Raw genomic sequence first — 115343 nt, 5'->3', positions numbered from 1 at the left:
GCCGGAACAGAAATTTCATCGTTCCGTCACGGGATGTCTGTTTCGAATGAACATCCAGAGTCTGCAGCGTAAATGTTTCTGCCAGCTGCTCTACAAGCTCCTGTTTCATATTAGTAATTTCTTCAAACCGGTCAATTCTCTTTTTATACAGCCAGTCCCAAAGCTGCTTCGCTCTAAACGATTTATGACCACGCTCTGTAAACCAGCTTTCCAAGTCAGAAAACGTGTACCCGTAAATCGATTCTTTCATATTTCTCCCTCATTTCTTCATGCTTAAATCCGTACTGTTAAGAACATGTGACATTATCTCAGGAGTTGTGATAAATTGCAAGTAATTAATCTGGAATGTTCATTTCTTCCAGTATAAATTCCATATCCACTGCCAGACCGACTCTTTCCATCTGATCGTTTATTTCTCTTCTCGTAGTGGCATATACGACTCCTGCTACATTTCCTTCTTCCGTGATGACCGGGCTGCCGCTGCTTCCACGATACACCGGTGCATCGAGGGCGATCACGTCTTCCCTTCCGTTTCTTTTGACAGGCTCAATCAGCTTTCCTTCATTCGGAATAAAATTAAAAAAGCGGGGATTGCCTATAATGTAAATGCTCTCGGAACTTTCCCATCCAGAAGCTAGTTCGAGCGGAGGATGTGGAAATTCCTCCGCCTCCGGTTTCAACACGGCGATGTCCAGTGTTTCGTTTACAGTAACCGTGTCCGCTGCGTAAGAATCCCCATCTTCAAAATGGATACTTGTTTCATAACTGTCTCTGATAACATGTTCATTTGTCATAATGTATCCATCACCGAAAACAAAGCCGGTCCCTTTGGAATCTTCTGTTCTTACTACCACCACGGAATCTTTATATTCCTGGACTTCCTCATTGCCGGCCAGTTCACGGGCATTGGACAGAAATTCAACAGCTGGAAGATTAAACATCTGCGGCCATACGGCGAGTACATTGGCAAGCAGAGCGGCGGTTACAATGGAGGCGATAATAACTTTAAACCGTCGTTTTTTCTTCTTTACCGGTTTTTTTTCCCATTCGTCGGGAGGATTAAAAAATTCTTCTTTCGTTAAATAATTTTCCCCATCAAAAAATAATTCTTCTTCTTCCGCGCGGTCGTCTTTTTTTACCTCTTTATCTTCTTCATCCAATGCACAGCACCTCTTTACGTTCTGATGGTCTCCCTGTCAGTTTTTTTGCAGACCCGGATTTTTGAGCCGGAAAACAGGGTACCCTTTCAGCCATTTCATTTAACATCACAGAATACGTCTTTTCAGAATTGATCTTGCTGTATGAACTCCGGAGCTTGCTGCTCCAATTGACCCTGCCCCGGGAAAAACCGTATCCCCGCAAATCCAGAGGCCTTTAATACCGCTCCTGTGGGATACAGCGTCAGTTAGCGAGTAGCCGGGTATTTGTGGAAATCCCCCTACACCTCCATCCATTCTCAATGTGAATCTTTCCCATGCTGAAGGTCCGCCCGTTATTTCGTAAACGATACTATCCTGAAAACCAGGGTACGCTTTTTCCAGTCTGCTTTTTACCTGCTGCTTCAACTTGCTCGATTTTTTGTCGTACATTTCTTTTGTACTCCAGTTTTTTAAATCAACGTGAGTCGAAATAGTCAGAGACCGGTGTCCTTCCGGAGCCCGCCGGCGGTCTTCTGATGCTGAAGCAGATACGAAAAAGTGGCTGCTATCAGACAAGCTGTTCTCCCCTGCTGTAAACTGCTGAAAAAGTGGCGCGTTTTCTCCCATTACATCTTTTATTCCAAAATAAAGAGAAAAAGCACCCCATTGTTCCCTGTCCGACACTGCGTATCTCAATTTCTTCTTTAATGAGGAACGGTCTTTTTCGTTGAGAATTTTTTCAGCATTACTGAGCGGCATGTTTAAAATAACGTGTTCAGCCTCGTGTACGTTTCCTCTGTGATCCTTTACTGACCACATTTTACCATTTTTTTCTACCTCTAATGCTTTCCTTGGCTTTAAAACCTGTCCTCCGTTATCTTTTAGTGATTCGATCATTTTTTCGATAAGGCGGTAATGTCCTCCTTCAATATACCACGCATCCTCATGATAAATGTCCAGTGCTGCAGCTCCCATCAGCAGGGAACATTTGTCGGAAGTGGTCTGCAGGCTGTCCATTAATACGTTATCCAAAAATTCCCGCAGCATATATTCCTCTGTTAAACCGTGCTTTTTCAGCATGTATTTAAACGATTTATTACGAAGCGGTAAAAGACGAAGTGAATTCCGGGACATCCCTCGCAAAAGTGCCGCAGTTTCCTGATAAGTATGTGGGTATATTACCGGAAATTCGTTCATATGCTTTTGCAGAATAGCGGATAGAAACCATACCTCCCTGAAAAACGCCTCCACTTTATCAGCACTCGCAGGCAGCTTCTTTCTCCACATTTGTAAAAATGATTCTTTATTCGAATAATATTTAATCGTCTCATTATTAACTGTTACATCCATCACTGTAGAAAGCCGGAATGCTTCTACATTTATTTCGAGAAAACGATTGATTTTCCCATGAATGCTGTCGTTATTTAAACCCATTGCAAGTGTTGCACCAACAGGAAAAACAAATTTTCTCCGCTGAAATTTGCCTGCGCATCCGCCCCACTCCGCAGCTGCTTCCAGGAGAGTCACGCTGCAGCCGCTTTTCTGAAGAAGTGCAGCGGCGGTTACTCCTCCATATCCGGATCCTATAACAATTATTTTTTTCAAAGCTTTCACCTCAGTTTTATTATGAGGATGTGTATGTTTAATTGCAAAGTTTCTGCCACCAGCTCCTGACTCCTTTTTAACAAGTTATTGAAGTATCCAGCACTCTTGAATTTTTATCTACAGCTTTTCTGAAAAATAACATAGATAAGAGCAGCGTCATTCCATAGAGTGGCTTTAAGGGTGGGCCGGTATCCCCTGCAGCACCAAGTAAATTACGAGGGCATTTTTTCTTTGTATGATAAAGCAGGTTATGATCATCCAGCGATATCGAAATCTGTTAACACTATGTCCGTATGTTTGGCACAAAGGTCTTTCTGTTGATTCAAAGATCCCTGCTGCTCGGCTCCATGGGAACACTTCAGCGAAGTTCCTCCTCCGCACAATATTTAATAAAACTGAAAGAAAAAAACCGTCTCCGGAAGTACCGGAAACGGTTAAAGGCTTATCCTTCGAGAAGAAGCTGTTCTGGATCTTCAAGAAGTTCTTTAATTTTAACGAGAAAACCTACAGCATCTTTACCATCAATGATTCGATGATCATAGGAAAGAGCAATATACATCATCGGACGATTTTCGAAACGTTCATTATCAATAGCCACTGGACGCATCTGAGTTTTATGCATTCCGAGAATCCCGACCTGTGGTGTATTAAGAATTGGCGTGGACCAGAGAGAACCGAAAACCCCTCCGTTGGTAATGGTAAAGCTTCCACCTTGAAGGTCGTCAAGTTTAAGCTTTTTATTCTGCGCTTTATCGGCAAGGTCACCAATTTCACTTTCGATACCGGCGAAGTCATGGCGATCTGCATCACGCACAACTGGTACTAACAGTCCATCATCTGTGGAAACTGCAATTCCGATATCGTAAAACTGCTTAAGAACTACTTCATCTCCGTTGATTTCCGCATTAACATAAGGGTATTTTTTAAGGGCTCCAATAGTAGCTTTCGTAAAGAAGGACATGAAGCCGAGCTTTACACCATGCTTTTCCTGAAATTTTTCCTTATGACGGTTACGGAGAGCAAGCAGATTAGTCATGTCAACTTCGTTAAAGGTTGTAAGCATTGCCGCTTCCTGCTGTGCCTGTACAAGTCTTTTAGCGATAGTCTGGCGACGGCGTGACATTTTCTCACGGATCACCGGTTTTGCTGGGTCGTCCTTCGGCTGTTCATCCGGCTCTGATTTTTCCTGTTTAGCTTTTTGACCGCCGGCCTGGTGCGCATCAATGTCTTCTTTCCGAACTTTCCCGAGCGGATCACGCGGCTGAATGTCGTTCAGATCAATCCCTTTTTCACGGGCGTATTTTCTTGTGGCCGGTGAGGCAATAACACGGTCGCCTTTGTCATCAGAAGCTTCCGCCGCCGGCTCACTCTTTTCTTCAGACGTCTGTTTTTCTTCTTTCTTTTCTTCCTTATCTTCTTTCTTATCCTCTTTCTCTTCACCTTTGCTTTCTTCTTTATCTCCCGCTTCTTCAGAAGAGCCGCCTTCAGAAGCTTCCGTATCAATTACTGCAATGGTGTCTCCTACTTTTACTGTATCTCCCTCTTCTGCTTTTGCTTCTTTAAGAACACCAGCTTCATCGGCTGAAATTTCCACGTTGACTTTGTCTGTTTCAAGCTCAACGATATCTTCCCCTTTTTCAACGTAATCGCCCGGCTGTTTCAGCCATTCGGCCACTGTTCCTTCCGTTACGGATTCTGCAAGTTCTGGTACTTTCACTTCTAACATTACTCATTGCTCCCTTCAGCATCTCGACTCGTTGCTTCTTCAATAATTCTCGTCTGGTCCAGCTTATGGACTTTCGGATCACCTTCAGCCGTACTTGAACGACGGCGTCTTCCAATAAATTCCACAGGAATTTCCCCGTTAGTAAGACTCTGCAGGTGCGGAGCGATATAGTGCCATGCTCCCATGTTCTGCGGCTCTTCCTGAGCCCAGACAAACTCTTCTACGTTTTTATACTTATCCACGATTTCTTTAATGTGTTTGGCAGGGAAAGGATACAGCTCTTCTACTTTAATCAGCTGCAGCCACTCCGGCAGTTTATCCTGCTCGGCGAGGTGCTCTTCGATATCCACCGCCAATTTACCTGAAGCAAAAACTACCCGCTTAACTTTTTTCTGAGTTTTACCAAGTTTCTCATGTGGTATAACCGGTTTAAACTCCCCTTCGGCAAGTTCGCTTATTTCAGAGGCTACATTCTCGTTCCGCAGCAGACTTTTTGGTGCCATAAGTACGAGTGGACGGATTACATCCTCTTTCAGCATTTTTGCCTGACGGCGCAGAAGGTGGAAATACTGACCGGCTTTTGTCAGGTTCGCTACGTGCCAGTTGTTTTCAGCAGCCAGTGTCAGGAACCGTTCCAGTCTTGCACTGGAATGTTCAGGCCCCTGTCCTTCGTACCCATGCGGAAGAAGCATCACAAGGCCGGATTTCTGGCCCCATTTAGCACGGCCGCTGGAGATAAACTGATCAAACATCACCTGAGCACCGTTGGAAAAGTCACCATACTGCGCTTCCCATATCGTAAGCGTTTCAGGAGAATGAACATTGTATCCATATTCGAAGCCTACACATGCTGCTTCAGACAACGGGCTGTTGTGCACAGTAAACGATGCTTCCGCACTGGATATATTGTGCAGTGGATAATGAGTGCTGTCATTTTCATAATCATGAAGCACGAGGTGCCGTTGGGAGAAAGTTCCCCGCTCTGAATCCTGCCCTGTAAGACGGATCGGAGTTCCATCTGAAATAATGGCGGCAAAAGCAAGCGTTTCGGCATGTCCCCAGTCAATTTTCCCGTTATCTTCCACCGCTTCCACGCGGCGGTTCAGTATTTTTGCGAGTTTGGGAAAAACGTTGAAATTTTCCGGATATTGGAGAAGTTCATCATTGATTTTTCTAAGTTCTTCCTTGGAAATAGAAGTGTCAATTCCTTCCATTCGATCTTCTACATATTCCGGAGGATTCATTTCCTCATCGATATGCTCACGTTTTTTATCTTTAATATTTTCAAAATGCTCCGTCAGCTTATCAATAAACTGATCGCGCATAGTTTCAAATTCTTCTTTCGATACAATACCGTCTTCCAGTAGAGTTTCGCCATAAATATTGAAAATTGTAGGATGTTCTTTAACTTTTTTATACAGCTGTGGCTGTGTAGCTAATGGTTCGTCCATCTCGTTATGTCCGTACCTCCGGTATCCGATAAGGTCAATAACGATGTCTTTTTCGAATTCCTTTCGGTATAGATATGCCAGATGGATAGCAGCAACACAGGCTTCCAGGTCATCAGCATTGACGTGAATTACCGGAATTTCATATCCTTTAGCAAGATCACTCGCATACATGGTTGACCTTGAATCGTCACTGACTGTAGTGAATCCTATAAGGTTGTTCGCAATAATATGAATTGTACCGCCTGTTTTATATCCTTCGAGACGGCTGAGGTTCAATGTTTCAGCAACTATACCCTGCCCTGGAAAGGCTGCGTCACCATGTATGAGAATAGGCATAGCTTTCGTAACGTCCTGCTCCGGCTTCCCTGGTGCTGAACGGTCATCCTGCGCCGCCCGCACCTGACCTTCAACAACCGGGTCAACGAACTCCAAATGACTTGGATTGTTGGAAAGTGAGATCGTCGCTTTATTTTCTTCTTCCAGCTCCCGCTTTGCCCCAAGATGGTATTTAACGTCACCAGTCCACCCGTAGTTGATTCCAACAGAGCCTTCTGAAGGAACGAGATTTTTATTTGGAGCATCATGGAATTCAGAGAAAATAAGTTCATAAGGTTTTCCAAGAACATGGGCAAGAACATTCAGGCGTCCCCGGTGGGCCATCCCGATCATGACTTTTTCACAACCATCTTCACAGGATTCCCGGACAGCTTCATCCAGCATAGGCACCATGGAATCTAGACCCTCTACTGAAAACCGCTTCTGACCTTTAAACGTTTTATGGATGAAATGTTCGAATCCTTCGACCTGATTCAGTCGTTCAAGAAGTTCGCGGCGCATATCGTTGGTAATTTCGGGAAAATAATCCCCCGATTCAACTTTCTGAAAAAGCCAGCGTCTTTCTTCAATGTCATGGACTTGTTTAAATTCAAAGGCAAGCCGTTTTGTGTAAGTATCCTTTAAATGTTCAACAGCCTCCAGACCATTCTTGAAGGATTCGTGCTTATGAGGAGAGAGGAGTTCAGGAGGTACCTGCTTTAAGGCCTCACTGTCGAGGTTAAATTCTTCAAGCTTAAATAAATCTTTTCTTTCTTCGAGACTAACCGGATAAAGGTCTGCCATTAAATGACCGTTCCTGCGGATCGACTCTGCCATACGCATCGCGTTTACAGCCGTGTGAAAATCCTGTTTTCCCCGGCTTTCCTGCACTACCGTGCCGGCAGCTGCCCCCCCGTTGGATACTGATTCCTGGTAAGCACCCCATTTTTCGAAAAAGTCAATAATGTCTTCTTCCACCATATCAGGGTCTTCCTGAAATTCTTCGTACTTTTCCAGCATGTATCCCAGGTTTGGACCGTAAAACTGAGACCAACCTTCACTCAATTTAATTGACTCACTACCCATGTCTGCTACCTCCAGTGAATTATAAATATGTACATATGATCAACGAGTAATGTAAAGCGTTTACACAAATATTCTATCATTATCTCATGCACACCTCAAAGGTTAGTTTGAGAATTTTGCGGTTTTTAGTGAAAAAACTTTCAAATAATGCATAAATATGAACGGTTTTCTTTCATCACACATGACCGGCTTTTTTACCCCAGAATATTTCAAGTCTGCGCATAGCTTCCTTAAGTTCATCCATTGCATATGCATAGGACAGCCTGACGTATCCTTCACCATATATGGAAAATGCTGTGCCGGGAACTACCGCGAGCTTTTCCTCTTCCAGAAGTTTCAGGGAAAATTCAAACGAAGAAAGTCCGGAAGCTGAAATATCAGGAAAAATATAAAATGCGCCTTCTGGTGCCACTGCCGGAATACCTATCTCCTTGAGCTTAGCAAGCATCCATATTCTGCGCCTGTCATACTCCTGTTTCATTATTTCCGGATCCTCCGCCCCGTGTCTCAGTGCTTCCAGGGCGGCTGCCTGGGAGATGGAGCTTGCACAGCTGACATTATACTGATGTACTTTAATTAAATGAGCTGCTATTGACTTATCGGCAAATAAAAAACCGATTCTCCACCCAGTCATTGAATGAGATTTGCTCAATCCGCTGATAACAATAGTTTTTGTTTTCATGCCGGGCATCACTGCCATTGATTTATGTCTTCCATTGTAACGCAGTTCCCCATATATTTCATCCGCTACAACAAATATATCAAGATCCTTCAGGATATGGTGTAATCTCTCCAGTTCTTCGTCTGTTAATGTTACACCTGTAGGATTGGACGGATAAGGAAGCATTACAGCTTTCGTTCTTGAGGTTAAAGCCTTTTTCAATTGCGTTTCAGTCAACTTAAAATTTGTCTCAGTCGTATCAATTAATACCGGATACGCTCCGCACTGCTTAATAATCGGTTCATAAGCCGGATACACAGGAGCCGGGATTATTACTTCATCTCCCGGATTCAATATTGTACGCATCGTGACATCTATCGCCTGGGATGCTCCAACGGTTACGATTACTTCGTCCGCTGCATCGTATTCCATGCCGAACCGCTTTTCAGCCCACTTTACTGCCTCGTTCCTCAAATCGACCGTTCCGGCATTTGGGGTATATGTAGTTAAATTATTTTCAATAGCTTTTATAGCAGCCTGCTTAATATGTTCAGGTGTTTGAAAATCAGGCTGACCGAGAGTCAGCTGGACAGCTTCCGGAAACTGCTGGACGCGGTTAAAAAACTGTCTTATGCCGGATATTTCAATGTTTTTCACCTGTTCGTTAATATTATTTTCCACAGAAAATGACACCTTCCTCTCTTATATTACTTTGTAAAAATTTACTGCCGGGCCTTCCTGATTTCTACGGTGCAGAGGTCCCTGCCCTGTTAAGACCCCGCACCGGGCTGGAAACAGACTAACGAAGACCGCATTCTAGTAATTTCCTCCCTGTTTTAAAATCAAACTACTTTTCTACTCTTTAAATTTCTAGATAAGATGAAAATAAACGTAGATGGCTGTTAAATGAACAGCATACAGAAGTAATGCAGCACCGCCTACCCAGAAAGGGTAAAACATCCGCCTCCTCCCCTTTTTAAGTCCGAACTGATTCCTCACCGGCTTTAACGAAAAAAGAAAAAGGGCGGCTGTATAAAGAAGCATATAATTTACTTCCACAAAATAGTTCGTCCCGCCTTCCGCATCTACTATTAAGCCGGTCGAAAGCAAAAACAAATTAGCTGCAATACCAATTAATTTACCGATGAGGAGGTAGCTGAAAAAAATCATGTGCATCCACCACCCTGAAAAATGTCTCATAAAAACTGCCGCTGCAGTAGGAACAAGAAGAAGCAGCGGACCATCTGAAATCATCAGTCCAGCTGCTCCGTCTCTAAGTCCCCAGCTGATTCCCACATAATAATAATATCCGAAGTACGAGGCCGCAACTAAAAATAAAATCACAGCATATCCCCGAAGCAGCCATTTCCAGATTCTTCTGTTCATAATTTACGCCTCCGGACTGCCCGTATACTTTCAATTAAATACAAAGAAAGCAGACGGACTTAAATTTATCTTCTTGTTTACAGCTGCGGCCTTTCATCCAATTGTTAATTGAGACGTACGCGGCAAAACAGCATCATGAACTTCAAGAGATGCTACTCCCTGATAATCAGATCGGCACCTGATCTGCCGAGCAGATAGGCTGCTATCGCAAACGCTTCTGTCTGCTCCCTTATTCGGGAAAGCCCCTGCGGCGGCTCCTTAATATTAAGCGTATAGTCTGACGATCCAAAATTTCCAGATTCAGCCCGTCGGAGAAAAACAACGGCTTCCTGCATTCCGTTCCTTCCACTCTGCATTACTTCATGGAAAGAAACAAATCCGTGCATCACCCCTCTATATCGGGATCCCTGGACTAAAACCCCGTCCCCGCTTAATTTTTCAGCGTACTGCTCCCCCTCGTCACGAAGGGGATCGAATTCAGCTGTTATGATAAGTGCCGGAGGGAGTCCGCTTAAATCTTCCGCATGCAGCGGAGAGCTGTAGGGATGCTTCCACATCCATTCTTCAGGTGCATAAGCCTCCCTCGCCTGATGCATAACGCTCCGTGATAAAAGGTAATACCCGCTGTCGTAAACTTCTCTCGAGGCAAGTGGAAGTTCCCGGAACGTTGTTAGAGGATAAAACAGCACCTGCGCAGCAACCTCCGGTCCGTCCCTGTCTCTCGCCATCTGAGTAATTACTGTAGCTATATTTCCTCCTGCGCTGTCACCCATAACGGATATTTTGTCCGGGTCCCCCTTTAATGACTCTGCATTCTCTTCTGTCCATTCAAGTGCTGTATAGCCGTCTTCGACCGCGGCTGGAAATATATTTTCAGGGGCCAGTCGGTACGCCGGTGCGATCACAACACTGCCGGTATGCGAAGCTGTATAGCGCAGGATATTATCATGAGTATTGAGCCCGCCGTATCCTTCCATAAAGGCTCCACCATGAAAATAAAGAACAACAGGAAAAGGGCCTTCCCCCCGGGGGCGGTAAATACGGACCGGTATTTGGGCGTCCCCCTGAACCGGTATGAAAATATCTTCTCTCAGCAGGACAGCTTCTCCTTCTGTGCCTCCGGAAACAATTCGTGGTGGTTTAACATTAATATCAAGATCCACCAGGTTATTGTTTACAGCATGAAGTACAACCGCTGTTTTAGCAGGAAGCCTGCCTTCATCGGTTGTCTGCCAGAGAAGAACCGCTCCAGTAATTATCAGAAGGAGCAGGCTGAAAATAATAAAAGAAGCCAGCATTGCCTTTTTAAATACTTTTCTTATATGCAGCATTGAAGGTCAGGCCTCCTGAGGTTCATACTTCGATTGATTACTCGTTTACCTTCTGGACAGCGGTGGTATTTACTGCATAGGAAGAACCATTTATTCTTCTTAATTATACACTAACTCGGTTTTTAATATCTGCATCACTCGGCAGAAATATGTGCAATCAGGAGGAAAAACAACTATGCTTTCAACAACGGAAGATCTGAAAAATAATTTATTGAAAATGGACAAAAAATCCTATCGTATGCTTAAAGGTATTCAAGGCTCCTACAGCGCCGGCTCCGGAGTCAGACTTCATGTTGATTATGTGCAGGGAGATCCCTTTGCTGCCCCTTCCAGAATACGTATAACTATCCCGCTGGACGGGACAGATCTGAATTTTGACGAATTAAACCAGCCTCAACGAATCAGAACTGTGAAACATTTTTTTTCGAAAGAATTCAACAGAAAAAAAGCAGGAGCCGACATCAACCTTGGAGGCACCGGTAAGAGCGGGATGATATTCATTGATGCACCCGGTCCGGAAGTTATTGAAAGAAGTTCTGTTCACATCGATAAAAAAAACATTGAATTTCGTCTTTCCTGCGGCATCCCTGCAAGCGGAAGAAAAATACTTGGCAACAAAGCTGCTGAACTTTTATGTGAACTGCTCCCGGATCTTGCCTTAAAAACACTCGAAAGCTACTCCAGAAATAAACTGGATCAGGCGTTGGAAACAGCAGACGACCAAAAGCTGCTGCGTAAAAAAATTACAGAAAACCACTTAACTTCTTTTATTGCAGATGGAGCAGTCTTACCAAGAAAAAGCGGAAACAGCAGCCTCCCTCTCAGGGAGAAGCATACCATCCCATTCAAATCTCCTGAAACCTGGCGCTGCTCTTTTGAAGTGAGCCGCGGCAAAATTATCAGCGGAATGGGTATTCCACGTGGAGTTACTCTCATTATTGGAGGAGGGTACCACGGTAAAAGTACTCTGCTGAAGGCTGTGGAAAGAGGCGTATATGACCATGAACCGGGTGACGGCCGGGAATATGTTGTAACAGAGAAAACTGCTGTTAAAATACGGGCAGAGGACGGACGGAGTATACGGGAGGTCAACATTTCCCCATTTATAAATGAACTTCCTTTTCAAAAAGATACGTCCAAGTTTACATCTCCGGATGCAAGCGGCAGTACCTCCCAGGCTGCAAATATTATAGAAGCTCTTGAAACAGGCTGCCGGACGCTTCTTATTGATGAGGACACGAGTGCCACAAATTTCATGATCAGAGATGCAAGAATGCAGTATCTTGTAAAGAAAGAAAAAGAACCTATCACCCCTTTTATTGACAGGATAAGAGAACTTTACGATCAGCACGGTGTTTCCACGGTTCTCGTCCTGGGAGGTTCCGGCGATTATTTTGACGCAGCCGATCACGTGATCATGATGGATGAATATGTACCATTCGACCGTACGAAAGATGCTAAAGAGGTAGCCGAAAAGTTTAAAACGATCCGCCGCCAGGAAAAGCAGGGGGGCATCCCTCCCCTCACGAATAGAATTTTTCCTAAAAGCTATATTACGAAAAAAATGGATAAAAAGGGGAAAATTCAGAGCCGGGGTCTTCATCAAATCACTATAGGAAAAGAGCCGGTAAATCTTCATGCTGTAGAGCAGCTTGTCAGTACGAGCCAGACAGAAGCTCTGGCGATGATGCTGAAAAATATTTCTGTTAATAACGAGAACGAATCAACTATGCAGATTATCGACCGCCTCTATAAGGAGATCGAAAAGAACGGGCTGGACTCCATTTCGCCGTTTTATGGGAAACACCCCGGTAATATTGCGCTGCCAAGGCCTTATGAATTGGCCGCCGCGTTAAACCGGATAAGACCTTAACAAATTCACCCCCTTAAATTTCCACCCCCCTGATACGACAGGTTTTCCCAACCCGAATATCAGGACACAAAAAACCGCCCTTTCACCGTGTGATGAAAGGGCGGTTTTTTGTTTGTATCTAAAGTCATTAATCCAGAATAATTATTTTGTTCACTGTATGGGCCTATTCCGCACTTACTGGTAATCACCTGTCAAAAGATCAGAGTACAGCTGCTCCTTTACCCGCTTTCAATTACACCGCCATCTATAATGAACTAATTTATTTTTCATCAAAGGTAGGAAGAAAATTTTCCAGTCCTTCCTCCTTCAGCCTGTTTTTAGGAATGAACCTCAGGGCCGCAGAATTAATACAGTACCGCAGACCTCCTGGCGGGGGTCCGTCCGGAAAAACGTGCCCGAGGTGGGAATTTCCTTCCGCACTGCGTACCTCTGTCCGGACCATAAAATGACTCCTGTCTGTTTTTTCGACTACTGCTTTTTCTTCCACCGGCCTGGAAAAGCTCGGCCAGCCGCAGTTGGAATGAAATTTGTCCCGTGAATGAAAAAGCGGTTCGCCGGATACTATATCGACATAAATGCCATCTTCAAAAAAGTCCCACAGATCATTTTTAAAAGGTGGTTCCGTCGCGTCCTCCTGGGTCACTTGAAACTGCATCGGTGTCAGTTTTTCTTTCAAGTCATCTTTTTTCATTCTGTCAATCCCTCCAGTTTTGTTCAATAAACGAAGCTCTCCCGCTGCCGCGGTTATACATTTTATAGTGCAGGGGGTTTTTCCTGTAGTAATCCTGATGATAAGTCTCTGCTTCGTAAAAAACACCGGCTTTTTCAATACTTGTAACTACTGGTCTTTGAAATCGTCCGCTGTTATTTAATGCTTCTTTCGACTCTTCCGCAAGTTTCCGCTGCTCTTCATTATGATAAAATACAGCCGTCGTATAGGAAGTCCCTCTGTCATGAAACTGTCCCCCGGGGTCTGTTGGATCAATCTGCTGCCAGAAAATCTCTAGCAGTCTGCTGTATGGGAAAACTTCCGGATCAAACGTAATTTGAACAGCTTCCCTGTGACCCGTCGTTTCTGAACACACTTCTTCATACGTCGGGTCAGCTGTATGACCACCTGTATAACCGGAAACTACTCTATGAATCCCAGGCTGCTCATCGAACGGTTTTACCATACACCAGAAGCAGCCACCTGCAAATGTCGCTTTTTCTCCCATAAGTTATGCCCCCTTTCAGTTATCTTATCATCTGTCAAAAATAATGAAAAAAGAACTGCTCCATTTGAATTTTCAGAATATTTATTATATACTTTTAAAAAAGAAGGCGAGGTGGTCCCAAATGGAAACATGTCCTCGTTGCGGCAGCACGCTTCACACCCACCGCTGGCAGACACTCAGTACGGAACGGAGTGGCGCCTATACCCTTTTCTCTTTCGTCACGAGTAAATGTTCTTCCAATTGCGGGTATGCAAAAATGGAATCTGTTGATCAGAAAAGAGTGGAGCATGCTTAATCTTTTTAGTCCTCTATGATAGAGAAGCTGCTCTCTTTGTGGTTCAGCATCATTGTTCGAAGGAGGACGTTTCCGCCGGGAAGTACATTCTTTTTCTCTATGTGTCGAAGCAGGGATCTGCAAATGCTGCTTAGAAATGCCCCTCTGTGATCAGTCCTTGAGACTGTTACAGAGGGGCATTTTTTATTCCTTATTCGATTTCACGAAAAAACGCAGCTGCATTGCCTGACGTTATTTTACGGGCAGTTTCTTCCCCGAATTTATCCTTAAGCGCTGATGCGAATCTCGGATGTTCTCCGGCATGGGATAAACCATGTACATGTGTTGGAATACCGTCGAAATCAGAGCCTAGGGCAATTTGGTTTTCCCCTCCAAGTTTTATCAAATGTTCGGCGTGTTTCAGCAGTTCAGAAATAAGAGAACCTTTTTCATTTTCTCCGATAAACGGGGGATTATAAACCAGACCTGCTATTCCTCCAGCTTTAAAAAGAGCTTTCAGCTGCTCATCGTCCAGATTACGCCGGTGACCACATATGCTTATTGCATTTGAATGCGTTGCAATAGGATAAGCTGCTAGCTTTAAAACATCCCAGAAGCCTTTGACAGAAAGGTGAGTAACATCTGTTAATACTTTATGCTTATTGTTCAGTGCGACTACCTCCCGGCCGAAATCAGTTAATCCGGCTCCGCGTGATTCCCCTATCCCGTCTGCGCAGAGGTTGGCGTTGTTCCATGTCAGACCGATGGACATGACTCCAAGACGATAGAGCGTACGCAGTTTCCCAAGATCATCACCGAATGCCTCCGCACCTTCCAGGGTAAGCACTGCTCCGGTTTCATCATGTTTCAAATCGTCCACCTGACTCCATGACGTAATATGCCTGATACGGGAATCCGCTTTTACTACTTTTTCGTAAAAAAGATCGATTTGATCTATTGCCCTGGCAAACTTTTCTTCCGGTGTGTAGTCCGGTTCCAGGAAAACCGCAAAAAACTGAAGCTTTACTTTTCCTTCGGCCAGACGGGAGGAGTTAACTTCCAGTTCCGGACTGAAAAAGTCCCGGGATTTATCCTCCTGCAGTTTTAAAAGAGCATCACAGTGAAGATCAATAATATGCATCATAACCTCTATTCTACAGGCCGGACCATTTTTTCAAGATCAATATATTCTTCAAACTGCTCTTCTGTAAGATAGCCAAGCTCCACTGCTGTTTCTTTCAGCGTTGAATTGTTCTGAAAAGCCGTCTTGGCAATAGTTGCTGCTTTTTCATAGCCTATGTGGGGATTTAAAGCTGTTACAAGCATCAATGAATTTTTTACGTGCTTTTCAATAATATCCTCATTTACTTCAATGCCGACAGCACAGTTGTCATTAAATGAGTTCATTGCATCAGTCAAAAGACGGACAGACTGAAGGAAATTATAAACAATAACAGGCTTGAACACGTTCAGTTCGAAGTTCCCCTGACTCGCAGCTACACCGATTGTTGTATCATTCCCGAAAATTTGTGTTGCAGCCATTGTCAGCGCTTCAGACTGTGTAGGATTGACTTTACCCGGCATGATCGAACTTCCCGGTTCGTTGGCAGGAATTGTGATTTCCCCAATTCCAGAACGTGGTCCGCTGGCAAGCCACCTTACATCGTTACCGATTTTCATTAAATCAGCTGCCAGCCCTTTCAATGCTCCATGAGCGTAGACAATTTCATCGTGACTTGTCAGAGCATGGAACTTATTTTCCGAGGAATAAAACGTCGTTCCGGTGATACGGCTGATTTCTTCCGCCGTTTTGTCTCCAAAGGAAGGATGGGCGTTAATACCAGTACCGACAGCAGTACCTCCGATCGCAAGATAACGAAGCTGTTCGGCAGACTCCGTTATCATTTCTTCCGATCTTTTAAGCATGTAGGCCCAGCCGCTCATTTCCTGACCGAGGGTAAGCGGTGTAGCATCCTGAAGATGCGTTCTGCCGATTTTAATAATATCATTAAATTTCTCCGCTTTTTCTTCAATCGTTTTCCGGAATCGCTGCAGAGATGGAAGAAGCTGCTCATGCACTTCCTTAAGCGCTGCTATGTGCATAGCTGTAGGAAACGTATCATTCGAGCTTTGAGAGCGGTTGACATCGTCGTTTGGATGAATTCTCGCGTCGGATCCTTTCTCTTTAAATAGCTGGTTGCTTCTAAAAGCAACTACTTCATTCATATTCATATTAGACTGCGTGCCGCTGCCAGTCTGCCAGACAACGAGCGGGAAATGCTCGTAGTTTTTCTCTGTACGGATTTCCCGGCATACCTGCTGAATCATTTCCGCTTTCTCTGTTTCCATATTTTCCAGTCTGCTGTTTGCAGCTGCACACGCTTCCTTAAGTACAGAAAATGCGTCCGTTATTTCCCGGGGCATTGTTTCTTCTCCAATTTTAAAATTCTGGAGACTCCTCTGCGTCTGCGCTCCCCACCATTTTTCCTCCGGCACCTGAATTTCTCCAATAGTGTCCTTTTCCGTTCTGTATCCCATATTTTTCGTCCTCCTCTATTATGTATCGCATGAGAGCCCTTACAATTCAGGCCGGCTCTGCTGTGTACAAAGATTACGTTACTCATTTTCCATAAAAAAATCAAGATAACAGGGACATATTGACATTGAAATTCATTTAACGATTGAATTTTCTGAATGATATCGTTATGATGAATGTGTAGTGTTTAACAATTCTTGGAGGTGTCTGTATGGAAATACTGGAACCAAAACAAGGTACATATCAATTAGAGGACTATTCCCGGACTCGAGAAACATTCGACTGGGAACAGACGAAAGAAGCTTTCAGCTGGAACAAGACTGGAAACGTTAATATTGCTTACGAAACAATTGACCGGCACGTTGACGAAGGACGTGGAGAAAAAACGGCTCTCTATTATTCGGATGCAAGCCGCGATGAAGCTTACACATTCCAGGCGATGAAAGAGAAAACAAATCAGGCAGCCCATGTGTTTAAGGACCTTGGTGTTAAAAAAGGGGATCCTGTATTTATTTTCATGCCCCGCTCCCCTGAACTTTATTTTGCCCTGCTCGGTGCCGTTAAGGCCGGTGCAGTTGTCGGACCGCTTTTCGAAGCGTTCATGCAGGATGCTGTTCGTGCACGCCTTGAAGACAGTGAAGCAAAAATGATCGTAACTACTCCGGAACTCGTTTCAAGAATTCCTCATGAAGAACTTCCCCATCTGGAAACGATTCTCGTAACAGGAGACAGCAGCAAAGCTGATGAACATGAAAAGTATGTTTCCTTTGATGAAAAAATGAAAGCGGCTTCAACAGATGACTCCGCTATCGAATGGGTGGATCTGGAAGATGGATTTGTCCTCCATTATACGTCAGGCTCCACGGGTAAACCTAAAGGCGTTTATCACGTTCATAAAGCAATGCTGCAGCAGTATCAGACTGCCAAGTGGGTACTTGATCTGAGAGAAGATGATATTTACTGGTGTACAGCTGACCCGGGCTGGGTTACAGGTACTTCCTACGGTATTTTCGGCCCATGGCTCTATGGCGTAACAAACGTCGTACGGGGCGGACGCTTTTCTCCGGACGACTGGTATGCTACGCTGCAGAATTACAAAGTTACCGTCTGGTACAGTGCACCGACAGCTTTCCGTATGCTGATGGCGGCGCCGAAAGAAATACTCGAAAAATATGACCTTTCATCCCTTCGCCACATTTTAAGTGTTGGAGAACCATTGAACCCGGAAGTTGTCCGATGGGGATGGGACGTGTTCGGTCTGCGTATTCACGACACATGGTGGATGACCGAAACAGGTGCTATGCTTATATGCAACTATCCGAGTGAACCAATTAAGCCTGGTTCCATGGGTAAACCTATTCCGGGTGTAGATGCATCGATTATCGATGATGATGGTAACGAACTCGGCCCGAATGAAATGGGCAACCTGGCGATTCGAGCCGGATGGCCTGCACAGATGCGTAAAATCTGGAACAACGAACCGAAATTTAATGAATATTTTGCTATCGAAGGCTGGTACGTATCCGGAGATACTGCCTATAAAGATGAAGACGGTTATTTCTGGTTCCAGGGTAGAAATGACGATGTCATTATGACTGCCGGTGAACGTGTTGGTCCTTTCGAAATCGAAAGCAAGCTTGTTGAACATGAAGCGATCGCTGAAGCCGGAGTAATCGGCAAGCCCGATGAGATCCGCGGCCACATTATTAAAGCTTTTGTCGCCCTGAAAGATGGCTATGAACCATCCGATGATCTTCAGGACAATATTAAAAAATTCATTAAATCTGAGCTTGCAGCACATGCTGTTCCGCGCGAAATTGAATTTAAGGATAAGCTTCCTAAAACACGAAGTGGTAAAATTATGCGCCGTGTCCTGAAAGCATGGGAGCTGGACGAGCCTACCGGAGATCTCTCCACTATGGACGATGCCTAAAATAAAATGAGACTTAAAAAAAGTGCTGCCCCGCCGATCTACTGTCGGATGGGGCAGCACTTTTTATGAATTTATCTTTCCGGTTCTTCTTGCAGAGCTTCAGGAAGCAGATTTTAAATCCAAGCGCTAAAAAGAATAGTACGGCGAAATCATTACGTAAACAACGACTCCTGTAAAGCTGACGTAAAGCCACATTGGCATCGCCCAGCGGACCCATTTACGGTGTCTGGACCGTAAATCTTTATATCCTGTGAAAAAACTCATTAACGCGAAAGGAACGATGACTGCCGCTAAAATAATGTGGGATATGAGAATAAAATAATATATCCCCGCCATGATCCCTCCGCCCCCATAAGGAGTGGACTCTGCCATAAAGTGAAACGTGACATATGAAAGCAAAAAAACCGCTGTTGTAGTAAAGGCTGCATATATGAAGCGGCGGTGAACGGTTATGTTTCGTTTTAATATGGCAAGAAGCGCCCCCATTAAAAAAATGAAAGTAAACGTATTTAACGTTGCATTAAGCAGGGGAAGCACTGTGACCCAGCCCGGGAGCTCTCCTATGTAACCGGGAATAAACGACAGCAGTACAACAAGCAGATTAACAACAATCGTAATAACAATAACCGTACGGACATGGTGTTTGACGAGACTGTTCCAAATAGATTTAATAGGTTTTCATCCTTTCTTGTACGCTGAGGGTCAGTCAGCAGGCGGCTGCTTCCCCTCAGCCAGTATACAGGTTTTTTATTTGAAGGGAAAGATGATTTAAAGACGTGTAGGTTTTGTTTCATTCATTTTTTCGTTGCGGCGGCTCTGCTCCAGTTTATCCAGAAGCTGTCTGAGCATTTCCGGATCTTCTTTCGTAAAAAAACGTTTGTTTATTTCTTTTTTCACGAGCCGCTGAAGAAGCTTTTTTTCCTTACTGGTTAACAGCATGCTTTTTCCTCCCTTTAGATTTATCTGCAGACTTATAAACAAAATAAAAAGATACAGCCATTAAAAGAAGCAGTAAACTCGATACATAAAAAACTGCCGGTATACCGAAAGAACCGGCAACAAGTCCGCCCACTGCAGGACCTGTAACATTCCCTAAAAAACGAAAGCTCTGATTGTAGCCGAGCACTTCCCCCTGAATATTGACAGGGACTTTCTGCCGGATATAGGCCGTCACACATGGAATAATACCACCTACAGCAATTCCGAACAGAAAACGCAGAATAACAAGCTGCCAGATAGACGTCACAAATGCCTGCGGAAGGAAAGTTACAGCTGAAATAATCAGACAGATAAAAATTATTTTATCGTGACCTATTTTGTCACCCTGAATACCCCAGAACCTCGTAGCTATCAAATTACCAAGGCCTGTTACAGAAAAAGCCAGTCCGGCTAAAAAAGCTATGTTTTCTGAAGTTAACAGCTGGCTGACATAGAGAGCGAGCTGAGGCTGGATACTGAAATTGGCCGTCTGAACAACCAGTGACAAAATCATGACTATAAGCAGCATTTTATTTCTTATGATTAACAGGAGCACCTGCCGCATCGTTTTCTTTTCTTCAGTCCGTTTATTTTCAGTAATAATCTTTTCTTTTATACCGAAAGCAACGAGTGTTGCAGCCAGTGCTATCACAACAGAAGTTATAAAAAAAGTATAAGTAAAACCAACACTGTCTGCAAGCAGACCGCCTATAAGCGGTCCGAAAAGACCTCCAGAGACCGTTCCCATCTGAAGAGTACCGAGAACTTTTCCCGCTTCTTCCTTTGCTGTCTGTGCAGAGATAAGAGCCATTGATGTCGGGATAAACCCTGTTACTACTCCCATAAAAGCCCGGAGCAGTAAAAGCTCCCATACATTATTTACAAAACTCATTAATAATATCGACATTGCAATACCGTATCCGGTCAGCATTAATATCTTTTTTCTTCCGAAATTATCCCCGAACCTCCCCCAGAGAGGTGCTGCGAAAAAGGCTACTAAAAAAGTTATGCCGAAAATGAAACCGGACCATCTCTGAACGTAGGCATCGGAGAAATCTCCGAAAGTTTCTATATACACCGAAAGAAATGGGAGCACCATTGTCGCACTCGCAGCGACAAAAAAGTTAGCGATCCACATTACTGTGAGATTTCTATTTTTAAACATTTTTAATCTTCCTTTATGATCTATCGTATTAATGTTTCGCATTACGTAATATATCAACAGAAAAAAACGGCCTGTTCAGCCGTTTTCGTTAAAATGTATTACGTGGTAAGAAATTTTTCCAATTCGTCCGCCCTTTTTTTCATTTGTTCATAACCGTGATGATAAAGCCGTTCCAGTCTGGTTCTGTTTCTATCCGTTCTTGATACGTCGTAAAGCTCCAGAGGTCTGATAACAAAAGCCTTTCCTTTTCGTTCCATCTCATGAATATAATCCAGTGTCTGATTATAAATTAAATAGCGGTTTTCAATAATATTTATGAGTCCCGGAAATTCCCGATACTTTCTGCGGAAGTACCACATGCCTCTTTTGGCAGGCGCTTTTCGGTAACCCATTTTTTGAGTAAGTACAATCACATGTTTCTCATTACCATCTTTTACCGACCGGATGACCGGCACTGGATCACTAAGTCCTCCATCCATTAAAATTCTTCCGTCATAGTTAATCGGCGGAGCAACAAATGGAAGAGATGAAGATGCCCGGAGAATTTTATTGAGACCTTCCCGCATCTCATCTTTTTCATAGTAAATCGTTCCCCCGCTCATACAGTCGGTCACCCCTACGTAAAACTCCTGGTTGGAGCTGAAAAAATTAGTATAATCAAAAGGGTTTTCAGTATTGGGAATTTGATCAAAAATCAAATCCATGTTAAACAATTCTCCGTGACGAAGCAGCCTTTTATAGGAGATATAATCCGGATGATCTGCATACCCTACAGTCACTGCACGGTTTCTTCCTTTCTGCCTTGAAATATAAGAAGCAGCATTACAGGCTCCAGCAGATACTCCTATAACGTAAGGAAATTCCATTTGGGATTCCAGCAGATATTCAAGAGCTCCGCTTGTAAAAACTCCCCGCATTCCACCACCTTCAAGCACCAGACCCGTCTGCTTCATATTTACACCCCTTCTTCTCCTTATTTATTATAGTTTACAAAAGACACCGTCAGTACACCAGATTGAGACAGGGAAGCTGTATTTTTCGTCAATTTCAAAAAAACATTTTCGATTTCGATTAACCAAACGCAAGGTTAAAAAGTTTCTTCAGGGGTATTTTGGCGGCTTAATGAAAATTGCTGTTACAGACACCCATTATGCACCACTACTTTTATTCCTCATCGAAATAATACATCAGGGCGAGTGCTCCCGGTCCTGTGTGAGTGCTTATAATAGGAGTAGTATCCACGATCGGGAAATCCGCTTCCTTATCCAGTAACGAGGAGAGCTCTTCCTTCAGCTGGCCGGCGAGGTCCTCTGCTTTGACCTGGGCAATACCTGCTCCCATTATTCTTTTTCCGTTTGTTTCTTCAGCGAATTTTTTCGTGAGGGTCTGAATCATCTGGGAATGTGTTCTTACCTTGGTTACAGGCGTATAAACACCATCCTCCAGTGAAGCGATCGGTTTAATTTTCAGCAGGGAACCTATCATGGCACGTCCCCTTCCAATTCTTCCACCTTTTAATAAATACTCAAGCGTATCAACCATAATGTAAAGAGAAGTCCTCTTCCTTACTTCGTTAAGCCGGTTTGTAATATCCTCCACCGAAAAGCCTTCTCCGGCCATTTTGGCTGCTGTTTTCACTTGAAAACCAAGGGCCAAGGATATGAACTGCGAATCCACTACTGTTACGGAAGAAGTGGAAAGCCCGGCAGCTGTAACCGCGCTCTGGTATGTACCACTCATTCCCGAACTCATATGAATGGACAGAACTTCACTTCCATCTTTGCCAAGTTCATTATAAACCTGTTCAAACACTCCTGTCGGAGGCTGGGAGCTTTTAGGTATCTGCTCAGCCTTTTCCAAAAGGTTCACGTATTCTCTGCTGGTAATTTCGACTCCATCCTCGTAGGATACCCCATCCACCGTAACCGTCAAGGGTACTACGATAATCCCGAGCGTTCTCAATTCCTGATCGGGCACGTCTACTGTGGAATCTGTTACAATTTTTATTGGTTTGTTCATATTACCCCTCCGGATCTCCCTGCTGTATTCTCTTTTTAAGAATACTATAACAGACAGATTTTGTTAAGGCTTACGGTTTTCAACACTGGCTGCTCTTTATTGGCCTGCCGGTACTTTTAATACAGGGATTTTTTTATCTCCATAAACAGAAGCCTTGGGCACCTTAATTTCTTACAAACGTTTTTCGATGTATAACTTTTATAGTGGAAATTCTGCAAATTACTTTTTCGTAACTGCTCTCTTCTATGGTAGAATAAAAAATGCTGTATAGACGAGCAATTGTAAAGGAGGAAGCGGTTTGACCAAACAGTTTGATGCCCCTTTTATAGCAGTGGAAGGCCCTATTGGTGCCGGTAAGACGTCTTTAGCTCTTAAGCTGAGCGAGCACTACCGCTTTCATCTGCTGGAGGAGATTGTCGACGAAAACCCTTTTCTCAGCAAGTTTTATGAGGATATTGACGAATGGAGCTTCCAGACAGAGATGTTTTTTCTCTGTAACAGGTTTAAACAGCTCGAAGATCTTTATGAAAACCAGCTTAGTAAAGGCTATTCTGTCGTAAGTGACTATCATATATTTAAAAATCATTTATTTGCGAAACAGACTCTGAGAGATGAACACCTTGCAAAGTACGAACGAATTTATAATATTCTTACGGGAGATCTTCCCCGTCCCAACGTCATTTTGTATATTAATGCCAGTCTTGATACATTGTTAAACAGAATCAGCCGAAGAGGCAGGGAAATGGAAAAATCAATCGATCCTTCCTATCTTCAGCAGCTGTCGGGGGATTACGAGCAGTTTATGCGGGATCACCAGCACGTCTATCCGGAAATTCCAGTCATCACTCTCGACGGGGACCGCCTGGACTTTGTAGCAAACCCTCACGACTTCAGCCGTATAGTAGATCAGCTGGATGAGGCAATAACAAAAAAAAGATCCCTTTTATAAACATATTCCATCGCTTCTATGTAAACATTACAGAGCTTTAAAAAGCGGTTGGTACAACGAGAATTGGAGTGGAAAAAATGAGTACTATCAATCACGGACTAGCACCGAATTCCCTGATTACCCTTGCAGGCACAGTAGGTGTCGGCAAGTCCACGCTTACAAATACACTGGCAGATACATTAGGATTCCGGGCTGCCTATGAAAAAGTAGACGGCAATCCTTACCTGGAAGATTATTATGAAGATTTTAAAACATGGTCTTTTCACCTGCAGATGTATTTTTTAGCTGAACGCTTCAAACAGCAGAAGCGCATGCATGAAGAAGGACTCGGCTACGTGCAGGACCGGAGTATATACGAGGATGTCGGTATTTTCGCGCAGCTGCAATATGATCAGGGAAATATGTCCGAAAGGGATTTTAATACGTATCATTCTTTATTTGAAGCGATGGTCATGAACCCATATTTCCCTAAACCGGACGTCCTTATTTATATAAACGGCTCTCTCGAAAGCATTATGAAGCGTATCAATTCCAGAGGCCGACAGATGGAAATCGATACTCCATATACTTTCTGGGAAGATTTGTATGATCGCTATCAGACGTGGATTAATAACTTTCAGGAATGTCCTGTACTTCATCTTGATATTGACCACTATGACTGCAGTGACCCGGCTTCGATGAAAGAAATTGTGAAGGCACTTGAAACCCTGCAGCGCCAGTCGTCCAAAGAACACGTCAAACTGTAGAAGTCAGCTTTTTGAAATGGACATAAAAGAGTGCTGGCCCGGGGGTCTCCCCGGGCCAGCACTCTTTTTACTAATTATAATGTGCCTTTAAAACGGCGATCTGCTAATCTGAAGATTCACGGAGCCGTCTCATTCTTTTTTTATAAACTATTCTGGATAAACTGATACTCGCTTCATACAGAAAAATCAGCGGAACAATTACCAGAACGTCTGATAAAAAGTCCGGTGGTGATACGAGTACACTTACGATAACTATCGCAAAGTAGGCGTATTTTCGGTTTTTATGCATCCCGTGAGGCGTAATAACCCCAATGCTCGTTAAAAACATAACAACCAGCGGCATCTCAAACAAAATACTGAATGGCACGGTCATTCTGAGAACAAACTGAAAATAGCGGTCGGCGGTAAACATTGTTTCGAATGTTCCTGCACCGAGGTTAAGCAGAAAATCAAGTACGATCGGAATAACGATAAAGTATCCGAATGCCAGTCCTCCGGCAAAAAGAACGAACGACGCAGGGATATACATTAAGGACGCCTTCTGCTCCTCCGGTGTCAGTCCGGGTTTCACAAAAAGCCAGATCTGCAGGACTATCACCGGTACAGCCAGTGCCAGTGAGACGACAGCCGCTATCGAAAAGTAAATAAGAATAATATCCAGCGGTCCCAGTACAGCTAAAGGCATCTCCAGATCTTTAGTGAGCCAGTCGTATATGTCCTGTACAAAAATAAATGCTGTAATAAAGGCTGCTATAAATGTTGCAAGAATAATTATAATTCTTTTTCGAAGTTCGTCGAGATGATCAACGATTTCCATATTTTCCTGATTCATGCCTTTTCACCCTAAAATAAAAATTTCCCGTTTTTTGCAAAAGAGAAGCCTGCTCAAGCTTTCACTCGAGCAAGCTTCCAGGAGACCTACTGCTGCTTTTTATTATCTGATTCATCGTCCGATGTTAAATCTTTTGTGGAATTACGGAACTCTCTGAGTGTCTGACCCATTGCACGGCCGATTTCCGGAAGTTTTTTCGGACCGAAAATAACGAGAGCAATAACGAGGATCAGGATCAGCCCCGGGATACCAATACCGCTGCCTAACATAATAACCCTCCTTGGATCCCTTAAGGATCTTCAAATTACATTATTCATACTGCTCAATACATCATATCATATTTAAGCACCGGCAACCAACGTCGAAATGTCCTTACTTTCGGCTTTAAATGAGAACAATTTATGAATTTTTTTCAAGATGGAAATGAAACTTTACTTCTCCTCTTTCCGGACGGTAGGAACGTTCAATAAATGTCACCTGATGGTTTTTGCTTACAAGGATCACGGTGCTGCACCTCGTACCGTATTCGGTCATGTTAATATACGGCGGAGAAAGTGATTTTTCAAGTTCAAGTCCTACCCCGGTATCCGGAAGCTCTGTTTCCGGAAACGGATCGTTCCTGGAGAGCGCCTTGAATAGATGTTCTATCAACTCTTCTTTATTCATGCCGGGTGCGGCTGTCAGTTCTTTTTTCAGGAAAGCTGTTTTAGGCCATTCTTTTCCGAGAACTGCGTTGGATAAAGCAAAGATTCCTTTTTCAATTGTCTCAGATTTCCCGTTTCCATTTGTTTCGTAATGAAGTTTATCGACCGTACCATACAACAGATTAAAACCTGCGAAAGACCGCTTTTTATTCATATACGCTTCCAGATCTCCACCGGTAAGCCAGGCAGGTACCAGTACCCCCCGCGAATAGGGAAAAGAGTTATGTTCTTTCGGGTTCCTTATATTAGTAACTGCTCCGATTTTTCCTTCCCTGGATATACCGATCCAGGTGCCGCCCTGCTTTATGTCTTTTCCGGCAACAAATCCCTCTTCCCACCAATGGGCCTGTTCGGCAGGCCGGGCAATAAACTCGTCCCGATTAGCTGCTATAATTAAAGGATAGTCAGGATGCTCCTTCATAACTGCTCCTATAATGCACATCGTACCATCTCCTTTATTGAAAAAACCTTTAATGGCCTGCTGAGTTCTTTTTGTTTACGATACTGACCAGAATATACACTGCAAATATAAGTAGAAACACTGTAATCCCCGGAAAAAAAGACGGTGGGAAAAAGAAATAAACAGTACTTCCCAGAATGGTTATTAATCCAGCTCTTACATTCAGCTTCTCTTTTACACCCTTCAGTTTATTTTTGTGGACAAAGATATATTCTCCTGAGATAACGGCAGACAAAGGAATAATAAACATTCCAAGGACAGAAATAAATTCCTCGGCTCTGTCCACTACCTGCGGAAGTGCACTGAGCAGAACTGCCGCCCCTCCAAATAATAAAGCTGAGCGCAGGCGGCCTGCTGCCGGTATGCTGTTTAATAGACTGTATCCACCGGTATAGGCATTATTTACATTTATAATGAGCATGCTTCCTAAAGCTGCCATAATTATCACGAGAAAAAGTATTTGATTTTCCGTACGCTCCGCTGCGGAAAGAAAAGCATTCCACTCCCCACCTGAGGCTGCTGCCCATGCTCCTAGTACAGCCGTAAATATAAATCCAATAGTATTGCCTGCAAAAAGACCAGCGGTTCCGTGCACTGGACTTTTAGCGTACCGCGTCAGATCAGACGATGTACTGACGCCGGAAATATATTGAACGAAAACAAGACTTCCATAAAAAATCATTGTGCTGACTCCTCCGCCCCCCGATGCAGCGTCAGGAAGACCATCCCCTAAAAATGTCAATATCATTGCTGCAGCTCCGAGGATCAGAACAGGAGTAAACCAGACAGCAAAGGTTCTCATGGCCTGAAAACCGATCATTGCTGTGAAAACCATAATGGAAGCCAGAAGTACGGTCAGAGCGGTGAACGGCACGGACACCCCTGCGTCGCCTAATAACGAGTGTATTAAATAAGCTCCACCGACAGCCTGAACGCTGAACCAGTAGAGAGAAGTCAACGTCCTTACCGGTGATGAAAACAGCATCGATCCGCTGCTTCCAAGAAGAGAGCGGACGGCAAATTGTGCAGGTATGCCCTCACGTGAGCCCGGAAGCGACATAACAGATACGAGTATGTAAGCTGGAACTGCTCCAGCAAGTGTAACCAGAACTGCCTCATAAAAAGTCAGACCGCCTTCCAATACTGCAAGAGCTGGAAGCAGCATGTTTCCTGCATTAACATTAATCGCAGCCTGCATCCGTATGTAATCCCATACGGACGCCGTTTTCATACTGTCAGGAACAGGCTTCAAGCCGATTGTTTCAAATTTTTCGCTGTATCCCAACTGCCTCCTCCTTCCAGACGCCCTGTTTATATTATGAATTATAGCACAGCTCCTGCACAGAACTCATAATAGCGGTTACGCGGTCATAATTGTCACTCTTTACTATTGAAGGTATAATTAACTCAGAAACTTTTTGGATGTCACAGGCCAGCAGGTGACAAATTAAAATGGGGAGGGTTATTTATGACGGAAGAAAACAAACAGCAGGAGCAGGCTGCTGAAAAAGAAGAGGCGGAACAGTACCTCGATAAAATTAACGACAAACGTAATATTGAAGAAATTCTCGAATCCATTGGCGGTCTCGGTACTAAAGAGCAGGAAAAAGCCGGAGAATCCCTTGAGGCTTTAAGACGGCCGGTAAGCGATATGATGAATGAACCACATCATAATCTGCCGGATCAGCTTTCCAAATTAAAAGAAGTCGTTGCCGAGCTCGAACCTAACTATCTTCAGCAGGGAAAATTCAAGCAGTTTTTGTCTAAAATCGCCCGCAAAAGTCCTATCGAAAAATATGCAAGAAAGTATCAGACGGTAGAAAGCGAAGTTGATACGATCGTAGAAGCTCTCCTTCACGGGAAAGATAAACTGCAGGAAGATACAGTCATGCTTCATCAGCTGAAAGACGTAGCAAGAGAAAGAATTGCCGGGCTGAATGAACAAATAGAAGTCGGAAACCAGCTGAACACTATGCTGGAACAAGAAATGGAAAAGCCGGAATGGCAGGAGGACCCCACGCCGATTAAAAAAGGCCAGCAGAAAGTTCTCTCCCGCATTAAAAACATGCAGCAGGCTGTTCTTGTTCTGCAGCAGTCTCTTGGCTCTGTCGATATCATAGTAGAAAATAATGACAAACTGGAAGAGGCAATTTTTAATTCTATTACCATGACAAAAAACATCATTACCGTCACAGCTTCAATCCAGCTGTCTCTAAGCAACCAGCGCCAGGTTATAGACGCTGTGCAGAACGTTAATAAATCGACGGAGCAGATGCTTTTGAGCAACGCGGAAATGCTGAAATCAAACACTGAAGAAACGTTAAAAACTCTAGAGGAACCGGCAGTGGCTATCGAAACATTCCGGAAAGCGTACGAAGATGTTTATGCTGCTATAGAATTAACAGAGCAGTCCAATGAACGCATTATCAACTCCAGCAAAAAATTTATCTCCGAAATGGATGAACTCAATAAACAGATGGAGAAGAAACTGCTTGAATAGGAGGAAATGAGGTGACAGCAATGAACTGGCGGGACAGATTAATCGAACAGAACTGGCTGCAGCCTTTTCTGCCAAATTATATGCGGCCTTTGAATGAGCCTGCTATGACGAACGAGCATACAAAAGAATTTGTATTCGAAGCAGAAGAATTCATTTCTGATCTCGCCGCTCTTGTAGAGCTTCCGAGAATGAATAAAACGTTCAAGCGGAGTATACAGGGCTTCACTTACAAAATAAAAATAAAGCCTAAAAAAATTCAGGTGGAGATGATTGATACTCAGAAGTCATCTGCCTCCTTGAAAAAAAGGGTGTTTATTACGATATACCGCCAGCACATTAAAGAGATCAGCGGGCAGGGAAAAATAATGGATGCTACTATTTATTATCAAAAAGAAGGACGTACTCATGTAAGGAGCATTCGAAGGCATCCTGTGTTTCAGCCGCTTTTTTATCATATCCATCGTCTGGATATGTCTATCAGCGGGCAGCAGCTTCCGGACCAGATACAGCCGTCTTCCATGGCCGAGCAGACGCCCCATATTCCAGCGGAACAGGAAGCGGAAGCACTCCTGGAGGCGCTGAAAGATGTGAAAAAACGTTTTTCTGAAGTGCGGGAAGCCTCAGACCTTCTTCAGCAGATGATCCCACCTATGGAAAAAACTGCTGAAGAATATGCTCTGCTGGATGTCGAAGAAAAGCACGACCTTAAGCGTATGGTTCTTCACGATATCCCGAACCTGCTCCAGACTTATGTTTCCCTGTCTTCAGAGCAGAAAAAAGACTCACGGGACAGGATGCTCCAATCCCTCGATAATATGTACTCCATTATAAAAAAGCAGGCAGAAGATCTTCAGGCTACCCGTATGGAACGCATGAACCACCTGCTGCAGCTGAATGAGCTGCGCTACAGTCCGGATTATCAAAATAACCAAATGAAAACTTCAACGATGATGAAAAAACATCAGAAACAAATAGACGAGCAGTAGAATTCCGGCTGTTCTGATGACCAATCCCTTTTTGAAGGAAAATACTCAAGCTTTTCACTCTTTCCCGGCAGAGGCGCAGATAAGATTTTACACTGCATCCGAAAGCGGTCTCTGCGGATGCTTTCGGATTCAGAAAAAAGAGCAGCAGAATGTATGACCCCTGCTCTTCTCCTTTCCAGCATTATAAAGAAGTGATAAGATATGTTTAGCTGCGGGCTGCTGAAGCCTGAATAAGTAATAAATGAGGGATCGAGATGGATCGAAGAACCGCCCGGCGCTGGATAGACCAGCATGTACGCATTGAAGAAGAACAATCCGGTGCCTATGCAGGGGTACTGGAAGAAGTAATTACGCATGACCGAAAACCATGGGAAGGCGTAATAAGAATTAAAGGTGTACTCCGTGCACCGCAATACAATCATACGAAAGAAACCCCCGGTTCGCTGCTGTATGAAAAAGACGAACTCGTGACTACATCCGGCAGAAAGATATCCCCATTAACAAATCATTTTACTCTCTCCTACAAAGAATCCTATGGTGAGGCTGTAAAGCAGCTTTGGGATATTGAAAGTGAGCAGGTGGAAGCAGGCGAGAGAATGCTCTCTGTTCTTCAGCAGGAGCTTCGTACATGGCAGATGGAGCACCTGCTTCAAGAGTCTTCTTACGCCTACTATGCATTTTATTCGGAAAACAACGACGATTACCTGTACGATGAGAGAAAAAAAGATACTCTTTCTTTAGAAGGCTGCCCGTTTGAATTTGAAATTCAGACGGAAAGAGGCTGGGTGCCTGCCTACTACAAGAAAAAAGGCACGTTCGAAGAACCGGAAGGGAAGCTTTTAAAGGTGCGCGATGGAGATTCTCTCCGCCTTGATAAAGAACAGTTCGACCCTTATAAGATGCTGATAAATGAAATCAGTGATCCGGCTCTGCAGGCACTGGAAAGAGGATTAAAAAAATTCGGGCTTGGACACGAAAACTGTGTACACTGCCATAATTCTCTTCTTATGCACCTTCTTGCTTCGTTCTCGAAGCAAGAGTTTAAAGGAGTAAACTTTATTACTTTTTCTAATGGCAGCAACCAGGTAATTGTACAGCATCATTATGAAAGAGCCATTCAAAAACATCATAATAAGGCGTTCGACAGATTTGAATTCACGGCTGATAACGGCAGACGGATGATCACAGCTTATTCTGCCCAGGCTTCTCCTGACAACAAGTAATCGGGCAGTGTTGCAGCAGGCGACTACGAGGCGAGATGGGACGAGCAGATGATCCGTTTGGGAGGAAGAAATCAGCTGAAGCCGGTCCGCCTGGAAAGCGTCCTGCGGAAGCGAAAGCAGGGAAATGTGTATGGATGTATAAAAAATATTTTATAAACAGCCTGAAAAAAAGGAGCCGGTTAAATCCGGCTCCTTTCTTCACTTTCTATATCATGAGGGGGAACTGATTCCTCTGTTTCATAGGAATACCACTCCATAAAAGTCTCTTTCTGCTCTGTGGAAATATGTTTTAATGAAAACACCTTTCCGATGACCGTAGTCAGGACTGAAACAGTGATTGTATACAAATCATCAAGCCTCTGCAGAGGATTCTGTGACATCTCCATATCCTGAATTCTTCTTTTAGGAAGCATAACTTCCGATTTGGAAAACTGCCGGGAACGAAGGCACAAATAATCCCACTCACTGCATATTCCTGCGGTTTTATACTGAACATATCCGAGTAGACCTCCTGCTATTGGCAGCAGAAAAGCAAGCCATCCATAGGGCACAAAGTACGCAGCTGCACCGGCACCGATAAGCGCCGGAACAATTAGTTTAATCATATACCGTCTCATACTTTCTTTTGGAAGCCCCTCATACTGAGGTTCAAACGCATATTCCGGTATAATTTCCCCCAGAAGTTCTTTTACTTCACTGCGCCTGCAGAGAGGAAGCAGAATCGTGGATAAATCTTCATCTTTTGTTCCTCCCCCCGCACTTTCCACATACACAGCGCAGTAGCCCAGCGGCTGTCTAAGAAGGTTTTGAACGACTCTGACTGCATTGATCCGGTTTTCGTTTAAAGTAAGCTGGCGCTGCTCCAGAACACCTCTTGAAATATGAATCTCCTCACCCTTTTTATTAATGGTGAACATTCCATACTTCAGGACAGTGGATGCGATCGTAAACAGCCATGCGGAAACGAGTACCGTCACAATAAACATCCCAATGTATACAATACTGGACTGGATCACCCATCCTACTGCAATATTAATCAGCCAGTCCGGAAGAAACTGCGGCAGTTGTGATACAACAGCGGCCATAAATGTTGCAGCTATTCCTACACCACTTGAAGTTACAGCTGCAATTACAAGCCTTTTTATGCCAAGTTCCCATTTGTAAACAGGCTCTTCCTTTTTTTTCTCTGGGAAAGGAGTCAGACTATGAGCCATTCCTTCACTGATTTCTCCTAAATATGCTTCCGAAAAGTTTACTTCCCTGCCGTTCCCGCGATTTAAGAGCTCCGCTTTAATCTGCTCGGCTTTATGTCTTTTTAAAGCAACCAGACGGAATTCAGGCTCACTTCCCCCTCCCGCCGTTTCGATTTTTAACTCTACCAGACCAAAAATTCTCTGAACGACTTTAGCATTTATGTCGATACTCTGAACCCGGTCCCTCCGGATAAATCGGTTTTGGCGGAAGATCAGTCCCTGTTTCACTTCCAATTCATCGGATTTTAAATAATACTTAAATCTCCACCAGCTGATGAATCCATTAACAAGGGAGCCGATAAGAATCAGCGCAAAGAAAGCAATAAAAAACAATGAAGAAATACCATCGGCCTGCTGGCCGAAAATAAATACGACAATTACTGTAATTATCATCTGTTTTAAACTGCCGAGAAAAGATATAAACATTGCGGCGGGGTGCTGCCGCTGCCAGTTATTCATCCGGATCCGCTTCTCTTGCCAGCTGAGCTATCTGATCGCGGAGCTCGCCTGCTGCTTCCATTTCCAGACCCGGTATTTCGTGCACCGTGGCAGCAGTGGATATTGTTACACTCGCCAGCTTATAATGTCTTAAAATTGGTCCCTGCCTTGTATCAACGTGCTGCACCCTGATCATCGGAATAATAACACGCTCTACAATAAAAACACCCCTCATTAATTCCACTTCATTTTCATAAACCTTATAGCGCCACCGTTTCCATTTCAACGGCTGCAGTATGAAAATACTTAAAACCGCAGTTAAAAGAAAAAAGCCGACCAGTGTATAAAATATCCACATAGGAAGCTCCCAGACCTGTGCAGCTCCCCAATATCCGGCAGGGATAAGAAATAAAAAGATCGATTCAAACCCCGCAGTTATTTTCCACACTCTCCTTGTTTTCGGAGCAAGGTAACGATCAGGTAACGGCCTCATTGAACAACTCCTCGCTTCCTACTCATCCTCTTCGTTTACATATATAATAGTTACACCCTGTTCCTCAAGGTACTGAAGTACCTCCCGGTTCAGATCCTCTTCCCGCAGAAGACCGAGAGAAGGTGCAAGCTCCAGCTCCTCCAGCTTCCCATTCTCCGCATCTTCTATAAGTTCAATAACTTCCTCCATATTTCTTTGTTCAAGCCGGCTCATTAAATCTGCTCTGCTCAATTGAAATGCCTCCTTGTTTATTTTTCTTTATCAAAAGCTTCTGACATCTGCTTCCATACAGAACCTTTCGCTTCTTCTCCCTTTTCGATACGTGCGAGGGCTAGCTTTGCCTGAAGTGCTACTTCGAACTCAGGATCTTTTTCAGCAGTGCGCAGTGCCGGAAGAGCCTGTTCATCTCCCACTTCATACAAAAACATCGCAGCTCTCCACCGGACTAATTTGCTCTTATCTTCAAGGGCTTTAATCATTGGTTCTATCCCTGCTTTACTTCCGAGATCAGAAAAGGTATCGGCAGCAGTTCTCCGAACCGTTACGGACTTGTCCTCCATCGCCTGATTCAAATAAGGTATTACTTGATCATCTTCCAGCATGCCTAAATAAACTACTGCAAGGCGGCGGATGGAAGATTTTTCATCATGCAGGGCTTTTTCCAGCACCGGAAGATCGACCAGCTGCGGATTCATCTGTTCGAGGCTTGAAAACCTGTTTCTCCAATCCGGATCATCCAGCATTTCCTCTGTTACTTTCAGCCATTCTCTTTCCGGCTTTGAATTTTTACCCGGTTCACGGGCCAGGGCAGCAAGCTGTTTCAGGCGCTCCTCTGAATAACTTGCTTCAAGTTCCTCCGAAACTTCGGAAGCTAATTCTTCAAGTGAACCATAACGGGGGCGATAGTCTTCCCATCTTCTTTCCATCACGACATTATCTTCAGGAAGAGTAGCATCACCGACGGCCTGAATAAATTTATCAGAAAGCGCCGCCCGTTTTTCTTCTTCCCCATCTGTAACTTTCACCTGCATAGGGATACCTTTAAACGTCTGAACCTGCACCTGAACTTCACCAAAGTGTTCATCAATGGATACTTCGTCCGCGGCTTCTGTCTCTTCTCCAAAAACTTTTCTTACTTCAGGAAGGATTACCTGCCAGTCCTGTTTCGGATGTCTGTCAACGGCTATAAAGTCAGCTACATGGTACACGCCTTTTATGCCTTCAATCTGAAAAAGTTCCTGAACAAATTCCGGGGCTCCCTCCAGTTTGTCTTTCGTATAATTATTAGCTTTTCCCTGGGGAAGTGATTCACTCAAAGTGAATTTCATAGTATTTGGACTTGGTGTAGGTTCTACAGAGGTAATTTTCATCGTAGCACTCCTTTCTCTCTTTCTTAACTTATCTTAAACCGGCTGCAAATTTGTGCCTGCCCTTACTTTAACAAAAATTATTATTAAAAGGCACCTCGTGACTTCACTAAGGAAATCTGTTTGTGCTTCAACTAAATTACTTTGAACTCATAGATTTATTTTCCCTCTGCCTATGTTTCTGGTAAAGTAATAACAAATCCGAAAATTATAGGAGGCTTTATAATGAAACTAGCAGTACTGGCTGATATTCACGGTAATGCCTCAGCCCTTGAAGCTGTTCTGGCCGATGCGGAAGCACAGGGGGCCACGGACTACCTCGTTTTGGGCGATTTATGCTATCGGGGACCGCAGCCGAAAAAATCACTTGAACTCATACGAAAACTGCATGCGAAAGTTATTAAAGGAAACGCGGACGCATGGGCGGTCCGGGGAGTCAGAGAAGGAGAAGTTCCGGACAGTGCCCTGCAGATGATGCAGACAGAACAGACATTTACTGCTTCCTGTCTGAGCGAGGAAGATATCCAATATCTTGATGCCCTGCCTTCCTCCCTCGAAATTCCACTTACGAACAAACGTCAAATGTTCGCATTCCATGCAACACCGGAAAGTATGTTTGACGTTGTATCTCAGGAAGCATCGAATCAGACCTTCGAAGCGTGGACAAATGAAAATCCGCGGGCAGAATTTTTAACTTACGGCCATATTCATGTAAGCCATTTCCGGCACATTGACGGCCGGAAAATATTTAATCCAGGGAGTATCGGCCTGCCGTTTGATGGAGATCCACGAGCTTCCTATGTGATGCTGAAGCGGGAAGATAATGAAATTAATCTGGATTTCCGCCGTGTCAGCTATGATGTTAATAAGGCAGTAAAAGACCTTGAAGAAAGTGGTTATCCACCCTCTGCCATACCGCTTTTGACCCACATTTACGTAAACGGATCCAGACCTCCCGCCCCATAACTGCCTGCCGCTGAAGAACTTGACTGCTTCAGCGGCATTTTTATTTGTTACATCATCACACGTGCTACTGCAGGCATCATGTCCTGAATGGAAGCTTTATCATGGAATTTAGCCTCTACCCCTCCGTTTTTATCTACCACTACTGTAGTTGGAAGGGTCATGCACTGGTAAGCATCGTACGTTTTTTGTCCGTTGTCCTGCAGGGAAAGAAAAGGGAAATTATTGTCGCGGTAGTGTTTCAGCCCTGCTCCCTTTTCAGACTCTCTCCCCGGGACGTGGATCATGACCATATTAAGACGATCGGAGTCCATAGCTTCGTAAAATACTTTTTTGGCCTCCAGGTCCCGGTTGCAGTCCGGACACCAGGAAACCCAGAAAGTGATAATCAACGGTTTTCCCTGGAATTCTTCCGAACTGTACTTTCTTTTTTCTTCTATATCATATAGTTCAAATGCCGGCATACTCATACTCTTTCACCTCTTGCAAAATTGTAGATTTTCAAAACATTTTCGAATGCGTACATTTTTTGTTCCAGTCTATTATTATCAATAAGTACAAGACACGGAACACTTTCGATTTTCCATTTTTCTGCTGTCTGCGGACTAAAATTAATATCCACCTTTAATAAAGGAGGGACTGAATCCATCTCAGACGCAATGTCCAGGTAGGTTTCAGCCAGGGCACACGTCCCGCACATAGGCGTGTGAAAATATACAAGGCTTCGTTCATGGTTTTCTACATGACTTTGTAAATTGTTCTGCAAATACTTCTACCTCCATTGTCTCAAAGCTGCACGTACCGGGCTGCCGTCGGCTTCAAAAAGATTCAGCGGCATTGCAGCAAGTTCGTACGTACCTTCTTTTATACCTTCAAGATTCAGCCCCTCTAATATTAACATATTCTTGGTACGGCACATATGATGAGCCGGAAGCTCTTCACTCGTGGCGGGATCTACCGACGGCGTATCCACTCCTATAACACGTACGCCCCTGTCGGCGAGCGCTTTTACAGCCGAGGCTGTAAAAGGAGGATAAGTGGAAAAGGCGGTGCCTTTTTCTTTGAGTCGAAAAAGAATTATCTCAGTCCGGCCCGATATTTTTTCTTTAATACATTCTTCCGCAACTGCTTCCAGCCCGGTCAGATCAAAAACTTCCGCTTTTCCACATACTTCATTAATGTCCAATTCATTAATTTTCTTTCCGTAAATATCATAATGGTAGGGAGCGTCAAGATGCGTCCCGGTATGTGTGTTCATTTTGAAGACACCTGTATTTACTGTGCTTCCTTTATTCATGTCCAGCTCTTTTGAATACTGGAATTCACTGTCTCCTGGAAAAACTTCCATGCCTTCATGAAGACTTCTTGATATGTCGATCCACATGATACTCTCCTCTCCGGCTCTGTTTTGACCCGATCTTTAGTAAATTCCTATTAAAACCTTAGTTTATTGTTAATCATGGAAAGAACCATTACTTTCAGTCTGTCTCGTAATAGATATGCTGCGGGCGAAGTGTCTTCTATTCTATTAACACGAAACTTTAACAGAGCCAAAAAAAGCGCCCCGTAAACGAGGCACCATGTCTTACTATCTTTTTTCCGGGTGGCCTTCCCCGTGCTGCACTTCATTCCAGTTAAAAAGGGCCCGGGCCACTATTTCAAAATCATCTGACAGCTCGTAACCCGCATTAAACTCCGCTTTTTCATTTTCATCCAGACGCATGTAAGTATTTTTAAGTTCCTGACTCGCCTGGGTCAGTTCTTCTAATTTTTTTCTCGCTGATTTTAGTTCCATAACGAAACCCTCCTTCTACGTTTCATTTCCCAGGAGCAGCCTTTTTTAATCATCTTTTTTCTTCACAACTTCAGCTCCAAGCGTTTGTTCAAAGTGTCTGAGCGCCCAGTCGTGCCCCTCTGGATCAAAACTTTCTACCGCATCTGCGTGCACGGTCACATTAAATCCTTTATTATAAGCGTCCACTGCCGTATGAAGCACACAAATATCTGTGCACACTCCTGCGAGGTGAAGATCGTTAATATGCCGTTCGCGGAGCTTTAATTCAAGATCTGTTCCGACAAAGGCACTGTACCGGGTTTTATCCATCCATACATAAGGATAATCCTTCAAAGATTCGATATATTCTCCAAGCTCTCCGTAGAGTTTACGCCCTTTCGTACCTTTAATATTGTGAGGAGGAAACAGACGGTACTCCGGATGATACGTATCTCCTTCATCGTGCGCATCGACAGCAAAGACTGTATATTCTCCCGCTTCAATGAATGATCGGGACAGTTCAGTAATCCGCCCCTCTATCGACTGGCCTCTCTCTCCACAGGTGAGCTTTCCATCTTCGGCTACAAAATCGTTTGTGTAATCTATTACTAAAAGCGCTTTCATAGTAATGCACCCCTCTCTGTTCCACGGTTATCTTCCAACCTTCTGCATTAGAAACATGTAAGAGAGATATAAAATCCTCTCTTTCTGTTAACAAAATAAACTTTCAATTTTCTCTTGGTTTTTTTAGTAAGAACAAGCTGCCGAATAAATTAAGTATATCATAATTGGTCATCTTTCTTTTTTACATTATTTGTTTTTGTTTCTTTATAAGATATAATGAAAGCACCCTAATAATGAAGGAGGAAGTCAATGCAGATTAAATATAATATAATTCCTAAATCAAAAGTCCGATTTTGTCTTGATACATATTCAATCGAGAAAGCTCTTGAAGTTCTGGAAAGCAGTGGCTACAGATGTATCCCTGTTTTGTCAGATGATGAAAAGACATTTAAAGGAAATATATATGCCCAGCTGATTTATCAAGCTCTATGGCGCGGGAGTGCAGATATTAAAGAACCTGTCACTACACTTTTGCAAGACACTGACGTATTCATCCAGGAACGGGCTTCATTTTTCCGCATTTTTTCATCAATAAAAAAATACCCTTATCTCGCTGTTACAGACGAGCTCGGACACTTTACCGGAATTCTTACACATGCAAATGTAATGGGCATTCTGGAAGATTCATGGGGTATTAAAAAAGGGAATCATACGATGACTATTTCTACACAGGAATATCAGGGAGCTCTAAGTGCGATCATGGCTAAAATCAAAGATTATACTTCGATTTACAGCATGATGACGCTTGATAACGAAAGTACTTTTTTCCGCCGAGTTATCATTACTCTTCCTAAAGATATGCCTGAAGAAAAACTCTCACAGCTCATACGCCATCTGGAAGATGAAGGGTTCCGGGTTTCCGACGTAGAACAGATTTAACCTGCTCTCCCTGAACGTACAGCTTCTATGTGAGATTCTCCATAGTTAATCGACGGGACTTAAAGCATCTTCCGGGGACGTAAGCAGGAACCTGGAAAAATATGCATGTAAAAAAATGTGTTATCAACCTGAAAAACAGAAGTACTGGTCCAGTACTTCTGTTTTTGAAGAATATGCGGTTGCTGCTTTTCCACGTTCTAAACTTTATAATCAGGAATCCTCTCTTCCGATGGCATCTACTTTCCAGTCATCATTATCCTGCATCAAGTAAAAATATCTGGTTCTTGTTTCAGAAGAAATTTCTCCCCGTTCCTGAATCGAAAACTCTGCCTCGACTTTCATTCTTTCATCCCCATACTGATTTTCCTGAGGAGTTATCTCATTCACTGTCCCGATTTCTTCCATTTTCCTTGAAGAAACAAGCTGCTGATGGTGCCTTCTTTCTGTATGATATCCATGCGTATTAATAACAAAATACGGTTCCACCATGGAAAAATTCTGATATTCCAGGCTTTCTTCCCAGGCTGTAAAATAGTTTTCAATAAATTCTTTCTCCGCTTCAGCACTTTCTCTTTCGGCCTCTGCCCATTCCTCATCGTCTCCACAGCCTGCCAAAGCTGCTAAAATGAACAGGAATCCCATAAATCGCCCCACGTTACTTCTGCTCCTTTACGTTTTCTATAGAATGAGCTACCATCTTCAGCGTATACTCAATAGATTTGTACTGTTCATTAAAACGTTTCTTTTTGGTGTCTTTCTGGAAACAGCTGACCGAAACCATTTCGAAGTTTTCAGCAAGCTGATCAATCTGCTGGGCGTGAATATAATCCGGCTTTCTTTTTTCCAGATATTTCAGTACATGAGGTACCCACTCTTCCAGGCTTTCCCTTACTTCATCTGCAAAAGGTTTTACGTGATCGTAAAAATCCGCCTCTTCTTCTCCAAGCCGAAATCGCTGAAAATTCTCGTATGCTTTATCATTCATCGCCCTCAGGCTGTTTGTTTGTTTCAATAGCTGTTCTTCTTGAATAGACATTATTTCACCTCACGATGATTGTAACAGAATCACTTTCTTCTTGCTAATGAGAAATTCCTGTTATGTGATTACTCTCCGCTATGGTATGATAAAGTGATGATTTTTCGAGCAATGGAGGTATCACCATGGCTATCCGTTATCCTAACGGAAAAAAATTTGAAAAAAAGCGAATCCCGGAAAGAAAAAAGAACGACTACAATAAAGACAGCCGGTTCAGCAACCGGGGAATGAGTTTTGAAGAAGACATTCAGGCTTCCGGTGAATACTACCTCACCCACGGTCTGGCTGTTATCCATAAAAAACCTACTCCTCTGCAGATCGTCAACGTCCACTATCCGCAGCGAAGTGCAGCAGTTGTTACAGAGGCTTATTTTCAAAAACCGTCTACGACTGACTTCAATGGAGTTTACAAAGGCAGGTATATCGATTTTGAAGCGAAAGAAACCCGTAACAAAACAAGTTTTCCTCTTAAAAACTTTCATGCCCATCAAATCGACCATATGAAAGCCGTACTTAAGCAGCAGGGAGTGTCTTTTGTTCTGCTCCATTTTCGTCTGCATGAAGAAATTTATCTCGTCCCAGGAGCTTTTTTTGTGGAATGGTATGAAAACAAAGAGGAAAGCCGAAAATCTATTCCAAAAAAAGATATCGAATATCACGGTTTTCTCGTGAAGACCGGATACAGCCCCCGGATAGATTATTTATCAGCTGTAGACACATGGCTCGCTCGTGAAACCTATTAGGTAATTTTTGTTAAAGTTAGAAAGGAAGATGTATCATGGCAGACAATCTGTCACGGAAAGCTAGAAGATCTGAGAACAAATCTGAAAAGAATAATAAGACAGCAAAAAAGGCCGGTCTGTTTCAGAAAGATTGGCTTAAAAAGGCGATTCTCGTTTTAATGATTCTTCTTCTCATCGGTGTGATAGCAGGCGGTATCAGTGCTTTCGCTATTATACGGGGTGCTCCGGATCTCGACCACGAACAGCTCACGCTGGCACAGAACCCTGAAATTCTTGACATGGATGGTGAAGTCGTTACTACACTCGAAAGTTCTGAGAACAGAAGGTCAGCAGATATTGAAGAAGTTCCGGAAGTAATGAAAGATGCTGTACTATCAATTGAAGACGCCAGATTTTACGATCATTTTGGTATCGATCTGCGCAGGGTCGGCGGAGCTGTCGTCGCCAATTTCAGAAGCGGATTCGGCAGTGAAGGCGCAAGTACTATTACACAGCAGGTCGTTAAAAATCTGTATTTTGATTTTGACAAAACAATAACAAGAAAACTCCAGGAGCAGTACCTTGCAGTACAGCTGGAGCAGCATTATACAAAAGATCAGATTTTAGAAATGTACGTTAATGCGATTTACTTTTCAGATGGACGCTATGGAATTGTAGAAGCGGCCAACTATTACTTCAGTAAAGATCTTTCTGAACTGAATATTGAAGATGCCGCCCTTCTTGCCGGTATTCCGCAGCGGCCGACGGCCCATAACCCTTTTAATCATCCCGAAGCGGCCGAAAACCGCCGCAACACAGTTATCGACAGAATGGTTCACTATGATAAAATTTCCGAGCAGGAAGGTGAACAGGCAAAAAGCGTACCAATTGAAGAACAGCTGGAAAAAAGCGAGCGTGAAACAGGGCAGTATCAGTCCTATATAGATGAAGTGCTGAACGAAGTTGAAAATATCGACGGAATAGAATCCTCCGATATTTATACCGGTGGTATGACCATCCATACGAATCTCGATCAGGATCTTCAGGAACATGTAGAAACTGTCATGCAGTCGGATGAATATATTCAGTTTCCCGACGAATACATGCAGGCCGGAATTACTTTGATGAACACTAAGAACGGCCAGGTCCACGCGATCGGCGGCATGCGTGAAGAAGCCGAAGCTGCCAGAGGCTATAACTGGGCTACCAACCCGAGCCGGCAGGCAGGCTCTACAAGTAAACCTATATTCGCCTACGGTCCTGCCATTGACAACGAACAATGGTCCACCTATCACCAGCTTACAGACGAACCCCACCAGTATTCTGATGCAGATAACACCCCTGTAACTAACTTTAACAGTGACAGTTACCGTGGCGATGTTTCTATAAGAGAAGCTTTGAAAGATTCTCTTAATATTCCTGCAGTAAAAGCTCTTCAGGAAACCGGCCTCAATAATGCGGAGGAATTTGCGGAACGTCTGGGTATCGAAGTGGAAACGATGGTCGAGTCCTATGCCCTTGGTGCAAATGGTACTTCTTCATTTGAGATGGCTGGAGCTTATGGAGCTTTCGGTAACCAGGGTAACTTTAACGAGCCTCACACCGTCCGCCAGGTGGAATTTCCTGACGGACAGGTTATCGATATGAGTCCGGAAGAAACACGGGCTATGAACGACTACACAGCTTTTATGATTTCAGATATGCTGCGCGATGTTCTGACAGACGGGACAGCTTCCAGGCTGCAGCTCGGAGACTTTGATGCTGCCGGAAAAACCGGCTCAAGTAACTTTACACCGGAAGACCGGGATAGATACAATATCCCATCCGGTGGTCAGCCTGATGCCTGGTTTGTCGGATATTCTCCTGAACTGACGGCCTCTGTGTGGACCGGCTATCCTTCCCATGCAGATGGATACATTTCAAGGGACAACAATGAGCATCACATCTCCATGGATATTTTTGAAGCGGTAATGAATTACTCCCATGAAGGAATGGACACAGAGAATTTCCATCAGCCTGATTCTGTTGTTGAAGTAGCGATTGAGGAATCAACCGGCCTTCTTCCAAGCAGCGACACCCCTGAAAGTGAGATAATACGTGAATTTTTTGTACGGGGAACTGAACCGGAATCGGTTTCAGAAGAGTTTGAATCCGAAGATGCATCCGGCATTCAAAACCTGAGTGCCTCCTATAATGAAGAAAATAATTCTATCGACATCGAATGGAGCTTTCCTGAAGATGAACTTGAATCATTCAGTCTCCTTGTCGAAGCTTCTGTATCCGGTTCAGATTCCTTCACAACGGTCGATACGACAAAACAAATGAGCTCTTCTATCAGCGATCCTGATTCCGGAGAAACTTATACTATACGTGTCACTCCCGTAGATGAAGATAATGAATCCGCTGGTGATTCTTCCTCTGTGGAAGTAACTGTACCTGACGATACAGACGATGAAAACAATAATGAGAACGAAAATAATGAAGAAGAGAATGATCCTCAGAACAATGAGGAAAATGAAACACCAGAGAACGAAAGTAACATCGGAAACGAAAATGAAAATAATGAAGACAATGAAAATGAGGAAAACACAGAAGAAAATTCCGGTGAAAATAACAGTTCGGAAAACAATAACAACGGCTCCACCAGCAATGATAATGAAGAAAATACACCGGAAGAAGAAAATAGCGATGGAAACGAAGAAAATAATTCCAGCAACAACGAGTCTGATCAGGAAGAATCATCAGAGTCAAATAATTCGCAGGAGAATGATGAGTCTGCTCCAGAGGAGAACGTTAACACAGATAACGTCAATTCCTCAAATAACGTCGAATCTTCCACGAATGCAAACGACAGCAGTAATGGTGAAGAATTCAACAGTACGAATAATCCTGAGACTAACCAGAACAATGAAGAATAAAAAGAGCCGGTCCTTATGTGAAGGACCGGCTCTTAATATGTGGATTAAATCTTATTTTCTTAATAATTATTCTGTGATACATGGTTCTCCTGTAATCCCAGATGGAAAAAAAGAACCTCCTATACATAAAAGAGCATTTTTTTCAGGTTTATACAAGTCATTCTTACTCTCTCAGTACATGTCTTCTATGAGCGGCAAGCGAAAATGATATTTTAAAACGGGGAATTTTGTCTTCATACGATTTGAAAAATTGTTTCCGGAGCCGGCAGCAAATCGTCGCAGACTTGAATTACTTTTAATCAGACTGATAAATATCACAGTTAAAACAACTGCTAAGAAAATCAGGAAGAACGCCCTTTCAGCCATTCTATGACCCAGGCTGTACCAGGTACAAGAGCCTCCTCATCCGGTTTCAGACGGCTTGAATGAAGTCCGTGGGGGCTGTTCACCCCAAGCCAGAACATAAGACCGGGCACTTCTTCAAGAAAATATCCGAAATCTTCTCCTGTCATAGCCTTTTCACTTGGAACAAAAGATACAGTTTCACTTTTTTCCGCTTGTTTTCTAAACTCTTCTGCCAGTTTTTCATCGTTGTAGACTTGACAGTAGTTTGCTCCATAATCCACTTCAGCACGGCACTTAAACGATGCTTCGATCCCCCGGCACATACCTTCGATTCTTTCTTTAATTTCATTCATAGCTTCCATGGATAATGTTCTGATAGTTCCTTCCACTCTCGCTTTATCAGCTATAATATTCTGTTTGGTCCCGGCTTCCACTTTACCTATTGTCACAACTGCAGAATCAAGAGGAGATACATTCCTGGAAACGATAGATTGAAGCTGTGTAACAAAGTGGCTGGCTGCAACAACCATATCCTCCGTTGTATGCGGATAGGCTGCATGTCCGCCCTGACCGTGAAAGTCTATAAACAGCTCACTCGTATTAGCGAATAAAATTCCCGGCTTTGTCGCTACGGTTCCTACAGGTAGTTCCGGTGCTATATGAAGTGCATACATTTCATCCGGCCGCCATTTTTTAAAAGCTTCAGAAGCTATCATAGGCAGCGCCCCGCCCGGACCTTCTTCAGCAGGCTGAAAAAAGAAAACGATATTATCCTTCGGCTGGTTGGCTGCAAAATATTCCACAGCTGCTGTTCCAATTGTCATGTGGAAATCATGTCCGCACGCATGCATCATTCCTTCGTGCTTTGACAAAAAAGAATAGTCTGTTTCTTCCTTAATAGGCAGGCCGTCTATATCTGCACGCCAGCCTATCGTTTTTCGAGGATTCGTTCCTTCTATATAAACTACAAGGCCTGTCTTCCACTGCTCGATCGTTAAGTAGTCCTGAGGGCACGACTGCAGTACTTCGATCAGAAACTGCTGCGTTTTCACTTCTTGAAAACCTGCTTCCGGAATTTGATGAAGCGCCCGGCGACGGGTCGCCAGGCGCTCAATGTCCAACTTAATATTCATTTACTTCTTAAGCTTCCGCAGTTCAGCTTTAATTTCTGTTTTGCCCTTCGTCTGATCATCGATTTCTTTAATGACCCGGGCTGGAGTTCCTGCTGCAACCGTGTTGGCCGGCACATCCTCAGTCACGATTGCTCCTGCTGCAATAACTGCGCCTTTCCCTACTGTTACTCCTTCAAGTACCACAGCGTTCGCTCCGATAACTACTCCGTCTTCTATCGTAACAGGTTTGGCAGAAGGCGGTTCAATTACTCCGGCAAGAACCGCACCTGCTCCAATATGACAGTTCTTACCAACTGTAGCACGCCCACCGAGTACTGCATTCATATCGATCATTGTTCCCTCTCCTACAACAGAACCAATATTAATTGAAGCACCCATCATGATGACAGCTGAATCCCCTATCTCCACCTGCTCACGGATCAGAGCTCCCGGTTCAATACGCGCATGAATATTTTTCATATCGAGGAGTGGAATAGCTGAATTACGACGGTCATTTTCAACTACAAAGTCTTCGATCCGGTTTTCGTTTTGTTTCAGCGCTTCCTGAATATCCGCCCACTCACCGAAAAGCACTCCTGTATTTCCTTGAATAAAGGATTTTGTCTCTGTCCCGAAATCAATATTTTCAAGGTCACCTTTAATATGTACTTTTACCGGCGTGGACTTTTCCGCATCGGAAATGTACTGAATAATTTCATTTGCATCCATTTGTTTCATAATTAATCATCCTCCTATTTCTAGTGAAATACTATTCTATCATATTCATAACATCGTAAAAATGCAATGGATCTGTTTTTTATGCCTGACTTTAAATAATTTTTCACTTTCGATAAAAGACCTCACTATTATTATCTCAAACGGAACTTATATCAATACCGTCGACTTAAACGGAATATATTTTTTCATTACTTTCTCTCTGCAATTGTTTTCATGGTGGCTGCCTTGAGAATAGAAAAATAAACTTTCGCTGACGTTTCCATGGTGAGACTTTCCGAGCGGACCGGCTTCAGCTGATTCCATCCTTCTTCCGTCGGAGGCGATGCATCACTCTGGAGTCCCTCCATGTCCACTACAACATCCAGTAAAAAGAACATGACCTATCTACTTTCGGACTAAAAGGTACAAGATGGAAAACTAACGATAGAGAAGACTGTTTTCACCTATTATGGTGCAATGATTTTGCATGAATGTCTCTATTAAATCTCCTTGCTCGCCTGTGGCTTCCCTTCTGTCCAGAAGGATCTGTGCGCCTTCCGAAGGCGTCTCTGCCCGGGCATCAGAACACCCTTCTATATTAAAAACGAAGCGGAAACAGGCCTGTGGAAGCGAAGTGTTTCTCCAGCCGTCAGCGAACTTGAACATAGCTATAAGATAAAAAAACTGCCCATAGTGAAAGACTGGGCAGTAACAGCAAATTTGCTGGATAGAAAAAGCGTAAGCACCACTGTGAAAACGAATACGGAGATCAATCTGATTTTTTTGTTGATACGAGTTCTTTAGAGTTTTCTTCACTTTTTGACTGTTCGGGTAAATACAGCGAACGGGAAGGAAACGCAATTTCCACTTCTTCTTCGTCAAGTATTTCCAATATTTTTAAATTTACTTCTTCTTTGATTTTTAAATAAGGCACCCATCCCGTAGGCTTGGTGAAGAAATATAAAAATAAATCAAGGCTGCTTTCATTGAATGTGTTAAACCTGACAATGATCAGTTCATCATCTATATCTTCGTTTTCATACAAAAAGCTTTCTATTCGTTCTATACATTTTCTTACTTTTGATGCTGGTGTGGCATAAACAAGGTTCAAATTAAAAGTAACTTCCCGTTTTTCCATTTTAGTCATATTTTCTATTGGCTCATTTGCCAAAGTAGAATTAGGTACAGTTACAAGCGAATCTGCAAAAGTTCGAATTTTTGTACTTCGGAACGTAATGTCCTCTACGAAACCTTCCACGGAAGGGGTTTTAATCCAGTCTCCCATCTTAAATGGCTTTTCAGTAATAATGATTACACCACCGAAAAAATTTCCGATCGAATCCTGTGCAGCAAGCGCAAATGCAAGACCTCCCAGTCCGAGACCTGCCACAAAACCACTCACGTTATAATTCCATTCCGAAGCGATAATACTAAGCGCCATTACGATAATTGCAAAACGCAGGAGTTTGGACAGAAAAGGAAGCAGTATGTCATCAAACTCAATCTTAAGACGCTTTCCGAGCTGGTTGAACACCAGGGAATTGGAAGACGTTAAATTATACAGTCCCCATGCGGCATGGACGATAATCAATGTCCGGAATACTCTCGTAAAAAACTCCTGAAAATCATTATCAAAGGGAAAATAAACGATCGATGCGTATAAGCCCACAAATACAAAAAATGAGCGAAGCGGTTTTTCAAAAGCGAGCAGTACGTTTGTCAGTGTCTCTACATGAATCTTACGTGACAGCATAATTATTGACTTAAAAACATAATTAGTAAATAGTTTCCTGAACAACAGAAACAGTAGAAAGATCCCTACAGCGACTGCGAGCTGCTGCCAGCTGAACACTCTCTGCACTTCCTCTATAATATCCGGCATTTCTTCCATCATATAATATTACCCACCCTTACACTTACTTTTAAGCGACACACTTTGTGAACTCTAGAGATTTATTAAACAAGTACAGTTATATCTGAGCTGAACTTTATCATAATACCACGGGCAGTTATATTTTTGAATCAAGTTTTTCAAATGTTTTATGTAAGTTTTATTTTATCAACTATTAAAAAAACTATTGGATAAGCTTCAGTCTCAAATACAATATAATTTATAACTGCCGTAGATTTATTCAGCCCTGCATACTTCAGGCACTATTCTGAAAAACTGGATACATCACTTTTAAAATATATTACCTCTGCTGCTTAAGCTTGATAAAGTGGAAGCTTAAATGCTATACTTTTCCGGACCAGAACGTCTTTCTATTCCCCTGTAAAGAAGGTTGAACATTATGAGAAAACAGTTTGCCGTTATAGGACTCGGCAGGTTCGGATCAAGCATATGTAAAGAGCTGTATCACATGGGCCACGAAGTGTTTGCTATTGATACGGATGAAACGAAAATAACAGCTGTAAAAGATTTTTCTACGTATACTTTTGTCGGCAATGGGACAGATGAAGCTCTATTAGAAAAAGTCGGCATACGTAATTTTAATTATGTCATCGTTGCTATAGGCGACGATATTCAAGCCAGCATTCTGACAACTCTTCATGTAAAAGATCATAACGTACCGAACGTATGGGTAAAGGCCCAAAACAACTATCACCACAAGGTACTTGAAAAAATCGGTGCAGATCGTGTTTTCCATCCTGAAAAAGAAATGGGAAGCAGAATAGCAGCTTATCTCACGTCGGACACTGTACTTGATTATATCGATTTATCTGCTGATTACAGCATCATTGAAATGCTGGCCACAAAGAAAATATCCGGTAAAACGCTTATCGAACTCGACCCCCGCAAAAATTACGGATGTACTATTATTGCTATTAAGCAGCTGGACAAAGTCGACGTCACTCCAGATCCTGCTGCTCCTATACAAAAAGGAGACATTTTAATAATGATTGGAGATAAAAGAGATCTCCGCAGATTCCGCGAAGGAGAGCTTTGAATATCTTCGGCAAGGAAGAAAGCACCGGACAGCAGGCCGGTGCTTTCTTATGTTTTCAGCGCGTATTTTCCCAGTCTTTATTACTTTACATCATACTTTTACTTTTTTACCACTGCTATCGGTTCGTCCCACTGACAGGCATCGCTCTCATCGACAGCCTCAGGGTTGACGACTGCCCACTCTATTTCATATTCATTATTCTCCTGGTCAATTGCCGGTGCAGTATACGTATCTCCTCTGCTTCCTACACGAGGTTTATCAGTTGTCCGGTACTCTATACCCTCTACCCGTACGATTGTACTGTTTGACGCGTTCAATTCCTCAAAATTCATCCGTGTTACCTCCTATAAAAAGTATTATCTATTGTTTACCCATATAATTACAGCTTTAACCTGAAAACAAAGGTCTTTCTTTTCTGAAAATTTTAATACATATATTAGTTATTTCAGCCTTTCAAAAACAATCCTCTCAATACACTGTTTTATATTTCATTAAAATTAATAAAAAAATCAGAAAATAGTATTGACGTTGAAATTCTTCTGTTATACAATACATTTACACAATAAAAACTGTATTAAAACAGAAGAGGAGCTGGTTGAAAATGAAAAGAATGGAAAGAGAAAACATAGTTAATTTTTTGACAAGGGTTAGACAAACTTCTGCTGAGAAGCTGATGAATATGACAGATGAGGATCTTGATCATATGTATGCCCGTACTTACGATAGATATGAAATGTACGAAGAACTTATTTAAGCTTTTAATCTCTTCAGAGGCGCTGCGGCACATGCCGCAGCGCCTCCTTTAACGTCGGATAAAAGTTGTAAAAAAACTTTGCTGCGTTATACTTTCAATGAATGTTCTTAATAGTTCTGCTATATAACCACGATATTCAGCGTATTATTAAGCACATTCTTAATACATATCCCCTCATTTTTTATGGATAAGTTATAATAAAAAACTAACCGGCTCCTTCTTCACTCAGTCGGCCGGTCAAAGAAATATGCTTTTTATTTCTAACTGCTGTTTTTAAAGGGAGACGATTTTCAATGATAAAAGATTTCACTGCTCTGGCATTACAATTTTTACTTTTATGGGTGCTGTTTCAAATTGGCACATGGTTTTCTGAAACAACTGGACTTGCAGTGCCGGGAAATGTAATAGGATTGATTCTACTGTTAACACTGCTGATCACGCGTGTTATACCAATATCCTGGGTAGACCGTGGAGCTGGTTTATTCGTGAAACACCTGGGCTTTTTCTTTATTCCAATATGTGTCGGAGTTCTTGCTGTCGGCACACTGTCCCCTCAGTTAGCTTTTTCATTAACTGTTATTCTTCTTTTGAGTACATTAGCAGGTATAGCTGTAACTGGTAAAATTTTTCAGTCGATAGCTGGAAGAAAGGAATTAGAAAATGACCGTTCTTCTACTTAGTATAACTATTGCTGTTTATCTTGCTTCCCGCCGCTTGTATAAAAATGTCCGTGTAGCTGTACTTACTCCTGTATTCACCAGTACAGCTGCAATGATTGTTATTCTGCTCGTATTCGGAATCAGCCTGGACACCTATGAGCCAGTTATTGACCTCGTCACAGCAGTTCTTGGTCCGGCAACGGTGGCTCTCGCAGTACCGGTCTATAAACATCGGAAAATCATACTCCGGTACAGCCGTGCCTTCCTCTGGAGTCTTACAATAGGAAGTTTAACCGCGGCCCTTATCAGTCTTTCTGCCGCTAATTTAATTTACCTTTCCTCCCAGTTAATAACGTCCCTCACCGTCAAATCTGCTACCGTACCGATAGCTCTTGAACTTGCTGAGCTTCAAGGTGGGGATCTTACAATGACTGCTGTATTTGTAATGATCACCGGACTTATTGGGGCAGTCTTCGGCCCCGGCCTGCTGACTATAGCCGGCGTTAACAGCCCTGCTGCCAGAGGCATGGCCGTCGGAACTATTGCCCATGGGATAGGGACCGCCCACATTATAAATGAAGGAGAGCTACAGGGCGCTTCGGCGGCAGCCGCCATGGCCTGTGCCGGTATATTTCTTTCTTTAATAACCACGGTCCTCTAATTCATATGTTAGGAGGCCGTCTCAAAAGGGTCATAGAGACATTCCTGGATAGCATGGACCAAGGTTTTAAAACCCTGTCAGATAAGGATTTATCTGACAGGGTTTAGTGCGCGCGAAACCGTGCTCTCTCACTTATGGAATATCTCCTCGTTTTCTAATATCACACCGTACGCTGACAGCAGCCCGATGTAAAAATCGTTGATATCATTTGTGCTGATTTTCATATTAATGCTGAATTACTGTCTGTCCTTTAAATTCAGCGTGTATGTCCTGATTATCAGAATTCGTTTTCAAGATATCTGTTATAATAAATCGGCTTTTAGGAACAGCCGGCATCTCATTTAAATCATAGCTGAGGTCCTGTTCAGGAACATGATAAGAAAGTTTAGTCGTTAAATACTGGAACACAGCCCGCATTACTATAACGGTAAGCCATTCACCTGCACAGCGGTGGCCCGTATGGTGGTCTCCTCCACCCATTGGAATAAATGAAAATGGGCTTTCTTTCCATTTATGAAATCTTTCTGGAATAAATTGATCCGGTTTCTCCCAGGTGTCAGGATGTCTGTTCGTACCGAAAAAGTCGAGAACTACAAGCCTGTTTTTCTTGAATTTATATCCCTGCCAAGTAAATGAACTCTTTACTTTAGCTACCATCCCCGGCGTAAATGGATAAAAGCGCCTGACCTCCTGTGTGAACATCTGACTGTAATTGTTTTTATCTTCCCGCAGTTTCTCTCCAGTTTCAGGATATTGGTGCACAGCCAGAGCACCAAAAGTAATAAAGTAGGCTGCTGCAAGCAGCGGACGAAATGCATTACTCAGCTCCACTGCCGCTGTATTGAGTTTCAACCTTTTACCATCATCGTCGTGATGATGAGCAACAATATAAGAAGGAGTGTAAGCTTCTGCAGAGATGTTCCCTTTTCTAATATTTTTAATATGTTCCTCCAGCCATTTTTCGTGGCTTTCCCGGGCCTTTTTTCCGTCCTTAAAGCCGGAAGGTTTCCCGCTGATGGAAGCAATCATTGCTGACATTTCCCATGTACGCTGTTTTACTTCTTCTTCTCTGAGAGGTATTCCTGCCCATCGGGAGGCCGCCCTGGAAAGGACTTCTTCAATATCGTAATGGAGAACTACTTTAGCTTTCGTTTCCCATTCGTCTGCTTTTTTATCCAGTTCCTCTATGACTATTCTGCGCATATCCTCAATACGTTCAGGGGTCATCATTGAAAGAAACATACGCTTTCGCTGCTTATGGTGCTCCCCATCCTGCTCGTGAACAGCTCCTTCTCCGAAAAGTGCCATCTTTAAAGGTTTTGGCATTGCACCCGCCCTTTTGAATTTCTCGTTATCATAAAAAATTTCAGCAGCTTCCTCCCCAGCCATACAAACTGCCTTCTGACCTATCAATCTCGTTTCAAAAATATCTGATTGCAGCTGTTCTCTCCGGTGTGGGATGAATTCAAATCCTTCTTTAATTAATTTTCTTGTTTTGTCGAACCCTTTGGTTTTAGGTATAGGGTGTTTTACTTTCATTATGTGACCACTCCTTCACGATTTTTATGCACTTTATTTATCATTATTTACTTTATCGAGCGGGGTCGAAGCCGGTCCCTCAACAACTTCCCCATCGATAGAAAAACGGGAACCGTGACATGGGCAGTCCCACGTCCGCTCAGCATTATTCCACTCCACACCACATTTCATATGGGTGCAGGTCGGATCCACAAGATGAAGTTCTCCATTACTATCCCGGTAAGCCCCTGCTTTTTTACCATTGATGTTAACAATTGCTCCTTCATCAATCGAGAGGTTGTCGATTTCAGCTTCTTTTCCTCTTACGTTGGAAGCGACAAACTGCTTTCCGTCATCCATAATTTCTTTTGCAAGATTTTTAATATCTTCTCCTTGAAGGTGAGACCTCCTTGGATCAAACAGTTCCGCATAGCTGTTGGAGCGGCCTGCAATGTAATCAGTAATAAGCCGGGCGGCTGCCATTCCGTTCGACATCCCCCACTTTTTGAACCCTGAAGCCGTCAGAATATTTCCCCTTCCCGTAATAGCAGGGCCAATAAGCGGTACATTGTCAGGTGCTTTCAAGTCCTGGGAAGACCACCGATAAAGTATTTTATCTATACCGAAATGCTTGTCTGTAAAATCTGCAAGATTTTGATAATGAGCCAGTGTATTGGAACTTTTTCCTGTCTTATGTCCCTCTCCGCCGATTAAAGCTATTTTTTCACCGTTTATTTCTGTATGACGGAGGGAAAACGCAGGATTGTCTATTCCAAGAAACATCCCCTCCGGTACTTCTTTATTTGTTTTAACAGCAATGGTATATGAACGCTCGGGATGCAGCCTTGAAAAATAAAATCCACGGATGTCATCGAATGGGAAATGAGTGGCCATTACAGCGTGTTCGCAGGTTACAGTGCAATCATTTCGCAGTTTAACTTGTACAGGCTCTCCCCCGGAGATATTTACAGCCGTACTGTTCTCAAAGATCAATCCCCCAAGACGTTCGATTTCATTTATTACAGGTTTTAAAAACTTCACCGGATGAAAATGAAAGGCATTCTTCATCGTAAGTGAGGCTTTTGTCTGAAAAGGAAGTTCGGAATCTGATGTAAATTCGCTGCCAATTTTTAATTTATCGTATGCTTTTTTTTCTTTCTCCAATTGTTTTTTTCCTTCTTCTGTACCTGCATGAAGAACAGCATTCTGCGCTTTGTGCTCACAATCTATATTGAGATCGTGAATAAGTTCTTTGATTTCAGCCATTGCTTCGACCTGAGCCTTGTAATATAAACCCGCAGCTTCCTCTCCACGATTATTAATCAGCTGATCATACATTACATCATGCTGAGGCGTAACTTTTGCTGTAGTAAAACCAGTCGTGCCATCCAGAAGAGATGAACCTTCAATTAAAACTGTTTTCTTCCCTTCCAGACATAAGTAATAAGTGGTTAAAATACCGGCAATACCCCCTCCGACGACAGCTGTATCCACCTCAATATCCTCTTCCAGGGGTCTGAAACGTTTTTCAGTATCTGCTTCTCTCCAATAAGATGAAGAATAGGAAGGCAGGGACTTATTATGTTTTTCAGGCATTTATTTTCCTCCTCTTTTATTATTTGCACTTTGCCCTTTAACTCCTCTGCCTACGCGGTTAAAGGTTTGCTGTATTATATTTGAGGATATAAAATATTTACTATCCTAGTTTTATAAAAGCCTTCATTTTTTTATAAACAAATGTTCAAGCCTTATATAAATTTATTTGTCCCGAATTTCGACCTGTGCTGCTTAGATCCGTATTGATAGTGACGACTGCTGCTTTAGAGAAATCTGTCAACACAGCCGTTATTACTGTGATAGTGAAAGTTTCTCCGAGGATCCGGCTTCTGCTGCAAACGTTTGTAATTTAAATTATCAACTTATTCAGTCTGTAAATGTGTTACTGAATTTATCAATCTTTTCCCTTAAGCTTTCGGCAGTAATTCAATATCTCTTCATAATGTTCCATCTTTTCAGCATCGAAGTTTTCATTTTTGTAAATGAGCTTTCCTTCTTTACTTATCATAAAACACGATCTGTAGGCTACCATATCTTTGTCATTCAGCACTTCGTAATCTTTTACTGCTTTTCTTCTCCAGTCTGACAGAAGCGGGTACGGTAGAGTACCAAGTGTTGTTTCAAACACGTTCTGAGCAAATATATGGTCAACGCTGATTCCAAGTATTTCTGTATCAAATTTTTCAAGTCTACTGTAAACCTCTTTCCAAAAGGTTAGTTCCTTAATTCAGCCGGGAGTGAAAGCAATCGGAAAAAATACAATCAATACATTTTTCTTATTTTTGTAATCTGAAAGCTTTATGTTCTCTCTATTCGTAGAAGGCAGACTGAAGTCCGGAACGATATTACCAAGTTCAAGTCCCATATGTTTAAACTCCTTTTTGAAATTGTTATATGTGTCTTTTCCCAATAGGCCTGCTGTCAAACCTCAGGCATCATTGAAATTACAAAAAACTGGTCTCTTTTACAAGAGGCCAGGTAATTTTTAAAATGTTTTATTCTTTTTTAAATACGGGTACATGATTGAAAAAGCCCCAAAATATGTATAAAAACATTACTTATTACAAGGAGGAAAACTCATGAAATCAGTGCTTCCGGAAACAAGAAAAAGGGTGGAACAGAGCACAAGTGATAATGTTTCACAAAAAATCGAACAGGAATTAGAAAGAAACATTCATTATTATTCCGATAAAGGCTATAATACATTAACCAGAAGGTTGAATCAGCTCGATAAAGAATGGGATACTGAACGGGTACTCGAAGCAAACGCCTCATTTCTTGTTGTAGCAGGAAGTATTCTTGCTTTAACTGTTAATAAAAAATGGATTTTTCTTCCGGCCGTTATCGGCACTTTTCTTTTTCAGCATGCTGTGCAGGGATGGTGTCCACCTCTCCCATTAATTAGGCGTTTCGGTATCAGAACCCCGCAGGAGATTCAGAAAGAAAGGAACGCACTGAAAGAATTCCGTGGAGACTTTAAATAAAGATTCTATAAATAAAAAAAGCCCTGCCTTAAATTAAAGGCAGGGCTGGGTTAATATAGTATGGTGATCCGTACTGGATTTGAACCAGTGACCCCTTGCCTGTCAAGCAAGTGCTCTCCCGCTGAGCTAACGGATCGTCAAAATTTATGAGCCTTTTCCGGCGGCGACAATTAATATTTTATACCAGGCACCTGCACCCGGTCAACCTTTTTTTATTCATCGTACGTATACCTTACAACATAACGGTCGTTGCGCAGACGCCTGATTTCAACCAGCGGCCCTGTTTCATAGCCGTTCATCCAGTTATCTTCGATTTTTGCCTTTGTACAGCTGGCCTGAAATTTTGTAGAAAAAATTTGTTTCCAGTAGATCCATCGCGGCCTGGACATGTTTTGTCACCTCGTTATTGTATTTAAACCACTTTAAAAAGAATAGCACCCCCTCCATATTTTATCAAGTTTACAGAGATTTATTTTATACTTTACTTCCTACTATATAAACGTTTAACGGCTTAGTCTGTAAAGATATCAAGTACTTTTAGCATCAGAAATTATTAATAATGCCGGCGCTTAATACGCCGGCATTATTAATATTCTCCTATTGATGACCTTTCAGTTAAGCCATTCGTTCTTCATGGTCGCGATGTTCAATTTCTTTTTGATCCAGATGATCTTCCCGGTCCCGAAGCCGATGTGCAAGCCTGCTGGAGGCGTTAGCTGCGATACTGCAGATTAAATCATCAAGGAACGTATGCACGTGCCCGCCGGATTTGGAATCAAGCTCTTTAATTATACCTGTTTTTTCTTTATCCAAATACCCAAAGGTGGTCACAGCTATACTTCCATATCCGAAAACAGACCCGATGGCAATAGTTTCGTCGACTCCGAACAACCCTTCATCAGACTCAACGATGGACTGCAGTGGTTCCGAAAGCTGATTTTTTTCCGCCAGTTTATCCAGCTCAATACCTACGAGTACAGCGTGCTGGATTTCCCGTTTTTCCAGAACAGCATCTACACTTTCTACACAGTCGTCCATTGACAGCCCATTACTGAATCCGGACTGCATTTCATAAACGATATCGGCTATATCCTGAATCTTCACTCCTCTTTCATTCAGGAGGTCTCTTGCTGCTTTTTCTACTACGTGTGATCTGACAGGTTCTTTTTTGGCCATGATAATCACTCCTTGTATGTCAATAGTAACATATTTGGATAACGGTGGCTGACTTTGGATGAATCGACAATTTAAACAGCTTCGTGGAAGGTTCTTTTGTAATCGTTGTCGAAATATATTATGATAAAAACAATTCATATAGTTTTTTTAGGAGGTTGATTTTAGATGAAATACGGTATAGCAGTTTTTCCTTCCCGAAAGCTCCAGGATCTGGCTAATTCCTACCGAAAGCGTTATGATACAAAATATTCCATGATTCCGCCCCACCTCACCCTTAAAGATCCCTTTCCAGTGGAAGAAAGTGAACTGGAAGGTCTCGTGAGGGAAATTAGAAAAACGGCTAAAGAATGCCGGCCGTTTAAATTGGAAATTATTAAATACAGCAGCTTTTATCCAGTCACAAATACTCTTTACATGAAAGCAGCGGAAAATAAAGAGCTTATTGAACTTCAGGAAAGTTTGGATAAAGGACCTCTGGAGAGAAAGCGTGAGCATCCCTTCATACCTCATATTACGATAGGACAGGAAATGGATTATGACGAGCTGTCGGATGTCTTCGGACGACTGAAGCTGGAAACAATCCATCATGAAGAACTTATTGACCGTTTTTCCCTTCTTTATCAACTTGAAAACGGAGCCTGGACTGTTCATGAAACTTTCCTTTTGGGAGAAGACAACGAATGATTGATATACGGCGTGCAGTAACTGAAAATCAGCTGGCTGACGTCTACAGTGTGCGCAGAATAGTTTTTATAGAAGAACAGGGAGTTCCTGAATCGCTGGAAATAGATGATAAAGAAAAAGAATCGGTCCATTTTATTCTTTATAAGGATACGATGCCTGCAGGAGCTGCAAGGCTCAGGTTTGCGGGTGACAAAGGAAAAGCTGAAAGAGTATGCATCAAAAAGGACCACCGCGGCACTGGACTCGGCAGACTTTTAATGTCAGAACTTGAAGCGGAAGCCTCCCGGCTCGGTGCCAAAGCAGTTTTGTTGAATGCTCAGGTACATGCCCAGGCTTTTTATACAGAAGCCGGGTACCGGGTTACTTCAGAAGCTCCCTTTTTAGATGCCGGGATTGAACACGTAACAATGGAAAAAGATCTTTAAATGTACCGCAGTAGAGCAGTCACTTCGTATCCGGGACCACTATGACTTAATTGTCATAGTGGTTTTTTGACAGCGTGCCACTGTTCTGTTCAAGAGGCTGCTTAATATTTTTTATAACAAAATTACTTTCTTCCGAACCCTTTCCTATGAAGGAAATCTTTCATGTGTGCTCTTTTAATAGACGAAAGCATACCGCTCACCTGAGCAGTCCACCGGTCTTTTCTTTTTCCTTCAGTCCGTGATTCATAATAGGCTGCTGTTGTGTCATTGTAGTTTTCCAATTCTACGAAATGTTTTTCTTCAGAAGGATAGCTGTCTTCAAAGTAAACCCCCGCTTTCGGCAGACGTGGTTTAATAGATGGCTCCGCGTCTGGATATCCTACACACATCCCGAAAACCGGAAAAACATGTTCCGGAAGATTAAGAAGATCTGCAGTTGCCTGAATATCATTACGCAGACCTCCTATGTAACATATGCCAAGTCCCATCGATTCGGCTGCTACTGCACAATTTTGAGCGGCAAGAGAAGCATCAGTAATTCCTACCACCAGTTTCTCTGTAGATTCAATTGCTTCTGAAACATCTATACCTTCCAGCTCTCCGGCAGCCTGGTGACGGTGAAAATCTGCACAGAAAACAAAAAAGTGACCATTCTCAGCAACGTACTGCTGATTTCCTGCTATTTCAGCAAGCTTCTTCTTCTTTTCCGGGTCTTTCACTCCAATAATAGTATACGCCTGGACAAAGCTTGAAGTCGAAGCCATCTGTGCAGCTTCAACCAGCTGGGAAATTTGTTCGTCGTTCAGCGGCTGATCTTTAAATTTACGGATTGATCGATGATTAAGCAGCAATTCAATTGTCTCGTTCATGTTAAAGACACTCCTTCTTTTCTTCGTTATTACAACCTCAATTGTAGCATTTGTGTGAAAATGCTACGAGTTATCTTTCTTTTTACACTTATTGTTGTCATAATGAAATTAACAATATTAAAGGTGTGAAAAGTATGGAAGTTTTAAAGAAAACCATTATAATTATCCTGCTGGCAGCTTCCGGAGGCCTCGTTATTGCTTATACGATTCTTTCTGTTCTTTCCGTAGTTAATGCTGTATGATGACATATTTGAAATTCAATGTGCAGCATTTTTTAAAACTGCTGCGCTGTTTGCTTTTTGTCCCCGGCACAAAGCAGAAAGCTTCTTTAATACAACTACGCAGTTGTTCCCCACGGAAATTTCACGAAATCGTCCACCTTCGCTTATAATCTTAGCAAATACTGCAGCAGTCTAAACCCTTTGCCTATTAACGCAGAGGGTTTAGACATCGTTTATTACGTTTTTTCAGAAGCATGATTAGCTTCCTTCCTCATATTTCAGCTTTTTTTAAGATTTACATTTGAATATAAGCACAAAGCTGTATTTCATTAGTATTTATGCCCTGTTCTTAACTAACCTGCAGGCTTTTCCGGTGTATATGTGTGGACACCCCCTCCGTCTGCCAAAATAATCTTATCAGCCATTCCAACAAACAATCCTGTTTCGACTACCCCTACCAGACTTTTCAATTTTTCATGGAGCAGGTCAGGATAATATATACTGTCGTAAAAACAGTCCGCTATATAATTCCCGTTATCCGTCACAAAAAGGTCTTCGTTATTTTTTCTAAGCTCAGGTCTGCAGCCTGAGGAGGCAATTCGATGTAAAGTACTGGCTGCCTCAAATGGAACAATTTCCACAGGAACTGGAAACTTTCCAAGAACCTGAACCTGTTTTCTTTTCTCCGCAATAATAATTAATGTATTAGAAGAAGCAGCTATAATTTTTTCCCGTAAATGTGCTCCCCCACCTCCCTTTATTATGTTAAACGATTTGTCGATTTCATCTGCTCCGTCCAGAGTTACATCAAGCATCTCTCCCTGTTTTAACGTAAAAAGTGGAATTCCCTCTTTTTCTGCCCACTTTTGCGTCTCAACTGATGACGGCACAGCTTGAACCTCGAGTCCTTTCTGAACTTCCTCTCCGAGCTTTTTCACCGCCCAGAACACGGTGGAACCGGATCCCAGACCTACTTTCATACCATCTTTTATAAGCTCAACTGCTTTTTCGGCAGCCATTTTCTTATCGATATCAGATTGGTTATTAGAATTGTTGCATAACATAGGAAGCCCTCCTTGATATATAGAAAAACTATATTCGTATTGAGTTGAGTCCTCGCATAAATAATACGCCTGTAGTCTATATAATTCCCCGGGAACCATCTGACTGCTTATTTACTGTATGGTTGGCAAATATGTCCCGCTCTGTATTTACTTAAAGCAGCAGGCTGTTGTCACAGTTTTTAATCATTTCCCGAATGCAGAAATTCACAAACACTGTGTGTTAGTGTTGACACGATTTAAATCTTAGCTTTTATAAAGTGTTTTTAAAAGGCGTTGATTATCCCGTACGCCGGAAAAACAGCAGATACAAAGAAAAAATAATGCAGACTTCGGCTGTTACTTAAACTTGATGTAAACATATGTATTCTTAAACCATTAGTCTTTATCCATTCAAAGCTTTTCTATCGAAATTTCAACGGGTGGACCCGCTGAGATAAATGAACTGGAAAGCGTTATTACTTTCCTTGCATTAGCGTAAGAACCCATACTTTCAACAGATACATTCGTGCAAAATCATGGCACCAGGAGGAATGAAAAGATCTTTTTCCAGTAAGAGTACCTCCTATCCAAACAGGTAAAACAGAGCTCGTGCAGGCACTTTCTTTTTTACCGTAAGCTGTAGTGGACATACAGGAACTCCAGAGCGTGCAGAAGCTAAGCCAGCCGGCGTTTTTGAAAGGAATGGAAGCCGGTCGGTGTCCCCTTCTTTCAGCTGGGCGGAGCCATCCCCTTGGGATGAAATCAGCGAAGGCCGGTCCGCTCGGAACGCCTCTCCCCGGAAACGAAAGCGAACGTTCATTTTTTATTTCCAAGGCAGCCTTAATTTAAAGCTGTGTTAAAGTTCGCTGACGGCTGGAGAAACACTTCGCTTTCAACCGGCCTGCCGTGGAGGAGGTTTTCGGGCAGGCTGCGCCCTATCCTCCAATCTCCTTCTTCCACGGGCCGGTTTCCGCTTCGTTTTTATAAGTTTTTCATAAATGTAATAAGCCTCCCCGAATATTATAAAAGTATATCAAGATATATAAGTTATAGAACCCTCTTTATTCTCATCAAACATATATCACGGGTTGCAGCAAAATTATTACTAAAATCACTGAAGGGTGAAGAATTAAGTTGTGTCATCGTGAACTCTCCTCATAGATTATATAGGTGGAGAGTATTTATTCCTGTGTGTTTCCGCCGCTGAAATCGGTGAGACGGTACCTCCCTGCTCACCTTTACTGACTATCAATAATTTAATGCAAAACACTTGAAAGTCAAACTTAGTCAAATTATAATATAGTCAAAGATAGTCAAAGTCAAATTCATCATGTTTTCTATAAAATTTATTCAAGGAGGTTATTTCTAATGAAATGCCAGCATTGTCAAATACGGGAAGCAACCGTTAACGTACGTGTTCAGAACAATCAGTCCAGGCACGATATGAAACTTTGTCAAACCTGCTTCCAGGAGATTCAGAGCACTTACCGGACTCCAAGCGGCAGTTTTCAAAACGATTTATTCAAACAGTTTGGAAATGCCTCTCCCGAAGGACAGGTCTCTGCAGAATCTCCTTCTCATGATAAGTCTGGAAACGGCGGACTGCTGGATGATTTAGGAACCAATCTTTCCAATGCAGCAAAAGCCGGATTAATTGACCCGGTCATCGGACGGGACAACGAAGTAGAGCGGGTTATAGAAATTTTGAACCGTCGCAATAAAAACAATCCCGTTTTAATCGGGGAACCTGGTGTAGGCAAAACAGCTATTGCAGAAGGGCTCGCACTAAAAATCAGTGAAGGAAACGTGCCCTCCAAGCTTCTCAACAAGGAAGTGTACCTGCTCGATGTTGCTTCTCTTGTTGCAGACACGGGGATCCGCGGTCAGTTTGAAGAAAGAATGAAACAAATTATTTCTGAACTCCAGCAGCGTAAAAATGTACTATTGTTTATTGATGAAATTCACCAGATCGCCGGAGCAGGAAAAGCTGAAGGTTCAATGGATGCCGGTAACATTCTAAAGCCTGCCCTCGCACGGGGAGAGCTCCAGGTAATTGGAGCTACCACACTTAAAGAATACCGTAATATTGAAAAAGATGGAGCTCTCGAACGCCGGTTCCAGCCGGTTATGGTGAATGAACCGACAATCGAGGAAGCTGTTGAAATTCTGAAAGGCATTCAAAGCAAGTATGAAGATTATCACGAAGTAAAATTTACCGATGAAGCGGTAAGAGCCTGCGTTACTCTTTCCCACCGCTATATCCAGGACCGCTTCCTTCCAGATAAAGCTATCGATCTAATGGATGAAGCGGGTGCAAAAATGAACCTGAATACTGAAGGCGGTGGAACCAGCGCCATTGAGGAACGTCTGGCCTCTATCAGTAAAGAAAAAGAAACCGCACTTCAAGAGGAAAACTATGAAGCGGCAGCAAAACTGCGGGACGAAGAAGAGCTTCTTGAAAAAAAATTAACTGCGGCTCCAAAAAATAATGATGCTTTGGTTGAAGATATTAATATCCAGTCCATTATTGAAAAGAAAACCGGAATTCCTGTAGGAAAACTTCAGGAAAACGAAGTGTCCAAAATGAAACACCTTGCCGAAAATCTTTCAGGAAAAGTTATCGGTCAGGAAGAAGCTGTTCAGAAAGTTGCCAAAGCAGTCCGCAGATCACGTGCCGGACTGAAAGCAAGACACCGTCCAATTGGATCCTTCCTGTTTGTCGGCCCGACAGGAGTCGGCAAAACAGAGCTGTCTAAAACTCTTGCAGCAGAAATGTTTGGCTCCAAGGAAGCGATGCACAGGCTTGATATGAGTGAATATATGGAAAAACACGCCGTATCTAAACTTATTGGTTCACCTCCCGGATACGTCGGCCACGAAGAAGCGGGGCAGCTGACTGAAAAAGTTCGACGTAATCCGTACTCCATTATCCTGCTGGATGAAATTGAAAAAGCACACCCTGACGTGCAGCATATGTTTCTTCAAATTATGGAAGACGGACGTTTAACGGATAGTCAGGGCCGTACAGTGAGCTTCAAGGATACGGTCATTATTATGACCAGTAACGCCGGCACCGGTAATTCCGGTCAAGCTTCCATCGGCTTTGGAGTCAGTGATTCCGTTAAGGAAGAAAGCATTCTTGAAAATCTGTCCGCCCACTTCAAGCCGGAATTTCTGAATCGTTTCGACGCAATTATCGAATTTAACCGTCTCGAACAGGAGCACCTTGTGGAAATAGTAGAGCTTATGCTGAAAGAACTTGAGGAAACACTTCAGGAACAGCATATTAAAATAACAGTTTCCGATGAGGCGAAAGCAAAACTGGCAGAGCTTGGTTATCATAAAGAATTTGGAGCAAGGCCGCTGCGTCGTACCATTCAGGATCAACTGGAAGATCGGATCACTGAGCTGATCCTTGATGAGGAGGAGATTGATACTGTTGAAGTTGTTATTAAAAATGAAACAATCTCACTAAACCATTAATTTGTTCTGCTCAGAAACTGATTCAGCTGCCCGAAGCATTCCTTGCTTCAGGCAGCTTTTTCATTTTTATTCAAAGGGCTGTAAAACAAAAATGTCCATATGGAAAATTTTCGCCACCAGAATCCACGTACTTACTGAAATAGAGAGAAAAACCAGAACAATCGACAGCTGCAGCTGTTTAAATTTCTGCAAACCTCCCTTTTTATTCCAAGCGGATTCAGCATGTGATAAACTTACCAATATGAATGAACCGCTCTCCTCTGTACTTAAAGAAGAGGTCAATGGCATTTTTTTTAGCACGGGGCAAAGTGAGTTTTATTTTCCACAGCAAACAATAATAAACTTTACGATCATTACATAAAAAGGCTGTCCCGAAAATAAATATGGGTGTATGGGTCGGCTGCAGCAGATGCCATCCTCCTTACACAGCGTAAAAAGTTTGTTGGGTAACTGCTGATAGAGCTTCTTCCGAGCATATAAACTGCTTTATTATTTACAAACAAAATTATTATTCAGAATTAAATAGGAGGACGGTTCAATGAAAATTTTTATCCAGCTGGGCAGTGCAGTCACTCTTTTTCTACTTACAGCATGCGGTACGGCCGATATCAATAATGAAAATGAACAACCCGAATCCACTTCCGAGAACTTTGACGCTAATGCTGCCGAAGAAAATTCAGAATCCAGCCAGGAAAACAACGAAGAAAAATCGAATTCATCTTCCAACAAACAGACGGCATCTGAAAACAACACGGAAAATTCAGTTGAGTCTGTTTCCTCAGAAGATTTAAAAGAACTTGAGGTACATTATATCGATGCCGGGCAGGCCGATGCTTCTCTGCTGACTTTTGAGGATGACGATAACGAGTACAATATTCTTTTTGACTCAGGAAACTGGAACGATACGGATGTATTTGATTACTTATCGGCGAACGGGACCGATTCGATCGATATATTGATAGGAAGTCACCCCCATGCTGATCATATTGGGCAAATGGATATTATTCTTGAAAACTTGGAAGTGGGAGAAGTGTGGATGTCCGGGGATGAAACAGAGTCCGCTACGTTTGAGCGGGTACTTGATGCAGTAATGGCAAGCGACGCTTCTTACGAAGAACCCCGGGCCGGGGAATCTTATGAAGCAGGCCCGCTTGAAATTGAAATAGTAAACCCGGATGAGATTACTGGAGACGTACATGAAGGCTCCCTTTCTGCTAAATTCACCTATGGAAATACTTCTTTTTTATTTACTGGAGATGCAGAATCCCATACGGAAGAAGACATGATATCCAGAGGACACACCCTTGAATCTGACGTACTGAAACTCGGTCACCATGGCTCTGGTACTTCTACGTCGCCCAGCTTTCTTCAGGAAGTCGATCCGCGTTTTGCTATTGTATCTGCCGGTGAAAATAATCAATACGGCCACCCTCATGCTGAAGTTATTGAAAGAGTTGAAAACGCCGGGATAGATATATACTCTACGCATATCCACGGCACAATTATCGTTTCATCTGATGGAGAAACACTTGAAGTAACTTCCGATACTTCAGGTAGTATAGAACACCAGGAAGAAGCAGAGGAATCCGGTTCCGATGAAAATATGTCATCTGAACAAAGCGGAAATAACGAAACAGCCAGCCCGGAGGACTGCATTGACATCAACAGTGCTTCCATAGAGGAACTTCAGCAGATTCACGAGGTTGGTGCTGTACGTGCCGGGGATATTAAAGATATGCGTCCTTTCAACGATGTGGAAGATTTGGAGAGAGTAAATGGGATCGGCGAAGTGCGGCTTGAGGAGATCACATCCGAAGGTCTTGCCTGTGCAGAATAAAGGAGAGGTATAAATGGAAGCTCATAAAGGGTTTGTTGATCGTATAGAAGATGGGAAGTATGCAGTTGTACTGATAGAAAGCATAAACAAAGAATTTGTGATAGACAGTTCCGACCTCCCTGAAAATATTGAGGCTGGGTCCTGGGTCTATGTCACTTTTCAAGGAGAAAACATTCATTCGGTGGAATACGAGCAGGCTGAAACTGAGAAAGCGAAAGTCCGTGTTTCTAACAAGATGGAGCTTCTCCGTAAAAAGAAAAAAGGCAGCAGTTTCCGTAAAAGCTGACAGATATTTCACTGTTTAATTGTTTACAACCCTGCGGAGAAAGCTTTCATTACAATAGAGATCAGATAAAAAAGCCCTCAAGTTATCCAGACACTTGAGGGCAGCCATATTAAATATTTATTGAGAAGCTCATTCATAATTCATGCACTTTGAAGGATGAAACTTTACACCATCGTTTATTTTTAAGGCACCCTTTTCTACAAATATTATTTATACGCCTTATCATTGAAGGCTTCAATTAAGCTTTTCGTGATTAAGAAGACGTTGAACGTCTTCCCATCCGTAAGCAATGTTTTTGTAGTTATTACCACCTATTTCGACAGGTGCTTCATAAACCACTTCTCCCCCCATTTTCTCAAAAAAGGGCTGCTCTTTATTATTTTCTATTACCCAGAGTGCTGCTCTTTTGTGTCCCTGGGAAGCGAGATGTTCGGCGCAGGATTCCATTAGCTTGCGGCCGAGCCCCTGTCTTTGAAAGTCAGGATGTACATAAATGCCATAAAACTCTCCCGTGTAACGCATACGCAGTCTGGCGTCTCTCGTAGTTCCTGCCAGAGCAAAAGCAGCAATCTCGCCTTCCTCTTCCGCCACGTACGTCATCGTGCCTCCGCTTACAGCTTTAGGCAGACTCTTTTTCCATCTCTCTTCCCTGTTTTCATAAGTCCATGTTTCAAATACATGCGCAGGAAAAACGTCGTTGTACGTACTAATCCAATTGTCCACATGTACTTTTGCAATACCCGGGGCATCTTTTAAACCTGCTTCCCTGATCTGCATAAAAACCTCCTTCGACAGTAATGCCTCTATACAAGCTTTCCGTGTGAAATTCTTTTCTTCACCATTTTCAGACCCAGCGTGCTCCCGATTTGAAGCAGACGTTCCAGTTCTCCTTCAGTAACGATCGAAACGACCGTCCCGGTACGCCCGGCACGTGCCGTTCTGCCGGACCGGTGAATGTACTGATGCACGTCATTAGCCAGATCAAGCTGAATAACGTGAGTTAAATTCTGCAGATCCAGTCCTCTGGAGGCAACATCTGTAGCCAGAAGAACTGGTATCTCCTTCTTCCTGAACCTCTGCATCGAGGTTTCCCGCTGCTGCTTATTCGTTTCTCCTTGGAGGATCACTACGTTTTTACCTTTGTACTCGAGTCCTTCCCCGTATTTTTCGAGTTCCCGGCGGTCGTTGCAGAATGCTATCCCATAGAAATCTTCCATATCCACAAGCTTTTTTAAAAGAGTAGCCTTGTCACGACGCTCTCCTACGAGATATACATGCTCCATATTCTGGAGCATTGCTTCGTCGATTTCAATACGGATCATTTTCATTGCTTTTGTTTTTTCAAAAGCCTGTTTCTCCACTCTTGAAGGAATAGTTGCTGATACGATAAGCTTTTGACAGTTTCTCTGTACACTCGTAAGCAGCGTTTCCACTTCCTCAATATGCTCCTTTGCAAAAAGCTGGTCCGCCTCATCCAGGACAAGCGTGGACACTTCATGCATTTTTAATTTTTTAGAAGAAACGTGCTCCAGAAGTCTCCCCGGAGTTCCGACGATTACAGCCGGTTTCTTTTTTAATTTTTCCTGCTGTCTCTTAATATTGGCTCCGCCGATCAGGGCCGCGCTGGAATAGCCGCTCCCCTCCAGCCAGTGCTCCACTTCCTGGTGTACCTGCATGGCTAATTCCCGGGAAGATACGACAATAACTGTCTGTGCCTGTTTAATATCATTATCCAGTTTTTTTAATGCTGGAAGCAGATAAGCCAGTGTTTTTCCTGAACCTGTCGGCGCTTCCGCTGTAATGTTATACCCTTCCAATGCAGGGGGAAGCATTTTTTCCTGTATAGGAGTAAATTGTGAAAATCCGGAATTTTTCCAGTTGTTACGTAAAAAATCCGGGAGCCGTTCTATAATTGTATCCGTCATTAATAATATCTCCTTCGATTGTAATCATACAGCCTACATTGTAACCCAGGACTTTAAATGCCGCCAGGAAATTCTGTTTATGTAAACAGACTGTCCAGGGCCGGGGCCGTGAACAGTCTGTTTAAAAAAGAAAAGGTTTATTTCACGTCGTCCTTGTACTGCATATAAACTACCTGAGTGCTCAGAAAATCTTCCAGGCCGTGACGTCCGTCTGTTCCACCTATTCCGGATTTTCTGAAACCGGCGTGATACCCCTGCACTGCTTCAAAATTTTCTCTGTTAACGAATGTTTCCCCGTAGCGGAGACTGTTGGATATTTTCATTGCTTCGTGGTAATTTTCCGTGTAGAGAGAAGATGACAAACCATAATCTGAATCATTAGCCATACGGATGACTTCATCCACATTTTCAAATGTAACTATTGGAATAACCGGTCCAAAGATTTCTTCCTGAATAATCTTCATATTCTGTTCTGCCCCGCCAATCACGGTGGGCTCATAAAAATAACCTTTTTCCGTGTCAGCAGGCCGGCCGCCTGTGAGTACTTCGGCGCCTTCTTTCACTGCGTGTTTTACCATTTCATCTACTTCTTCAAGACGATCTCTGCTTACAAGAGGACCCATATCAAGTGTGTCATCCTGGAGCGGATCTCCATACGTTACAGCACTCATAGATTCCGTCAGCCGGTTATTAAATTCCGAAGCAATGTCTTTGTGTACATACACTCTCTCTGCATTCGTACAAGCCTGTCCGGCATTGACAATTCTGCTTTTTGTAATGTTCTCCACAGCCAAATCGATGTCAGCATTTTTTGTGACAATCGCCGGTGCTTTACCTCCGAGCTCAAGATTGACTTTCGTAATATTCTGCGCAGCAGCTTCCATTACTTTTACTCCAGCTGGAATGCTGCCTGTCATCGTGACCATAGCTACTTTTTCATGAGTTGCTAAGGCGTTACCAAGCGTTGAGCCTTTACCTGTTATAAAATTATAAACACCTTTTGGAAGAATGTTCATTTCATCTATCATTTCTGTGAAGAATGCAGCTGTATTCGGAGTCTGCTGGCTCGGTTTCAGAACGATCGTACACCCGGCTATTAATGAAGTGGCCACCTTTCTTGCCAGAATAAAGACCGGGAAATTCCATGGAACTATTCCAGCTACGACACCAATGGCCCGTTTATGAATAAAAATGTTTTCGTTCGGCCGGTCGCTTGGTACGATATTTCCTTCAATTCGTCGTGCCCATTCTGACATGTACTGAAAGTAGTCGATGGCAAGATCCACTTCCCCTTCAGCCATTTCTCTGCTTTTACCCTGCTCTTCAATCAACAGATGAACAAATTTTTCTCTGTTCTCGTTCATTTTGAGACCAATCTCACGGACTATTCGTCCACGCTCGTTGGATGGAGTGCTTTCCCAGCCCCACTGAGCTTCGTGTGCTGCTTGAACAGCTTTGTCTGCATCATGTTCATTTCCACTCAGAATTATGGAAATAATCTCCTCCGTTGCCGGATTGGTGACATTTATTGTCTCGTTTGAATTTGAGCTCGTATACTGCCCATTAATGTACAGTTGATGAGTGTTCATAATGTCCTCCTTTAGTAATTTCCGTATTCTCGTTACTAATTTAAAAAGGGTTACCCGATTTACATTCCCTTTACTTATGTATTACTAAACAAATCATTTATTCAGTACGCACTTTTTATCTTTATAAAAAAAATGTACCTATATCCATTAGCAGGGTAAGGAAGCGTATGTGTTAAAAAATCACCGAACTTCAATAAAGTAAAGACTCTCAAGCAAAATCACTGCAACCACATGGTATGAAAATAACGTTCTATAATCGTTGAATGACTATACTTAAAACTTCATATTCTCAATGGGTATAGAGGTATGACCTTGTATCATTACTGTAGGTGGGAAGAAATATGGGGCACTCCGGAGCGTCAAAAGACGATCCGAAGATTCAACCTGTGGGAGGGGAAGTCAGCGGAGGCCGGTCCGTAAGAAAGCACTGCTATGGAAACAAAGGGGAACGTACTCTTCTTTATGTTATTATTTTCATATCACTCTTATAAAACCTTTAAAGGCACAAAAAAAGTTCCCACTGTTCGTCTGGCTTTACAGAGAACAATAGGAACCTATACGTTAACAAATTTTGATGTTATCATCCAGAGCCGTCCTTTCCTTATTAATTGAATCTGAAAGCTAGTGAAGAGGCTTTTCTTTCTTTTTGGACTTTTCCTGTTCTTCTCTATCATCTTCCATCAAAATCAAATGAGCTGGACCACCTTCACTAATCATATTTTCAATAGCGAGCTCATAGTCTTTTCTATCTGTTTCCAAAACAACAGGAATACGTTTTTTCATCGTACTCACCTCCTCCTACTTTATTTATATATACCCTTTTTCATTGTTTATCAACCTTATGAAATGGATAATAAATGAATAATTGCAGTATTAAGTTTCAAACGCCTTCTCTTTGCTTATCTCGCTCCCATCCCACCGTCTACCCTGTACTGGGATCCGGTTATAAATTTAGAATCTTCTCCGGCCAAAAAAAGCATTACTCCAGCCACTTCCTTCATGCTGCCATATCTCCCTGCAGGAATACGGGAGATGATCTTTTCTTTTATTTTTTCCGGATCATCACTATTCAATTCTTTTTCAATATTTCTCATCATTTCAGAATCTATCGGTGACGGATGGATCGAATTTACACGCACTCCCTCTGATGAAGATTCCAGCGCAGCAGTTTTTGTCAAGCCTACTACTGCATGCTTTGAAGCAGAATACAAGGAGTTTCCACTACTTCCTGCCAGTCCCGATGTAGATGACGTATTTATAATGCTGCCACTTTTCTGGGTGATCATAACCGGCATAACGTATTTAAGCCCGAGGAAAACACCTTTCACGTTAATATCCATGAGAAAATAATAATCCTCTGCTGTCTGATTTACTAGTGGGGCCACTTTTCCCAGGACACCAGCATTATTTAAAAAAACGTCGATACGCCCCCATCTGTTCTTTACAACTTCTACATAATTCTTCACATCATTTTCATTAGTTACATCTGCTTTGATACTTATGATTTCCCCCAGAGAAGTCAATCTTTCTACCTCTTTCTCTAATTTCTCGGAGTTATTGTCCACCAGTGCAACTTTTGCCCCTTCTCTGATAAATAGTTCTGCAGCTGTCTTGCCAAGATTTCCCGCTCCTCCGGTTATTACAGCAATTGCCCCATCTAGTTTACCCATTTTTTTCACCTGCTATCCAAAAAAATTTTAATTGAATTTTTACGCAAAATTTCTTCTTAATCAAACGCTATGTTAAAGTTCGCTCTTGATACTTGGAGAAAAGAAATGTTTCTGCTTTACATGAACGCTGTGTTTTATTCCATAGAACTGATGCCAGGGCAGAGACGCCTGCGGAAGCGCGCAGAGCCTTCCGGACGAAAGGAAAGCCGCAGGCGATTTTCAAAACAACACGCGGAGGTTTAACAGATCCTAATTAAAAAATAATCCATATATTTTATATTTTTTTAGAGCTGTTAATTTCCCCTTTAATAACCTGCCACATTATTCTTTATAGCTGATAATTTTCAGATATCTTTTCCCTGTATCTTCGCAGACTGCTCTGCTTTTCAACCAGCGCTTATTTGATTTCCAAAAATTATTTTAATATTAATGGGTCGCATATTCAGATCAGTCTGCGGCTTTACTTATAAACATCGAGATAACAGGAAAGATCTCCTTAAAGAATCATTACTTTTGAATAGAACGAGTAATTCTTAATCCTTATCCGCTTTGAAATCATGAATTCCAGTATCCCCCTTCTTTACATAATTCCATATATTCTTCTTTTAAAATCCCCACGATAAGCCGATCATAGTATCTGTTGTTTCTAAATGCATGATCTCTTTTTCTTCCTTCTTCCTTCCATCCGCACTTTCCTACATAAAGTTTATAGGAGGAGGTATTGTGTTCTACGATATCTCCATCCAGACGGTGCAGCTGTAATTCTTCAAAGGCATATTTCATTGTAGTCATCACTGTATCCCGTCCATAACCATGCCCCTGCATATTCTTCTTGCCTATAATAATCCCATGATAGGCTGATCGGTTTTTAAGATCGATATTCGTAATAGTCGATATACCAATGAAGCCGTCTTCTTCAGTATCAATTGCAAACCGAAGATTCATATGATCAAATGCAAGTTTATCAAACCACAGATTCTGCTGCTCGGAAGAAATTGGATGTGACCATCCTCCGAGCAGATTACCTATTTCCGGATCGTTATGAAAACTTCTCAAATCTTCCATATCTTTTCTCTCTAAAGCTCTTAATCTGACCTTTTTACCGATAACATCCATTTTGATCCCTTCTTTCTTATAATTTTCTGGTTTCCGGTGAAGTTCAGAAATACGTTGCGCTTTTTAACTTTTACCGACGGCGAATATCTTACTAAGCTGATGAGATTAATTTAAGAAGGTTTTATAACTTTATATTTTCATTTTTCTATACCTTTTCTCTGACGGGAGCTCTATAGGAAGGGAAAAATGTTTCTTCTGCACTGCTGCCCGCCCTTTCTTCCATCTCTTTGTAAAGAGTTTCATCATATACTCTTTTACCTATATAAAAATTATAGTTGTTGTTGTCCGTGAAAGACGTTTTGTACATAAATAAATTGTCGTTCTCCTGGTAACCTCCCCCAAGATGAAGAAGATGACACCCTGCTTCTTTGGATACCTTTGTCATATAATCAAAAATTAAATTGTTCGGTCTCAAATATAAATACTCTTTTCGGGAAGCTCCCAGGTGGTAATGGGCCAGTTCATTGGAAGTAAACAGAACTACTGCTGAAATTACTTCTTCCCCGTCGTAAGCAAATAAAAGATGACTCTTCGATATTGGTGTATCAATCAGCTGTTTTTTGAGAGATTCTTTACCAAAGAAATAGTAAGAAGAGGCTTGTTTTCTTTCCATCGTTTCTTTATACAGATTATAAAACGATTCTATATTTTCTTCTGTTTTTTGTACTTCCCGGCATACCACGTTATTTTTCACTGCTTTTTTTATGTTTCTCTTATTCATCTTTGAATAATTTCTCCGGATATCCTCCAAGGAAGGTTTTAAATTAACTGCTGTAGTCTGTCGCACGTACTGGATCGGGCAGTATTCCGTCATATATTCAGCATTATTTAATAGTGGGTGCAGTCTGATCACTTCTGATATGATGTTGTTTTTCGTACAGTAATGACGCAGAGCTTCTTTGAACTCACTTAGTGTTTCTGGCTCTCCACGCAGCAGCGGTCCTCCGTATCCATAAGGAGAAGTAATGTCATATACTTCTTCTTTCTGGCCAAGCCGTATATTTCTGATTATTACAGGATAAATAATGATACCATTATCACATTTGAAAAAAATAAGCTTTGCTTTTCCTCCTTCTGCCTCCGCTGTCCAATTGCAATAAGCATGTGTATAGTACACGTCAGCCTGAGGAAATTGTGTAATAATCATATCCCAAAGCTTCTTATCTTCAACCACATGAAATACCTTTCTCTCGGAATGCGCCAGCATCGTATTCCTCCTTTTAACAAACTAAAAAATCACTAATTAACTATTTTCCAATCTGTTCCATTAACATAAAAAAGCAGCTTTATGAAATTTATTCATAAAGCTGCTTTTATTAGTTCAGGCAGTTTGCCTCGAATTTTGTATTGAATTTTAAAAGTTTGCTGATTAATAGAAGCAAACTACTGATTGAAACTGTACAATTCACTGTACGCTTTATAAACTCCGGTTAAGTTCCTTGCCTCGGTAACGTTCTCCTTAAGAATACATACAGCCAGGCGGACTCTAAGACCTGTCTAGTTTGTCTTCCGGCAGTTTTCTATTTGTTTTCACAGAATATCAAGTTCCATTTTGAATGCCCCTTGTATTGTTCTTTTTTTAGATTCTTCCGGTGTACGAACAACAGTCATTGTTATCCCGGCAGATGCCCGCTCCCGGATTTCTTCTGAATACACCACTACTATCTGCATGTCTACCACAGCTGTCACTTTTTATTTTCCCGATCCTCTTTATTCCTCCTCCTATTTAATAAGGCAGGCCACTTCTTGTCCGCCTTCTGATGTTTCCCCTACAATAATATATTTATATCGTTTACTCTCCAAGTGTTTGAGGATTATTGAAGGTTATACATGAAAGGTTATGTCAGTATTTGGAATGATTTTTGTTAAATAGATACCGAGGTATATTTATTGCTTTCTTTTCAAGGTAATCAAGTTAATTTCCGGAGGATTAAATAAGCGAAAATCCAGAAACGGTACAGCGTTACTTGATCCAAGACCTGTACTCACATACTGCTGCAGTGTCCGGTATTCCCAGTGCCAGCGTACCCGGCTTTGATTGGGAAAAAACTTGGAAGATCCCCTCTCCACTTTAGGAATAAAAACAGCCCCTACAAACGGAATACGGATCTGACCTCCATGATAATGACCTGCAATATGGAGGTCGACCAAAGAGAGATTCACTCCCTCCTCGAACAATTCATCAATATAAACATCGGTCAGCGGATAGTGGAAAAGACTGATAATTACATCACTGTTCTGAACAGCCTTATCCAGCTGATTAATCTCAAAGCCATCTCCTTTTAAGACCTCAGACTTGTTTTTCTGCTTAAAGTAACGTTGAAGCGCCTCGAATTCTATAACTACAAGTTTATCTTTCCCCTTTTCAATAATTTCGGCTCCGTTAAGCAATGGGACGCCCCGTTTTTCCAAGCCGTCTACAAGAACGTTCCGCCTGCTTTCTTTCTGCTTATCAGTGTTTCCTGTTACAAACCAGGCTTTATCGAGATTATCAATTCCTTCTATAAGATCGAAAGCCGGTTTATATCCGATGCTTCCTTCTTCTTTTAACATATCCCCTGTAAAAGCCACCGCATCATAGGATAAATTGTTGATTCTCTGAATCAGCCTTTTTTGATTTCTGCCGAATTGTTTCTCATGCAGATCCGCGACTTGAAGTATTGTGTAATTTTCAAAAGAAGCAGGAAGGTCTTCTATATATACTGTCTCTTCCTTGACAACAATTCTCTCATTGCTCTCATAATAGACTAAAATAAGAACGCACACTGCCAGAGCTGCTGCTGTTACCTGTGCTATATCTCCCTCCTCCCCTCCTGCAGCGGACCTTTTATGCTTTTACGTTATGAAGATGCTGTTCTGCCAAATGTTCCAGATAGTTCAACATTTCTTCTTTAAGATCGTCCCTGTTCAGGGCAAAATCCACAGTCGCTTTAACAAAGCCAAGCTTATCACCAACATCGTAACGAGTTCCCGAAAATTCGCAGGCCAGTACTACCTGTGATTTATTCAGCTCTCTGATAGCATCAGTCAACTGAATTTCATTCCCTGAGCCCGGTGGAAGTTTCTCAAGAATTTCAAATATTTCCGGCCGCAGGATGTACCGGCCCATGATAGCTTTATTAGATGGAGCTTCCTCTATGGAGGGCTTTTCTATAAGATCTTTCACGTGTATAACGCCATCTTCAATTTCAGTTGTGAGCGAGGAAATAATACCATACTTTGAAACATCCTTAACCGGAACAGGCTGCACTCCGACAACCGAAGAATTATATCGATCAAATACATTTATCAGTTGTTTCAGACATGGTGTGTCCCTGCTTTCTACTATATCGTCCCCCAGAAGAACAGCAAACGGCTCATCCCCGATAAAGTTCTTCGCTACACTGATAGCGTGTCCCAAGCCTTTTGGTTCTTTTTGGCGTATATAATGAATATTTGCCATATTGGAAATATCCTGAACTTCTTTTAATACAGCAAATTTTTCTTTCTGACGAAGAGTTTCTTCGAGTTCATAGGACTTATCAAAGTGGTCCTCTATTGCTCTCTTGCCGCGGCCGCTGATAATAATGATGTCTTCAATCCCTGACGCAATAGCTTCTTCGACGATATATTGAATAGTTGGTTTATCTACGATAGGAAGCATTTCTTTAGGCTGGGCTTTAGTTGCTGGAAGGAACCTGGTTCCGAGACCTGCTGCCGGAATGATTGCTTTTTTTACTTTCATAATCAAACCCCCTTATATAACATGAATTTTTTGTTCCAGTTGACCGCTTAGACCATAATATTCTTTGTACCAGCCAACAAATTTCCCCAGCCCTTCGTCTATAGTAGTTTTTGGTCTAAATCCAATATCTCTCTCCAGGTCAGAAATATCTGCATACGTATCCTGGACATCCCCCGGCTGCATAGGAAGATACTCTTTTTCCGCCGGCATACCAATATGTTTTTCAAGCGTATTAATAAAGTCCATCAGCTTTACCGGCTTGTTGTTACCGATGTTATATACTTTATATGGAGCATAGCTTGAACCAGGATCGGGATGCCGGCGGTCCCAGTTCGAATCAGCAGATGGGATGTGGTGAAGAAGATTAACAATGCCTGCAGTAATATCATCTATATAAGTAAAGTCTCTCATCATTTCACCATTGTTAAATACTTTAATCGGTTTCCCTTCAATTATTTTTTTTGTAAAGGAGTAATAAGCCATGTCCGGTCGGCCAAGGGGGCCGTAAACGGTAAAAAAGCGCAGTCCGGTGGCAGGCAGCCCATATAAATGACTATACGTGTGGGCCATCAGTTCATTTGCTTTTTTAGTCGCAGCGTACAGGCTCACTGGATGATTGACTTCGTCAGAAGTTGAAAAAGGCATCGTAACATTTGCACCGTAAACAGAACTTGAAGAAGCATAAATAAAGTGTTTGATTTCCGCTTTCCGGGAAGCTTCCAAAATATTCACAAAACCTGTTAAATTGGATTCCGCATACGCATGGGGATTTTCCAGACTGTAGCGTACTCCAGCCTGGGCTGCAAGGTTAATAACGATCTCCGGCTTCGACTTATGAAATACTTGTTTTACTGAGTTCCAGTCTGCAAGATCTCCTTTATAAAAAGAAAAACTGCGATATTCATTTAGAATACGCAGCCGTTCCTTCTTTAAATTCACTTCATAATAATCATTTAAATTATCAAATCCTGTAACTGCATACCCTTCTTCAAGCAGCTTTTTTGATAAATGCATTCCTATAAAGCCGGCAGCACCAGTGATTAAAATGTTCACAATAGATCCTCCTTCATCATTCAAGAAACTTATTATCGGTCGTCCTCACATTTGCTTCTATATGGAGAAACTTAAATAACCTTTTCAGTTTTCAAATGCTGTTTTTTTATATAAGCAAAATTAAAACACGCCTTTATCCGCTTAAAATATAAATGAGTGGAAGCGGCAGGAGATAATAAATTGCAATTATAATTTTTTACCGTTTCAATTCGATATCTGTATATAATAGAGTATTAACAGAGTTCTTTATTGAGAATAATCATTGCTGCTTATAGTAAAGGTTCCTTTTAAGAAGTTGATTTTTTCATGTTGGAAAGCCTGTTCTTCGAGGTTTCTCTCTTGTTTTTTATGTTTCCAATTTCTTCTGTATAGGCAGTGATTATTTTGCAGCGGTCAAATTCTCTTTCTACTTTTTTTCTTCCAAATCTCCCTAATTTTTGTTTTTCTTCGAAATTCAATGAAAGAAATTTTTCAATTTTTTCTATTAAATCACTGCTGTCCTGTTCTTTAATCAAAAATCCATTTAAATGATTTTCAATGATTTCTCTGCATCCAGGACGGTCTGTAGCAATTGCCGGCCGGGCCGAAGCTGCGCTCTCCAGCAGTACATTGGACATTCCTTCGGGATAATATGTTGGATGAATCGTGCAGTGGGTGAACGAATAAAACTTTCTAACATCCTCCTGAGGGCCATGAAAGTTAATTACCCCTTTGTTTATTAACTCTTTTAATCTAGAGGGCTCTCCTTCGATCAGATGCCCTACCATATGGAAATTCAAGTAAGGATATTTTTCTTTTAAATATTCTGCGGCGTCAAAGTATTGATCAATCCCTTTTTCTTTAATTATTCTACCTACAAATAAGAAATTGATTGTGCTTGTATCCGGATATTTGAGCGGCTGAAAATGTTCAAGATTAACCCCTGATCCCGGGATCATTCTGTATCTTGTTTGAACAATCTTTTTCTCAATCATCATTTTTCTATTCATTTCGTTTTGAAAAAAAACACAGGCAGATTTTTTTAGTGCTGACCTGTACATAGTCAGCAGCAGCTTTTGTAGCCACCCTTCTTTTTCTACCGCTGAGCCTAGTCCGGTTATATTGGAAATATAGGGAACATTAAACATCCTGCTTACGAGCCCGCCATAGATGTTAGGTTTTGTTGTGTAGGTTAGGACTGCTTCCGGTTTTATTTGTTTGAACAGTGCCGTATATTTTCTTAACAGCAGGGCATCTTTTACCGGGTTTATCCCTCGTTTATTAATCGTTATATCAATAAAACCACAGCCTATATCTTTTAATTTTTCACTGCTTCCATCTTCCGGCAGTGCACAGATGACTTCATGGTTTTCAGCTAATTTCTTGAGCAGTTCCCTGCGAAAGCTGTATAATCCGGTTAGATCGTTTGCCAGCACAAGTATTTTCATGGTGATCCCTCTGCTTTCCTTCTTCGATAATTACTCTTTCTCATAATAATATGAATAATGACTGTTGACTTCTGGACAATCATTCAATACTGCTCCCAAGAGATTTCCTTCTACTTTCTTTACAGCATTCACTGCTTTTTTTGCCGGGTCTATTTCTGTCTTTCCATTTCTAATAACCAGGATAGTCCCATCCACATAACTGGCCAGTATTAATCCGTCTGTTACCGCATTGACCGGCGGAGCATCAAAAATTATATAATCATACTGCTTTTTAATTTCCTCTAAAAATCTTTTCATGCGGTTTGAAGCCAGAAGTTCACTTGGGTTCGGCGGCAGAGGTCCGGAGGTAAGAATAAATAGATTAGCGAGGGATGTACGCTTTACGGCATTTTTAATCCCCACCTGATTCGTCACTACATTAGTGAAGCCGGTACTGTTTGACAACTTAAAAGTGTGGTGCACGGATGGTTTCCGAAGATCTGTATCAATTAATAAAACTCTCTTTTCCTGTTGAGCCAGCACAATACTCAAGTTTGCGGCTGTAGTCGATTTTCCTTCTCCAGGTAAAGGAGAGGTAACAACAATTGTTTTCAACCGCTTATCTATTTGAATAAACTGCATATTAGTTCGCAGGGTGCGGAACTGTTCTGCTGTTGGAGAATGTTTTTCCAGCTCTGTTAAAAGAAATCTTTTCTTAAATTTTTTATTACTCCTAAACTTATTAAGCGCCATATGTTTCACTTCCTCGTGGTTTCTTCTTTGCATGATGCAGAACTTTTAAATCCGGGGCAGCCTCCACGCTCGTGGCAGATATTGATCCTAATACAGGGATGTGGAGTTCTGTTTCAATTTCTGCTTCCGATTTTATCGTATTGTCCAGAAATTCGAGAAGCATAGAAATACCAACCCCAAGTCCAAGTGCTAAAATAAAAGCAGTCCCCATATTTAAAGCAGTATTAGGACTTACTGGAGAGGGATTCTCGTGAGCCTCTGCCACTGCAAGCGTTGACACATTATCAATGTTCATTATCTGGGAGATTTCCTCCTGAAAAACTGCGGCTACCGTATTGGCTATTTCAACTGCTGCAGACTGACTGCTGTCTTCTACCGTGATTCTCAGTACCTGGGACTCTCCTTCTCCGCTGACAGTTATCTGACTGCTCAGTTCATTTCTAGTACGGTCTATTGACAACTGCTCCAATGCAGGGTCCAGAATCCGGGGAGAAGTAATTATCATGTTGTAGGTTTCTATCAACTCCCGGCTCGTTTCCAGTTCCGTTGAAGTAAAAACTTCTCCCTCGGAAGGAGGCTGATTTACAAGAATTTGTGTAGAGGTTTCGTATACAGGAGTTATTAGAAAATAGCTGACGATTCCTGTTAAGGCAGTAATAGAAAAGGTTAAAACTATAATCAGGCGGAGCCTTCTTTTTAGCATATTCAGTATTTCTATTAAGTCGATTGGGGACTTCATTATATCCTCCTTTATATATGTCAGTATTCTAAAGACATTTGGAGCAGCTTACTTATTTGAGGCCCGGGGTGCTTCACTACCCATAAATAATCCGCCTTCTCCCATCGTGTCTACTCCCTCTCTTTTTAACACCTTCCAGACAGTTAGAAGTAAAATTTTTACATCAAATAACAAACTTTGGTTTTCTACGTAGTAAATATCACAGGAAAATTTTTGTTCCCAGGTGATATTATTTCTTCCGCTGACCTGGGCCCACCCTGTAATACCCGGCTTTACAAAATGTCTCTTTCTTTGTTCCGGCGAATATCTTGGCAGGTACTCCGGAAGCAGAGGCCTCGGTCCTACAAAACTCATATCGCCCTTCAGGACGTTCCAGAGCTGGGGAAGCTCATCTATGCTGAATTTGCGGAGCAGTGTCCCCGTTCTCGTCACTCTTTCATGATCATCAAGCATATTACCTTTGGCATCTCGAAGGTCCGCCATTGTACGGAATTTGTACAAAGTGAAAAGAGTTTCATCTTTTCCTGGACGAATCTGCTTGAACAGCACCGGACTTCCCATCGTTTTCCTTATCATTACTGCAGTTATTATAATCACCGGTAAAAAGATGAGTAACAGAAACAGGGAACCAGTTACATCCAGCATTCTTTTCATCATTTTCTTTCACTCTCCTAATTCCGTTCCTCGTTTTAACAGGCCCTATTTTTAGGTTCTGCTTTTCTTCTTTTTCCATTCGATAAATTCGAGCACCCGTTCGTATTCTTCAAGCTCTTCTCTTGTTAGATTCAATTCCCGCAGTCTTTGCAAAAATTCTTCATAATAATCCTGTGTATTATCTTCCTCTCCCATTCCCAGTAGAGTAACCACGTCGGTATCAAGTACTTCTGCAAGCCTTTCAAGCACTCGAATAGATGGATTGGTATTTATATTTCTTTCAATATTACTTAAGTTGGATTTGGATATATTGGCTTTTTCGGCCAACTCAGTCAGCGTCATGCCTTTCTGCCTCCGAAGCTGTGTTATATTTGCTCCAATCATGGTCATTCCCTCTTTACTTTAAATTGGATATTTCAGATACCCGTACATTATTTGCCTTTACAGCTTCCTCAAGTTTTTCTATCACAAACAGCTGCTCTTCTCCTGTTAAATTTGTTCCTGAAGGTATGCATATACCTGTATGAAACAGCATTTCCGAAGTATTGTTATGAGGGATGTGAGAGTAATAGCTGCATCCTGCAAACAGGGGCTGCATATGCAGCGGCTTCCATATTCTTCTTGTTTCTATGTCAAATTTCTCAAGATAGCTTACGATTTCTGAAGGAGCTGTTTTATACGGTACTTGAGCTGTTGTCAGCCAGCGGCAGGAATAGGAGCCTTCGTACTCATTCATGAAACTGTAGCCTCTCCCTTCCAGAGCTTCTTTATAGCGTTTGAATAGAAAACGCTTCTGTTCTACTCTTTCTTCCAATACCAGAAGCTGAGCCCTGCCAATGCCTGCCAGAACATTACTCATTCGGTAGTTATACCCTTTCCGGCTGTGCTGATAATACGCAGCGGGATCTTTTGCCTGTTGCGCAAGAAATTTTGCCTTTTCCAAATGTTTTTTCTTTTTGGCTGTAAGCATTCCACCACCGGAAGTAGTAATGATTTTATTTCCGTTAAAAGAATATATACCAAAATCTCCAATGGTTCCTGTTGGAATCCCCTTATATCCAGCACCCAGTGATTCTGCCGCATCTTCGATCACAGGAATCTCGTACGACTGGCAAATTTGCATAATTTCTTCCATTTTTGCACTTTGACCATAAAGATGTACTACTATTACAGCTTTAGGCAGCCGATTGTTTTTGTCAGCCTGCTCCATAGCACGCTTAAGCGCCTGTGGGGACATGTTCCAGGATTCTGGTTCCGAATCAATAAAAACCGGTTCTGCTCCCTGATATAATATCGGATTCGCACTTGCTACAAATGTTAATGAAGAACAAAAAACTGTATCCCCCGCTTTCACTCCGAGCACATCCAATGCTAGATGTATTGCAGCTGTGCCGGATGACACTGCTACTGCACCCGGCGCTTTAAGATAAAGGCTCATTTCTTCTTCAAAGGCATCAATATGCGGTCCTACCGGAGCAATCCAATTGGTTTGAAATGCTTCTGCAATGTAGTTTTCTTCTTTACCTGACATGTGGGGCGGTGATAATAAAATTTTTCTTTTTGGCAGAACTGCCATTCGTAACTCCCCTTCCTTCTTTCAATAAAACTTCCTATCATTATGCCGTCGTAGACTCACCTACTGCTACAATGCGGCGGTTCGTGAGCTCCAGCATGATGTTTCTCAGCTGCTCCTTTTCCAGAGCCGTAAAGTCCGACAACAGATTTTCTATTTCTTCAAGTGGCAGCGTCGAAGCCCTTCCTAAATAAATTTTCGGGAATATTTGTTCATCATGTATTTCCTCTTCATTAAGAAGTTCTTCATACAGCTTTTCTCCCGGCCTCATACCAGTGAATTGAATTGGTATTTCATCCATAGTATATCCGCTTAGAGTAATAAGATTTTTTGCAAGGTCAACGATTTTAACCGGTTCTCCCATATCCAAAACAAAGGTCTCTCCGCCTTTCGCCATCGTCCCTGCCTGAAGCACGAGGCGGGAAGCTTCCGGAATAGTCATAAAATAACGGACCATTTCAGGGTGGGTAACAGTTACCGGACCGCCCTGGTCAATCTGTTTTTTAAACAAAGGTATAACACTTCCATTGCTTCCAAGCACATTTCCAAAGCGTACTACTGTGTATATTGTTGAACTGCGGCTGTTTAAGTGATGTATCAGCATTTCTGCCAGACGTTTTGAAGCCCCCATGACACTTGTCGGATTCACTGCTTTGTCAGTGGAAACCATCACCACAGTTTTAACACCGGCGGCATCAGCAGCTTCTGCCACATTCAGTGAGCCGATTGTATTATTTTTAACAGCTTCCTGAGGATTTTCTTCCATAAGAGGAACATGTTTATGTGCTGCTGCATGATATACTTGATCTGGTTTCCATTCTTCCATGACTTCATGTATTCTAATCCTATCCTGAATATCTGCTATCAAAGGGGTCAGGATAGTTTCCGGTTTATGTTTCATGAGTTCCATCTGAATATGATAAATACTGTTCTCCCCATGACCGAGAAGTATCAGTCTGGCAGGTTTATACTTTACAATCTGCCTGCAGAGCTCCGATCCGATTGAACCGCCTGCTCCTGTTACCATCACTGTCTTTCCCCTCATAGACGTTTTAATATGTTTATGATCCAGCTCCACTTCCTCCCTGCCGAGGAGATCTTCTGGAGACACATCTCTCAGCTGGGTAACAGAAAGTTTTCCTGTTACAAGATCTTCAATCATCGGAAGCACCTGTGTTTTTATACCTGTCTTTAAGCAGATTTCATAAATATCGTGCAGTTTTTTTCTTTCCATGGAAGGAATAGCTATAATAATTCTTTCCACTTCATAAATTTTTGCCAGTTCAGGTATTTGCTCCGTATTCCCGGCTACTGGAAGTGATAGAATATCGAGCTGCTGCTTATATGGATCGTCATCAATGAAAACTACCGGATCCAGTTCACATCCCCTGCTTTGTGAAAGCTGTCTCGCGAGCATCATTCCTGCTGATCCCGCACCGATTATCATTGTTTTCTTTCTGCCAAGTTTTTTTCTGTAAGTTGATTCGTTACGATATCTTCTAAAAAACCTTGCTCCCCCAATCCCAAGTATCATTAGTATCCAAGTTACGAAAAGCACCCGGTACAGAACATAGGAAAAAACAGCCATCTGAATAATTCCATTTAAGACAACAGCGGCTGTTAGGGTTTTTACGATATTTTTCAGTTCCCCGATACTGGCATACTCCCAGGCTTTCCTGTTCATGCGAAAATAGAAAGCACTCATGTAATAGCTGATTAAAATAATAAAGACGGATATCCAAAAAGTCATGCTGAAGAGAATACCGGCAACATCCACAATAATAAAACTTGAAGAAAAAGCTGCAATAATTATTAATGTATCCAACAATGTAAACATCCCAAAGCGTTTACGGTAAGTCATAATAAGCCCTCGCTTTCTTTATAATTCTCTTTCTCTGCTAAAGGGTCCTCAACCAGACATTTTAGAAGAAAAAAAGAAATGGGCATTTAACCCACCCTCACTCCATACTTTCGACGACCAGCGTCTAAGGTATACTTGATACCCACAGCATGAACGAGTGCTGCTGTTGATACAGGAGGAGCAGCCACTCCAGTGGTCGTTACACAATTAAATTCTCAATAACGCACAAATCATTTAAAAAAATATAGATGTTTTAAAACTTTTTTAGTTTATAACGAACAAAAATAATCAAATGTTCTTTATATAAGTTATATGACCATCTTAATTCTTAATAACGAACAAGTCAAGCTAACTTTTAGAAAAATTTTGCATATTACATAATTTTAAACATCATAATTTCTTTATGAAGAACTTATGATGTTCTTAACCTTTTTCGCCATTGTTCTTTAAAAAGAACAATGGCGAAAAAGGTTAAGTTTTCTTTAAATAATATTTAATAAACAGGTTTTTTATGCATATATATTCTGTAGTCGGTCAATAGATATTTGAGTACTTTCTCTTTATGATGGAGTAAAGTGGGGAATACCGGCACAAATTCAAACTAAATTATTTCCAGTTGTAAGAATTAATTATGCGCTGAAAAGATATTAACCAACAGTCTTTATTTTAAGTTGTCAATTTTTAATATTAACATTACAAAAATAAGGAAACGAAAACGGATGTACTATTAAACCTAAATGTATTACGTTTAGGTTGTGTTCCCACAATTTTTTAGTTTTCCAAACTTTGTCTGTTGCTCACACATTTTTCGAGGAGACGTAAAATTGTTCTTTCAGCGCATCTGCTAACTTCAGAGGCAGGAAGTACTTCGTTTGTAAAATGTGTGTTTTATTTCTTTCGATACTTTTCATTCATATTGCTCAAATATTTAATGCCGTGGTAAATGACTCATAGAAGTTCGCTTAGATATACCCAGAATGAAGAATGTGGACGGAGATGAGAGCCGGCCTTTAGAAGTTTTGACTACTTAATATTCGTGGATTCCAAATCACGTCTCTATCTCTGATTGTCATCTCCTGCTGGCTCACGTGCAGCTGTAATCTTCTAAAGTAATAAGTTTAAATATATATGCAGCGTGTAGATGGCTCTTTGCACCTGAGACGGAGAAAATTTACGGATTTCCTTACCTCTGGGTGTATCTTTAAATTTTCTTTAGATGCAGATATGTTAAAAAACATTTGGTATTCAATTTATGAGCGGTGAAATTTTTCATGATAAACAGGAGCTTAACCTTATGATCGATTTGAAAACGAAGTGTAAACCAGTTATTGGAAAAGAAGTTGGAAGATCCCACAGACACAGTACCAGCCGGTTTATCCTCCACGACGGGGTGTTCTCTATGAAACGAAAATACTTTTCTACATAGGTAATAACTAAAGTTGATTGAGCTATTGAATATAATAATTATGTTTCTCTTATGTCTTCCGCACTCAAAGTGCAGAAACGTGGTAACCTGATATTTCTTAATGTTCAAGTTGTGTTTCCTCCTTAACATATATAATAGAAGCAATAAAAAAAAGCCCACCGGTATAACCGGGGGCTTTCGTTATAAAAGTTACGCTTTTTGAACGTTGGCAGCCTGTGGTCCACGCTGGCCCTGCTCGATTTCAAAGTTAACAGTCTGGCCTTCTTCTAGTGTCTTGAAGCCTTCTTCCTGAATAGCGGAGAAGTGTACGAATACATCGTCCTGTCCTTCTACCTCGATGAAACCGAAACCTTTTTCTGCGTTAAACCATTTTACTGTACCTTGTGTCATACTATATTCCTCCTGCGCGGCTTTTGCCGCTGATTTATTACTTAATTGAGCTGTTCTTTTATTCGTGCAAGAGGAACTTTTACTAAGTTCTTCATCTTACTTTCATAACTGAACCTCAATAAGCTGATGTTTTAAATTGTGATGCTGCTGTTTCCGGATTGACCGGAAAACATGTTGTAAAGGGTGTTACGCCTTTGTAACGTTGGCAGCCTGTGGTCCACGCTGACCCTGCTCGACTTCAAAGTTAACAGTCTGGCCTTCTTCTAGTGTCTTGAAGCCTTCTTCCTGAATAGCGGAGAAGTGTACGAATACATCGTCCTGTCCTTCTACCTCGATGAAACCGAAACCTTTTTCTGCGTTAAACCATTTTACTGTACCTTGTGTCATACTATATTCCTCCTGCGCGGCTTCTGCCGCTGATTTATTACTTAATTGAGCTGTTCTTTTATTCGTGCAAGAGGAACTTTTACTAAGTTCTTCATTTCACTTTTATATCCAAATCTCAATAAGTTGATGTTTTAAGTTGTAATGCTGCAGTACATGCTGCTTTTTCCGATTTGACCGGAAAACAAGCTATAAAGGGTGTTACGCCTTTGTAACGTTGGCAGCCTGTGGTCCACGCTGACCCTGCTCGACTTCAAAGTTTACGGATTGACCTTCTTCAAGAGTCTTAAATCCTTCTTCCTGGATCGCGGAGAAGTGTACGAATACGTCGTCCTGTCCTTCTACCTCGATGAAACCGAAACCTTTTTCTGCGTTAAACCATTTTACTGTACCTTGAGTCATGCTTAAATCCTCCTGCGCGGTTATTGGAACCGCTGTTTTTATTACTTAGTTGAGCTGTTCTTTTACTTGTGCAAGAGAAACTTTCTTAAGTTCTTCATCTTACTTTCATAGCCGAACCTCAATAAGCTAATTCTTAGTATAGTATATACTTCAGGAAAAAGATACCCTTTTTTCTAAATTTCTTTTGAGGAAGGCCGGAGCTGGGTAGTTATCCAAACTCCTGCCATTACAAGCAGAGCGCCCGTCACCTGGTGGATTGTGATTGCTTCCCCCAGCCATAATGCTGCTCCTGCCATCGTAAAAACAGGCAGAAGGTTTAGGAAGATGGATGACATTGAGGCCCCCAACAGGTGTACTGCTCTGTTAAAAAGCAGAAGAGCGACGACAGACGGGAAAATTCCCAAGTAGATAATCCCGGTCACAGCTTCTTCTGTAAGAAGCGGAGGCATACCTAACAGGAACCACTCCCCTGCTACAAATGGCAGAAGGATAATAATAGAAACTGCATTCATAACGAAAATAGCTGCAAGTGGAGGAAACAGGTGCATATAACTTTTCACAAGCAGTGAGTAAACTGACCAGCATGCTATGGCACCTATCATAATAGCGTCCCCCGGGTTCCAGTCTATAGACCCCAGGTCGAGAATTCTTCCATCAACTACGACCCATACTGCTCCTAAAAAAGAAAGAACCACTCCCCCCCACTGTATTTTGCTGAGTTTTTCTTTCAATATTGAAGCTGCAAGAATAATAGTGACTACAGGAATGAGTGTTTCCAGAATCGCGACATTGGAAGCCGAAGTGAACTGGAGGGAACCATATATGAATGTGTTAAAAAAAGTTACCCCGCTGAGGGTCATCCAGAAAAAAGGCCTCCTCCATTCCCAGAACAAGGTGCGGGCTTTCCAGAAAGATCCCCATGCAAGCGGCAGAAGAATAAGGAATGCCAGAAGCAGCCGGAAGAAAGCTATAGTGAATGGAGGAAGATCATTAATAGCTTTTCCTGTAAGAATATTTCCTGCATAAAACATTACTACGAGCAGCATAAATAAGGATCCCCGGATGATAGCTGCCACCCCCTGTATAAAATATTATGGAAGATTATTTCCTGCAGCCCGGTACAGACTGTACCATTCCTGACGGCTCAGGCTGACATTGGATGCTTGTGAAATTTTCTTCAGTCTATTAATGTTCATCGTTCCGACCACCGGCTGAATACTCATTGGAAGTCGGAGAAGCCACGCCGCAGCGAGAGCTTCAACCGAAACTTGTTTTACTTCGGCCATTTCGTTAAGCTTCTCGTTAATATCAGGAAATTTCCCGTTTCCCAGGAACGAGCCTTCAATCATTCCATGCTGGAAGGGCGACCAGGCTTGAAGCGTCATATTGTTTCTGCGCATATATTCAATCGTTTGACCGTCCCGGTTTACTGCTTCTCTTCCGGCCATGTTTACGTTAAAACCGTGGTCAATCATAGGAGTATGCACGAGGCTCAGCTGCATTTGATTGATGATCAGATCTTCTTCGAGGCATGTACTCAGCAGTTCTATCTGCGCAGGATTGTGATTGCTGATCCCAAAATGTTTTACTTTCCCTGAGGCTTTCAGTTTCCGGAAGGCTGCCGCTGTTTCTTCCGGTTCCATCAATACATCCGGCCGATGCAGAAGCAGCACGTCCAGATAGTCAGTCCCAAGCCTTTGAAGGCTGCTTTCGGCAGATTGTATAATGTGCTGCTCTGAAAAATCATAAAAACCTTCTCTGATACCGCATTTGCTTTGAATAATTATTTTATCACGGATGGATGAACGCAGATTCACAGCTTTTCCGAACACCTCCTCTGACCGGCCTTTTCCATAAATGTCTGCATGATCAAATAAATTGATTCCAAGTTCCAACGCATTTTTCACAACGGCTTCTGCTTCATTCAGGCTGAGCCGGCTCATCCTCATACATCCGAGGGCGATTTCTCCAGTTTGAATAGTTGACCTGCCTAATGTTGTTTTTTTCATAATTTTTTCACTCCTTTATGACTGTTAATCTCTGATCCGCACGACGAGCGCATTCCCGGCACATTGGGATAAAATTGAAAATTACTTTTTTATCCACTTAAAAGAACCTTATATCTATTGACCGCAGACTATTTTTAGGTACTTAGATTCATTTACGTGTAAAGGATTTCAGTTTAAATTTGGTGAAGAAGAACTTGATTCGTCTTGTTTTTCCGTTGACATCGAGCTGGACGAACAGGGTCCGCCTTTTTCTTTTCAGCTCTACTATATTTATTGAATTTGGAGGGATGAGCACATGGATATCCGTATGAGCAACCGTACACGTCAATGGCTGCACAAGCAAGGTGGTACAGTAGTAATAGACCCTTTCGTTTTTCCGGGGCTTATTAAGAATAAGCGAATTCTGATCGACCATGATATTTCACTGGGGGAACCGGAAAACAAAGAAAATTATAAACGCATCGATGTCGATGGAGCAGTCATTTATGTGAATAACAGGCTCCATGTGAAGCAGGCTCTGGATCTATCCGTCGGAGGACGGGCTCCATTTGAGCAGCTGCAGGTTAAAGGCGTAAGGCGTTTTTTCACCGAGAATGTGTAATAATCAAAAATTTTCCAAGTGCGTTTCCGAGTAAAACTCTCTGTAAACGTGTCCACACTAATTACCGAATGCTCTCACGGCTGAAACTATCGTGAGAGCTTTTTTTGTTTAAAACAGTTTCTCCTGTAACTTTCCAAGCTGACAGCTTTCCCTCCTATAACAGAAAAGATAATCCCCAATCAGCACCGGAATAAGAACAAGTGTTCTTGACCCTTTTAATCCTCTCCGCTATTATAAAAGAAGCCTTTATTAAATTATCAGCGGTGTTAAAGCCGGACCCTGTTTTTGAAAGTTACTGCATCTGCTGAGAAATACTACGAACATTACCGGAAAGAAGGTGGCGGCAGTGGAAAAGATTATTTTTTTAGTGGACATGCAGTCCTTTTTCGTATCCGTCGAACAGCAGCTGCACGGATATTCCCCTTCCACCCCTCTCGTTGTATCCGGGGATCCTTCACGCCCGTCCGGAGTTATTCTTGCCGCATGTCCTCTTGCAAAAAGAGCAGGAGTGAAAAATGGGGAAAGACTCCGGGAGGCCCGAATGAAATGTCCGCATCTCACAGTTACTCCTCCCCACATGGAAGATTACCTGAATTACTCCATTCAGATCACGCGTTTTCTTGAAACGTTTACTGAGCTGGTGGAACCCTACAGTATTGATGAACAGTTCATGGACGTCACGGGTTCTATGCATCTGTTCGGTGATGTCTGGGAAACTGCACAAAAAGTACAGGAGCTGATTGATAAAGAACTGGGTATCCGGGCACGTCTTGGCATTGGCACCAATAAAGTTCTTGCCAAAATGGCATGTGATCTTTTTGCCAAAAAAAATGCCAATGGTGTTGATGCTTTAACTCTGAATCAGCTCTCTGATAAACTTTGGCCGCTTCCAATTGAGGATTTATTCCGGTGTGGCCGGAAAATGAGCATCCATCTCCGGGCAAGGGGAATCCAGACTATAGGAGATTTTGCTGCCATGGACGCAGAAGCCGTTCGAAAAGAATGGGGTGTCCACGGGCAGGTGCTTTGGATGAATGCCCGTGGAGTTGACTACTCTCCCGTTTCCACCGAAACACTAGAAGGTCGTAAAGCTATCGGAAGCGGAATGACCCTGCCTTTCGACTATATTCATAAGCAGGATCTTCATACCGTCCTTCTCGAACTGTGCGAAGAAATATGCCGGCGGGCACGAAAACTCCATCTGGCAGGAAAAACAATCTCTGTAGCTTTCAGCGGAAAGAACGGAAGCTTTCACAGATCCAGCACCCGAGACGAGGCAACAAGCATAACAATGGAAGTATTTGAAACAGCAGCCGGCATCGTCCAGAATCAGTGGAAGCATCATCCCGTCCGCCGTGTTCATGTCTCACTCTCATCACTTACTCCTGATGATACCCTGCAGCTGAGTCTTCTTGAAGATGTTAACGAAAAAAGCAGTCGTCACCAGATTGGCTATACTATGGATAAATTGAAGGAAAAGTATGGTGCAACTGCAGTAATCCGGGCCTCCTCCCTTCTTAAATCGGGCCAGGCAGAGGAAAGAGCCTCCCGTATTGGCGGGCATTACAAATAATTCTCTGTCTTTTTAAGCAAAGCTGTGGCATCATCTTAGAAAACGTTCTTTTTTGTCGCCCCTGTTTTGAAACCTGGTTGTTCAACGGTTCCTAAAAAATACTTTTCCTCCGCAGGCGGCTGTTTCAGTCCTGCTGGATATCACAAAAAGACGAACAAAGAATTTAATCAAAGGATGATGCTCAATGACAACCCACGTTCTTCCTCTGCAGTCCATAAATCTCCGGGGCTCTTTCAGCTCCACCTATACACCAGCGGCAGTTATTGACTCCGGGGATACGCTGAAAACCACTACTCCTGATATAGAATGGGGATACAGCAGAAAAGAAGGTGAACCATACCAAACCTATCACCCCGCATCAGAGGAATCTGATCCAAAGCACCCCGTCATAGGACCCGTATACATTAAAGAAGCTGAACCCGGTATGACAGTGGAAATTCATATAAAACGACTTGTTCCCGGATGGTACGGCCGCAACTGGGCCGGCGGGGCCTTTAACTGGCAGAATGAAGCTATGCACCTTACCGGCAGTGAACGTATTCAAGTGGACTGGTTGCTGGACAGAAACTGCAATACAGCCTCTGCTTCGTTTGGAAACAGCAGATATACTATCCCTCTCCGGCCGTTTTTAGGGCTGATCGGGCTCCAGCCTTCAGGGAATACCCTATATCCTACACCACCGCCGTACTTTACAGGCGGAAACATTGACTGCAGGCAGTTAACAGAAGGTTCCCGCCTCTTTCTTCCTGTCGCCGTAAGCGGAGGGGCTCTTTACTTAGGGGACGGGCATGCAGCACAGGGAGATGGCGAAGTAAGCGGTACAGCAGTGGAATGTCCCATGGATGAGGTGGAAGTCGAAGTAACACTCCATAAAAACATGGAAATCACTCAACCTTATGCAGAAACTGCATCCGGGCTCCTTACTTTTGGATTTGATAAGGATTTGAATACTGCTGCTTCCAGTGCTCTCGGAGATCTTATTGAAAAAATCTCCAGACGGTACGGATTAAAACCTCAGGAAGCTGCAGCACTGGCCAGCGCTGCAGCAGACCTTCATATTACGCAGGTAGTTAACGGGGTGAAAGGTGTCCATGCAATCCTTCCCCATCATTTAATTACGACAAAGCTGCAGGAGGGAAACAGATGACTTCCAAATACCACTGCTGTGCAACCTGCCGGCATTTTGCCGCCGAAAAAACAGCGGAAGGAATGCAGTACAATTGCATACGTCTCGGCTATACTACGCGGCCGGAATATCAGTTTAACTGTTGGGAACCCCGCGATGATATTCTAAGAAAAATGAATAAGACTGACTAACCTTCCCCGTTAATTCAAGAACCGGTGCTCCCCAGTGAGCACCGGTTCTACATGCGGGAATAACCAGCAGCACTAATTAATCTTTTAAAGAAAGTTACCCTTTGAACTGATGAGATTCCAAAAAGCGGAGCATCGTTTTATAAACATTCACTTCATTTTCCTTTTTGGAGAATCCATGCCCTTCGTCTTCGAGAACAAGATACTCCACCTCTGTCCCCTGTTTTTGAAGAGCTTCGACGATTTGGTCGGATTCTTTTTTCACTACCCGGGGATCATTTGCCCCCTGTATAACGAGCATCGGCTTTCTCATCGACGAAAGATAAGTAATGGGCGAGTCCTTTTTGAGACGTTCCCTGTCCTTTTCCGGATCTCCCAGCCAGCGCTCCATGATCGGCCTCCAGTGATCAGGCACTGATTTAATGAAAGTAAACAAATTGGAAACGCCAAAAATATCTACTACAGCCCGGAACCGCTCTCCATGGCGGCCTGCGAGAAGCAGAGCCATATATCCCCCGTAGCTTCCTCCTACAAGAAAAAGTTTCTCCGGTGCACAGCGCCCTGTTTCGAAAAGCCAGTCGATTCCTGCCAGGCAGTCCAGACGGGGTCCTTCTCCCCAATCCTGCTCGACCAGCTTCGTGAAGGTAGCACCATAGCCTGTACTCCCCCGGAAATTGGGAGCAAACACAGCATACCCTTCATTCAAAAAGCTTTGAAACATCGCCCGGAACTGCTTGCGTTCTGCTGCCTGCGGGCCTCCGTGCGGCCAGAAAATGACATGGTCGTTCTTTTTATTCGGATCCGGCTGGAACCAGAGTGATTCTATCATTTTCCCATCAAAAGTTTCATAGGAAATAACTTCCGGACAAATCATCTCCTTTTTAGGTACACCCGGTACTCTGTTTTCCGTTAAACGTTTCCAGTCTCCGTTTATTAATCTGTAAATATTAAACGGTTCATCTGCTCCCATTCCAAGTATATAAACATTCCCGCTTTTGGAAACAGAAAACTGACTGATTTCAGAGGCCGGTGCTTCAAGATTTTGAAGACTTCCAGTCACAGGATCCCAGCTGTACATATGATCTTCCACTCCCCGAGAAGTCAAAATATACAAAAATCCCTTCTCTTTAACCCACTTAATACTTTCCACGTTTTCCGCCTCAAAGTTTAAAACTTTTCGTTTTTTTCCGCTTTCAAGATTCACTTCAGCTATGTAGCTGTACTCCGCTCCCTCATTGGAAACTAAATACAGCTCCGAGTCCGATTTAAAAGCAGCCTCCCCAATAGTATGAGGTGTATCCGGGTCACTGCTTAAAGACTGCCATTTTCCTTCCTCATCAATACAGTATCCCGGCATATGTGTATTGGCACGAAGTTCGCTGACGATCACTTTTCTGCCATCCGGACTTACAGCAGTCATAAAAGTTGCACCCCTGCTTCCTTCATACAACTTTTTGGATTCTCCTGTATGAATGTTGAACTGAAACCCGTTCAGGAAACTTGAATTACCTCTGCTGGTGGCAAAATAAACGGTCCCGTCGTCCCGGAGCTCCTGAAAAATGTGCTTTTCTTTTGCGCCAGCCTGAAAAAGAGCGCTGGGAAGACCACCTTCAGGGGGAAGAACCTGCATCTGATAGTTTTCATTTCCATCTTTATCAAGTGCCGTAAGAATGTATTTCTGGTTCTTATCTTCTTTAATAAACTGAGAGGAATTATTTGTTTCCGCGAATAAATAAGGGAATCCGTCAGGCAGATCGCGGGCCCAGATATTCATTCTGCCATTCAAGTTTGTCGAGAAAAGCAGTCTGCTCTCATCTTCGGAAACAGTAAAATGCTGAATTGTATAAGTCTGAAAAAACTGTTCCACCTTAGTCTCTGGGAACGAAATCATACTTCTTCCCCTTTCTCCCCGCTGACTCTCAGAGCAACTTTTCCAAATTGTACACCCTTTTCAAGGTATTTCAGAGCTTCCTCCGCTTTATCAATAGAAAAAACTCTGTCTACTACGGGATGAATATTATGCTTACTGACAAAAGCAAGCATTGCCCGGTATTCTTCATGACTCCCCATCGTACTGCCCAAAAGATTGTACTGACCATAGAAAAAATCACGCAGGTTCAGTTTAACCTCGTCACCTGCTGAAGCTCCAAAGATCACCAGACTGCCACCTTTTTTAAGTTGTTTTAACGATTTATGGAAAGTGGCAGCTCCAACCGTTTCCACTACTACATCGACTTTTTCACCTTCCAGCTGTTCCTCCCAGTCACCAGAGCTTTCTATAGCTGCATCAGCTCCAAGCTCAAGGGCTTTTTTTCTTTTGTCTTCCGACCGGGAAGTGACGATAACTCTTGCCCCTGTTTTTTTAGCACACTGTACCATAAAGGTTACGGCTCCGCTGCCTGCTCCAGGGAGGAGAACTGTAGAGCCGCTCTGCAGATCAGCTCTCGTAAAAAGGGCACGGTAGGCTGTGAGTCCGGAAAGGGAAAGAACCCCCGCTTCCTCCCAGGAAAGATGGGGCGGCTTTGGCTCCACAACCGCCGCAGGAACGACAACGTGTTCTGCAAATGTCCCATGATCCGGAAAACCTACAATCTGGAATCCTTCCGGCGGACTTTCGCTCTCTTCTTCCCAGCCAAGTCCGGGATTAATAATAACCTCATCACCTTCCTGCACATTTTTCACATCTTCCCCGGCTTCTTCCACTATGCCGGCAGCATCCGATCCAATAATTAATGGAGAGTTGTCTGTATGACGGTGAAGAACAAAAAGGTCTCTATGATTCAGTCCGGCTGTGACGACCTTTATTTTCACTTCACCCGGTCCCGGTCTGCGTATATCCATTTCTTCAATCTTAGTTCCTTCAATTCCTTGTTTTCCTGCGTGTGTGTATGCTTTCATAATAAAGTTATTCTCCTTTCCTGTAGCCGGGTACTTAAAGCGGATAATTTTTATTGGTTCCGTTTTCCATTATACTATAGTTAGTTCTTTCTATCATTTCCTCAAGAGGGAAAGGGGTTATCAATTTGAAACTTTCGCCTGAAGATCTTCCCCGGGAAGAGCAGGAAGTATGGAAAACGCTCCGCTCCCTGCCTCTCTCCGAAAAAAAGACACTGTGGCGGCTGATTCAGCTCTCCAATAAAGACCACTTATGCTGCACGTACATAAGGACATCAGCAATGCTCCGCCTTGAAGAAAAAGGACTTATAATAAAAAACAGTGTCTACCGGGGCAGGCAAGGGTACAGTTATTATATAATGAGGAATGCACCTCATCTGATGAAAAAACTTCAGGCAGCCGCCGGATCACTGCCGGATCTGCCGTAAGGAGCGTAATGGAATGGAAGTATTAGTCTGGACTATCATCGCAGCTTTATTTGTACTAAGTTTTATCGGTCTTCTTTATCCAATCATACCTTCTGTACTGCTTATTTGGGCTGCTGTCATACTTTATGCCGTCCTCATCGACGGAGGAGCGGTCAGCTGGTGGATGTGGTCCTCTCTCGTTCTGCTGACACTGGTTCTGTTTGTTACAGATTATGCCGCCAGTATGTTCTTCGTTAAAAAGTACGGATCCTCCCGGCACGGAACAACAGCAGCTACTGTAGGACTTATTGCAGGAATGTTCATCATCCCTCCATTCGGTATTTTTATTGTTCCGTTTCTGCTCGTTCTCATGACGGAGCTAGCTCAGAAAAAACCATTAAAAGAGTCTGCAAAGGCCGCAGTCGGAACACTCTTTGGATTTCTTGCAGGTTCCTTCGCCAAAGGACTGCTTCAGGGAGTGCTGATCGCTCTCTTTATGGCCGATGTACTTATATTTGTTTAATTATGTTAACGTGTGTTTTCACTGCTGGAGGGATCATTGTTTCAACCCACCACGTGGAAGAAGCTGAAGGCACCTTTTTATCAGCATGAAAGCTTGAACTGGGTCATTTGTTTAACTATTAACTGGAGGATGAAGCATAAATGGAAAGTAATGTACACCGACACTTGAAGCATCAGGGCGTGCTGTGGCTGAAAAGTAAAATGACGGATTTGTGTGCTGCTGAAGTAAAACTTTATATGCAGCGCAGAAAACGTACTGCCGATGCAGTGGGGATCAATATAAAAAGGAAAGAGTCCCGCATTATTGAAGTAAAAGCAACACGGGAGGATTTTCTTCGCGATGAAGTGCTTCAGGGGGATTACGGCTACATAGCCGCAGCTCATTATGCTTATATCCTCACACCTGAAGGACTTTTATCCAAAGAAGAAATCCCCGCCGGGTACGGCCTGCTGGAAGCTGATGATTATGACCGGATTAAAGTAGTGAAAAAACCGGTTAAAAACTCGAAGCCGAGTCTGAAACTTGAAACACTCATTAAGCGTACAGGGCGGGCCGCTACAAATGCTTACCTTTTCCAGGAGGAATCGAGGCTTTCCAAAGATGAAACGGATGGTGCTTTCAAACAGCAGCCGGTCGCACACCTGCTCCGGCTCACCTGCCCTTCATGTAAAAAAAGGAGGCCCTACATCACCCGTCCGGAAGAAGAAATGATGCTGTGCAGGAGCCGAGGATGCGGCACGCGCATTGAAATTAAAAAAGCCCGGCCGTTCCGCACAGCCTCCTACAACCAAAAATTTTTAAACGACCTTCTGCACGCAGCAGAAACAGTTGGGAAGTACGAAAAAAACTGAAGGAAAGTCATCCAGTATTCTGCTAACGAATAAGTGCCGGAGATAGATCCCCCATGACAGAAGAACTTTACCAACGGCGTAATTTAATCAGCAAGAAAAAAAGAAGGAGAACAGTTTATGTCCTCCTTCTTTTCAGAGTGTTGATTAAGTGTTTTTTGCGTGTATAGATAGACACTGCCCTGAAAATCCGCTTTTAAAAGCCGTTTTCGATAAAGAGATAGTTTCCCTTCCGAAGCTTCCCCGTCCGGAAAGCTTTAAAGGAGGCAGAAGTAAAGAATCGTTTATCTATGCATAAAAAAGCACCTTCCAATATATTTCTTCCTTAATTCAGTGCCCCCTTACAGGAATGAACGGCTTTCGTAATTATTCGTTCCTGAAAAAACCAATGTCATCTATGACTATATTTCCCGGCCCATCATAAAATTCCCATGTTATACGCTCAAGGTTTTGAAGTTCCATCTCTTCTGTGAAATTGTCTGTTTGAAACATATAAGTTTGAAAAGCCGGTTCAATAGCTTCTTCATATTTTCCTTCCCGGAAATGGTCTTCAAGAAAAGGATAGCGGGAATACTGCGTCCAGATAGAGGAAGGTATATTGTAAAGATCATCCACTGATATCAGTGTTTCTGTCCCATCTGTAAAAACAAACCGGATGTCAGCAGCCGGGGACGTGTCCCCCCTCACCTCTCCATCGAATTCCCGGTCCATTTGAGCCATCGAAAAGGAAAAAGCTGCTTCATTCCCTTCAAAGTATTCATTTCGAAATTCATCCGGCAGCAGAAGGGAATATTCTCCATCTACCCCCCATTCCAACTGCACCCCATCCGGTGCTTTTCTGCTTCCTGCTCTATCGAGTGTGGATACTTTGTGCCACTCTGTAAAACTTTCCCCTTCAGCCCTTATTCCTTCAGGAAACATTGTTCTGTCGTTCTCCCTGTTAAAACTGACTAAAGGTTCGTAGGAGGAATCAAGGTAGCGTGTCACATACTTTGTTTCCGGCAGCCAGCTGCTTCCATACCTTACATCCTGGAAAAGCGGCACATAGTCTTCTTCCCCTCGTATCACTGCTTCAAAAAAAGCTGTCAAATAAACTTTTGTAAGCTTTTGCTGCTCTTCCGGCTCCAGCATCTGTTCCCGGCTCAGGAAAAGCCCCCCGGGTAATCGCATGTCTGCTCTGCCCCAGTCTGTATTAAACTGACTATGGTTGGCTTCCGCAATGTATACAGCTGATTTTAACAATGATTCTTCACCGCTGAATGTAATCCGGCTGTACTGTCTGTCGCCCCGAAAATTGTGAACATCGCCATCTCTTGCCCCGTGAAGTGTCAAATAGTTAATATCCTCCGGGGCAGGACGCGTTTCATCCACTTCCTGATCGGTCGGAGCAAGCCCGACTACTGTTTGTATTTCCAGATTTTCCATACCATCCAGTGTCGAATCTTCTTCAAAAAAGCGTTCATAATCTGCTGCCATCGCCGCGGCCTGCCCCCCTCTGGAATGACCAACAAGAGCAATTTCGTTTATATCAAGTTTATTCTCCAGCAGATGACCTTCCGTCTCCTGCATCACTTGGAGTTCAAGCAGATGCTGCATATAAAGCCATGTCCGGAGCTTCATATCTTCATTTGGGCTTCCGGTCCAATTGGAGAAATTCACGAAATTCTGATCCAAAGAAATGGCGGCATAGCCATGCGAAGCAAGGTGCTCTCCCAAATATCCATACCCTGCATCAGAAAAATTTTCCATCCGGTGATTACCATGCGCTATCAAAACTACAGGGAAAGGACCTTCCCCTTCCGGAAGCCACATTTCACCATTCAGCGGAAAAGCTGATTCATCGAATCCCCAAAAGCGGGTACGCCAGGGCTCCCATTCTTCATCATCGAAATATGCAGAAGCATCTACGGTAGAAGAAACAATATCTGTCCCTTCCCCAAAATGATCTCTATGACGGTCCTGACCGTTTCCGTAATACAGTTTTTGAACTTCATAAATTCCTGGTTCACCTGGATCAGTGATATCAGAAAAGTTTGTTTCTTCTATATCAGCAAAAGAAGACTCAGGTTCATGATGCTCTATGGTTGGGTGGTATGTAAAAATAAACACAAACCAGGCTGCAGGTATGAGGCTGTAAATCAGCTTCAGACCCACCCTTATTCTCCCCCTCCACAGCTGAATCAGCCCTCCGAGCATATAAGCACTGATTAGGAAAACACCTGTCATGATAATTGTAAAATAAGCTCCGAGATTGGCTTCCTCCTGTATGTAATAAGCAAGATAGGCAGTATATGCCGAGGCACTGAGTAGAAGCCTGGGGAGAGGGAAGTACAGGAAGGAAAGCAGGACTGCTCCTCCTGCGGCAATTCCCGCAAAAGCTCCCGTATTGGCAGACAAATACATGAACATATCCATCCCCCGCCCAAGACCGGTCGGAGTAGCAAGAGCACCAATAGCTGCTGCAACAGTACTTGCTAAAAACATTGCAAGCAGTACCCCTTCCAATCCTTTATCCCAATAAAATGCGTTCTTTATACGCTTTACTCCCCAGAAACGAATCCGGCCCGCAACTCCTTCTTTTTTCCGTTTCGGTATTTCCTCCAGGGGATCTTCAAAATCCATATACACAGCTCCTTATTCAGGCTACCACCTTATTTGATTAATGAGAGATTCGAGTCCGGGCTCGTGTCTCCTCTTCTCCTCTTCTTTAACTATGGACATAGATAAATATCCGGCCGCAACGGCGTTCATACGGGCGGCTAGCCATGATTCCACAAATTTTTCCTCTTTGTCATAGTACTCGATCATAGGTTCTGCTGCGCGGGGAAACCTCCGAAGATAATACTTTGATGGTAGTTTTCTGCTTTTGTAAAATGCCGGTAAGGAAGAACACTTGTGGAAAGCTTTCTTCCCCTTTTTACTTCCCATTCTTTTTTCTTCTTTTCAGCAGTTACTCGTTCTGCTTCTGTTCTGAAAAGGACAAGAGACCTGTACTGCTTTCCACGGTATCCGTGAAAGCCAGCGTTATGCCCCTCAAAAAAATAGTCCAGAAGTTCTTCGTAGTTGATTTCATCACTTTCATAAGTGATTTCAAGACATTCTGTATGATCTCCGATAGAACGGTACGTCGGAGATACAGACGTGCCGCCGGCATACCCGACTGCCGTTCGTACAATCTGGGGGAGACGCCCGAACCGGGCATCTGGACCCCAGAATCATCCCATACCGAATACAGCGGTTTTTAATTTATCCATATTTCATTCCTCCCGTTGAGCTTTTCTATAGGATCTATTTTAGCATCATTTCCCTGTCCTGTCCCGACTGTTGATACTTCATACTTTTCTTCTTCCGCCGAAACTCCAGCAAAAAAACTGCCCGGTACAGACAACTTGTCTGCCGGGCAGTTTCATGACCTTTACTGTTCTATTTCTACGTCCTGCAGCTGATAAAGACCGGAGCCATCGGCCCAGAACCCGGAAATTTCATCACGGTATCCCATAATGTGATCCGGGTGGTACAAGAAAGAAGCCGGTGCCATTTCGTTCAGATGGTTGACTGCTTCCTCGTACAATTCTACGCGTGCTTCTTCGTCTTCTTCAATACGTGCTTCATGAATAAGCTGATCGTATTCCTCATCTTCAAAGAAGAAACGGTTTCCTTCTCCTACACTGTCCGAATGAAATAATTCATGGAGCGGATAGTCAGCATCCATTGTCGGCAGACTCAGTCCCAGAATAAACATATCGTGCTGCCCTTCTGCTGTCGCATCAAGATAAGCTCCCCATTCCAAAACTTCTATGGAAACATCTATTCCAATTTGGGAAAGGTCAGCCTGAGCAAGTTCTGCAATGTCCATACGTTCCCGGCTGTCGTTTGTCCACAGAGTCGTTTCAAAACCATCCCCGTATCCTGCTTCATCAAGAAGTGCCTGTGCTTCTTCAAGATCCTGTTCCGAGGCCTCTACGTTATCAGAATACCCGAACTGTGTTTCATTGATCGGGCCGAGTGCAGGTGACCCCGTGCCTTCAAGGACCCCTTCCAGCATGTTTTCTTTGTTCAGCGCCAGGTTGACGGCACGTCGTACTCTTTCATCCCCAAAAGGTTCATTTTCTGCATTAAAGCCCATGTAAGTAATACTTGCTGCTTCTGTCTGGAATACATTTGTTCCTTCTGTTTCCTCAACACGAGACATATCACTCGGTGTCACAGGGTCGATAATATGCGCTGCGCCGGATTCCATTTCACCAATACGGGTCAAATCTTCCGGTACGACGTTGAATGTTACCGAATCAACGTTGACAGGATCTCCCCAGTAGTCTTCGTTTGCATTTAATACCACCCGGTCACCAGGATCCCAGGAATCAAATGTAAACATGCCGGATCCTACAGGTTCTTCATTAATAATATCCCCCGGCTGTCCATCCTCTTCCATGTTTGCGTAGTCTTCTTCAATCAGCGCAGGTGACACCATATTTGAAGGATACGTGGACAAGTGAGCAGGAAGGGCTGCAAATGGGTTTTCCAGATGGAATCTCACTGTATAATCATCAACAACTTCCACTTCCTCTATAACTTCAAACTGGCCAATACGAGGAGAAGCTATATCCGGATCAAGCAGACGTTCAATATTTGCCTGGACAACTTCTGCATTGAATTCTTCGCCATCAGTAAACGTTACATCCTCCCGAAGCTCAAACTCCCATACATCAGACTCCACTTCTTCCCAACTTTCAGCCAGATTTGGCTGGAGTTCGAAATCTTCATCAAATTGAGTAAGAGATTCGAAAATGTTGATCTGAACATTTCCGGACGGAACATCACTTGTAGTATGCGGGTCAAGAGAAGTAATATCTGATAGAGTAGCGATAATCAGATCATTTCCTTCCGCCAGTTCCTCAGCTTCTCCATCTCCTTCGTTATTTCCTTCGTTTTCCGCTGTGTTATTTTCAGGTGGTGCACCTTCATTTGCTGCTCCATTGTTGTCCGGCTCTCCCGCACAGGCTGTTGCAAAAATCAGTGATGCGGATACTATTCCAGCCTTAAAATATGTACTTTTTTTCATGTTTTCCATTCCTCCCAAAATTTTTTCGACAATATGTAACAAAAATTTCTCTCTTTCTCAAATCTACTACATTGTGAAATACAAGTAAAGAATATTTTTAGAATATTATATTTTTTTAAATCATTATTAATTTTCAATTATTACTATAAACTGGTGAAATATTGATATGTCAACCTATTTAATGGAAATGAAAGTTCTCTAATACAGAAATAATTGAATATATTCTGCGAGAAATTATATTCAAATAAGTTATGGTAAACTATTTAATAGAAAAGCCTTAGCATATTCAGCAAATTTCATATGAGCTCATTAAGCAAAGAGAAAACTAAAAGGAGTTATATTAATGCATGTTCAAATCAATTACGCTGCCTTTTTTCACATAAAAGACAGTGAAGGAACTGGAAAGACAGCGGAGCATCAATCTACGTTAACAGAGGAGGAATACGTGGACAGTGCTGTGGAAACATTTCTTCACGAAGAATTTAAGAAAATGTTTCTGCGGAAAGCGGAACGTCATCCTTCTTCCCAGAAATCAGCTACAAAGCTTGGAAGGTTTGTGGTAGAGCCGGGGTTCGAACTGGCTTCCAATCCTAATTACGGAATGCTTGAAAGGGTAAGACAGACGAATTCTTCAGAAGAATTTACAGCTGAAGCCGAAAAAGTTACTGATGCCTACGTGCATACCAGCGCTGCCAGAGGAGGCATTGTTATTATCGTTCAGGCTCATCTGCCTGACCTCTCCAGTCAGCCGTTTGTGCTGTTAACGAAATGCGACTTTGAAGATCACATAGTTACTCTTGGAGATGAAAAAAACCTCCTCCGCCAGGTGAACCGGGCGATTTCTACAAAAGGAATGAAAGCTGTACAGTTTCCTCACATGCCTCACGAAGGAATGGTGGAGCCTTGGGAGATTAAAATTCACCAGGCGTCGCATGCTCATTATTTTGAAGATTTTCTTGCTTATGTGGAATACCCTAAAACTAAGAAGGAAGCAGCCGCCCAGGAAGTTGTCCAGTCAGCTCAGGAATCAGTTCTTTCCGGTTTTGAAGAAGACAGTGAAGAAAGAATAGCTGAAGAAGAAGTTCTGGAAGCATGGGCCAACACCGAAGAAAGGACGCTTCAGGAACGCTGGGAGGAAGAACAGGTTAAAGAAGTGGCGCTGCCGATCCTGGAAAAAAACCCTGATGTAAAATTAAGGCTCAAACTGGACCATTTGAAAATTGATGCACTTTTGGAAGACTTCGGCCAAAATCTTCACATTGCACGTGTCGGTGAAAGATACGTTGTTTTACTGGAGGGAGAGTATTTTTCTTTTGATAAAGAAGCTTCACCGGTTGAATTTCTTCAGCCGGACAGTCTGGATAATATTACAGCAAGAATGAAAGCCCGGTATGAAGAAGAATAAATAAAGGTTCTTAGAGGTGCACCCTCAGCCGTATGAAGATTTACACTTGAGGAAGATCCTGCTTGAACGGACAACGTAATCTCCATAAACTAAAAAAACCACCCCTGTCTCTGGTGCCAGAGACAGGGGTGGTTTTATACAGAAGGTTAGAAGCGTTTACTTATGGGCAACACTTCTGTTTGCTTCGATTTTTTTCAGCTGATTTTCCACTTCTTCATTTGTCAGCTTATTCATTTCAATGTAGCGGTTTCTCGGGTGAACCCGGCACTCATGCGTACATCCTCCAAGATAAAATTGTTCGTTTTCTTCTGAAGTCAGAATCTGCTTGTTACAGTCCGGATTCGCACAGTTTATATAGCGTTCACAAGGCTCGCCGGTAAAGTGGTCACGGCCGACTATCACGTGTTCCTCCTGATTGACAGGAACACTGAGACGTTCATCAAAAACGTAGCACTGACCGTTCCAGAGTTTTCCCCGCACTTCCGGATCTTTTCCGTAGGTAACAATTCCTCCCTCAAGATGGTTGACCTTGTCAAACCCTTTTTCCACAAGCCACCCGGAGAACTTTTCACAGCGGATGCCGCCCGTACAGTACGTAAGAATTTCTTTATCTTCAAGCATCTCCCGATTTTTTTCCACCCATTCCGGAAGTTCACGGAAATAATCTATATCTGGCCGGATCGCTCCGTCAAAGTGTCCGATATCATATTCATACTTGTTTCTGGCATCCAGAACGATCGTATCCGGATCCTGAAGCTTTTCGTACCATTCTTTTGGACTCAAATAATTACCGGTCGTTTCCCTGGGATCAACATCTTCGTCGTTCAGGCGGAGGGTAACAAGTTCCGGACGCGGGCGGACGTGCATTTTTTTAAAAGTGTGCCCTTCCGCTTCATCAATTTTAAAAGTAATGTCCTGAAAGACCGGATCAGCCTTCATGTCCTCCATGTACTGCCGGGTCTGTTCGTACGTTCCGGATACGGTACCGTTAATGCCTTCAGAAGCAATAAGAATACGGCCTTTCAAGCCGATACTTTTGCAGTATTCCAGATGCTGCTGCGCTCTTTCTTCCGGGTCTTCAATATCTGTATACAAATAATAGAGTAATACGCGATATGCTGGTTTCTCCATCGGTCATATACCCCTTTCGTTCTTCATTTAAGTTGTTTACAAGTACGGAGGATATTATATCAGAATTTCATCTTTAAAAACAATAATTTATACATAGAGGGGTACTGTTTTAAACGCCCCGCGCGTTCCCCCAGACAAGTGTATGAAGCTGCGGAAGAACTCTGGCACGATTCATCGCAGAATCCTTCATCGTCCAGTCTACGAGACTTTCATAACGGCTGAGCAGTCTTGGGACGAGGTCTTCCCTGTTTTTATCTTCTCCGGTATCTTCGTTGCCCACCTGCAGATAAAAAGGAATATGAGGGTATCGTTGATGGACATTTTTTGCATAATCGAAATCCTCTTCATTGAAAATAACGACCTTCAGACTTACCTGCTGCGTTTTCCCGGCTTCCGTCAGACGATGTATAATATCGTCCAGGACCTGAAAATTCGTTTTCATCAGAGAGCTTGGAGGTTTAGGGGAAATAGTTAAATCGTCAATTTTTAAAAACCAGTCCTGCCAGAGACTTCCCTGGGTTTCAAGAGCAGCCTCGACTTCATTTGTGTGCAGAATATCGATAAATGCTCCCATATGCTTTAAAAGGGCCGGGTTCCCTCCTGAAATAGTCACGTGTGAAAAATTGCCTTCCGCTTCTTCGTTAAGGCGGTCCCAGATTTCATCCGGAGTAAGTTTTTTGATATCCTCTTTTGCAGAACCATCCCATGTAAAAGCAGAATCGCACCAGCTGCAGGAATAATCGCACCCTGCCGTGCGGACGAACATCGTTTTTTTTCCGATGACCATGCCTTCCCCCTGGAATGTAGGACCGAAAATTTCCAGTACAGGAAGCGTTTTATTCATCAGTCATCCACTCCCGCCGCATTTCAGCATAGCTCGTCGGAGTTTCGAATAATCGTACAAATTCCACCCGGAACTCCTGGCTTCCCTTTACATTCCGTTCCTGCAGCTCCTTTTCCATCTGATCAAACAGCCATACTACCATATTCTCTGCTGTTGTATTCATTGGAGGAAGCATCTCGTTTATATAGCGGTGATCCAGGTAAGTTTCTATTTTTTCTTTCCAAATATCCTTAATATCACCGAAATCAAGCATCATGCCTATTTCATCCACATATCCACTGATACCGAATACTGCACGGTACGTATGGCCGTGAAGATTTTTACACTTACCTTCGTATTCGTGGAGATGGTGCGCAGCGTCAAAAGTAAACTCTTTAGAAACCATGACACGCTTATTGTGATATTTTAAATCTTTTTTTTGAATGTCAGTACCAAGCTTTTGAAGCTTTTCAACAATACGGAACCCAAACATCGCTTTATCCTTCCTTTCGTGCTTTATAGTTTTCCAAGCCGTTTCTGCGCAGTTCGCAGGCTGGGCATTCTCCGCATCCGTCAGCTATTATCCCGTTATAGCAGGTCAGGGTTTCCCTGCGTACAAATTCCAGCCCGTCCAGCTTATCAGCGAGCTCCCATGTTTCTGCTTTGTCGAGCCACATGAGAGGTGTATGAAAAACAAAATTGTAGTCCATGGACAGGTTCAATGTAACGTTTAATGATTTCACAAATACGTCCCGGCAGTCCGGATAGCCGCTGAAATCAGTTTCACACACACCGGTAATAATATGGCGGGCGCTGATCTGCTTGCCGTAAATAGCTGCGAATGAAAAGAACAGGTGATTGCGTCCATCCACAAAGGTGGTGGGGAGTTCTCCTTCTTTCTGTTCTATATTGATATCATCCCTCGTAAGTGCATTCGGAGCCAGCTGGTTTAACAGACTCATATCCAGCACCGTGTTTTTGACCCCTAGTTTTTCAGCTACAGACTGTGCCACCTCAATTTCCTTATGGTGTCTTTGGTTGTAATTAAATGTTACTGTTTCCACTTCGTCGAACTGCTTAAGCGCCCAGAGCAGACAGGTAGTGCTGTCCTGGCCCCCGCTGAATACAACAACAGCTTTTTCCTTCTCTCTCATAGCCGATTCACTCCCCTATCATTACACTTAATTTTCCGGCGGTTATTTTGTCAACAGCAGGCAAATTTTATTAAATAATAAAAAAAGGTGCTCCGCTCCGCTGAATGATTCCAGCAAAAACGAAGTCACCTTAAAAGTAAGGCCGCCTCCGGCCGTAATTTCACAATTTGGGACCTAGTTTTTTATAGAGGGTTTTGCTAGAACCTCTCCGCTGTCAGCGGACTTTAATATACAATTATACCGCAGACCATCTTACCATAGAAAAATCACAGCGTCCAGACAAGCAAATTAACACGTTTTAACGTTTATATATATGATTTACAAGCCGGGTTTGTAAAAAATGTGCCGGGCATGCAGACCATCTTCTGAAAGCTTCAGCCAGGCGAAGGAGCATAACGGAACTTTCCGCTTATCGGTTGCCGATCCAGGATTTATAAGCAGGGTTTTTCCGTGGAAGCGGAGGTAAGGGATGTGGGAATGTCCAAAAAGAACGATGTCCGCTTCCTCTTTAAAAGCGTTTTCCGCTCTTTTTTCAGTGGTGCCTCCCCGGCCTTCGTGTCCATGTACTATACCAATTTTAAAGCCGTTTCTATCAATCGTCAGGGAAGCAGGAAGGTAATTCTGCACTTCGGGTTCGTCAGCGTTTCCATACACACCGGCTATATTCCATTCGGCCTGAAGCTCCTTATAAACGAAAAGCGTCTGCCAGTCTCCGGTATGAATAATTTCATCTGCTTCCTGCATGGCTTCTGTGAGAATCTGAGGCAGCTTGGAAGCTTTTGAAGGCATATGAGTATCGCCGAAAACAAGTATATTCATGAGTTATTTTTGTTCCCTACTTTAGGAGCACGGGCAGTAGCATAAATTCGAAGAAATGCTCCAATCGTAATGATAATACCAAGTATAATAAAGAGCAGCTGTCTGTCAGCAAAAAGTACGCCGGCAGCTGCTGTAATGATAAACAATATCCCTGTCAGCAGAAAAAAAATCTCTACCGCGATAAACAGTTTACTTCTTGTAGACATCTGCCTTCCTCCTCTTTTTTCCTTTTTACACTATAACATAATTTTCTGTGTGAAATTGCTTGGAGGAAGCAGGCTGCTTTAAAAATTTCCTGTCAATTAAATTAAACAGATTTTGTTTACGATTTACAGGTAAGGAAAGCGGGCCGGCTTCAGCTAATTTCTTCCTCCCAAACGGATCTTCCGCTCGTCCTATCTCGCCTCGCCTGCTGCAGCTCCAGCAGGAAAATAAAAAGAAGTTTTCTCTTCTAAAAAAACGTGTTGATTCCGCCCTTTCTTCCATTCAAGAGAGGCTTTTTTCCTCTGGAACGTCCGGCGGGGACGACGGTGGGATAGAGCGAAGTCGGAAGATCCTGCAAACAGCTGACGATTAGCCCCACGGCAAGGCTGAGCGCAGGAGAAAACTATACAGTCAGAAGAATAATTATTCTGCACTGAACATTTAATCGACAAACTGAAAGACCCTGCCGGAATACCCTGCAGGGTCTTTGCTTCGTTATTTTTTCTTAATCCAGAATTTTAGAACACCATCATCTTCGGACTGATCCACAAGTTCATGGCCTCCTGATTTAGACCATGCAGCAAGGTCTGCTTTAGCTCCCTGATCCGTTGCGTGAATTTCCAGCACCTGGCCGGATTCAATATCATTCATCGCCTTCTTCGTTTTCACGATCGGCATTGGGCATGCCATTCCTTTGGCGTCGAGTACTTTATCTGCGTTCATGTGTAAAACCTCCATTATTAATAATAAATTTCTGTTTGTTTATTCAACTGCTGCAGAGCAGCCAGTTTGCACCTTACTTACGCCTTTACTGCGCAGCGGTTTGGTCCAATTTCCATTTCCTGCTTTTTATCAATATCCGGTGTTATCTTTCCCATATTAGTCTGACGAATTTCCTGATGAGAATTCGGCTGAGGTGGAAGATTCTCTGTAACAAGAGCCCGGAATTTATTTTCATCTTCAATATTCAGTCCGTGGTTCTTGTCAAACAGCGTTCCCAGCTTTTCCTGAACACTTCCGTCATCATTGACTTCTTCCATAATCATAAAATGGGCCGGCAGAACAATCAGATTTTCGGAAAGCTCACGGTAACGGCTGTAAAGCGTTTCACGCAGATCTCCTACCCAGTCATCAGCCTTACCTGCAAGGTCCGGACGCCCGATGGAATCGATAAACAGAATGTCACCGGAAAGCAGGAAGCGGTTATCTATGACAAAAGAAGTTGACCCGATAGTGTGACCTGGAGAATACAGAGCATTGATATCGATTGCTGTGTCACCTATACGGACCTGCTCCCCATCAGTAAGCGGTGCGTATTCGAACACGACTTCTTCTGCATCTTTCGGAGGAAGCCAGTATACTGCACCAGTTTTCTCAGCTATTTCACGGCCTCCAGAGATATGATCTGCATGAAGATGCGTATCAAAAACGTGTTTGATCTCTACTCCTTTTGCTTTTGCAAAGTTAATGAAAACGTCTGTCATCCGGGTTGCATCGATAATGGCTGCTTCCCCATTGGAAACTGCCATATAGGAGAGGCACCCTTTCCCGAGACGGACAAACTGATAAAGCTCACCATTAGGAAGATCCCCAACTTTGACCGGTTCAAGATGCTCGCTCCAAGTCTTCATTCCGCCTTCAAGATAGGATACTTCCATGCCTTCATCAGCAAGCATTTCTGCAACCATTTGAGAAGATCCTTCTTTTGCACATACAACGAGCAGTTCTTTATCTTTTGGAATGTCCTCCATAATTTCTTCCACTCCGTCAAGAAGCTCAAAGTAAGGAACATTCATATACTGAAAAGAATCCGATTCAATTTTCCAGTCCGCATAAGCATCTTCGTTACGGACATCAAGAATAAACAAATCTTTCTTTTCTACAACGCGGCGTGCTACTTCTGAAGCTTTCATTGCTTTAACTGCCATTATTAGATTCCTCCTCAGGAAATTAATTGATTACTTATTGGATTCCGTTGGCCCGTTCCAGTCGCTCATACCCGGCACTACGTTCTTTACGTTTGTGAATTCGTTGTCAGCAAGCTTCTGGGAGGCCATGTCACTGCGGTTGCCGGTTCGGCAGACAACATACGTTTCTTTGTTTTTGTCCAGCTCATTTATGCGCTGATCCAACTCCCCGAGAGGAACAGATACGGCACCGGGAATGTGGGAAAAGGCATATTCCGCTGATTCACGGACATCAAGAATCTGTACATCCCCGTCCAGCTTTTTTTGAAGTTCACTGTTATCAATAACGTGAGGGAAAGTTTTTTCTTCACTTTCTTCACCAGTGGATTTACGGACATAGTGATAAAGAACCCCTTCTTTTTCAGAAGTTCCGATATATTGATGACCCGACTTTTTAGCCCATGCTTCCAGGTCAGCAGTGGATCCTTTGTCCGTAGCCTGAATTTCAATGACTTGACCGGGTTCCAGTGCACCTATTGCCTTTTTTGTTTTAACGATCGGCATAGGACAGGCAAGTCCTTTGGCGTCCAGATGTTCATTAACAGTAATATTCATTGTTTCCTCCTTATTATCCCTATACGTGTATGGGTATTCAATCAAGAAAATTTTTTACGGCGCTGCTGTTTTCCCGTTCCAGGAAATCATTCCGCCGTCCATATTAACCACATTATAACCATGCTTTTCTAGAAATTCCCCTGCTCTTTCACTTCGGGCACCCGAGCGGCAGATCATAATTACTTCTTTATTTTTATCAATTTCACCCAGCCTTTGTGGAATTTCACCGAGTGGAATGTGCTTTGCACCAGGTATCATCCCCTGTGCTGTTTCTTCAGATTCTCTTACATCAATCATCTGCGGAGAATCGTTTAATCTGCTGTTAACTTCATCTGCTGTCCATATTTTCATTAACAGAGTACCTCCTTAAATAAACAGGTTTACGTTGCCATCTTCAGCTTCTGCAAGGTATGCTGCCACGCCGCCGTATTCAATTCCCTCAATGAGCTCTTCCTTCTGCAGGCCGAGAAGATCCATTGTCATTGTACAAGCTACAAGTTTTACATCCTGCTCCTGAGCCATATCAATCAAATCGGAAAGCGGCATTGCCTGGTGTTTCTTCATTACGTTTTTAATCATTTTCGGCCCCATTCCACCGAAATTCATATTGGAAAGCCCCATATTTTCGGCTCCGCGGGGCATCATTTTACCAAACATTTTTTCCATTTTTCCTTTTTCCACATCTACTTTTTCTTCTTTACGGAAAGCATTCAGCCCCCAGAAAGTAGCAAAAATTGTTACATCGTGATCGTAGGCCGCCGCTCCATTTGCGATAATAAAGGCTGCCATCGCTTTGTCATAATCCCCACTGAATAAAATAATGTTGGTCGACTTTTTCTCTTCCATACTATATAGCCTCCTGTTAATTAAGTTGTTTCGTTTCACTGTTATCAATATACCACCCGGGGTATATTTTTGTCAACACTTCGGGTGTATTTTATTTTTAAAACGATTCAGTGCGTTTCATAAAGCATAAAAACTGCTGGAGTGATACCGCTTCTATCATTCAGATCTCCTCAAGAGCACTTTGGGAACTACCGATTTTACAGAGGGAAGATTACCTGCCACCTCCTAAAGACAGCAGGTAGAATCCTTAACGGCTTTTTACAAGCATATTTACAGCTTCCTGAATCATTTCTTCAGAATCTTCTCCACTTTCTATCTGCTGCCTGACACACTGCTCGAGATTGGAACTGACTACAACACCCAGTGCACGATCAAGCGCATTGCGTGCCGCAGACATTTGGCCAACGAGTTCACGGCAGTCTTTGCCTTCTTCCATCATACGGGAGATTGCACGCACCTGCCCTTCTATACGCTTAACCCGGTTTTTCATTTGAGGGGTGTATTCCATAGTATTTCCCTACTTTCTTTTATTTTACAGCTTCGTTCATCGCTGTTTCCATTCTTTCTTCAACATTTTCGGCGACTTTCATCACTTTATCATTATCAACGAATTCCATTAGTTTTGTTGGATTCGGCATGCCTGCTTTTGTTTCTCCGTTTTCTTCATAAACAACGACTTTACACGGAAGGAAATAACCGGCAAGCATTGTTTCTTCCAATACTTCCTTAGCTATTTTTGGGCTGCACACTTCCAGGATACGGAACTTATTGTCGAGGCCTACTCCTTTTTCATCCAGTTTTCCTTTGGCATCAAAATCCCAGAGCACACCAAATTCCTGCTTTTGAAAAGCTTCTCCTAGTTTTTCCACTGTTTCCTCTACTGAGTAAGGTGAGTTAACTGTTGTATGAAACATGAGTATCCCCTTTCTTTTTAATACGTGTATGGGTATATTATAATCAATTTAAATCTTTTCGTCAACTGGTGGCGGCTGCCTCTTTACGTAAGGTCCGATGCAGCTCTTCCTCCGGCCATCCGGCTTTTCGGAAGATGTCCCGGACAGGTCCCTTCATTTCTACTATTGTCACTTTAATATCCTGTATTTCAAAGTCATGCTTCCATCGTTCCACTTCATGAAGAGCGACGGCGTCAATAGAGTTAACTCCGGAAAAATCAAGAATAATATGATTAAGATCCTTCCGCTCATATACTACCTGTTCAAGTTTATCGCCGGTAAAGCCGGCATTGGCAAAGTAAAGTGGTGCATCCACCCGTAGAATAAACATGTCTTCTTTGACTGCAGCTTCCGGGAACCGCTTGATATTGCGGTAGATGTCTTCTTTCTTTAAATATCCAAGCTCGGCTGTATGCGGATAGGCACTCTGCCAAATAAACACGAGGAGGGAAAACCCTATTCCAATGAAAATTCCCTGTTCTACGCCTATAAACAGCGTAGAGGCGAAAGTTACAAACCAGACTACTCCATCAATCCGGCGAATCTTGAATAATGATTTTGCTTCTTTAATGTCTATTAATTTGTAGACTGCCAGTATAATTACAGCTGCGAGGACCGCATTTGGAAGATAGTAAAAGGCACCCGTGAAAAATACAAGAATAAGCATGATCAACAGGGCTGTTACTACTGAAGCAAGCGGCGTTTTGGCTCCGGCATCATAATTGACAGCCGAACGTGAAAAACCACCTGTTACAGGGAATCCACCGAAAAAAGATCCTCCCGCATTTGCAAGTCCCAGCCCGGACAGCTCCCTGTTTGCTGAGATGCGATAATTTTCTTTTGAGGCTATTACTTTAGCCATCGCGAATGATTCCATAAAACCAATAAAAGTGATTGTAAGGGCTGTCGGCAGTAAGGCTGCAGCCGATTCCAGGCTTATTGCTGGAAGAACGAATGAAGGCAATCCTCCAGGAACTTCCCCAATAATAGATACCCCTTCCTGATTAAGCTGAAACCAGGAAACGACAGCTATACCAAATAATACTGCAGCAAGAGGTCCCGGGAGAACCGGCACATATTTTTTTACCGCCAGCATAATTATAATACTGGCTGCCGCAATCATAAGAGCCCATCCATTAATTTCAGTAATTCTGGAAACTGCTTCAATAATGGTCATTACAAGGTGTTCTGATTCAATCGAAAAACCAAGGATGTGATCCAGCTGACTGAATGCGATAATAATTGCAGCAGCTGATGTAAATGCACTGATAACAGCGTGGGAGAAAAATTTTACGATGAAACCGAGCTTAAGTACTCCCATTAAAAGCTGCATGACTCCCACCATCAGCATCAACAGCAGTGCGAGAGTAATATATTCATCCGAACCGGGCTCCGCCAAAGGGGAAATCCCTGCATACACAAGCAGCGATACGACAGCTACAGGCCCGACTGCCAGCTGACGGGAGGACCCAACGAGAGCATAAAGCAGTATCGGAATGGCAGCTGCATATAAGCCGGTTACCGGCGGCATTCCTGCCAGCATGGCGTAGGCCATGCCCTGAGGTACGAGCATAATTGCCACTATAAGACCAGCTGTCAAATCTCCTTTTAAATTATGTTTATCGTAGTTAAAAAGCCAATCAAGTACTACACGATTCTTCAAGCTGAATCCCTTCTTTCTTTCGATAAGTAAATACCCACACCCCTATTTTATATACCCCTTATGGTATTGTCAACTATAGCCTTTGTTTTACAGCAGAACGTATTCTACAATTTCTTGCTTAGTTACAAGTGACCTACCTTACCATTTTGTTACTTTATACGAAATACCACCCCGAATTATTGTTTAAAAGTTCCCTTAAAATAAAGTAGATTAAGTAAGGAACGTCCGGCTTCAGCTCATTTTGTCCTTCTTTTAAAGGAAGAAGCAGGTGATGTAAAATCAACGATATAGATGGTTGTTTTTACGTAAGAAAAGAAGCTGTTCTGGTGATTTGTTTCATCAGTTACTTCTTTTGAAAAGTGCCTCAGACGCTCTTCTATAAACATATAACTTTTAAAGACCCAGTAGGAGAATCCTGGATTTTTCTACAATAAACAAAGGTACAAAATAAAGTTTACCTTTATCAAAGGTGAACTTTCAGACTGTTTATAAAGTGTTTTTTATACATGCCTATGCATTTCCCTGTTTTCGCCTCCACAGGACGCTTTCCGGGCGGGTCGGCTTCAGCTAATTTCTTCCTCACAACGCTCGGAAGAAATGGATCTTCTGCTCGTCCTATCTCGCCTCGGAGTCGCCTGCTGCAGCTCCAGCAGGAAAATAAAAAGAAGGTTTCTCTTCTAAAAAATGTGTTGATTCCGTCCTTTCTTCCATTCAGGAGAGGCTTTTCCTCCGGAACGACCGGCGGGGACGCCGGTGGGATAAAGCGAAGTCAGAAGATCCTTTTCCATGGCCGAAGGGCTGGAAAATAGCTGATGACGAGCCCCACGGCAAGCTTCCGCCGGGGAGTGCAGGAGAAAGCTATACGCTCAGAAGAATAATTATTCTGAAACCAAGACTTAATCAACACTCTGAAAGTTTACCTTTATCAAAGGTGAACTTTGATACATCTGTTTTTTCACCTGCGCTTCCCGACTTTAATCGTATCCTGAATGTTATTTTGAACGTGCTCACTGATGGAACAACAGCGGATTTTCGTGATTAGAAACATATATTACCTTATTTGTCATATACTAATACCCCCTCCCCCATATTACATAATTTCACATGATTTTCAGGCCGCCGGACTGGGTATAATATAAATTAAGCAGCAGGGGAACGCATAGCGGATGCATTGATATAATGACTCCTAATTCCGGTCCCCTGCTGTTCTCTTTTGTTAATGCAGGCAGAAGCATTCCGCTTCTGCCTTTTTTAGATTCCAGGCGTATTTTTTGCCTGAAGAATCGGAAAAGCGTAATCTATAATATGGGCTTGTATCACTCATTTTGTTAATTTTACTTTCGTCGACCCATTTTTCAGAATGAAATTAATGTGTCAAGGCGATGTTTTATAATATAGAAATCAGCATGTTCATTTAAACGTTTTAGAAAGCAGGTTGATACTATGGCATATGATGAACGGAGGCACGGGATAGCAGCGGGACTCAGTGCTTATTTTCTCTGGGGACTTCTCCCTGTTTACTGGAAGTGGATTGATCACGTTCCTGCAGCAGAAGTCCTTGCTCACCGTATTATTTGGTCTCTCATATTTTTAGGAGGTCTTTTTCTCGTATTGCGGCGGGTGACAGATTTAAAGGAAGATCTAAAATACATTGCGTTTCACCCTAAAATTATAGCTGGTATATTTACTTCGGCATTTTTCATAAGTATAAACTGGCTTCTATTTATTTGGGCAGTCGCTAATGAACGGATGGTGGAGGTCAGTTTAGGATATTACATAAATCCTTTAATCAATGTGGTGCTGGGCGTACTGTTTTTTAAAGAAAAATTAACTGTCAGGCAGCGTACCGCTGTTGGACTCGCTTTTACCGGTGTGATGATACTTACCATTTCTTCCGGAACTGTACCTTACATTGCACTGAGTCTTGCTTTAAGTTTTGGATTTTATGGACTGGTGAAAAAACAGACGAAAATTGGGGCTATGACAGGATTAATAATAGAAACACTTTTTCTAATGCCATTTGCCCTTGGATTTCTATTTTTTGTCCATTCTTCTCTCGGAGAGGTAATGCATCCAGCTGACACATTAACACCGTTGCTTCTGATAGGTACAGGAGCAGCTACAGCGATTCCGCTGCTGTTATTCGGAACAGCAGCGCAAAAAATACCGCTCTCACTTCTTGGATTTCTTCAGTACATTGCTCCGACAATGATGCTGTTGCTCGGGGTAATCTTTTATGGGGAGCCGTTTACAAATGTGCACATTATTTCATTCATGCTGATATGGACCGCACTTCTTTTGTACTCTGTAAGGTTTAAAATTTCAAAAAACTAATAAATAAGATTTTAAAAGATAAAACATAAAGAAAGAAGCAGGCTGCCAGTTCATGACAGTCTGCTTCTTATATTAAGGCTCTGTAAAAAAGCTTCGTGTTATTATTGAAGGTTGCCTGCGGCTCTTTACACCTGCCGCGGAGAAAGTATGCGGCTGCCTTCCCGTCCGGGAGGATCTTCGCGCTTCTGCAGGCGTCTCGAAAAATCACCTTGGCGGTGGTTTTGTAGAATAAAGAGCAGCGTCTATGAAAA

General features: G+C 42.7%; 117 protein-coding genes, 1 tRNA gene and 1 pseudogene (1 of these 119 only partly in view). 31 read left to right on the top strand and 88 right to left on the bottom strand.

Annotated features, from left to right (window positions below):
- From rlmN to C6Y45_RS02660, 8 genes are all read right to left on the bottom strand, one after another.
- Nucleotides 1–250, bottom strand: partial view of a dual-specificity RNA methyltransferase RlmN gene (rlmN, locus tag C6Y45_RS02695; protein WP_107583486.1) — the start only. It extends 830 nt beyond the left edge of the window; the window shows 250 of its 1080 coding nt (coding positions 1–250); the start codon lies at nucleotides 248–250; its stop codon lies off the left edge, out of view.
- 85 nt (nucleotides 251–335) lie between these two features.
- The gene (locus C6Y45_RS02690) at nucleotides 336–1160 is read right to left on the bottom strand and encodes a S1 family peptidase (RefSeq protein WP_107583485.1); all 825 of its coding nucleotides are present in this window, start codon (nucleotides 1158–1160) and stop codon (nucleotides 336–338) included.
- A 105-nt stretch (nucleotides 1161–1265) separates the two neighbouring features.
- Nucleotides 1266–2744: a phytoene desaturase family protein gene (locus C6Y45_RS02685; RefSeq protein WP_160058084.1), complete on the bottom strand. Its 1479-nt coding sequence runs from the start codon at nucleotides 2742–2744 to the stop codon at nucleotides 1266–1268.
- 442 nt (nucleotides 2745–3186) lie between these two features.
- Nucleotides 3187–4470: a 2-oxoglutarate dehydrogenase complex dihydrolipoyllysine-residue succinyltransferase gene (gene odhB / locus C6Y45_RS02680; protein WP_107583483.1), complete on the bottom strand. Its 1284-nt coding sequence runs from the start codon at nucleotides 4468–4470 to the stop codon at nucleotides 3187–3189.
- Nucleotides 4470–7322: a 2-oxoglutarate dehydrogenase E1 component gene (locus tag C6Y45_RS02675; RefSeq protein ID WP_107583482.1), complete on the bottom strand. Its 2853-nt coding sequence runs from the start codon at nucleotides 7320–7322 to the stop codon at nucleotides 4470–4472. Before C6Y45_RS02675 ends, odhB begins: the two co-directional genes overlap by 1 nt.
- Before the next feature lie 175 nt (nucleotides 7323–7497).
- Nucleotides 7498–8664 carry an aminotransferase A gene (locus C6Y45_RS02670; protein WP_107583481.1) on the bottom strand — a complete coding sequence of 389 codons (1167 nt, stop codon included), beginning with the start codon at nucleotides 8662–8664 and terminating at the stop codon, nucleotides 7498–7500.
- Nucleotides 8665–8853: 189 nt separating this feature from the next.
- On the bottom strand, nucleotides 8854–9369 hold the full coding sequence (locus C6Y45_RS02665) for a hypothetical protein (protein ID WP_107583480.1): 516 nt from the start codon (nucleotides 9367–9369) through the stop codon (nucleotides 8854–8856).
- 152 nt (nucleotides 9370–9521) lie between these two features.
- Entirely contained in the window at nucleotides 9522–10700 is a 1179-nt protein-coding gene (locus C6Y45_RS02660) for an alpha/beta hydrolase (protein WP_107583479.1), read from the bottom strand.
- Nucleotides 10701–10875: 175 nt separating this feature from the next.
- Between C6Y45_RS02660 and C6Y45_RS02655 the strand changes: the two genes are divergently transcribed.
- Entirely contained in the window at nucleotides 10876–12573 is a 1698-nt protein-coding gene (locus C6Y45_RS02655) for an ABC-ATPase domain-containing protein (protein ID WP_107583478.1), read from the top strand.
- Nucleotides 12574–12832: 259 nt separating this feature from the next.
- Here C6Y45_RS02655 and msrB read toward each other — a convergent pair whose 3' ends face one another.
- The 4 genes from msrB to fumC form a co-directional block, all read right to left on the bottom strand.
- Complete coding sequence (msrB, locus tag C6Y45_RS02650) at nucleotides 12833–13264, bottom strand: peptide-methionine (R)-S-oxide reductase MsrB (protein WP_107583477.1); 432 nt, start codon at nucleotides 13262–13264, stop codon at nucleotides 12833–12835.
- Nucleotides 13265–13268: 4 nt separating this feature from the next.
- Nucleotides 13269–13790: a peptide-methionine (S)-S-oxide reductase MsrA gene (msrA, locus tag C6Y45_RS02645; RefSeq protein ID WP_107583476.1), complete on the bottom strand. Its 522-nt coding sequence runs from the start codon at nucleotides 13788–13790 to the stop codon at nucleotides 13269–13271.
- Between the two features lie 485 nt (nucleotides 13791–14275).
- Entirely contained in the window at nucleotides 14276–15208 is a 933-nt protein-coding gene (locus tag C6Y45_RS02640; RefSeq protein ID WP_245922487.1) for a dipeptidase, read from the bottom strand.
- A 5-nt stretch (nucleotides 15209–15213) separates the two neighbouring features.
- Nucleotides 15214–16602, bottom strand: a complete 1389-nt coding sequence (gene fumC, locus C6Y45_RS02635) for a class II fumarate hydratase (protein ID WP_107583474.1) — start codon at nucleotides 16600–16602, stop codon at nucleotides 15214–15216.
- Between the two features lie 209 nt (nucleotides 16603–16811).
- On the opposite strand from fumC, the gene acsA reads away from it, so the two are divergent.
- Nucleotides 16812–18533: an acetate--CoA ligase gene (acsA, locus tag C6Y45_RS02630; protein WP_107583473.1), complete on the top strand. Its 1722-nt coding sequence runs from the start codon at nucleotides 16812–16814 to the stop codon at nucleotides 18531–18533.
- 126 nt (nucleotides 18534–18659) lie between these two features.
- Here the strand turns inward: acsA and C6Y45_RS02625 are convergent, their stop codons facing one another.
- From C6Y45_RS02625 to C6Y45_RS02610, 5 genes are all read right to left on the bottom strand, one after another.
- Nucleotides 18660–19070, bottom strand: coding sequence for a DUF420 domain-containing protein (locus C6Y45_RS02625; protein WP_342752413.1), 411 nt, complete (start codon nucleotides 19068–19070; stop codon nucleotides 18660–18662).
- 231 nt (nucleotides 19071–19301) lie between these two features.
- Nucleotides 19302–19472 (bottom strand): hypothetical protein, encoded by a 171-nt coding sequence (locus C6Y45_RS17770; RefSeq protein WP_170098700.1) that lies wholly within the window; start codon nucleotides 19470–19472, stop codon nucleotides 19302–19304.
- Nucleotides 19456–20718 carry an MFS transporter gene (locus C6Y45_RS02620; RefSeq protein ID WP_245922485.1) on the bottom strand — a complete coding sequence of 421 codons (1263 nt, stop codon included), beginning with the start codon at nucleotides 20716–20718 and terminating at the stop codon, nucleotides 19456–19458. Before C6Y45_RS02620 ends, C6Y45_RS17770 begins: the two co-directional genes overlap by 17 nt.
- A 56-nt stretch (nucleotides 20719–20774) precedes the next feature.
- Complete coding sequence (locus C6Y45_RS02615) at nucleotides 20775–21629, bottom strand: patatin-like phospholipase family protein (protein ID WP_107583470.1); 855 nt, start codon at nucleotides 21627–21629, stop codon at nucleotides 20775–20777.
- A gap of 211 nt (nucleotides 21630–21840) precedes the next feature.
- Nucleotides 21841–22695: a DegV family protein gene (locus C6Y45_RS02610; RefSeq protein WP_107583469.1), complete on the bottom strand. Its 855-nt coding sequence runs from the start codon at nucleotides 22693–22695 to the stop codon at nucleotides 21841–21843.
- A gap of 298 nt (nucleotides 22696–22993) precedes the next feature.
- Here C6Y45_RS02610 and C6Y45_RS02605 point away from each other — a divergent pair, with 298 nt between their 5' ends.
- Nucleotides 22994–23644 (top strand): deoxynucleoside kinase, encoded by a 651-nt coding sequence (locus C6Y45_RS02605; RefSeq protein ID WP_107583468.1) that lies wholly within the window; start codon nucleotides 22994–22996, stop codon nucleotides 23642–23644.
- Nucleotides 23645–23721: 77 nt separating this feature from the next.
- On the top strand, nucleotides 23722–24390 hold the full coding sequence (locus C6Y45_RS02600) for a deoxynucleoside kinase (protein ID WP_107583467.1): 669 nt from the start codon (nucleotides 23722–23724) through the stop codon (nucleotides 24388–24390).
- Between the two features lie 103 nt (nucleotides 24391–24493).
- On the opposite strand, the gene tatC is transcribed toward C6Y45_RS02600, so the two are convergent.
- The 4 genes from tatC to C6Y45_RS02580 form a co-directional block, all read right to left on the bottom strand.
- Complete coding sequence (tatC, locus tag C6Y45_RS02595; RefSeq protein WP_107583466.1) at nucleotides 24494–25222, bottom strand: twin-arginine translocase subunit TatC; 729 nt, start codon at nucleotides 25220–25222, stop codon at nucleotides 24494–24496.
- An 86-nt stretch (nucleotides 25223–25308) separates the two neighbouring features.
- Nucleotides 25309–25491: a twin-arginine translocase TatA/TatE family subunit gene (locus tag C6Y45_RS02590; protein ID WP_107583465.1), complete on the bottom strand. Its 183-nt coding sequence runs from the start codon at nucleotides 25489–25491 to the stop codon at nucleotides 25309–25311.
- Nucleotides 25492–25621: 130 nt separating this feature from the next.
- Complete coding sequence (locus tag C6Y45_RS02585) at nucleotides 25622–26368, bottom strand: NRDE family protein (RefSeq protein ID WP_107583464.1); 747 nt, start codon at nucleotides 26366–26368, stop codon at nucleotides 25622–25624.
- A gap of 28 nt (nucleotides 26369–26396) precedes the next feature.
- Nucleotides 26397–27671 (bottom strand): cytosine permease, encoded by a 1275-nt coding sequence (locus C6Y45_RS02580; RefSeq protein ID WP_107583463.1) that lies wholly within the window; start codon nucleotides 27669–27671, stop codon nucleotides 26397–26399.
- A gap of 183 nt (nucleotides 27672–27854) precedes the next feature.
- Between C6Y45_RS02580 and C6Y45_RS02575 the strand changes: the two genes are divergently transcribed.
- The 3 genes from C6Y45_RS02575 to C6Y45_RS02565 all read left to right on the top strand — a co-directional run bounded on the left by C6Y45_RS02575 (nucleotide 27855) and on the right by C6Y45_RS02565 (nucleotide 31095).
- Entirely contained in the window at nucleotides 27855–28886 is a 1032-nt protein-coding gene (locus tag C6Y45_RS02575; protein WP_107583462.1) for a toxic anion resistance protein, read from the top strand.
- Between the two features lie 11 nt (nucleotides 28887–28897).
- Nucleotides 28898–29872, top strand: a complete 975-nt coding sequence (locus C6Y45_RS02570; RefSeq protein ID WP_107583461.1) for a hypothetical protein — start codon at nucleotides 28898–28900, stop codon at nucleotides 29870–29872.
- Nucleotides 29873–30126: 254 nt separating this feature from the next.
- The gene (locus C6Y45_RS02565; RefSeq protein ID WP_107583460.1) at nucleotides 30127–31095 is read left to right on the top strand and encodes a DUF2777 family protein; all 969 of its coding nucleotides are present in this window, start codon (nucleotides 30127–30129) and stop codon (nucleotides 31093–31095) included.
- A 179-nt stretch (nucleotides 31096–31274) separates the two neighbouring features.
- Here the strand turns inward: C6Y45_RS02565 and C6Y45_RS02560 are convergent, their stop codons facing one another.
- The 4 genes from C6Y45_RS02560 to C6Y45_RS02545 are packed head-to-tail and all read right to left on the bottom strand — an operon-like array spanning nucleotide 31275 to nucleotide 34649.
- The gene (locus C6Y45_RS02560) at nucleotides 31275–32807 is read right to left on the bottom strand and encodes a PH domain-containing protein (RefSeq protein ID WP_107583459.1); all 1533 of its coding nucleotides are present in this window, start codon (nucleotides 32805–32807) and stop codon (nucleotides 31275–31277) included.
- Nucleotides 32800–33279 (bottom strand): PH domain-containing protein, encoded by a 480-nt coding sequence (locus C6Y45_RS02555; protein WP_107583458.1) that lies wholly within the window; start codon nucleotides 33277–33279, stop codon nucleotides 32800–32802. Before C6Y45_RS02555 ends, C6Y45_RS02560 begins: the two co-directional genes overlap by 8 nt.
- Nucleotides 33280–33297: 18 nt before the next feature.
- Nucleotides 33298–33510, bottom strand: a complete 213-nt coding sequence (locus C6Y45_RS02550) for a hypothetical protein (RefSeq protein WP_107583457.1) — start codon at nucleotides 33508–33510, stop codon at nucleotides 33298–33300.
- 17 nt (nucleotides 33511–33527) lie between these two features.
- Entirely contained in the window at nucleotides 33528–34649 is a 1122-nt protein-coding gene (locus C6Y45_RS02545; protein WP_107583456.1) for a conserved virulence factor C family protein, read from the bottom strand.
- 222 nt (nucleotides 34650–34871) lie between these two features.
- On the opposite strand from C6Y45_RS02545, the gene C6Y45_RS02540 reads away from it, so the two are divergent.
- Complete coding sequence (locus tag C6Y45_RS02540; RefSeq protein ID WP_107583455.1) at nucleotides 34872–35612, top strand: metallophosphoesterase family protein; 741 nt, start codon at nucleotides 34872–34874, stop codon at nucleotides 35610–35612.
- Nucleotides 35613–35659: 47 nt separating this feature from the next.
- Here C6Y45_RS02540 and C6Y45_RS02535 read toward each other — a convergent pair whose 3' ends face one another.
- The 5 genes from C6Y45_RS02535 to C6Y45_RS02515 all read right to left on the bottom strand — a co-directional run bounded on the left by C6Y45_RS02535 (nucleotide 35660) and on the right by C6Y45_RS02515 (nucleotide 38007).
- Nucleotides 35660–36079, bottom strand: a complete 420-nt coding sequence (locus C6Y45_RS02535; RefSeq protein WP_107583454.1) for a TlpA disulfide reductase family protein — start codon at nucleotides 36077–36079, stop codon at nucleotides 35660–35662.
- Nucleotides 36076–36375: a thioredoxin family protein gene (locus C6Y45_RS02530; protein ID WP_107583453.1), complete on the bottom strand. Its 300-nt coding sequence runs from the start codon at nucleotides 36373–36375 to the stop codon at nucleotides 36076–36078. Before C6Y45_RS02530 ends, C6Y45_RS02535 begins: the two co-directional genes overlap by 4 nt.
- Before the next feature lie 6 nt (nucleotides 36376–36381).
- Nucleotides 36382–36993 (bottom strand): cyclase family protein, encoded by a 612-nt coding sequence (locus C6Y45_RS02525; RefSeq protein WP_107583452.1) that lies wholly within the window; start codon nucleotides 36991–36993, stop codon nucleotides 36382–36384.
- A 204-nt stretch (nucleotides 36994–37197) separates the two neighbouring features.
- Nucleotides 37198–37404 (bottom strand): hypothetical protein, encoded by a 207-nt coding sequence (locus C6Y45_RS02520; protein ID WP_107583451.1) that lies wholly within the window; start codon nucleotides 37402–37404, stop codon nucleotides 37198–37200.
- Nucleotides 37405–37449: 45 nt separating this feature from the next.
- Complete coding sequence (locus C6Y45_RS02515) at nucleotides 37450–38007, bottom strand: cysteine hydrolase family protein (protein ID WP_107583450.1); 558 nt, start codon at nucleotides 38005–38007, stop codon at nucleotides 37450–37452.
- Nucleotides 38008–38256: 249 nt separating this feature from the next.
- On the opposite strand from C6Y45_RS02515, the gene cbpA reads away from it, so the two are divergent.
- On the top strand, nucleotides 38257–38886 hold the full coding sequence (gene cbpA, locus C6Y45_RS02510) for a cyclic di-AMP binding protein CbpA (RefSeq protein ID WP_107583449.1): 630 nt from the start codon (nucleotides 38257–38259) through the stop codon (nucleotides 38884–38886).
- 210 nt (nucleotides 38887–39096) lie between these two features.
- Here cbpA and C6Y45_RS02505 read toward each other — a convergent pair whose 3' ends face one another.
- On the bottom strand, nucleotides 39097–39540 hold the full coding sequence (locus C6Y45_RS02505; RefSeq protein WP_107583448.1) for a TcaA NTF2-like domain-containing protein: 444 nt from the start codon (nucleotides 39538–39540) through the stop codon (nucleotides 39097–39099).
- A gap of 1 nt (nucleotide 39541) precedes the next feature.
- The gene (locus C6Y45_RS02500) at nucleotides 39542–39922 is read right to left on the bottom strand and encodes a YppE family protein (RefSeq protein ID WP_107583447.1); all 381 of its coding nucleotides are present in this window, start codon (nucleotides 39920–39922) and stop codon (nucleotides 39542–39544) included.
- A gap of 125 nt (nucleotides 39923–40047) precedes the next feature.
- Between C6Y45_RS02500 and recU the strand changes: the two genes are divergently transcribed.
- Nucleotides 40048–40665 carry a Holliday junction resolvase RecU gene (gene recU / locus C6Y45_RS02495; protein ID WP_107583446.1) on the top strand — a complete coding sequence of 206 codons (618 nt, stop codon included), beginning with the start codon at nucleotides 40048–40050 and terminating at the stop codon, nucleotides 40663–40665.
- A gap of 35 nt (nucleotides 40666–40700) precedes the next feature.
- On the top strand, nucleotides 40701–43562 hold the full coding sequence (locus tag C6Y45_RS02490; protein WP_107583445.1) for a transglycosylase domain-containing protein: 2862 nt from the start codon (nucleotides 40701–40703) through the stop codon (nucleotides 43560–43562).
- Between the two features lie 341 nt (nucleotides 43563–43903).
- Here C6Y45_RS02490 and C6Y45_RS02480 read toward each other — a convergent pair whose 3' ends face one another.
- From C6Y45_RS02480 to C6Y45_RS02465, 4 genes are all read right to left on the bottom strand, one after another.
- Nucleotides 43904–45040, bottom strand: a complete 1137-nt coding sequence (locus C6Y45_RS02480; protein WP_107583443.1) for an N-acetyldiaminopimelate deacetylase — start codon at nucleotides 45038–45040, stop codon at nucleotides 43904–43906.
- Nucleotides 45041–45757, bottom strand: a complete 717-nt coding sequence (dapD, locus tag C6Y45_RS02475) for a 2,3,4,5-tetrahydropyridine-2,6-dicarboxylate N-acetyltransferase (protein ID WP_107583442.1) — start codon at nucleotides 45755–45757, stop codon at nucleotides 45041–45043.
- Between the two features lie 188 nt (nucleotides 45758–45945).
- Complete coding sequence (locus C6Y45_RS02470; protein WP_107583441.1) at nucleotides 45946–46134, bottom strand: hypothetical protein; 189 nt, start codon at nucleotides 46132–46134, stop codon at nucleotides 45946–45948.
- 371 nt (nucleotides 46135–46505) lie between these two features.
- On the bottom strand, nucleotides 46506–47630 hold the full coding sequence (locus tag C6Y45_RS02465; RefSeq protein WP_245922483.1) for a mechanosensitive ion channel family protein: 1125 nt from the start codon (nucleotides 47628–47630) through the stop codon (nucleotides 46506–46508).
- A 397-nt stretch (nucleotides 47631–48027) separates the two neighbouring features.
- Between C6Y45_RS02465 and C6Y45_RS02460 the strand changes: the two genes are divergently transcribed.
- Entirely contained in the window at nucleotides 48028–48684 is a 657-nt protein-coding gene (locus C6Y45_RS02460) for a potassium channel family protein (RefSeq protein ID WP_107583440.1), read from the top strand.
- 98 nt (nucleotides 48685–48782) lie between these two features.
- On the opposite strand, the gene C6Y45_RS02455 is transcribed toward C6Y45_RS02460, so the two are convergent.
- Nucleotides 48783–49016 (bottom strand): hypothetical protein, encoded by a 234-nt coding sequence (locus tag C6Y45_RS02455; protein ID WP_107583439.1) that lies wholly within the window; start codon nucleotides 49014–49016, stop codon nucleotides 48783–48785.
- Nucleotides 49017–49285: 269 nt separating this feature from the next.
- On the opposite strand from C6Y45_RS02455, the gene C6Y45_RS02450 reads away from it, so the two are divergent.
- From C6Y45_RS02450 to C6Y45_RS02440, 3 genes are all read left to right on the top strand, one after another.
- On the top strand, nucleotides 49286–49438 hold the full coding sequence (locus tag C6Y45_RS02450) for a BH0509 family protein (protein WP_107583438.1): 153 nt from the start codon (nucleotides 49286–49288) through the stop codon (nucleotides 49436–49438).
- 293 nt (nucleotides 49439–49731) lie between these two features.
- The gene (locus C6Y45_RS02445) at nucleotides 49732–50118 is read left to right on the top strand and encodes a CidA/LrgA family protein (protein WP_107583437.1); all 387 of its coding nucleotides are present in this window, start codon (nucleotides 49732–49734) and stop codon (nucleotides 50116–50118) included.
- The gene (locus C6Y45_RS02440; RefSeq protein WP_107583436.1) at nucleotides 50099–50758 is read left to right on the top strand and encodes an LrgB family protein; all 660 of its coding nucleotides are present in this window, start codon (nucleotides 50099–50101) and stop codon (nucleotides 50756–50758) included. Before C6Y45_RS02445 ends, C6Y45_RS02440 begins: the two co-directional genes overlap by 20 nt.
- Nucleotides 50759–50983: 225 nt before the next feature.
- Here the strand turns inward: C6Y45_RS02440 and C6Y45_RS02435 are convergent, their stop codons facing one another.
- The 3 genes from C6Y45_RS02435 to C6Y45_RS02425 form a co-directional block, all read right to left on the bottom strand.
- Nucleotides 50984–52297: a cytochrome P450 gene (locus C6Y45_RS02435; RefSeq protein WP_107583435.1), complete on the bottom strand. Its 1314-nt coding sequence runs from the start codon at nucleotides 52295–52297 to the stop codon at nucleotides 50984–50986.
- A 33-nt stretch (nucleotides 52298–52330) separates the two neighbouring features.
- On the bottom strand, nucleotides 52331–53872 hold the full coding sequence (locus C6Y45_RS02430) for an FAD-dependent oxidoreductase (protein WP_107583434.1): 1542 nt from the start codon (nucleotides 53870–53872) through the stop codon (nucleotides 52331–52333).
- 355 nt (nucleotides 53873–54227) lie between these two features.
- Complete coding sequence (locus C6Y45_RS02425; protein WP_245922496.1) at nucleotides 54228–54698, bottom strand: redoxin domain-containing protein; 471 nt, start codon at nucleotides 54696–54698, stop codon at nucleotides 54228–54230.
- 214 nt (nucleotides 54699–54912) lie between these two features.
- On the opposite strand from C6Y45_RS02425, the gene C6Y45_RS02415 reads away from it, so the two are divergent.
- Nucleotides 54913–55317, top strand: coding sequence for a YgaP family membrane protein (locus tag C6Y45_RS02415; RefSeq protein ID WP_107583431.1), 405 nt, complete (start codon nucleotides 54913–54915; stop codon nucleotides 55315–55317).
- 61 nt (nucleotides 55318–55378) lie between these two features.
- On the opposite strand, the gene C6Y45_RS02410 is transcribed toward C6Y45_RS02415, so the two are convergent.
- From C6Y45_RS02410 to C6Y45_RS02405, 3 genes are all read right to left on the bottom strand, one after another.
- Nucleotides 55379–55453: transfer RNA gene (locus C6Y45_RS02410), tRNA-Val, on the bottom strand.
- A gap of 76 nt (nucleotides 55454–55529) precedes the next feature.
- Nucleotides 55530–55706, bottom strand: a complete 177-nt coding sequence (locus tag C6Y45_RS17765; protein ID WP_170098698.1) for a hypothetical protein — start codon at nucleotides 55704–55706, stop codon at nucleotides 55530–55532.
- 226 nt (nucleotides 55707–55932) lie between these two features.
- Nucleotides 55933–56493 (bottom strand): phosphatidylglycerophosphatase A family protein, encoded by a 561-nt coding sequence (locus C6Y45_RS02405; RefSeq protein WP_107583430.1) that lies wholly within the window; start codon nucleotides 56491–56493, stop codon nucleotides 55933–55935.
- 165 nt (nucleotides 56494–56658) lie between these two features.
- Here C6Y45_RS02405 and C6Y45_RS02400 point away from each other — a divergent pair, with 165 nt between their 5' ends.
- Nucleotides 56659–57177, top strand: coding sequence for a YjcG family protein (locus C6Y45_RS02400; protein WP_107583429.1), 519 nt, complete (start codon nucleotides 56659–56661; stop codon nucleotides 57175–57177).
- Nucleotides 57174–57602: a GNAT family N-acetyltransferase gene (locus C6Y45_RS02395; RefSeq protein WP_107583428.1), complete on the top strand. Its 429-nt coding sequence runs from the start codon at nucleotides 57174–57176 to the stop codon at nucleotides 57600–57602. Before C6Y45_RS02400 ends, C6Y45_RS02395 begins: the two co-directional genes overlap by 4 nt.
- A gap of 122 nt (nucleotides 57603–57724) precedes the next feature.
- On the opposite strand, the gene nfsA is transcribed toward C6Y45_RS02395, so the two are convergent.
- Both nfsA and rpiA read right to left on the bottom strand, forming a co-directional pair.
- Entirely contained in the window at nucleotides 57725–58471 is a 747-nt protein-coding gene (nfsA, locus tag C6Y45_RS02390; protein ID WP_107583427.1) for an oxygen-insensitive NADPH nitroreductase, read from the bottom strand.
- Nucleotides 58472–59045: 574 nt separating this feature from the next.
- Nucleotides 59046–59855: a ribose-5-phosphate isomerase RpiA gene (gene rpiA / locus C6Y45_RS02385; protein ID WP_281260571.1), complete on the bottom strand. Its 810-nt coding sequence runs from the start codon at nucleotides 59853–59855 to the stop codon at nucleotides 59046–59048.
- A 1248-nt stretch (nucleotides 59856–61103) separates the two neighbouring features.
- Here rpiA and C6Y45_RS02375 point away from each other — a divergent pair.
- The 3 genes from C6Y45_RS02375 to C6Y45_RS02365 all read left to right on the top strand — a co-directional run bounded on the left by C6Y45_RS02375 (nucleotide 61104) and on the right by C6Y45_RS02365 (nucleotide 65341).
- Nucleotides 61104–63218, top strand: a complete 2115-nt coding sequence (locus tag C6Y45_RS02375) for an ATP-dependent Clp protease ATP-binding subunit (protein WP_107583424.1) — start codon at nucleotides 61104–61106, stop codon at nucleotides 63216–63218.
- Between the two features lie 538 nt (nucleotides 63219–63756).
- Complete coding sequence (locus tag C6Y45_RS02370) at nucleotides 63757–65055, top strand: MBL fold metallo-hydrolase (protein WP_107583423.1); 1299 nt, start codon at nucleotides 63757–63759, stop codon at nucleotides 65053–65055.
- Nucleotides 65056–65068: 13 nt separating this feature from the next.
- Nucleotides 65069–65341 carry a DUF3006 domain-containing protein gene (locus C6Y45_RS02365; protein ID WP_107583422.1) on the top strand — a complete coding sequence of 91 codons (273 nt, stop codon included), beginning with the start codon at nucleotides 65069–65071 and terminating at the stop codon, nucleotides 65339–65341.
- A 234-nt stretch (nucleotides 65342–65575) separates the two neighbouring features.
- On the opposite strand, the gene C6Y45_RS02360 is transcribed toward C6Y45_RS02365, so the two are convergent.
- From C6Y45_RS02360 to C6Y45_RS02285, 18 genes are all read right to left on the bottom strand, one after another.
- Nucleotides 65576–66118 carry a GNAT family N-acetyltransferase gene (locus tag C6Y45_RS02360; RefSeq protein ID WP_107583421.1) on the bottom strand — a complete coding sequence of 181 codons (543 nt, stop codon included), beginning with the start codon at nucleotides 66116–66118 and terminating at the stop codon, nucleotides 65576–65578.
- Nucleotides 66119–66144: 26 nt separating this feature from the next.
- Nucleotides 66145–67266 (bottom strand): DEAD/DEAH box helicase, encoded by a 1122-nt coding sequence (locus C6Y45_RS02355; RefSeq protein ID WP_107583420.1) that lies wholly within the window; start codon nucleotides 67264–67266, stop codon nucleotides 66145–66147.
- Between the two features lie 137 nt (nucleotides 67267–67403).
- A complete protein-coding gene (gene aldA / locus C6Y45_RS02350; protein ID WP_107583419.1) occupies nucleotides 67404–68855 on the bottom strand; it encodes an aldehyde dehydrogenase in 1452 nt (483 codons plus the stop codon).
- 621 nt (nucleotides 68856–69476) lie between these two features.
- Nucleotides 69477–69638 carry a hypothetical protein gene (locus tag C6Y45_RS17285; RefSeq protein ID WP_160058083.1) on the bottom strand — a complete coding sequence of 54 codons (162 nt, stop codon included), beginning with the start codon at nucleotides 69636–69638 and terminating at the stop codon, nucleotides 69477–69479.
- Nucleotides 69639–69754: 116 nt separating this feature from the next.
- Complete coding sequence (locus tag C6Y45_RS02345; protein WP_107583418.1) at nucleotides 69755–70525, bottom strand: SDR family NAD(P)-dependent oxidoreductase; 771 nt, start codon at nucleotides 70523–70525, stop codon at nucleotides 69755–69757.
- Nucleotides 70526–71080: 555 nt separating this feature from the next.
- On the bottom strand, nucleotides 71081–71641 hold the full coding sequence (locus C6Y45_RS02340; RefSeq protein WP_107583417.1) for a GNAT family N-acetyltransferase: 561 nt from the start codon (nucleotides 71639–71641) through the stop codon (nucleotides 71081–71083).
- Nucleotides 71642–71786: 145 nt separating this feature from the next.
- Nucleotides 71787–72848, bottom strand: a complete 1062-nt coding sequence (locus tag C6Y45_RS02335; RefSeq protein WP_107583416.1) for a lipid II:glycine glycyltransferase FemX — start codon at nucleotides 72846–72848, stop codon at nucleotides 71787–71789.
- Nucleotides 72849–73171: 323 nt separating this feature from the next.
- On the bottom strand, nucleotides 73172–73330 hold the full coding sequence (locus C6Y45_RS17280) for a hypothetical protein (protein ID WP_160058082.1): 159 nt from the start codon (nucleotides 73328–73330) through the stop codon (nucleotides 73172–73174).
- Between the two features lie 198 nt (nucleotides 73331–73528).
- Complete coding sequence (locus tag C6Y45_RS02330; RefSeq protein WP_160058081.1) at nucleotides 73529–74407, bottom strand: metallophosphoesterase; 879 nt, start codon at nucleotides 74405–74407, stop codon at nucleotides 73529–73531.
- A gap of 61 nt (nucleotides 74408–74468) precedes the next feature.
- Complete coding sequence (galU, locus tag C6Y45_RS02325) at nucleotides 74469–75365, bottom strand: UTP--glucose-1-phosphate uridylyltransferase GalU (RefSeq protein ID WP_107583414.1); 897 nt, start codon at nucleotides 75363–75365, stop codon at nucleotides 74469–74471.
- Nucleotides 75366–75377: 12 nt separating this feature from the next.
- The gene (locus tag C6Y45_RS02320; RefSeq protein ID WP_107583413.1) at nucleotides 75378–76418 is read right to left on the bottom strand and encodes an NAD-dependent epimerase; all 1041 of its coding nucleotides are present in this window, start codon (nucleotides 76416–76418) and stop codon (nucleotides 75378–75380) included.
- A 287-nt stretch (nucleotides 76419–76705) separates the two neighbouring features.
- Nucleotides 76706–77845: a glycosyltransferase family 4 protein gene (locus C6Y45_RS02315; protein ID WP_107583412.1), complete on the bottom strand. Its 1140-nt coding sequence runs from the start codon at nucleotides 77843–77845 to the stop codon at nucleotides 76706–76708.
- Between the two features lie 30 nt (nucleotides 77846–77875).
- Nucleotides 77876–78577: a CpsD/CapB family tyrosine-protein kinase gene (locus tag C6Y45_RS02310; RefSeq protein ID WP_107583411.1), complete on the bottom strand. Its 702-nt coding sequence runs from the start codon at nucleotides 78575–78577 to the stop codon at nucleotides 77876–77878.
- Nucleotides 78567–79316, bottom strand: a complete 750-nt coding sequence (locus tag C6Y45_RS02305) for a YveK family protein (protein WP_107583410.1) — start codon at nucleotides 79314–79316, stop codon at nucleotides 78567–78569. Before C6Y45_RS02305 ends, C6Y45_RS02310 begins: the two co-directional genes overlap by 11 nt.
- A 48-nt stretch (nucleotides 79317–79364) precedes the next feature.
- Nucleotides 79365–79970: a sugar transferase gene (locus C6Y45_RS02300; RefSeq protein ID WP_107583504.1), complete on the bottom strand. Its 606-nt coding sequence runs from the start codon at nucleotides 79968–79970 to the stop codon at nucleotides 79365–79367.
- A 51-nt stretch (nucleotides 79971–80021) separates the two neighbouring features.
- On the bottom strand, nucleotides 80022–80312 hold the full coding sequence (locus tag C6Y45_RS02295; protein WP_245922482.1) for a helix-turn-helix domain-containing protein: 291 nt from the start codon (nucleotides 80310–80312) through the stop codon (nucleotides 80022–80024).
- Between the two features lie 55 nt (nucleotides 80313–80367).
- Nucleotides 80368–81546 carry an aminotransferase class I/II-fold pyridoxal phosphate-dependent enzyme gene (locus C6Y45_RS02290; protein WP_107583408.1) on the bottom strand — a complete coding sequence of 393 codons (1179 nt, stop codon included), beginning with the start codon at nucleotides 81544–81546 and terminating at the stop codon, nucleotides 80368–80370.
- A 40-nt stretch (nucleotides 81547–81586) separates the two neighbouring features.
- Entirely contained in the window at nucleotides 81587–83404 is a 1818-nt protein-coding gene (locus tag C6Y45_RS02285; protein WP_107583407.1) for a nucleoside-diphosphate sugar epimerase/dehydratase, read from the bottom strand.
- 1294 nt (nucleotides 83405–84698) lie between these two features.
- Here C6Y45_RS02285 and C6Y45_RS18040 point away from each other — a divergent pair.
- On the top strand, nucleotides 84699–84830 hold the full coding sequence (locus tag C6Y45_RS18040) for a hypothetical protein (RefSeq protein ID WP_281260570.1): 132 nt from the start codon (nucleotides 84699–84701) through the stop codon (nucleotides 84828–84830).
- A gap of 189 nt (nucleotides 84831–85019) precedes the next feature.
- Here the strand turns inward: C6Y45_RS18040 and C6Y45_RS02275 are convergent, their stop codons facing one another.
- From C6Y45_RS02275 to C6Y45_RS02255, 5 genes are all read right to left on the bottom strand, one after another.
- The gene (locus C6Y45_RS02275; protein WP_107583405.1) at nucleotides 85020–85220 is read right to left on the bottom strand and encodes a cold-shock protein; all 201 of its coding nucleotides are present in this window, start codon (nucleotides 85218–85220) and stop codon (nucleotides 85020–85022) included.
- Nucleotides 85221–85406: 186 nt separating this feature from the next.
- Entirely contained in the window at nucleotides 85407–85607 is a 201-nt protein-coding gene (locus C6Y45_RS02270; protein WP_107583404.1) for a cold-shock protein, read from the bottom strand.
- 198 nt (nucleotides 85608–85805) lie between these two features.
- On the bottom strand, nucleotides 85806–86006 hold the full coding sequence (locus C6Y45_RS02265; protein WP_107583403.1) for a cold-shock protein: 201 nt from the start codon (nucleotides 86004–86006) through the stop codon (nucleotides 85806–85808).
- Between the two features lie 173 nt (nucleotides 86007–86179).
- Nucleotides 86180–87082: a DMT family transporter gene (locus C6Y45_RS02260; RefSeq protein ID WP_342752412.1), complete on the bottom strand. Its 903-nt coding sequence runs from the start codon at nucleotides 87080–87082 to the stop codon at nucleotides 86180–86182.
- Nucleotides 87083–87097: 15 nt separating this feature from the next.
- A complete protein-coding gene (locus C6Y45_RS02255; protein WP_107583401.1) occupies nucleotides 87098–88015 on the bottom strand; it encodes an aldo/keto reductase in 918 nt (305 codons plus the stop codon).
- Nucleotides 88016–88310: 295 nt separating this feature from the next.
- On the opposite strand from C6Y45_RS02255, the gene C6Y45_RS02250 reads away from it, so the two are divergent.
- The 3 genes from C6Y45_RS02250 to C6Y45_RS02240 all read left to right on the top strand — a co-directional run bounded on the left by C6Y45_RS02250 (nucleotide 88311) and on the right by C6Y45_RS02240 (nucleotide 91336).
- The gene (locus C6Y45_RS02250; RefSeq protein ID WP_107583400.1) at nucleotides 88311–88616 is read left to right on the top strand and encodes a CC/Se motif family (seleno)protein; all 306 of its coding nucleotides are present in this window, start codon (nucleotides 88311–88313) and stop codon (nucleotides 88614–88616) included.
- Nucleotides 88617–88962: 346 nt separating this feature from the next.
- A complete protein-coding gene (locus tag C6Y45_RS02245) occupies nucleotides 88963–90189 on the top strand; it encodes a DNA polymerase IV (RefSeq protein ID WP_107583399.1) in 1227 nt (408 codons plus the stop codon).
- Nucleotides 90190–90373: 184 nt separating this feature from the next.
- On the top strand, nucleotides 90374–91336 hold the full coding sequence (locus C6Y45_RS02240) for an acetamidase/formamidase family protein (RefSeq protein WP_107583398.1): 963 nt from the start codon (nucleotides 90374–90376) through the stop codon (nucleotides 91334–91336).
- Between the two features lie 264 nt (nucleotides 91337–91600).
- On the opposite strand, the gene C6Y45_RS02235 is transcribed toward C6Y45_RS02240, so the two are convergent.
- A complete protein-coding gene (locus tag C6Y45_RS02235; protein ID WP_107583397.1) occupies nucleotides 91601–93394 on the bottom strand; it encodes an alpha/beta hydrolase family protein in 1794 nt (597 codons plus the stop codon).
- Nucleotides 93391–94401 (bottom strand): zinc-binding dehydrogenase, encoded by a 1011-nt coding sequence (locus tag C6Y45_RS02230; protein WP_107583396.1) that lies wholly within the window; start codon nucleotides 94399–94401, stop codon nucleotides 93391–93393. Before C6Y45_RS02230 ends, C6Y45_RS02235 begins: the two co-directional genes overlap by 4 nt.
- A 125-nt stretch (nucleotides 94402–94526) precedes the next feature.
- Between C6Y45_RS02230 and C6Y45_RS02225 the strand changes: the two genes are divergently transcribed.
- From C6Y45_RS02225 to C6Y45_RS02215, 3 genes are all read left to right on the top strand, one after another.
- Entirely contained in the window at nucleotides 94527–94826 is a 300-nt protein-coding gene (locus tag C6Y45_RS02225; RefSeq protein WP_107583395.1) for a hypothetical protein, read from the top strand.
- A gap of 13 nt (nucleotides 94827–94839) precedes the next feature.
- A complete protein-coding gene (locus C6Y45_RS02220; RefSeq protein ID WP_107583394.1) occupies nucleotides 94840–95328 on the top strand; it encodes a DUF456 domain-containing protein in 489 nt (162 codons plus the stop codon).
- Nucleotides 95329–95468: 140 nt separating this feature from the next.
- A complete protein-coding gene (locus C6Y45_RS02215; RefSeq protein WP_107583393.1) occupies nucleotides 95469–96179 on the top strand; it encodes a hypothetical protein in 711 nt (236 codons plus the stop codon).
- A gap of 363 nt (nucleotides 96180–96542) precedes the next feature.
- Here the strand turns inward: C6Y45_RS02215 and C6Y45_RS02210 are convergent, their stop codons facing one another.
- From C6Y45_RS02210 to C6Y45_RS02200, 4 genes and pseudogenes are all read right to left on the bottom strand, one after another.
- Nucleotides 96543–98798, bottom strand: coding sequence for an alpha/beta hydrolase family protein (locus C6Y45_RS02210; protein ID WP_107583392.1), 2256 nt, complete (start codon nucleotides 98796–98798; stop codon nucleotides 96543–96545).
- A 21-nt stretch (nucleotides 98799–98819) separates the two neighbouring features.
- Entirely contained in the window at nucleotides 98820–98984 is a 165-nt protein-coding gene (locus C6Y45_RS17275) for a hypothetical protein (RefSeq protein WP_160058080.1), read from the bottom strand.
- Nucleotides 98981–99379 (bottom strand): annotated as a pseudogene (locus tag C6Y45_RS18165) (peptide-methionine (S)-S-oxide reductase); the annotation flags it as partial. The gene C6Y45_RS17275 and the pseudogene C6Y45_RS18165, both read right to left, overlap by 4 nt.
- A gap of 212 nt (nucleotides 99380–99591) precedes the next feature.
- Complete coding sequence (locus C6Y45_RS02200; protein WP_107583502.1) at nucleotides 99592–101238, bottom strand: glutathione ABC transporter substrate-binding protein; 1647 nt, start codon at nucleotides 101236–101238, stop codon at nucleotides 99592–99594.
- Between the two features lie 343 nt (nucleotides 101239–101581).
- Here C6Y45_RS02200 and C6Y45_RS02195 point away from each other — a divergent pair, with 343 nt between their 5' ends.
- Entirely contained in the window at nucleotides 101582–102643 is a 1062-nt protein-coding gene (locus tag C6Y45_RS02195; protein ID WP_107583391.1) for a DUF3900 domain-containing protein, read from the top strand.
- A gap of 156 nt (nucleotides 102644–102799) precedes the next feature.
- On the opposite strand, the gene trhO is transcribed toward C6Y45_RS02195, so the two are convergent.
- The 14 genes from trhO to C6Y45_RS02120 all read right to left on the bottom strand — a co-directional run bounded on the left by trhO (nucleotide 102800) and on the right by C6Y45_RS02120 (nucleotide 112758).
- Nucleotides 102800–103774: an oxygen-dependent tRNA uridine(34) hydroxylase TrhO gene (gene trhO, locus C6Y45_RS02190; RefSeq protein ID WP_107583390.1), complete on the bottom strand. Its 975-nt coding sequence runs from the start codon at nucleotides 103772–103774 to the stop codon at nucleotides 102800–102802.
- A 109-nt stretch (nucleotides 103775–103883) separates the two neighbouring features.
- Nucleotides 103884–104618, bottom strand: coding sequence for a 7-carboxy-7-deazaguanine synthase QueE (gene queE, locus C6Y45_RS02185; protein WP_107583389.1), 735 nt, complete (start codon nucleotides 104616–104618; stop codon nucleotides 103884–103886).
- Entirely contained in the window at nucleotides 104611–105090 is a 480-nt protein-coding gene (gene queD / locus C6Y45_RS02180) for a 6-carboxytetrahydropterin synthase QueD (protein WP_107583388.1), read from the bottom strand. Before queD ends, queE begins: the two co-directional genes overlap by 8 nt.
- A gap of 4 nt (nucleotides 105091–105094) precedes the next feature.
- The gene (gene queC / locus C6Y45_RS02175) at nucleotides 105095–105751 is read right to left on the bottom strand and encodes a 7-cyano-7-deazaguanine synthase QueC (protein WP_107583387.1); all 657 of its coding nucleotides are present in this window, start codon (nucleotides 105749–105751) and stop codon (nucleotides 105095–105097) included.
- A gap of 318 nt (nucleotides 105752–106069) precedes the next feature.
- Nucleotides 106070–106570 (bottom strand): metallophosphoesterase family protein, encoded by a 501-nt coding sequence (locus C6Y45_RS02170; protein WP_107583386.1) that lies wholly within the window; start codon nucleotides 106568–106570, stop codon nucleotides 106070–106072.
- Complete coding sequence (locus C6Y45_RS02165) at nucleotides 106567–106776, bottom strand: hypothetical protein (protein ID WP_107583385.1); 210 nt, start codon at nucleotides 106774–106776, stop codon at nucleotides 106567–106569. The genes C6Y45_RS02170 and C6Y45_RS02165 overlap by 4 nt, the downstream gene beginning before the upstream one ends.
- A gap of 493 nt (nucleotides 106777–107269) precedes the next feature.
- Nucleotides 107270–107497 (bottom strand): sulfurtransferase TusA family protein, encoded by a 228-nt coding sequence (locus C6Y45_RS02155; protein WP_107583383.1) that lies wholly within the window; start codon nucleotides 107495–107497, stop codon nucleotides 107270–107272.
- 77 nt (nucleotides 107498–107574) lie between these two features.
- Nucleotides 107575–108702, bottom strand: a complete 1128-nt coding sequence (locus C6Y45_RS02150) for an MBL fold metallo-hydrolase (protein WP_107583382.1) — start codon at nucleotides 108700–108702, stop codon at nucleotides 107575–107577.
- Between the two features lie 30 nt (nucleotides 108703–108732).
- Nucleotides 108733–109296 carry a sulfurtransferase TusA family protein gene (locus C6Y45_RS02145; RefSeq protein WP_107583381.1) on the bottom strand — a complete coding sequence of 188 codons (564 nt, stop codon included), beginning with the start codon at nucleotides 109294–109296 and terminating at the stop codon, nucleotides 108733–108735.
- Between the two features lie 54 nt (nucleotides 109297–109350).
- A complete protein-coding gene (locus C6Y45_RS02140; protein WP_107583380.1) occupies nucleotides 109351–109647 on the bottom strand; it encodes a rhodanese-like domain-containing protein in 297 nt (98 codons plus the stop codon).
- A 15-nt stretch (nucleotides 109648–109662) separates the two neighbouring features.
- Nucleotides 109663–110142: a DsrE/DsrF/DrsH-like family protein gene (locus C6Y45_RS02135; protein WP_107583379.1), complete on the bottom strand. Its 480-nt coding sequence runs from the start codon at nucleotides 110140–110142 to the stop codon at nucleotides 109663–109665.
- 247 nt (nucleotides 110143–110389) lie between these two features.
- The gene (locus C6Y45_RS02130; RefSeq protein WP_107583378.1) at nucleotides 110390–110650 is read right to left on the bottom strand and encodes a metal-sensitive transcriptional regulator; all 261 of its coding nucleotides are present in this window, start codon (nucleotides 110648–110650) and stop codon (nucleotides 110390–110392) included.
- Nucleotides 110651–110669: 19 nt separating this feature from the next.
- Complete coding sequence (locus tag C6Y45_RS02125) at nucleotides 110670–111056, bottom strand: DUF302 domain-containing protein (protein WP_107583377.1); 387 nt, start codon at nucleotides 111054–111056, stop codon at nucleotides 110670–110672.
- 61 nt (nucleotides 111057–111117) lie between these two features.
- The gene (locus C6Y45_RS02120) at nucleotides 111118–112758 is read right to left on the bottom strand and encodes a SulP family inorganic anion transporter (protein ID WP_107583376.1); all 1641 of its coding nucleotides are present in this window, start codon (nucleotides 112756–112758) and stop codon (nucleotides 111118–111120) included.
- 506 nt (nucleotides 112759–113264) lie between these two features.
- On the opposite strand from C6Y45_RS02120, the gene C6Y45_RS17270 reads away from it, so the two are divergent.
- Nucleotides 113265–113567 (top strand): hypothetical protein, encoded by a 303-nt coding sequence (locus tag C6Y45_RS17270; RefSeq protein ID WP_160058079.1) that lies wholly within the window; start codon nucleotides 113265–113267, stop codon nucleotides 113565–113567.
- Between the two features lie 634 nt (nucleotides 113568–114201).
- Complete coding sequence (gene rarD, locus C6Y45_RS02115) at nucleotides 114202–115092, top strand: EamA family transporter RarD (protein WP_107583375.1); 891 nt, start codon at nucleotides 114202–114204, stop codon at nucleotides 115090–115092.
- The last annotated feature ends 251 nt before the right edge of the window (nucleotides 115093–115343 follow it).

This window comes from Alkalicoccus saliphilus, assembly GCF_003044065.1.
GTDB classification, from domain to species: domain Bacteria; phylum Bacillota; class Bacilli; order Bacillales; family Salisediminibacteriaceae; genus Alkalicoccus; species Alkalicoccus saliphilus.
The sequence above is the reverse complement of the archived record's forward strand: the minus strand, read 5'-3'. Positions and strand labels throughout refer to the sequence as shown.

Bases quoted from the DNA above. Each gene is read 5' to 3' on its own strand.
- C6Y45_RS02615 (WP_107583470.1), bottom strand. From the start codon at position 21,629: ATGAAGCAGACGGGTCTGGTGCTTGAAGGTGGTGGAATGCGGGGAGTT.
- C6Y45_RS02355 (WP_107583420.1), bottom strand. From the start codon at position 67,266: ATGACGGATACAATTATAGAACGGCTCCCGGATTTTTTACGTAACAAC.
- C6Y45_RS02275 (WP_107583405.1), bottom strand. From the start codon at position 85,220: ATGACACAAGGTACAGTAAAATGGTTTAACGCAGAAAAAGGTTTCGGT.
- C6Y45_RS02270 (WP_107583404.1), bottom strand. From the start codon at position 85,607: ATGACACAAGGTACAGTAAAATGGTTTAACGCAGAAAAAGGTTTCGGT.
- aldA (WP_107583419.1), bottom strand. From the start codon at position 68,855: ATGAACACTCATCAACTGTACATTAATGGGCAGTATACGAGCTCAAAT.
- C6Y45_RS02250 (WP_107583400.1), top strand. From the start codon at position 88,311: ATGGATATCCGTATGAGCAACCGTACACGTCAATGGCTGCACAAGCAA.
- queC (WP_107583387.1), bottom strand. From the start codon at position 105,751: ATGAGAGAGAAGGAAAAAGCTGTTGTTGTATTCAGCGGGGGCCAGGAC.
- C6Y45_RS02430 (WP_107583434.1), bottom strand. From the start codon at position 53,872: ATGCCTGAAAAACATAATAAGTCCCTGCCTTCCTATTCTTCATCTTAT.
- dapD (WP_107583442.1), bottom strand. From the start codon at position 45,757: ATGAAACAAATGGATGCAAATGAAATTATTCAGTACATTTCCGATGCG.
- C6Y45_RS02540 (WP_107583455.1), top strand. From the start codon at position 34,872: ATGAAACTAGCAGTACTGGCTGATATTCACGGTAATGCCTCAGCCCTT.
- C6Y45_RS02295 (WP_245922482.1), bottom strand. From the start codon at position 80,312: ATGACGCTGACTGAGTTGGCCGAAAAAGCCAATATATCCAAATCCAAC.
- C6Y45_RS02300 (WP_107583504.1), bottom strand. From the start codon at position 79,970: ATGAAAAGAATGCTGGATGTAACTGGTTCCCTGTTTCTGTTACTCATC.
- C6Y45_RS02665 (WP_107583480.1), bottom strand. From the start codon at position 9,369: ATGAACAGAAGAATCTGGAAATGGCTGCTTCGGGGATATGCTGTGATT.
- C6Y45_RS02145 (WP_107583381.1), bottom strand. From the start codon at position 109,296: ATGAATATTACTGTTAATGAACATCTGGACGCCAAAGGACTTGCCTGT.
- C6Y45_RS02400 (WP_107583429.1), top strand. From the start codon at position 56,659: ATGAAATACGGTATAGCAGTTTTTCCTTCCCGAAAGCTCCAGGATCTG.
- C6Y45_RS02610 (WP_107583469.1), bottom strand. From the start codon at position 22,695: ATGAACAAACCAATAAAAATTGTAACAGATTCCACAGTAGACGTGCCC.
- C6Y45_RS02165 (WP_107583385.1), bottom strand. From the start codon at position 106,776: ATGTCTACAAGAAGTAAACTGTTTATCGCGGTAGAGATTTTTTTTCTG.
- C6Y45_RS02170 (WP_107583386.1), bottom strand. From the start codon at position 106,570: ATGAATATACTTGTTTTCGGCGATACTCATATGCCTTCAAAAGCTTCC.
- galU (WP_107583414.1), bottom strand. From the start codon at position 75,365: ATGAAAGTAAAAAAAGCAATCATTCCGGCAGCAGGTCTCGGAACCAGG.
- C6Y45_RS02395 (WP_107583428.1), top strand. From the start codon at position 57,174: ATGATTGATATACGGCGTGCAGTAACTGAAAATCAGCTGGCTGACGTC.
- C6Y45_RS02555 (WP_107583458.1), bottom strand. From the start codon at position 33,279: ATGAGGCCGTTACCTGATCGTTACCTTGCTCCGAAAACAAGGAGAGTG.
- C6Y45_RS02560 (WP_107583459.1), bottom strand. From the start codon at position 32,807: ATGAATAACTGGCAGCGGCAGCACCCCGCCGCAATGTTTATATCTTTT.
- C6Y45_RS02290 (WP_107583408.1), bottom strand. From the start codon at position 81,546: ATGGCAGTTCTGCCAAAAAGAAAAATTTTATTATCACCGCCCCACATG.
- C6Y45_RS02130 (WP_107583378.1), bottom strand. From the start codon at position 110,650: ATGGAATACACCCCTCAAATGAAAAACCGGGTTAAGCGTATAGAAGGG.
- recU (WP_107583446.1), top strand. From the start codon at position 40,048: ATGGCTATCCGTTATCCTAACGGAAAAAAATTTGAAAAAAAGCGAATC.
- C6Y45_RS02360 (WP_107583421.1), bottom strand. From the start codon at position 66,118: ATGCAGATCAGGGAAGCAGGTTTAAAAGATGCCCCGGGTATTGCAAAA.
- fumC (WP_107583474.1), bottom strand. From the start codon at position 16,602: ATGGGATACAGAACGGAAAAGGACACTATTGGAGAAATTCAGGTGCCG.
- C6Y45_RS02140 (WP_107583380.1), bottom strand. From the start codon at position 109,647: ATGAAAATATGGACAGCAGATGAAGTTAACAGCAGATTAAACGATTCT.
- C6Y45_RS02345 (WP_107583418.1), bottom strand. From the start codon at position 70,525: ATGGGTAAACTAGATGGGGCAATTGCTGTAATAACCGGAGGAGCGGGA.
- C6Y45_RS02600 (WP_107583467.1), top strand. From the start codon at position 23,722: ATGAGTACTATCAATCACGGACTAGCACCGAATTCCCTGATTACCCTT.
- acsA (WP_107583473.1), top strand. From the start codon at position 16,812: ATGGAAATACTGGAACCAAAACAAGGTACATATCAATTAGAGGACTAT.
- C6Y45_RS02440 (WP_107583436.1), top strand. From the start codon at position 50,099: ATGACCGTTCTTCTACTTAGTATAACTATTGCTGTTTATCTTGCTTCC.
- C6Y45_RS02455 (WP_107583439.1), bottom strand. From the start codon at position 49,016: ATGAATTTTGAGGAATTGAACGCGTCAAACAGTACAATCGTACGGGTA.
- C6Y45_RS17285 (WP_160058083.1), bottom strand. From the start codon at position 69,638: ATGAAAAAACGTATTCCTGTTGTTTTGGAAACAGATAGAAAAGACTAT.
- C6Y45_RS02575 (WP_107583462.1), top strand. From the start codon at position 27,855: ATGACGGAAGAAAACAAACAGCAGGAGCAGGCTGCTGAAAAAGAAGAG.
- C6Y45_RS02155 (WP_107583383.1), bottom strand. From the start codon at position 107,497: ATGAACGCAGATAAAGTACTCGACGCCAAAGGAATGGCATGCCCAATG.
- C6Y45_RS02640 (WP_245922487.1), bottom strand. From the start codon at position 15,208: ATGATGCATATTATTGATCTTCACTGTGATGCTCTTTTAAAACTGCAG.
- C6Y45_RS02315 (WP_107583412.1), bottom strand. From the start codon at position 77,845: ATGAAAATACTTGTGCTGGCAAACGATCTAACCGGATTATACAGCTTT.
- C6Y45_RS02660 (WP_107583479.1), bottom strand. From the start codon at position 10,700: ATGCTGCATATAAGAAAAGTATTTAAAAAGGCAATGCTGGCTTCTTTT.
- C6Y45_RS02135 (WP_107583379.1), bottom strand. From the start codon at position 110,142: ATGGAAGAGAAAAAGTCGACCAACATTATTTTATTCAGTGGGGATTAT.
- C6Y45_RS02675 (WP_107583482.1), bottom strand. From the start codon at position 7,322: ATGGGTAGTGAGTCAATTAAATTGAGTGAAGGTTGGTCTCAGTTTTAC.
- rarD (WP_107583375.1), top strand. From the start codon at position 114,202: ATGGCATATGATGAACGGAGGCACGGGATAGCAGCGGGACTCAGTGCT.
- C6Y45_RS02305 (WP_107583410.1), bottom strand. From the start codon at position 79,316: ATGAAGTCCCCAATCGACTTAATAGAAATACTGAATATGCTAAAAAGA.
- C6Y45_RS17270 (WP_160058079.1), top strand. From the start codon at position 113,265: ATGCCTATGCATTTCCCTGTTTTCGCCTCCACAGGACGCTTTCCGGGC.
- C6Y45_RS02285 (WP_107583407.1), bottom strand. From the start codon at position 83,404: ATGACTTACCGTAAACGCTTTGGGATGTTTACATTGTTGGATACATTA.
- C6Y45_RS02240 (WP_107583398.1), top strand. From the start codon at position 90,374: ATGACAACCCACGTTCTTCCTCTGCAGTCCATAAATCTCCGGGGCTCT.
- C6Y45_RS02525 (WP_107583452.1), bottom strand. From the start codon at position 36,993: ATGTGGATCGACATATCAAGAAGTCTTCATGAAGGCATGGAAGTTTTT.
- C6Y45_RS02545 (WP_107583456.1), bottom strand. From the start codon at position 34,649: ATGAAAATTACCTCTGTAGAACCTACACCAAGTCCAAATACTATGAAA.
- C6Y45_RS02370 (WP_107583423.1), top strand. From the start codon at position 63,757: ATGAAAATTTTTATCCAGCTGGGCAGTGCAGTCACTCTTTTTCTACTT.
- C6Y45_RS02150 (WP_107583382.1), bottom strand. From the start codon at position 108,702: ATGGCAGTTAAAGCAATGAAAGCTTCAGAAGTAGCACGCCGCGTTGTA.
- rpiA (WP_281260571.1), bottom strand. From the start codon at position 59,855: ATGGTTCCCGGGGAATTATATAGACTACAGGCGTATTATTTATGCGAG.
- C6Y45_RS02365 (WP_107583422.1), top strand. From the start codon at position 65,069: ATGGAAGCTCATAAAGGGTTTGTTGATCGTATAGAAGATGGGAAGTAT.
- C6Y45_RS17765 (WP_170098698.1), bottom strand. From the start codon at position 55,706: ATGTCCAGGCCGCGATGGATCTACTGGAAACAAATTTTTTCTACAAAA.
- C6Y45_RS02255 (WP_107583401.1), bottom strand. From the start codon at position 88,015: ATGAAAAAAACAACATTAGGCAGGTCAACTATTCAAACTGGAGAAATC.
- C6Y45_RS02620 (WP_245922485.1), bottom strand. From the start codon at position 20,718: ATGCGAAACATTAATACGATAGATCATAAAGGAAGATTAAAAATGTTT.
- C6Y45_RS02215 (WP_107583393.1), top strand. From the start codon at position 95,469: ATGGAAAGTAATGTACACCGACACTTGAAGCATCAGGGCGTGCTGTGG.
- C6Y45_RS02210 (WP_107583392.1), bottom strand. From the start codon at position 98,798: ATGGATTTTGAAGATCCCCTGGAGGAAATACCGAAACGGAAAAAAGAA.
- C6Y45_RS17770 (WP_170098700.1), bottom strand. From the start codon at position 19,472: ATGCTGTTAACCAGTAAGGAAAAAAAGCTTCTTCAGCGGCTCGTGAAA.
- C6Y45_RS02235 (WP_107583397.1), bottom strand. From the start codon at position 93,394: ATGATTTCGTTCCCAGAGACTAAGGTGGAACAGTTTTTTCAGACTTAT.
- msrB (WP_107583477.1), bottom strand. From the start codon at position 13,264: ATGAAAAAAGATGACTTGAAAGAAAAACTGACACCGATGCAGTTTCAA.
- C6Y45_RS02340 (WP_107583417.1), bottom strand. From the start codon at position 71,641: ATGGATGTTATCGGTAAAAAGGTCAGATTAAGAGCTTTAGAGAGAAAA.
- C6Y45_RS02585 (WP_107583464.1), bottom strand. From the start codon at position 26,368: ATGTGCATTATAGGAGCAGTTATGAAGGAGCATCCTGACTATCCTTTA.
- C6Y45_RS02200 (WP_107583502.1), bottom strand. From the start codon at position 101,238: ATGAAAAAAAGTACATATTTTAAGGCTGGAATAGTATCCGCATCACTG.
- C6Y45_RS02375 (WP_107583424.1), top strand. From the start codon at position 61,104: ATGAAATGCCAGCATTGTCAAATACGGGAAGCAACCGTTAACGTACGT.
- C6Y45_RS02335 (WP_107583416.1), bottom strand. From the start codon at position 72,848: ATGCTGGCGCATTCCGAGAGAAAGGTATTTCATGTGGTTGAAGATAAG.
- C6Y45_RS02655 (WP_107583478.1), top strand. From the start codon at position 10,876: ATGCTTTCAACAACGGAAGATCTGAAAAATAATTTATTGAAAATGGAC.
- C6Y45_RS02460 (WP_107583440.1), top strand. From the start codon at position 48,028: ATGAGAAAACAGTTTGCCGTTATAGGACTCGGCAGGTTCGGATCAAGC.
- C6Y45_RS02220 (WP_107583394.1), top strand. From the start codon at position 94,840: ATGGAAGTATTAGTCTGGACTATCATCGCAGCTTTATTTGTACTAAGT.
- queE (WP_107583389.1), bottom strand. From the start codon at position 104,618: ATGAATAAAACGCTTCCTGTACTGGAAATTTTCGGTCCTACATTCCAG.
- C6Y45_RS02500 (WP_107583447.1), bottom strand. From the start codon at position 39,922: ATGTCTATTCAAGAAGAACAGCTATTGAAACAAACAAACAGCCTGAGG.
- C6Y45_RS17275 (WP_160058080.1), bottom strand. From the start codon at position 98,984: ATGATCGAGTACTATGACAAAGAGGAAAAATTTGTGGAATCATGGCTA.
- C6Y45_RS02125 (WP_107583377.1), bottom strand. From the start codon at position 111,056: ATGTTTCATACAACAGTTAACTCACCTTACTCAGTAGAGGAAACAGTG.
- C6Y45_RS02195 (WP_107583391.1), top strand. From the start codon at position 101,582: ATGCATGTTCAAATCAATTACGCTGCCTTTTTTCACATAAAAGACAGT.
- nfsA (WP_107583427.1), bottom strand. From the start codon at position 58,471: ATGAACGAGACAATTGAATTGCTGCTTAATCATCGATCAATCCGTAAA.
- odhB (WP_107583483.1), bottom strand. From the start codon at position 4,470: ATGTTAGAAGTGAAAGTACCAGAACTTGCAGAATCCGTAACGGAAGGA.
- C6Y45_RS02480 (WP_107583443.1), bottom strand. From the start codon at position 45,040: ATGAATATTAAGTTGGACATTGAGCGCCTGGCGACCCGTCGCCGGGCG.
- msrA (WP_107583476.1), bottom strand. From the start codon at position 13,790: ATGGGAGAAAAAGCGACATTTGCAGGTGGCTGCTTCTGGTGTATGGTA.
- C6Y45_RS02490 (WP_107583445.1), top strand. From the start codon at position 40,701: ATGGCAGACAATCTGTCACGGAAAGCTAGAAGATCTGAGAACAAATCT.
- C6Y45_RS02565 (WP_107583460.1), top strand. From the start codon at position 30,127: ATGGATCGAAGAACCGCCCGGCGCTGGATAGACCAGCATGTACGCATT.
- C6Y45_RS02415 (WP_107583431.1), top strand. From the start codon at position 54,913: ATGAAATCAGTGCTTCCGGAAACAAGAAAAAGGGTGGAACAGAGCACA.
- C6Y45_RS02405 (WP_107583430.1), bottom strand. From the start codon at position 56,493: ATGGCCAAAAAAGAACCTGTCAGATCACACGTAGTAGAAAAAGCAGCA.
- C6Y45_RS02465 (WP_245922483.1), bottom strand. From the start codon at position 47,630: ATGATGGAAGAAATGCCGGATATTATAGAGGAAGTGCAGAGAGTGTTC.
- C6Y45_RS02520 (WP_107583451.1), bottom strand. From the start codon at position 37,404: ATGGAACTAAAATCAGCGAGAAAAAAATTAGAAGAACTGACCCAGGCG.
- C6Y45_RS02230 (WP_107583396.1), bottom strand. From the start codon at position 94,401: ATGAAAGCATACACACACGCAGGAAAACAAGGAATTGAAGGAACTAAG.
- tatC (WP_107583466.1), bottom strand. From the start codon at position 25,222: ATGAATCAGGAAAATATGGAAATCGTTGATCATCTCGACGAACTTCGA.
- C6Y45_RS02515 (WP_107583450.1), bottom strand. From the start codon at position 38,007: ATGAAAGCGCTTTTAGTAATAGATTACACAAACGATTTTGTAGCCGAA.
- C6Y45_RS02435 (WP_107583435.1), bottom strand. From the start codon at position 52,297: ATGAAAGTAAAACACCCTATACCTAAAACCAAAGGGTTCGACAAAACA.
- cbpA (WP_107583449.1), top strand. From the start codon at position 38,257: ATGCAGATTAAATATAATATAATTCCTAAATCAAAAGTCCGATTTTGT.
- queD (WP_107583388.1), bottom strand. From the start codon at position 105,090: ATGTTTGGGTTCCGTATTGTTGAAAAGCTTCAAAAGCTTGGTACTGAC.
- C6Y45_RS02450 (WP_107583438.1), top strand. From the start codon at position 49,286: ATGAAAAGAATGGAAAGAGAAAACATAGTTAATTTTTTGACAAGGGTT.
- C6Y45_RS18040 (WP_281260570.1), top strand. From the start codon at position 84,699: ATGATCGATTTGAAAACGAAGTGTAAACCAGTTATTGGAAAAGAAGTT.
- trhO (WP_107583390.1), bottom strand. From the start codon at position 103,774: ATGGAGAAACCAGCATATCGCGTATTACTCTATTATTTGTATACAGAT.
- C6Y45_RS02590 (WP_107583465.1), bottom strand. From the start codon at position 25,491: ATGTTAGGCAGCGGTATTGGTATCCCGGGGCTGATCCTGATCCTCGTT.
- C6Y45_RS02265 (WP_107583403.1), bottom strand. From the start codon at position 86,006: ATGACTCAAGGTACAGTAAAATGGTTTAACGCAGAAAAAGGTTTCGGT.
- C6Y45_RS02310 (WP_107583411.1), bottom strand. From the start codon at position 78,577: ATGGCGCTTAATAAGTTTAGGAGTAATAAAAAATTTAAGAAAAGATTT.
- C6Y45_RS02445 (WP_107583437.1), top strand. From the start codon at position 49,732: ATGATAAAAGATTTCACTGCTCTGGCATTACAATTTTTACTTTTATGG.
- C6Y45_RS02470 (WP_107583441.1), bottom strand. From the start codon at position 46,134: ATGTTCTTTTTACTGGATGTTGTAGTGGACATGGAGGGACTCCAGAGT.
- C6Y45_RS02535 (WP_107583454.1), bottom strand. From the start codon at position 36,079: ATGAGTATGCCGGCATTTGAACTATATGATATAGAAGAAAAAAGAAAG.